The organism is Streptomyces sp. SID5469, from assembly GCF_009862865.1.
Lineage (GTDB): Bacteria > Actinomycetota > Actinomycetes > Streptomycetales > Streptomycetaceae > Streptomyces > Streptomyces avermitilis.
In genome coordinates, this window is the sequence record NZ_WWIN01000001.1 from 7,033,011 (window position 1) to 7,144,243 (window position 111,233).

A 111,233-nucleotide genomic window follows, 5' to 3' on the forward strand; every position below is an offset into this window, starting at 1 on the left:
CGGACCGTGCCCCCGTCCGGGGTACGGATGACGGACGGCGGGAAGGGTGAGTCGGGCAGCGGCCAGACGGGCGTGCCGTCGAGGAGCACCTCGTACGAGGTGTCGGTGGCCGGCGCGAGCCCGCTCACCGGCACGATCGCGTAGTGGTGCCCGGCGATCTGGAAGGTGCGGGCCGTGCCGCCGGCGCCGCCCGGGCACCGCACCTCGGCGGTGCACGGACGGCTCGCCTCGACCCAGACGGTCGCGGACGAGTCGTCGATATATCTCAGCAGTGGTCCCAGGCGCAGCCCCGCCATGCCGATCACCCTCCTCCGTCGCCCCGTACGGTACGGAACGACGGAGGTGGGTGGGTAGGTTCCGGGAACTGCCGGATGTTCAGCAGCCGCTGAGGACCGAGGACAGCTTGGACTTCTCGGCCGAGTCGACCGAGAGGTTGTAGTAGTACTTCACCTGCACCCAGGCGCGCACGTAGGTGCAGGTGTACGAGCTGAGCGGGGGCATCCACTCGGCCGGGTCCTGGTCGCTCTTCGACTGGTTCACGTTGTCCGTGACGGCGATGAGCTGCGGGCGGGTCACGTCGTTGGCGAAGCCCTGGCGCTGCGCGGTGGTCCAGGCGCTGGCGCCGGAGTCCCAGGCCTCGGCCAGCGGCACGAGGTGGTCGATGTCCAGGTCGGAGGCGGCGGTCCAGGTGGCGCCGTCGTAGACCGAGTACCAGCTGCCGCTGGTGGCCGTGCAGGCGGAGTTGGTGACGACGTTCGAACCGTCGCGCTTGAGGACGTACTCACGGGTGTTGCAGGTGCCGCTGATCGTGATCCAGGTGGGGAACAGATCGCGGTCGTAGCCGGTGCGGTTCTCCGTCGCCACGGTGAGGGAGGCGAGGTAGGTGCGGGCGGTGGCGGCGCTGACCGGGGTGGGCAGCGCGGCGGAGGCGGCCGGGCCGTTGAAAATCCCGGCCAGGGCTATCAGGCCGGTGAAGGCTGCGAGTATGCTCAGCCGTCGACGCGCGTAGACCTTTGGCATGCGAACTCCCTTGCGGTGGGGGGACGTTGGGGCGAGCGAGCACATGCTTGCGGTGGCTTGTTTCCGGGGGATGTGCGTCAGGTGAGAAAATAGTGACGTGCGCATGACAGAACAAGGCTTGTGACGGGATCCGTGACGGGATCCGTGACGGGATCTTCGGTGGGATCCGTGACGGGATCTTCGATGGGATCCGTGACGGCATCTTTGACGGGATCCGTGACGGGATCTTTGACCGGATCCGTGACGGGATCTTGGCCAGATCTGTGATGGGGCCCGTGATGGGGTCAAAAGTCCTGCGCCTCTTGTGGGACCAAAGTCCCTACGAAGCCCGCGGGGCCATCGCGTAGCATGGACGGCGCAGAAGGGGAGTAGCTCTTCGCCGGACCGTCGACATACTGCTCAGCTCGTCTGAGCCGGCGCCCGGAGGCAGACCTCGTTTCAGGGGTCGGCCAGCGAGACCTTCGGCAAGCAGTGCACTTGCCCGTGCCGTTTTGGCGCGGGTGCCCATGTGTGCTGCCGTGCCGAGGTGTCGCAGCGCAGTCACAGCACTCTCGGTGGGGCAGCCCGACCGATTGAGGAACCTTGATCAGCTTCAGTGTCATGGCGCTCGTCTTCGGCGTCGTCTTCCTGGCCGAACTGCCGGACAAGACCGCCCTGGCCGGACTTGTCCTCGGCACGCGCTACCGCGCCTCGTACGTCTTCGCCGGCGTCGCCGCCGCCTTCGCCCTCCATGTCGCCCTCGCCGTCGCGGCGGGCAGTGTGCTGACGCTGCTGCCGCAGCAGATCGTGCACGCGCTCACCGGTGTGCTCTTCCTCGGTGGTGCCGCCGTGCTGCTGATGAAGAAGGGCGAGGGCGAGGAGGAGATCCGCAAGCCCGAGAACCAGAGCTTCTGGAAGGTCTCGAGCGCGGGCTTCATGCTCATCCTGGTCGCCGAGTTCGGTGACCTCACGCAGATCATGACGGCCAACCTCGCGGCCCGTTACGACGATCCGCTCTCCGTCGGCCTGGGCGCGGTGCTCGCGCTGTGGGCGGTGGCCGGGCTCGGCATCGTCGGCGGCAGGGCGCTGATGAAGAGGGTGCCGCTGAGGCTCATCACCAAGGTCGCGGCCCTGCTGATGCTGGCGCTCGGCGCGTGGAGTCTGTACGAGGCGGTGGCCGGCTGAGTCGGCTGAGTCGGCTGGGCCGGGGGGTGCGCGGGGGCGTACGAGAGGTGTGCGGGGGGTGGCCTCTCGGTGTCCGCATGGCGTCTTTGCCGGGCTCCGGGATGTTGTCGCAGGTCAGGGGTGGTGGCGCGGGAGGGGCTCGTTTTGTATCGTGGAGGAACAAAGTGGCTCCCGCCCGCACTCCCTGACCGGCGGGCGGGGCCGCCTTGTCCCTCCGGGGTCGCAGCAGGCCCCTGCCCTCGCCCTTTGGAGCATGCCGATGCCGGCCGCCGCCACCGTTCTGACCGCCCGGGCCCTTCTGCTGGACATGGACGGCACCCTCGTCAACTCCGACGCGGTCGTGGAGCGTTGCTGGCGCCGCTGGGCCGACCGGCACGGGCTGGACGCCGACGAGGTGATGAAGGTCGTGCACGGGCGGCAGGGGTACGCCTCCATGGCGGTGCTGCTGCCGGACCGGCCCATGGAGCAGAACTTCGCCGACAATGCGCGCATGCTCGCCGAGGAGACCGCCGACATGGACGGCGTGGTCGAGATCCCGGGTGCCTTCGCGTTCCTCGCCTCCCTCGCCGGGCTGCCGCACGCCCTCGTGACCTCGGCGGACGTGGGACTGTCCACGGCCCGGATGGCGGCGGCCGGGCTGGAGCTGCCCGACGTACGGGTCACGGCCGAGTCCGTCGGGGCCAGCAAGCCGGACCCCGAGGGCTTTCTGAAGGGCGCCGCCGAACTGGGCGTCGCGCCCGAGGACTGTGTCGTCTTCGAGGACTCCGGGGCGGGAATCGAGGCGGGGCGCTCCGCGGGGATGCGGGTCGTGGGGGTCGGGCCACGGGCGGCCGCGCACCGGCCGGATGTGGTGGTGCGGGACCTGACACAGGTGCGGGTCGAAAGCGCGACGGACGGGACGATCCGGCTGCACGTGGGCTGAGCGGGGCGGGGGGTTTGACGGGGGTGCGCTTGACGGCGCCTGGGGCCGGGTGGCCCCCGAGGCCGGGTGGCCCTGAGGTCAGGTGGCCAGGAACGCTACGGCTCCGACGTCTGCGGCTCCGCGCGGTCCGGCGGTCGGAGCGGCCAGGAGCGGTGTGCCTTCGACCTCTCCGACCCCGGGCGGTCCCCGAAGCCGGAGTGGTCAGGGACGCTAAGGCTCCGACGTCTCCGACTCCAGGCTCGCCCGCGTCGCCGCCCCGTACACGCCCTGGTCGTCGGTCGTGATGCCGCGGGCCAGTTGGTAGTTGCGTACGGAGGTCTCGACCTGGCTGCTGTAGGTGCCGTCGGCGTTGCCGGTGTAGAGGAGCAACTGGCTCAGGCGGAGCTGGAGTTCCGTGACCTCCGGACCCTTGTCACCGCGTTGCAGGACCGGGGAGGCCGGCTGGTCCCGGTCGTTGCCCGAGGTCGGCCGTACCGAGCCGGTGGCCCGCGCGGTCGTCGGCGTTCCGCTCGGCGTGGCCGGCCCGGACCGCGACGGTGCCCTGCTCGACGCCGAAGCCGACGGCGACGAACTCGCGCTCGGCGAAGGGCTCGCGCTCCCCGCCGACGGCCGCGCCGCCGACTCGCTCCCGGCCGCCGACACGGACGCCGCGGTGGACGACGCCTCCGGCACGCTCGCCCGGACGTCGTCCGGCAGTGCCCCGTCGCGCTGCGGAGCGTCGTAGGAGAAGAAACCCCCGGCCAGCCCCGCGGCGGCCACCACGGCGGCGAGAACACCCCCCGAAGCCAGCAGTACGGTACGCCGCCGACGCAGCGGCGGCTCGTCCCGGGCGGGCGGCACCGGGGCGCCGGGACCGGAAGACCCGTACCCGGGCTCCGCGGCGCCCTCCGGGAAGTCGCCGACCGGGAAGTCGCCGTCCGGAACGTCGCCCTCCGGGAAGAGGCCGGCGCCGGACGCGCCCGCCTCCGCCGGTACGGCCACCATCGGCACGGTCTCGTCCGACGGCCCCGCGGGTTTCGCTCCCGCCGCCGCGCCCCCCAGCTCCACATAGGGCCGGATCCGCAGCGGATCGAAGTCCTCCGCCGCTGCCGCCTGCGCCGTACGGGCGTCACGGAGCGCGTCGGAGGCCCGCCGGGTGCATCCGCAGGACGGCGTGCCGTTCGGCTGCCGAGGTGCTCCGCACTCCGGACAGGCGTGTCCGTTCGATCCGCTCACGTGTGGGTCCCCTCCCCGGTGAAACTCCAGAGATTATCCGGATCTCCCTCACACGATCTCCCAGGAGCCCCCGGAATCCGTCCCTCCGGGCGGATTCGACAGGCCATAACCAGCCACACCGACCAGGATGGGAGAGCAGGACGGACAGGAGCGTCGGCCCCCAGGGAGGTCTCCATGACCGGGGATGCGCAGGGCACGCCGGGAGAGCGGCAGCACGCGGCGGCGACCGCCGTCCGACGGCGCCCGGCACCGGACGGCGTACCCGGCAGCGTCCTCGTGCCCATCGGCGCGCTGCTCCTCGGCCTGCTGCTCGCCGCCCTGGACCAGACGATCGTGTCGACCGCGCTGCCCACCATCGTCAGCGACCTCGGCGGCCTGGAACACCTCTCCTGGGTGGTCACCGCGTATCTGCTCGCCTCCACCGCGGCCACCCCGCTGTGGGGCAAGCTCGGTGACCAGTACGGCCGGAAGAAGCTGTTTCAGACGGCGATCGTGCTCTTCCTGATCGGCTCGGCGCTGTGCGGCATGGCGCGGAACATGCCCGAACTCATCGCCTTCCGCGCGGTGCAGGGACTCGGCGGCGGCGGGCTCATCGTGCTGTCGATGGCGATCGTCGGTGACATCGTCCCGCCGCGCGAACGCGGCAAGTACCAGGGCCTGTTCGGCGCGGTCTTCGGCGCGACCAGTGTGCTCGGGCCGCTGCTCGGCGGCCTGTTCACCGAGCACCTCAGCTGGCGCTGGGTCTTCTACGTCAACCTGCCCGTCGGAGTCGCCGCGCTCGCCGTGATCGCCACCGCCCTGCACATCCCGAAGCGCTCCGCGCGGCACGTCATCGACTACCTCGGCACCTTCCTCATCGCCTCCGTCGCCACCTGCCTGGTCCTGGTCGCCTCACTCGGCGGCACCACCTGGGGCTGGAGCTCGCCGCAGATCATCGGCCTCGCGGTGCTCGGCGTGGTCCTGGTGGCGGCGTTCGTGGCCGCCGAACGCCGGGCCGCCGAACCCGTTCTGCCGCTCAAGCTCTTCCGCGTACGCACCTTCACGCTCGCCGCCGTGATCAGTTTCATCGTGGGCTTCGCGATGTTCGGCGCGATGACGTACCTGCCGACGTTCCTCCAGGTCGTCCAGGGCGTGACGCCGACCATGTCCGGTGTGCACATGCTGCCCATGGTGGCGGGCATGCTCATCTCCTCCACCGCCTCTGGACAGATCGTCAGCCGCACCGGCCGCTGGAAGGTGTTCCCCGTCACGGGCACCGGGGTCACCGCCCTCGGCCTGCTCCTGCTCCACCAGCTCGACGAGCACAGCTCCACCGGCCGGATGAGCGTCTACTTCTTCGTCTTCGGCCTGGGCCTCGGCCTGGTCATGCAGGTCCTGGTCCTGATCGTGCAGAACGCGGTGTCGTACGAGGACCTGGGCGTCGCCACCTCCGGCGCCACCTTCTTCCGCTCCATCGGCGCCTCGTTCGGCGTCGCCATCTTCGGCTCGGTCTTCGCGAGCCGTCTCGGCGACAAGCTGACGGCGGCGCTCAGCGGCCGCCCGCTCCCGGCGGGCATCACCCCGGACACCCTGAAGTCAGACCCGCGCGGCATCGCGAACCTCCCCTCCTCGTTGCGCCCGTCCGTCCTCCAGGCGTTCGCCGCCTCGATCACCGACGTCTTCCTGTACGCGGCTCCGGTCGCCCTGCTGGGCTTCGTGCTGGCGTGGTTCCTGCACGAGGACCGGCTGCGCGGCTCCGTCACGGCGCCGGACGTCACCGAGACCCTGGCGAGCAACCCGGTGGAACGTTCGTCGTACGACGAGGTGTGCCGGGCCCTGTCGCTGCTCGGCTCGCGCGAGGGGCAGAGCGCGATCTACGAGAAGATCACCGCGCGGGCCGGCTACGACCTGCTGCCCGCGGCGAGCTGGCTGCTGCTGCGGATCAAGAAGTACGGCTGGGCCGAGCCGGCGCAGCTCGCCGAGGACAGCTCCGTACCGCTGACCGTCGTGCTCGACGCGGCGCGCCAGATCGAGGAGCGGCATCTCGTGCTGCGCGAGGGGCTCGACCTCGTCCTCACCGAAGGGGGCCGGGAGGTCGCCGGCAAGCTGTCCGAGGCCCGTGCGGAGTCCCTGGCCGAACTGCTCGGCGACTGGTGGGGCCCCGACCGCCCCACCGACCTGACCAGTCTGGTCGAGGAACTGAACACCGAACTGTGCGGCTCGGACGCGGAACGCCCGCGCGCCGAGGGGACGACGTCCCGGCCCTACGGTGGGCCCGCCTAGCCCGCCTGGCCCGCCTGGCCCGCCTGGCCCGCCTGGACCAGCGACTTGCCGAACCAGTGGTCGGCGTAGATCTCGTCGTTGTGCGGCTCGGTCTCGGCGTAGCCGAGCCTCGCGTACAGGGCGCGCGCCTCCACCAGGTCGCCGCGGGTGTCGAGCACGATGCGCTCCGCGCCGAGTGCGCGGGCCGCGTCCTCCGCGGCGGCGACGAGCGGGGCGGCGCCGCCCCGGCCGCGCGTCTCCTTCAACAGGAACACCCTCTTCAGTTCGGCGGTGTTCGCCGCCAGCAGCCGCACGCCCGCCGTCCCCACGGGCTCGCCCTCGTACCGCGCGACCAGCAACACCCCGTCCGGCGGCGCCAGATACGCACCCGGGTCCGCGGCGATCTCGCGCTCCAGCTCGGCGGGGTCGGTCGCGTGCCCCTCGTGGAGCTGGTACCAGCGGTCGCTGACCTCCGTGTAGTACGCCCGCCACAGCGCGGCGGCGACAGGTGAGTCGAAGGGCTCCGGGGCAACGGTCCATCCGGGTGTCGTACGCATCATGACGGCATTGTGGGGAGGGGCGGCCGGGGGCTCGCAAATGGTTTACGCGCGCCCCGTTCCGACGGCCGGACACCGTTTGAGCGACGTCTTCCGGGCAACCCGGTGGGAGAACCGGCCCGTTGGGCCGAGGAAACGGAAGGCAACCATGTCCACAGGCGTGATCATCGCTCTGATCGTGATCGTGGCGGCCGTCGTCGTTGTCGCGGCCGCCCTGCTCCTTCGCGCCCGTAGGCCGCAGGGTGGGCGCAGCCTGCAGCGGCGCTTCGGGCCCGAGTACGACCGCACCCTCGCCCGGCACGACGGCGACGCCAAGGCCGCCGAGCGCGACCTCGCCGAGCGGGTGAGGCGGCACGGTTCGCTGGAGACGCGTCCCCTGGAACCCGCGGCCCGCGAACAGTACGCGGCCCGCTGGACGGCGGCCCAGGAGCGCTTCGTCGACTCGCCGCGGGACGCGGTGGCGGAGGCGGACCAGCTGCTCGCCGAACTGGCCGGCGAGCGCGGCTTCCCGGACGGAGGCCGCTACGAGGAGCAGCTCGAGGCGCTGTCCGTGCACCATGCGCACCACGTCCACGGCTACCGCAGGGTGCACCGGTTCGCGCAGGCCGACACCGCCGGCGCGCCGGAGAACGGGGCCGGTACGGAGGAGATGCGCGAGGCCATGATCGAGGCCCGCGCCCTCTTCGAGGACCTGGTGAGCACGAATGGCCACCGAGCGGGCATCGGCGCGAAGACCGAGCAGTCGCAGACCGGCACGAAGTCCGCGACGGACACGAGGGCCGTCGAGGGCGCCTCGGCACCGGCCCACACCGACCGGACGGCCGCCGGCGGCCGCACCAATCTGTCGTGGGCATTCAACAGGCGTCACGCGAAGGGGAGTTGAGGAACGTGGCAGAGGTGACACCCGACGAGGGCGCGGTACGCCGCGAGCCGACGAGGATCGACGAGGCGAAGGCCGGACCGGGGCGCGGACGCGAGGCACGCGACCTGCGCGATACGCGTGAGACGCGTACGAGCGGCATCGCACCGACCCACGGCGACGGGTTCGGCGACGGCGTCGGCGGCGCCGAGGGCCGGCCGGCGGGGAGCCCGCGGGACACCGGCCGCCAGGCCGACGGCCCGGGGGCCGGGAGCCGGGCCGCGGGTGCCGGGACCGGGAGCGCCAAGCCCGGGATCCCTCAGGCCCAGAGCCCGCAGCCGGAGAATCTCCGGACGGGGATACCCCAGGAGCAGGCCCCGCAGCCGAAGAGTCTCCGCACCAAGATCCCCCAGTCGGACCTCCCCCAGTCAGACCGTTCCCAGTCGGACCGCCCCCGGTCCGACCGCCTCCACTCCGACGGCTCCCACCCGCAGCACCCCGGGGCCACCGCCCACGAAGCCCCTTTCCTCCCCCATGACGAGTGCGACAAGCTCTCCCTGCGGCTGCACCACGCCGTCGCCGGATTCGTCGATGAGCCCCGTGCCGCCGTGGAAGAGGCCGATCACGTGCTCGAAGAGGTCGCCGCGCGGTTCGCGGACGCCGTGGCCCGGCAGCGGCGCACCCTGCGAACCTCTTGGTCCGCCGCCGGCGAGTCCGGCTCCGGCGGGCACCCCACCGTCGACACCGAACAGCTCCGTCTCACCCTGCGCGACTATCGCGAGATGACGGAGCGGCTGCTGCACATGTGACCGGCGAGGCGGACGGCCCCACGAGGGTGAGCCGGCGAGTAAGCGATGACGGCGCGTAAGTGATGACGGCGAGGCCGCGCCCCGGACCATGTTCCGGGGCGCGGCCTCGCCGGTCTACGGAGTCTGCCCGGCCCGGCGCTCGCGCCACTCCCGGACGATCTCTTCGACGTCGTACGGCTTCAGCCCCAGCGGCGGTCCCGGCGGGGGCTTGAACATCATGTCGCGGATCTTGACGTTGATCTCCTCGAGGAGACGGCGTACGACCCGCTCGGACGGCGCCCCGGCCGCCGCGGCCAGCGTGTCCTCCGCCTCCTTGCGCAGCGCGAGCGTCGGCGGCAGCACGGCGAGGCCCTCGCGGGCCATCTTCTGCTTGATCCACCACAGTTCGTCGTAGGACGTGCCCGTGACGGCGGGCGACGGTTTGCCCGCGCCGGGGAGGTGCGCGAACTCCCCGCGCGCCTCCGCGTCGCGGATCTGTTTGTCGACGAAGGACTCGAAGCTGACGCCGGGTGGCTTGCGCTCGGTCATGCGTCCATTGTGCCGGACGTCACCCAGATGGACGATCGGGCGAATTATCATGCGGCGGCGGGGTGCCGACCACGGCGCAACGGCCGCTGGACATCCGGTACTCGAAGGAGCGCACGTGCTCGAACTCACCATGGCCTCGGTTTCCGGGGCGGACGCCGGGGCGACGGCCGGCATGCTCATGGCCGACGCGCCCAGCGAGCCCGGCGCCGTGCTGCGGGTGGGCCGGGACAAGGCCGTGTGCCGGCTGGCGACCCCCGACGACTGGCTGTTCGTCTCCCGTGTCCACCTGGAGTTCCTCTGCGGTCCGGACGGCACCTGGCAGGTCACCTGGCTGCGCGGCTCCCACGCCGAGCCCTCCTCCGAGGTGGTGCTGACCCTGGCCGGTCTCCAGCCCCAGCCCCTCCCGTACGGCGGCACGGCCAAGCTGCCCGGGGGCGGATCCGGCGAACTCGTCGTCCAGGACCGCTCCGAGCCCCGCAGCGTCAACGTGGGCTTCTATCACGATGCCTGACCGGACCCAGGGGGTGTCACGCCCTACGGCAGCACGCGGGCCAGTGCGAAGCCGTCGTACCCCTTGCTGCCCACCGTCTGGACCGCCGTGCCGCTCAACTTGGGGTGCTCGGCGATTAGTTCGAGGGCGGACCGGGTGCCGCGCACGCTCGGGTCCGTGCTGCCCGCGTCGGTGACCCCGCCGCCGCGGACGACGTTGTCGACGACGATCAGGCTGCCGGGGCGGGTCAGTTTGAGCGCCCACTCGACGTAGTGCGGGTTGTTGACCTTGTCCGCGTCGATGAAGACCAGGTCGAACGGCTCGGGCCGCTCGTCGGCGAGCTTGGGCAGCGACTCCAGGGCGGGGCCCACCCGCACCTCGCTGATCCCGTCCAGGCCCGCTCGGGCGAGGTTGCGGCGGGCGACCTCCGCGTGCTTGGCGTCGTACTCGAAGGAGATCAGCCGGCCGTCCCGCGGCAGCGCGCGGCCCAGCCAGATCGTGCTGTAGCCGCCGAGCGTGCCGATCTCCAGGATGCGGCGCGCGCCCTGGATCTCGGCGAGGAGCTGGAGCAGCTTGCCCTGGTTCGGTGCGACGTTGATGTGCGGCAGCCCGGCCGCGTCGCTGTCGCGCAGCGCCGCGGTGAGCGCCTCGTCCTCCGGGGCGAGCAGGGTGGTGAAGTAGTCGTCGACGTCGTCCCAGAGCTGTTGCGACTCGCTCATGCACCATGCCTTTCGCTGTGGCTAGTTAGCTGACCTAACTAGATACGCTAACGAATATAGTCGCGGGGCCGGCGCCCTGTCAGGGGATCTCCGGGGAGATCAGCCGATCGGGGGCGGGGCGTGGGCCGGCGGGGGCGGCATGACCGGCGGCGGGGGCGGTACCGGGCGTCGCCTCCGGCTTCGCAGCAGCACCAGCAGCACCATGACCGCCACTGCCAGGGCGCCCGCCACCGTCAGCTGCCAGACGGGGATCCCGCCCGCCGTCAGCAGTTCGTCGCGGTAGATGATCTGGCGGCGCGTGGTGTCCGCGGCCGTGCGCCGCAGTTCGTGGTCGCCGGAGATCCGTGACGGCCGCGGGAACTCCTGGTCGACCGTGGTGAGGAAGTCCGTGCCGCCCTCGGTGAGCCCCGCCAGGGGGCCGGACGCGGCCGTCACCCGGCCCGCGAACCAGACCCGCGGCCGGTCGCCGCCGATCGCCGAACGCGGCTCCGTGCGGTGCGCGGCGAGGATGTACAGGCGCAGCGACTGCGGGGTCCGGGCGAGCCGGGACAGCCGCATCGGGTAGACCGGCCGGTCGCTGGCGAAGGTGAGACGCAGCGGGTCCAGGGTGCCGCCGAGGGCGGCGTCCGCGCTCTTCGGGGCGAGCCGGACCGCCACGTACTCCCAGCCCTGGTCGACGTACGGGCGCAGTGCCCGGTCGAGGCGGTCGGGCAGATGGAAGCCGTTGTCGGTGAGCCAGGTGCCGAGGGCGCCGGGGTCGGTGGCCGTCAGCCGGGCCACGTCGAACGGGCCGAGCCGCTCGCGGTCGACCACACCCACGGGCGGTGCCGCCGCGCCCGCTCCCGGGGCGGCGGCCGCGTTGTCGCTCTTGTCGAACGGCCAGTCGCCGTCCCGGGGCCAGAAGTAGTGGCGGGTGCGGTACTCCGGTGCCGTCGCCTCGGCGAGCTGGTCGAACAGCGCGCGGTCGCCGAGCCGCACGGTCGCCCGGTGCGGGACCGGCATGATCCACGCGGCCCGCCGCGCGTCCCCGGAGACCGTCAGACTCATCGCGATCTGTTCCCGTCCGTCGTCCCAGCGGACGGCGGACACCTCGCGGTTCACGGTGACGTACTGCCGGCCGTCCGGCACCATCGCGCCACAGCCGCAGGCGTACGCCGGTGCCAGCAGGGACCCCAGCTGGAACGCCGACAGCGCCAGTACGACGACCAGTACGCGCCCCCGTACGACCCCTCGCACGAAATCCCACATCCCCCGTGACCCCTCCGTCGTGCTGTCGGACAGGGTCTCAGACGGCACGACGGAGGCTGTGGTTCCAGGTCTTGCGAGGCGGGTGCGGGGTCAGCGTTCGGCGGGCTCCACCGAAGGCGCCGAGCCCGGCAGCGGGCGGCCCGCCGACTCCGCCATGAACCACACCGCGGCGCCGCCGATCACGGCCGCCGCCATCATGTAGTACGCGGGCATCATCATGTTCCCGGTCGCCCCGATCAGCGCCGTGACCACCAGCGGGGTCGTACCGCCGAAGAGCGAGACGGAGACGTTGAAGCCGATGGACAGCGAGCCGTAGCGGACCTTCGTCGGGAACAGTGCGGGCAGCGCGGCCGGCATCGCGGAGGTGAAGCAGACCAGCAGCAGGCCCAGCGCGCCCATGCCGAGCGCGACGGCGAGCAGGCTGCCCTGACGGATCAGCAGGATGGCCGGGACCGACAGGAACAGGAAGCCCACGCAGCCCGCGGCGATCACCGGGCGGCGGCCGATCCGGTCCGTCAGCGCACCCGCGAAGGGCTGCACGATCATCATCAGCGCCATCACGCCGAGCACGACCAGCAGGCCGTGCGTCTCGTCGTACTTCAGCTCGCTCGTCAGATAGCTCGGCATGTACGAGAGCAGCATGTAGTCGGTGACGTTGAAGACGAGCACCAGGCCCATGCACAGGAGCAGCGCGCGCCACTGGCCGGAGAGCATGGCGCGCAGCGGCACCTTCGGGCGGTCCTGCTCCTTCTTCGAGGCCTTCGCCAGCTCCGCCGCGAAGGCCGGCGTCTCCTCGAGACGCATCCGCAGGTAGAGGCCGATGATGCCCATCGGGCCCGCGATCAGGAACGGGATGCGCCAGCCCCAGGACAGCAGGTCGCCGGAGGACAGCAGGGCGGTCATCAGGGTGACCAGGCCCGCGCCGCCGATGTACCCGGCGAGCGTGCCGAACTCCAGCCAGCTCCCGAAGAAGCCGCGCTTCTTGTCGGGCGAGTACTCGGCGATGAACGTGGACGCGCCCGCGTACTCGCCGCCGGTCGAGAAGCCCTGGACCAGGCGGGCCAGCAGGAGCAGCAGCGGCGCCCCCACGCCGATCGTGGCGTACGACGGGATCAGACCGATCGCGAACGTGCCCGCCGCCATCATGATCATGGTGAGGGCGAGGACCTTCTGCCGGCCGATCCGGTCGCCGAGCGGGCCGAAGACCATGCCGCCGAGCGGGCGGACGAGGAAGGCCGCGGCGAAGGCGCCGAAGGTGGAGAGCAGCTGCGCCGTGGGGTTGCCCGACGGGAAGAAGACCTTGCCCAGCGTCACCGCGATGTAGCTGTAGACGCCGAAGTCGAACCACTCCATGGCGTTGCCCAGTGCGGCGGCCTTGACGGCGCGTTTGACCAGGGCGGGGTCCGTGACGGTGACATCCGTCGTCGAAGGGACGGGGGGTGCTACGGGTGCTGCTGGTGCGAGGGTCAAGACTCCGCTCGCCTGCCTTTCGTCGGGGACAGGGACAGGGCCGCTGGGGCGGACCGGGGGCCGCTCACCGGAAGTGAGCCGAAAAGCGACCATAGGGGCACTTGCCCCACTTACGTACCGTGTGCGAGTCAATGCATACTGCACATAAATGCCGCTTCGCCAGGCGCGTCTACCCACCGAGAGGCAGATTTTCGGACACCCGCTTGTGATCTATGTCGCGGTGGCCGGCCGCAACCGGACCCTCCGCGCGCCATCGTCATCCGGACAAATGGGAGGCGTCTCTCAGGTGAAGAGGGGGTTGCCTGCGTCCCTCACAGGGGTCGGTGCGAGCCTCTGAGGGTTCGGACAACGACAGGCGCGCGGGGCACGAACGGGGCGGGAGGGCCGGCGGGGCGTGGCGAACGCAGAGCGCGGTGGGCGGGCGGTGTCTTAGGAGCGGGGCCGGCCGGGCCCGCGAGAACCCGGCTGGAAGCGGCCCGCGTGGGTCTCTGGCTGATCGCCGCGGTCCTGGCGATGCGACAGGTCGCCGTCGTCCTCGGCACCCCCCGGGGAGAGCGGCTCACGGAGCTGGAGACCTGGGTCGGCCCGGACGGCGTCCTGCATGTGAAGGGGTCGCTGTACGACTCGACGCAGTTCACCGGTACCCCCTTCGGGGGCCTCGTCCTGAAACCCCTCACCAAGGCGGCCGAGCAGGCCCTCGGCTGGGGCTGGGCCTTCGGCACGCTCCTGCTGGTCGTCGCGCTCGGCCTGGTCGCCGCGCGTGCCCTGCCGCAGCCCGTGACCCGGCGCACCTCCCTGCTCGCCGCACCGGTCGCGATCAGCCTGCTGATGTTGTCGCTGTCGGTCCGCAACACCCTCTACCTCGGCCAGACCAGCGTCATCCCGGTCCTGCTCGTCCTGCTCGGCTGCTTCACCGTGCGTGGGGAGCGGGCGAGCGGTGTGCTGATCGGCGTCGGTGCGGCGCTCCAGCCGACGGTGCTGCTCTTCGCGCCGCTGCTGTGGTTCACCGGGCGCAGCCGCGCCGCCGTGTCCACGGGGGGCACGTTCGCCGCGTGCACGGCGCTCGCCTGGGCCGCGCTGCCGCACGACTCGTACACGTACTGGGTGCACCACGTGGCGGGCGTCGGCCTCGGCGGCAACGCGGACGACCTCGCCAACCAGTCCCTGCACGGCGCGCTGCTGCGGCTCGGCCTCGAAGGCCCGCTGGAGATCGGCCTGTTCCTGTTGCTCGGCGCGGTCGTCGCGGTCCTCGGCCTGCGCCGCGCGGTGCACTGCGCGGCGGACGGGCAGCTGCTGCTCGCCGTGGCGATCACCGGTTGTGTCGCGGTCGCCGTCTCGCCCACGACCTGGCAGCACCGTGCGAGGCCCGGTCACTGCGTGCGCTAGGGCCTGTCGTCACATTCCCGTCGTCCGCCCGAAGGGCGGGCCGGGCGGCGTCATGGGGTCCCTCCTGTTCGAGCGCAGCCGAGAACTCGGGGGAGCGTGCTGTCGGCGTGCCGGGCGAAAGCCCAACAAGGCCCCTCAGGGAGGCAGGGGCGGGCGTAGGGGGATGCCCCTGCCTCCCGCGAAACGGGCCGACGGCGCCGGGAGGCCGCCGGCCCGAGTGCGGTGTCCGTCAACCGGCGCTCACCTGGAGGCCTTTGACCCCGTTCAGCCAGGCCGAGCGCAGCCTGCGCGGGTCGCCGGTCAGGCGCAGACCGGGCATGACGTCCGCGATCGCGCCGAAGATGAGGTCGATCTCCACCACGGCCAGCGACTTGCCGAGGCAGAAGTGCGGGCCTCCGCCGCCGAAGCCGAGGTGCGGGTTGGGGTCGCGGGTGATGTCGAAGACGTCCGGGTGCTCGAAGACCTCGGGGTCGTGGTTGGCGGAGGAGTAGAAGATGCCGACGCGGTCGCCCTTCCTGATCTGTTTGCCGCCCAGTTCGGTGTCCTGGGTCGCCGTGCGCTGGAAGGAGACGACCGGGGTCGCCCAGCGGACGATCTCCTCGGCGGCGGTCGCCGGGCGCTCCCGCTTGTAGAGGTCCCACTGGTCGGGGTGGGTGAGGAAGGCGTGCATGCCGTGCGTGATGGCGTTGCGCGTCGTCTCGTTGCCGGCGACGGCCAGCATCAGCACGAAGAAGCCGAACTCGTCCGAGGCGAGGTTGCCCACGTCCTCGGCGGCGACCAGCGTGCTGACGATGTCCTTGGCCGGGCACTGCTTGCGGTCGGCGGCCATGTTCATGGCGTAGGCGATGAGTTCGGTGGCCGACTCGGCGCCGACCTCCTCGGTGATCGCGTACTCCGGATCGTCGTACGCGATCATCTTGTTGGACCAGTCGAAGATCTTCGCGCGGTCGTCCTGCGGGATGCCGATGAGTTCGGCGATGGCCTGGAGGGGCAGTTCGCAGGCGACCTGGGTGACGAAGTCGAAGGAGCCGTCCGGGCCGGCGTCCGCGAGCGCGGTCTCGACGATCGAGCGGGCGCGCCTGCGCAGGGTGTCCTCGAGGGCGCGGATGGCGCGCGGAGTGAAGCCGCGCTGCACGATCTGGCGGACCCTGGTGTGCTCCGGCGGGTCCATGTTGAGCATGAACAGCCGCTGGGCGTCTATCTGTTCGCGTTGCATCGTCTCGTGGAAGCGGATGATCGCGGTGTTGAGGTAGGAGGAGAAGAGTTCGGGGTGCGTGGAGACGTACTTGACGTCAGCGTGCCGGGTGACGGCCCAGTAGCCGTCGTCCTGGAAGCCGGCGAGCCCGTGCTGTTGCGGGACCCAGTGCACCGGCGCGGTCCGGCGCAGCTCGGCGAACTCCGGGAGGGGTACGCGCTGGTGCAGCAGATCGGGGTCGGTGAGGTCGAACCCGTCGGGCAGCGCTGGACAGGGCATGGGCGACTCCCGTCATTCTGACGGACCATCAGGAATTGCCGTGAAGGTAGTAACGGGTTCTACAAGTGGCAAGGGGCGCGGCGCCCCCAATTACGTGCGGAGTTCGTGCAGATCGCGGCTTCGGAGGCTGCAAGACCCTTGCGGCGCGACGGCCTCGCTCAGCAAACTGCACGCAGAACTAGAACGCGTACTAGTTCAGCGTGGCGGGTGGGCCGGGACGCCCGCGCCGCGCGGGTGAGCTGGGCCTGATCCGCCGGACAGGCCCGAGGAGAGGAACTCCCATGGCCGCGGAACCCGTGATCGTCGAAGCCGTACGCACCCCCATCGGCAAGCGCGGTGGCGCGCTCGCCCATCTGCACCCCGCCTATCTCCTGGGCGAGACCTACCGTGAACTCCTCGGCCGCACCGGCATCCACGCCGACTGCGTCGAGCAGATCGTCGGAGGCACGGTGACCCACGCGGGCGAGCAGTCGATGAACCCCGCGCGCACGGCCTGGCTCACCATGGGGCTTCCGTACGAGACGGCCGCGACGACGGTCGACTGTCAGTGCGGGTCCTCGCAGCAGGCCTCGCACATGGTCGCCAACATGGTCGCGGCGGGAGTGATCGACGTCGGGATCAGCTGCGGGGTCGAGGCGATGTCGCGGGTGCCGCTCGGGTCCGGGTCCAAGCACGGGCCGGGGAAGCCGTTCCCGGACGAGTGGAACGTGGATCTGCCGAATCAGTTCGAGGCGGCGGAGAGGATCGCGCGGAACCGGGGTCTGACGCGGGAGAACGTCGACTCGCTCGGACTGATCTCGCAGGAGCGGGCCGGGGCCGCGTGGTCGGAGGAGCGCTTCAAGCGCGAGACGTTCGCCGTGCAGGTGCCCACGACGGAGGAGGAACAGCGGGCCGGGCAGGGCATGTGGCGGCTGGTCGACCGGGACGAAGGGCTGCGCGACACGTCCATGGAGGCGCTGGCCGGACTGAAGCCGGTGATGCCGACGGCGGTCCACACGGCGGGCAACTCGTCACAGATCTCGGACGGGGCCGCCGCGATCATGTGGGCGTCCAAACGGATGGCGCGTGCGCTGAAGCTGCGGCCACGGGCGCGGATCGTGGCGCAGGCACTGGTCGGGGCGGACCCGCACTTCCACCTGGACGGGCCGATCGACGCCACGCGGGCGGTGCTCGGGAAGGCGGGCATGTCGCTGAAGGACATCGACCTCGTCGAGATCAACGAGGCGTTCGCCTCCGTGGTGCTGAGCTGGGCGCAGGTCTTCGAGCAGGACCTGGGGAAGGTGAACGTGAACGGGGGCGCGATCGCCCTCGGGCATCCGGTCGGGGCCACGGGGGCGCGGCTCATCACGACCGCGCTGCATGAACTGGAGCGGCGCGACAAGGAGTTCGCGCTGATCACGATGTGTGCGGGCGGCGCGCTGGCCACCGGGACGATCATCCAGCGGTTGTAGACACCCGCCTTCGGCTGCGCCGTCTCACTCCCGCCCCGACGCGGTCAGCGCGAACACCCCCGCCATCACCGCCGCGATCACCAGCGGAATGCCCAGGCCGTGGTGGATCACCAGCCACGCGCCGAGCAGGGCGCCGGCGAACATCGCGACCACGGAGGCGGTGCGGCGGGGGGAACGGGGGTGGGCGCCGCCGCCCGCCACGCGGGAGTCGGAGGCGAGGCCCGTCAGCGTCATCGTCAGCACCGTCGTCGTCAGATCGGGCACGCCGAGCTTGCGGACCGTGGCGTTGCGCAGACCCATCGCGAAGGCCGTGAGGGCGATCAGTGTGTACTTCGTGCCCGTGGCGCCCGGCGCCGCGAAGGCCACCGCCGAGGCCGCGCCGACCAGTACCGCCTCCACGGCGAGCGTGCCCCGCGCCCAGGCCCGGCGGGAGCCGCCGCCGAACCGCACCGCGACGCGTCCCCCGGCCACCGCGCCCACCAGGAAGGAGACCAGCGAGGTCAGCGTGTGGGGCACCGAGAAGCCCGGCGCCCCCGCGGCGGCGAAGCCCAGCACCACCACGTTGCCGGTCATGTTCGCCGTGAAGACGTGCCCGAGCCCCAGATAGCTCACGGCGTCGATCAGCCCGCTGACCACGGTCAGCCCCAGCAGCACCGTCACCAGGCGCAGCCCGCGTGCCTCCGGGTCGTGCGGCTGCGTCTCAGTGCTCTCTGCGCTCATGGAACCTCCGGTCGGCGGGGACGGGCACGGTGCACTCAAGTCCACCCATGACGCGGGGGACTCTCGGATGTCGGGGTGAAGAGCGCGTCCCTAGCGTCAGGGGCATGAGAGACGACACGCGCAAAACCCATGAAACACGGACCAGTTGGCGGACCAGGAGGGGACTCGCCGGAGGGGCGGCCCTGCTGCTCACCGGGATCGCCGTGGCACCCGTCGCCGCGGCCGGGGAGCGCTCCGCCCCGGGGACCCGGCGCGGCGCACTCGTCTCCGTCACCCCCGTCGCCGACCGCGACGCGGGAGAGGTCAGGGCGTTCCTCGCCGGGCGCGACATCGCCACCGACTCCGTGCGCTACGGCGTCCGGGCGTACCGGCTGACGTACCGGACCGTCGACCCGTACGGGAAGCCCACCACGGCCACCGGGCTGCTCACGCTCCCGGCCGGCGGCGGTCACCGGCTCGACCTCGTGTCCGACACGCACGGCACGATGGTCAACCGCGGCTACGCGCCCTCGGCGGGCGACGACTTCGGGCGCGTGCCGTCCTATCTGAACGCCGGCGCGGGCCGCGCCGTGGCCGCACCCGACTACCTGGGCCTGGGTGAGGGTCCCGGCCGGCACCCCTATATGGACACCCGTTCCTCGGTGACGGCGTCCGTCGACATGCTGCGCGCCTCCCGCACCGCGGCCCGGCAGCTGGGCCGGCCGCTCACCGGCGACGTCTACGCGACCGGCTTCTCCCAGGGCGGCCAGGTGGCCATGGCGCTGGGCCGGGCGCTGCGACAGGGCGCCGACCACACCTTCCGGCTGAAGGCCCTCGCGCCCATCAGCGGCCCGTACGACCTGGAGGGCCAGGAGATCCCGGCGCTGTACGACGGCCGGGTCAACGACGTCAGCGGCGTCTTCTACACCTCGTACTGGCTGGTCGCCCAGAACCGGCTGCACTCGATCTACCAGGACCCGGCCGAGGTGTTCCGCGCGCCCTACGCGAGCCGGGTCGAGGGCCTGTACGACGGGACGCACGAGGAGGAGGAGATCGTCACGGCGCTGCCGCGCTCGGTGAAGGAACTGCTCACGCCCGCCTTCTACGAGCGGATGCGGCACCCCACGGGCGGCCTGCTGGCGGCGATGCGGGTCAACGACCACACCTGCGACTGGAAGCCGGACGTGCCGGTGCGGCTGTACACGGGGACGGGTGACACCGACGTACCCATCGGGAACACGCACAGCTGCGTGGCGCAACTGGCGGAACGGGGGAAGCGGGCGCGGCTGGTGAACCAGGGGGACGTGGACCACTTCGGCGTGTTCAAGGAGTCGGCGCCCCAGGTGGTGCGGTGGTTCGACGCCGTACGGGACTGACGGCGGGCAGACCGAAGGCGGTGGCCCAGGGGATCAGGGGCCACCGCCTTCGGCGTATGGGGGACGGGCTTCGGCTGATCAGTACCAGCCGTTGGCCTGCCAGAAGCTCCAGGCGGCGGTCGGGCTGCCGTAGCGGGAGTTCATGTAGTCCAGGCCCCACTTGATCTGGGTGGCCGGGTTGGTCTTCCAGTCGGCGCCGGCGGACGCCATCTTCGACGCGGGCAGCGCCTGGACCAGGCCGTAGGCGCCGGAGGAGGAGTTCGTGGCGGCGGGGTTCCAGCCGCTCTCGTGCTCGACGATCTTGCTGAAGGCGTTGTACTGCGCGGCGTCCGGAATCATCTTGTGCGCGACCGCCTGGGCGGAGGAGCCCGAGGTGGGGGTGGCGGCCTGGGCGGGAGCCGCGGCGAACACCATGCCGGTCGTGGCGGCGGCCACGGCGAAACCGGCGAGGGCCTTCTTCGGGGACGCGATGCGGCGGATGACGGAGACGGTCACGCGGAGAGCCTTTCTTCGGGAACAAGGAGTCGCACGCTTGCCCACTCCACCCGGAGGAGGAGGAGGTGTACGTCGGCGCCGCGGCCCGTGAGGGCTCGTCGGCGCCTGGCGACTGCTCCAGAGAAACAGGTCGGAAACACGTCCGCAATGACCCCTTTTACTAGTGGTGGTCGCATCCGCGGCAAAGGTCACCTGTGTGACGAGGCTCTCAATCCCCAGGTCAGAGGCTGTTAGGACGCGTCCATGTCACCGAATCTCGCTACGACCGAGCTTCGTAGGGGACCTAGGTCCTGTGGGCTGGTTCACGTCTGGGGTCACGCACCGCGTGCGGGGGGCTACGGGGTGCGATCGTCGGGTGTGACGGGGGCCGCACTTCGGCCCGGTTCGAATGTGACCGGGCTCTCGAAAGCCGCCCGCCGGGTGGCCCGGCGCAGCGCCTTGAGGAGGGTCGGGCCCAGGGCGAGGGTCAGCACGACGGTGACGACGGCCCGGCCCAGGTCCCAGCCGAGGGAGGTGGCCAGGCAGTACGCGAGGAAGCGGGCGAGGTTGCCGCCGAGGCCGTCGTGCGGATCGAACGCGACGGTCGAGGCCAGCGAGTCCATGAAGGGCCAGCCCGCGAGGTTCATGACGGTGCCGTACGCGAAGGCGGCGACGAACCCGTACGCCGCGAGCATGCCCACCTCGCCGCGCCCCCGCAGCCTCCCCCAAGCTCTCGGCTTCGCTCGAGCAGGGGGGACCCCCATCGGTCCCGGAAGCAGTCCGGCCCCCATGGCGAACCACCCCATGGACAGCATCTGGAACGGCATCCACGGCCCGACCCCGCCGGTCAGCAGCGCGGACGCGAACATCGTGATCGCGCCGAGCACGAATCCGAACCCCGGCCCGAGCACCCGTCCGCTCAGCACCATCAGGAAGAACATGGGCTCGATCCCCGCGGTGCCGGCGCCGATGGGCCGCAGGGCGGCGCCGGTCGCGGCGAGCACGCCCAGCATGGCGACGGCCTTGGGCCCGAGCCCCGACTCGGAGATCGTCGCCGTCACGACCCCGACCAGCAGCACGAGCAGCCCGGCGAACAACCAGGGAGCGTCCTGTGCGTGGGCGCTGAGCTGCGAACCCGGCCCGGCGACCAGGGGCCAGCCGAAACCGGCGACGCCCACCGCGCTGACCAGGGCGAGGGCGGCTATGGAGCGGGGGCCCAGGCGGATGGGCCGGGACTGGATCTGGGGCCGGGGCTGGGGCCGGGGCTGGGAATGCGCCTGAGAATGTGCCTGGGGGAGGGGCTCGGCGGGGTGCCGGTTCATGCGAGTGCCTCCCGGACCTGGGTGACGGTGAGCCAGTGCTGCGGGGCCAGGATCTTCGTCACCTGGGGGGCGAACGACGGTGACGCGACGACCACCTCGGCCGTCGGGCCGTCGGCGACGACCTCGCCGGCCGCGAGGATCACCACCCGGTGGGCGAGTTCCGCCGCCAGCTCCACGTCATGGGTGGCCAGGACGATGGCGTGCCCGTCGGCGGCGAGCGCGCGCAGCAGCGTGACCAGGCGGCCCTTCGCCGCGTAGTCGAGGCCGCGGGTCGGTTCGTCGAGCAGCAGCAGCGGGGGGCGGGCGGTGAGGACGACGGCCAGGGCGAGGGCCAGCCGCTGCCCTTCCGACAGATCCCGCGGGTGCGTGCCGTCGGCGACACCGGGCAGCAGTTCGGACACCAGTGCCCGGCAGGTGCCCGGCTCGGCGCCCGCGTCGCCGTCCGCCGCCACGCACTCGGCGGCGACCGTGTCCGCGTACAGCAGATCCCGCGGCTCCTGCGGTACGAGGCCCACGCGGCGTACGAGGTCGCGCGGGGCCGTGCGGTGCGGTACCGCGCCGCCCACCCGTACGGACCCGCCGGCCGGTGGGACGAGCCCGACGAGGGCCCCGAGCAGGGTGGACTTCCCGGCGCCGTTGCGGCCCATCAGGGCGATGATCTCGCCGGGGGAGGCGGTGAGGTCGACGCGGCGGAGGGCTTCGACCCGACCGCGACGGACCGCGAGGGCTTCGACGGCGGCCACGGGGAGGGCGGCCGACGGGACGGGAGCGCGCTTGCGGAGGAGGCGGGGGCGGCGGGGACGCGAGGGGGAAGGGGCGGGGGCCGCCGTTGCCGTTGCCGTTGCCGTCGGTGTGGGTGTCTCCGTTGCCGCCAGCCGCTCCCGCAGCGCGCCCGCGCGGCGCCGGGCGTCCCGCACCGTCAGGGGCAGCGGGGACCAGCCGGCCAGCCGGCCCAGGTCCACCACCGGCGGGTACACCGGGGAGGCCGCCATCACCTCGGGCGGGGTGCCGAGGGTCAGCGGGGCGCCCGGCGCCGGCAGCAGGGCCACCCGGTCCGCGTACTGCACGACCCGTTCCAGCCGGTGCTCGGCCATCAGGACCGTCGTACCGAGATCGTGGACGAGGCGCTGGAGGACCGCGAGGACCTCCTCGGCCGCCGCCGGGTCCAGCGCGGACGTCGGCTCGTCGAGGACCAGGACCTTCGGGTGCGGGGTGAGGACCGAGCCGATCGCGACGCGCTGCTGCTGGCCGCCGGAGAGGGTGGAGATCGGCCGGTCGCGCAGTTCGGCGAGCCCCAGCAGGTCCAGGGTCTCCTCGACCCGGCGCCGCATCACGTCCGGCGCGATCCCCAACGACTCCATGCCGTAGGCGAGTTCGTCCTCGACCGTGTCCGTCACGAAGTGGGACAGGGGATCCTGCCCCACCGTGCCCACCACGTCCGCGAGTTCGCGCGGCTTGTGCGTGCGCGTGTCCCGCCCGGCGACGGTCACCCGGCCGCGCAGGGTGCCGCCCGTGAAGTGCGGCACCAGACCGCTCACCGCGCCGAGCACCGTCGACTTGCCGACCCCGGACGGGCCGACCAGCAGCACCAGTTCACCCTCCGGGACCGTGAAGTCCACACCCCGGACGGTCGGTTCGGCCGCCCCGTCGTACGTCACCGAGACGTCCTCGAAGCGGATCATGCGGACTCCTTCGGAGCGGGCGAGACGAAGGCGGGGAGCAGACCGAGCAGGATCGCCGCCGCGGGCAGGAGGGGGAGCGCCGGCGCCGTCAGGGGTACGACACCGGGGTGCAGGGCGGCCGGGTCGTACGCGGCGGAGACGATCAGCAGCGCCGCCACCGCGACCCCGCACCCCGCGACCAGCCACGCCCGTACGCCCCACACGTCCGGCCGGTAGCGCGTGCGCAGGGAGCGGCGGCCGCCCAGCCACAGACCGCCGAGCGCCGCGGCGAGGCCGGCGCCCAGCACGGGCAGACCGTAGCCGCCGCCCTCCGCGGTCAGCAGTCCGTACGTGCCCGCGCAGACGCCGACCAGACCGCCCAGCGTCAGCGCGGCCGTCGTGCGGCGCACGGCGGGCGGGACCTCGGCACTGCGGCCGTAGCCGCGCGCGTCCATCGCCGCCGCGAGGGCGACCGAACGTTCCAACGCGCCCTCCAGGACCGGGAGTCCGACGTGCAGCAGACCGCGCAGCCCCCGGTCCGGGCGGCCGCGCAGCCGACGGGCCGCCCGCAGCCGCTGGGCGTCGGCGATCAGGTTCGGGGCGAAGGTCAGCGCGACGACCACGGCGACTCCGGCCTCGTACAGGGCGCCCGGGAGCGACTTGAGCAGGCGCGCCGGGTTCGCGAGGGTGTTGGCGGCGCCCACGCAGATGAGGAGCGTGGCCAGCTTCAGACCGTCGTACAGGGCGAAGACCAGCCCCTCCGCGGTGACCCGGCCGCCGACGCGGATGCCCTGGGCCCAGTGCGGGAGCGGGACTTCGGGGAGCACGACGACGGTGTGCGTGCCGGGGATGGGGGAGCCGAGGAAGACGGCGAAGCCGAGGCGGATGCCGAGGACGGCGAGCGCGAGTCTGACGAAGGCGTTGTAGGAGCGGGCCCAGGGGGCGCTGGTGCGCCGGGCCGCGACGACGTAGGCGGACACGGCGACGAGGAGGGCGAGCAGCAGGGGGTTGGTGGTGCGGGAGGCGGCGGTGCCCAGGCCGAGGGCCCAGAGCCACCAGGCCCCCGGGTGGAGGGCGTTGGTCCGGTTCGCCGTCGGCTGCGCCCATCGGTCCCGCCGCGCGCGGCGGCGGTCCGCGGCGGTGGCGGCAGTCATGGTCCCCACCTCGTCTCAGCCCCGCCGGCGCCGGGCCCGCCAGATGGCCGCGGCGCCCAGCAGCGCCACCGCCGCCACGCCCGCGAGCAGCCCCACCGACGGACCGGGCCGCGGCGCGTTCTTGTCGGACGTGGCCGTGGGCTCGTCGGACGTGGCCGTCGGCTCCTTGGCCGTCGGCTCCTTGGGCGTCGTCACCTGCTCGCCGCAGCCCGTCCGCGGATAGCCCGCGATGGCGCACAGCAGCGCGTTCGTGTCGTAGCGCAGGGGCCGTGCCACCGCGGCCAGGGCGTCCGCCGTCGTCGCGTCGTCGGGTATGCGGGCGCAGGCCGTACGCGGCGCCGAAGGGGTCTCGCCCCGCGGGGCGTCAGCGCGCGTGCCGAAGTCGAGGACCAGCGCCACCCGCTTCCTGCCCTCCCGCGCGGGCGTCCTCGCGCAGATCACGGCGAAGCCCGCCGTCCCGCGCGGTTTCGCCGAGTCCTGCGAGTCGGCGCTGACCGAGAAGCGGAAGCCCTGGACGTCGCCGTCGGAGGGGCGTGCGGTGGACGGCCCCTGGGTCGCGTACGTCCAGCTGCCGCCGACGCGGTCCCAGAAGGACCAGTAGCGGTAGCCGGTGGCCCCCGCCCGGCCCGCGTCGCCGAGGACCAGCAGGAGCACGGCCAGGACCAGGGCGGACGTCCCGCGGAGGCTCACAGCTGCTGCCTCTTGTTGCGGCGGGAGAGCAGGAACCCGATGCCGATGCCGGCGACGAGGCAGACGCCGACGAGCCACCAGACGTTGAACGCGCTCTTGTGGTCGACCTTCTTCGCGTCGGGCTCGGACGCGGCCGAGTCGCGGGACGGCGCCTGCGCCGCCGGACCCGTCGCGCCGAGCTTCTCGACGAGGTCCACCCCGCCGAAGTCGCGTGGCTGGGCGCCCGCCGCGCGCGCCGCGAAGATCAGCTGCGCGTACGCGGCCGGACCGGCCTTCGCCGCCCAGACACCGGAGTTCTTCTCCAGCCAGGCGAGCGGCCCGGCGGTGGCCGACGTCGACCCGGCGGCGGCCAGGGCGACGACCGCGTCCGCGGTGTTGCCGTAGTCCGGCTGGGGCTTGGCGCCGGGCATCGCGGACTTCAGGTAGGGCGCCTTGGCCAGGGACGCGGCGAGATAGGAGGCGCCGTTGTGCGCCGCGTCCGCGGGCGTGAAGGAGTCACCGGAGGCGCACTCGGATCCCTTGGACTGCCCGGATGCCTTGGACTCCCCGGACCCCTTGGACGCCTTGCCGGCCGCCTCGATGACGAAGCCCTTGCCCAGGCTGCCGACCACGCCGGCCGCCGTCGCGTCCGCGTTCGCCGCGAGGGCGCCCTTCTTGTCGGGCTGGAAGGCGAACGCGCCGCCGCCGGTCTTGTCGCACGGCACGGAGAGCGCGAGCAGGGCGTCGTAGGGCGACTTCCCGTTCTTCACCTGCTTCTTCGGCTCGTCGCCCGCGGCGGCCAGCGCGCCGATCACCACGGACGTCGAGTTCGCGTCGCTCGCGCCACCGGCCGTGTACCCCCAGCCGCCGTCCTTGTTCTGCACGTCCTTCAGCCAGCGCACGGCCTGGCCGACCTCGGCGTCGTGTCCGCCCAGTGCCGCCAGCGCCTGCACCGCCGCCGCCGTGCTGTTGGTGTCGACCATCGTCTTGGCGTCGCACTTCGCGCTCGCGTCCGCGCGGTACGGCGCGAAGGCGCCGCTCGCGCACTGCTGCCCGGTCAGCCAGTCCACCGCCTTGGCGGCCGGCCGCACCCCCACCGTGTGCTGGGCGAGCAGCGCGAGCGACTGGCGCCAGACACCGTCGTACGTCGGGTCCGTGGAGCCGTACAGGGCGGAGGGGAAAGCCCGCGACGGTGACGCGGACGGTGACGCGTCGTCGGCAAGGGCGACCGGGGCGGTGGCGCCGCCGATCACGGCGGTGAGGGCCAGTACCGCTGCGCTGCGGCGAACTATCATGATCGGCGGATGCCTCTCCCTGGGAGGGGCCGGGCGCGCGGGCGCACTGAGGCAACCGGGCGGCTCCGACCCCGTGAACCTCGACGGTGCCGGTCATCGGCGGGCTGCCGGTGACCTGAGCCGGTCACGTCCTGTGCGGGGCAGTCCGGCTCACCGCGCGAGCGGCATACGGTTGCGGGTCAGCGCCGGATTTGCACCGGCTTCCCCCCGTACGGGTGTGATGACGACGCGCTCACTCTACCGGCCCGTACGAGCGGACCTGAGGGCCGCCTGTGAGTGGCCGTCCCGCGGATCACACCGCCACGTACGTCCCCGGATCACACCGCCACGTACGTCACCGGGTCGCTCCCCGGTACCGCCTCCGCGCGCCCCAGTTTGACCAGGCGGCGTACATGGGCCTCGGCCTCCGAGACCGCGATGTTCCGTGAGCCGTGGGGGATGTGCTCCCAGGGCCGGTTCCACTCCATGCGCTCGGCGAGCTGCCAGGGCGTGAGCGGGGTGTCCAGGAGGGTGAGCAGTCCGGTCAGCCGCTCCTCGTGGTGCGTGAGCAATTCCCGTACGCGGGCGGGCGCGTCGGTGAAGGCGTGCTGGTGGGCCGGGAGCACCTCGGCGGGCCCGAGCCGGCCGACGCGCTCCAGGGAGTCGAGATAGTCGCCGAGGGGATCAGTGACCGTGGTGTCGTCCGGGTCCTCGTACAGGCCGATGTGCGGGGTGATCCGGGGGAGGAGATGGTCGCCGGAGAACAGGCGTCCGTGGCCGGGGAGTTGAGCGGGATGCTCCTCCTCCAGGTGGAGGCACACATGTCCGGGGGTGTGCCCCGGTGTCCAGATCGCGCGCAGTCGGCGGCCGGGGAGGCCGACGAGGTCGCCGGGGACGATCTCGCGGTCGGGGAGCGCGGGGGACAGGCCCGGCAGAGCGCGCGGACGGGCGGCGCGCAGGGGCGCCACGTGCGCCTCGGGGGCGCCGGCCGCCATGAGCTTGGCGGTCATGTAGGAGAACCAGCGCTCGGGGCGGGCCTCGCGGGTGCGCCGCACCACCGCGGTGTCCGCCGCGTGCATCGCGATCCAGGCCCCGGACATTTCGCGCACCCGGCCCGAGAGGCCGTGGTGGTCGGGGTGGTGATGGGTGATGACCACCCCGTGGATCTCGGCGGCCGAGGTGCCGCACGCCGTCAGGCCCTCGGTGAGGGTGTCCCAGGAGGCGGGGTCGTCCCAGCCCGTGTCGATCAGGACCGGTCCGCGGTCGGTGTCGACGACGTACACGAGCGTGTGGCCGAGGGGATTGTCCGGGATGGGGACCTTGATGGACCGTACGCCTCCGCCGTGGTCGGACACCTGCGCCATGGGCTCCCCAATCGCCGCGTTCCGGTCACTATAACTAGAACACGTTTCGATGGGAGCCCGGGTCGACCGTTCCGTGCCCCGTCCGGTCCGCACCCTGTCCGGTCCGTGGACTCCGTCGGCCGGAACTGGTATCAGTCTTCCTATCTGATGGGTCGTCAGAGAAGCTCGTCGGAGAAGCGTCGGAGTGCGTCCCGGGAGGCAGTCGGCCATGACCGAGCTCGTGGAACACGGACAGCTGTTCATCGGCGGGGTGTTGGCGGACCCGCTGGGCAAGGACGTCATCGAGGTGATCTCCCCGCACACCGAGGAGGTCATCGGACGGGTGCCGCACGCCTCCACGGCGGACGTGGACCGCGCGGTCGCCGTCGCGCGCAAGGCGTTCGACGAGGGCCCCTGGCCGCGCGCGACCCTCGACGAGCGCATCGAGGTCGTCACCCGGATCAAGGACGCCATCGCGGTACGGCACGAGGAGATCGCCCGGGTCATCTCCTCCGAGAACGGTTCGCCGTACTCCTGGAGCGTCCTCGCGCAGGCCCTCGGCGCGATGATGGTGTGGGACGCGGCGATCACGGTCGCGCGGAACTTCACCTACGAGGAGACCCGCGACGGAGTCCTCGGGAAGATCGTGGTGCGGCGCGAGCCGGTGGGCGTGGTCGCGGCCGTGGTCCCGTGGAACGTGCCGCAGTTCGTCGCCGCCGCCAAGCTCGCCCCCGCGCTGCTGACCGGCTGCACGGTCGTACTGAAGCCGTCGCCCGAATCGCCCCTGGACGCCTATCTGCTGGGCGAGATCGCCCGGGAGGCCGGGCTGCCGGAAGGCGTGCTGTCGATCCTGCCGGCGGACCGCGAGGTGAGCGAGTACCTGGTCGGGCACCCCGGGATCGACAAGGTCTCCTTCACGGGATCGGTGGCCGCGGGCAGGCGCGTGATGGAGGTCGCCTCCCGCAATCTCACCCGGGTGACCCTGGAGCTGGGCGGCAAGTCGGCGGCGGTGGTCCTGCCGGACGCGGACATCACGACCTCGGTGCCGGGGATCGTCTCCGCGGCCTGGATGAACAACGGGCAGGCCTGCGTGGCCCAGACGCGCATCCTCGTTCCGCGCTCGCGCTACGACGAGTTCGCGGACGCGTTCGCGGCGGCGGCGAGCGCCCTGGTGGTCGGTGACCCGCTGGACCCGGCGACCCAGGTCGGCCCGCTGGTGGCGAGGCGGCAGCAGCGGCGCAACCTCGACTACATCCGCATCGGCCAGGAGGAGGGCGCCAAGATCCTGACGGGCGGCGGGCGTCCACCGGGACTCGACCGCGGCTGGTACGTGGAGCCGACCCTCTTCGGCGACGTCGACAACTCCATGCGGATCGCGCGGGAGGAGATCTTCGGGCCGGTCATCTGCCTGCTGCCCTACGGCGACGAGACCGAGGCCGTGAAGATCGCCAACGACTCCGACTACGGGCTGAGCGGCAGTGTCTGGACGGCCGACGTGGAGCACGGCATCGACGTCGCACGCCGGGTCCGTACGGGCACGTACTCCGTGAACACCTTCAGCCTCGACATGCTCGGCCCGTTCGGCGGCTACAAGAACTCGGGTCTCGGGCGGGAGTTCGGGCCCGAGGGGTACGGCGAGTTCCTGGAGCACAAGATGATCCACCTGCCGGCCGGGTACGAGGCTCCCACGGGCGTGGAGGGGGCCGGGGCCTGATGGGCGACCGCTGGCACATCGAGGTCGACCGCTCCGTCTGCATCGGCTCCGCCCAGTGCGTCCACCACGCCTCCGTCGCCTTCCGCCTCGACTCCGCCCGGCAGTCCCGGCCGGCCGAACCGGAGACCGACGCCAACGAGCAGATCCTGGCGGCGGCGGAGAGCTGCCCCGTGGAGGCGATCGTCATCAGGGTGCTGGGGAGCGGGGAGCCGGTGTTCCCACCGGAGGAGTGAGCGGTTCCGCGTCCGCGGCCAAGGGTCGATTCCGTCGGCCGGTCCACGGCCGGGGTTTCCTTTGGCCGGTCTGCGGCCGGGGCTTCTTTCGGTCGGTCCGTGGCGAGGGTTTCCTTCGGCTGGTCTGCGGCGAGGGTTTCCCTCGGCCGGGCAGCGGCGAGGGCTTCCCTCGGCTGGTCCGCGGTCACGGTTTCCCTCGGCCGGGCCGCGGCCACGGTTTCCTCGGCCGGTCGCCGGCTACGGCGTCTCGTCGGCTTCCGTCAGGTCGATCAGGCGGCACACCGTCTCGATGTCTATCTTCACCTGGGCGATCGAGGCGCGGCCGGACAGCCAGGTGATGAGGGCCGAGTGCCAGGTGTGCTCGATGACGCGGACGGCCGAGAGCTGCTCGGGCGTGGGGTCGTCCAGACCCATCGCGTCCAGGATGATCACCGTCGTCTGCCGGGACACCTGATCGACCTCGGGGGAGACGCTGCGGTCCGCGAACGTCAGGGCGCGGACCATCGCGTCGGCCAGATGCGGCTCCCGCTGCAACGCGCGAAACGCCCGCATCAGCGTCTCGGCCACCCGCTCGGCCGCCGTGTCCCCGGCCGGCGGCTTCTTGCGCAGCGTGCCGTGCATGTGCTCCAGCTGAGCCTGCATCGTGGCCACCAGCAGATGCACCTTGGAGGGGAAGTAGCGGTACAGCGTGCCCAGCGCCACCTGCGAGGACTCCGCGACCTCACGCATCTGCACCGCGTCGAAGCCGCCCCGGCTGGCCAGTTGCGCGCTCGCGTGCAGGATCCGGCGGCGGCGCGCCTCCTGCCGCTCCGTCAGCGGCGGCGAGGCGGGCTGAACGGCCGGTCGTGCGGCTCTGGCTCCGGTACTGGCTTCCACCTTGGCTTCCGCAGGCATGGGTCCCGTTCCGTGGGGGTCAGCTGGAGGAGAGATCCCACAGCATGGCAGGGCCGTCCGTCGTGGCGCGAATCACCTGATCCACCGCTCACACCGGCGCTACCTGCCGGTAGATTCAATGCTCCTCGAACGATCAAGTCTGAAACTTGTTCTAGATTAGCGTCCCGGCGTAATCTCGCGGGAACGTGCAGGGAGAAGGGGGCCGTAAGTGACCGCTGAGGCCATGGAGGCGGGTCCCCAGGAGGGCTCGGCCGCTGACGGCGACGTGCCGTTGCGCATCGCGCTCCTCACTTACAAGGGCAACCCGTTCTGCGGCGGCCAGGGCGTCTACGTACGACACCTCTCGCGCGAGCTGGCCCGCCTCGGCCACCGGGTCGAGGTCATCGGCTCCCAGCCCTACCCGGTGCTGGACGAAGGCCTGCCCGGCCTGAGCCTCACCGAACTGCCCAGCCTCGACCTGTACCGCCAGCCGGATCCCTTTCGCACCCCCGGGCGTGGCGAGTACCGGGACTGGATCGACGCCCTCGAGGTCGGCACGATGTGGACCGGCGGCTTCCCCGAGCCCCTGACCTTCTCGCTGCGCGCCCGCCGCGAGCTGCGCGCCCGCCGCGGCGACTTCGACGTCGTGCACGACAACCAGACCCTCGGCTACGGCCTGCTGGGCGACGTCGGCGCACCGCTGGTCACCACCATCCACCACCCCATCACCGTGGACCGGCAGTTGGAGCTGGACGCGGCCGAGGGCTGGCAGCGCAAGGCGTCCGTACGCCGCTGGTACGCGTTCACCCGCATGCAGAAGCGGGTGGCGCGCCGGCTGCCGTCGGTCCTCACCGTCTCCGGCACCTCCCGCCAGGAGATCGTCGACCACCTGGGTGTCTCCCAGGACCACGTCCACGTCGTGCACATCGGCGCCGACACCGACCTCTTCTCGCCCGATCCCGCGGTGCCCCAGGTGCCGGGCCGGATCGTCACCACCTCCAGCGCGGACGTGCCGCTCAAGGGGCTGGTCTTCCTCATCGAGGCGCTGGCGAAGGTACGGACCGAGCACCCCGGGGCGCACCTCGTCGTCGTCGGCAAGCGCGCCGAGGACGGCCCCGTCGCCCAGGCCATCGAGCGGTACGGGCTGCACGGCGCCGTCGAGTTCGTGAAGGGCATCTCGGACGCGGAACTCGTCGCCCTCGTACGGTCGGCGGAGGTCGCGTGCGTGCCTTCGCTGTACGAGGGGTTCTCGCTGCCGGCCGCGGAGGCGATGGCGACGGGTACGCCGCTGGTGGCCACGACCGGCGGCGCGATCCCGGAGGTCGCGGGCCCGGACGGAGAGACGTGCCTGGCGGTGCCGCCGGGCGACGCGGGGGCGCTGGCCGCCGGGCTGAGCCGGCTCCTGGGCGACCCGGCGCTGCGGACGCGGCTCGGCTCCGCCGGGCGGGAACGGGTGCTGGCGCGGTTCACATGGGCGAAGGCCGCCGAGGGCACGGCGGCCCACTACCGCGAGGCGATCGCCCGCTCCACGGCCCCGGCAGGCGCGGGCCGCACCGCCGTGGCCGTAGGCACCGCAACAGCGGCGGGTCCCGTGAAGGCGGCGGGTGCCATGAAGGCGGCGGGTGCCGGAACAGCAGACGGCGCGGCAGCTGAAGAAGCAGAAGAAATAGTCGTATCCGATCGCGAAAGCAGGGCCACGTGCTGACCGTCGACTTCTCCCGGTTCCCGCTCGCCCCGGGCGACCGCGTGCTGGACCTCGGCTGCGGAGCCGGCCGGCACGCGTTCGAGTGCTACCGGCGTGGGGCCCAGGTCGTCGCGCTCGACCAGAACGCGGAGGAAATCCGCGAGGTCGCCAAGTGGTTCGCGGCGATGAAGGAGGCCGGCGAGGCGCCCGCCGGAGCCACCGCGACGGCCATGGAGGGCGACGCCCTCGCGCTGCCGTTCCCGGACGCCTCCTTCGACGTCGTGATCATCTCCGAGGTCATGGAGCACATCCCCGACGACAAGGGCGTGCTCGCCGAGATGGTGCGGGTGCTGAAGCCTGGCGGCCGGATCGCCATCACCGTCCCGCGCTACGGCCCCGAGAAGGTCTGCTGGACCCTGTCGGACGCCTACCACGAGGTCGAGGGCGGCCACATCCGCATCTACAAGGCGGACGAACTGCTCGCCAAGATAAGGGAAGCCGGCCTCAAGCCCTACGGCACGCACCACGCCCACGCGCTGCACTCGCCGTACTGGTGGCTGAAGTGCGCGTTCGGCGTCGACAACGACAAGGCGCTGCCCGTGCGGGCGTACCACAAGCTGCTGGTCTGGGACATCATGAAGAAACCGCTGGCCACCCGGGTCGCCGAGCAGGCGCTGAACCCGCTGATCGGCAAGAGCTTCGTGGCGTACGCCACCAAGCCGCACCTGCCCGTCGACGCCGCCGCGGTGGACGCTTCGTGACGACGCCCCGGACAGAACACCTCGTCCTGCCCGGGGTCCTCACCGCAGAGGAGGCCGGCGCCACCGTGCGCGGCATCCTCGGGGTGCAGCGGCCGGACGGCGCCATACCGTGGTTCCGTGGACACCACCTCGACCCGTGGGACCACACCGAGGCCGCGATGGCGCTCGACGCGGCCGGGGAGCACGAGGCGGCGGAGCGCGCGTACACCTGGCTGGCCGCCCACCAGAACGGCGACGGCTCCTGGTACGCGGCCTACGCCGACGGGGACTTCGAGGACGTCACCGACCGAAGCCGGGAGACCAACTTCTGCGCCTACGTCGCGGTGGGCGTGTGGCACCACTACCTCGCGACCGGCGACGACACGTTCCTGGACCGGATGTGGCCGACGGTGTACGCGGCCGTGGAGTTCGTGCTGCGGCTTCAGCAGCCGGGCGGCCAGATCGGCTGGAAGCGGGAGGACGACGGAAAGGCCGTCGACGACGCGCTGCTCACCGGCAGCTCGTCGATCCACCAGGCGCTGCGCTGCGCGCTCGCCATCGCCGAGCAGCGTGAGGAGCCGCAGCCCGACTGGGAGTTGGCGGTGGGCGCGCTGCGGCACGCGATCCGGCGGCACCCCGAGCGGTTCCTTAACAAGGACCGCTACTCGATGGACTGGTACTACCCGGTGCTGGGCGGCGCGCTGACCGGCGCGGAGGCCAAGTCCCGTGTGGAGGAGGGCTGGGAGCGCTTCGTCGTCCCCGGCCTCGGCGTCCGCTGCGTGGTCCCCAACCCGTGGGTGACCGGCGGCGAGTCGGCCGAACTCGCCCTGGCCCTGTGGGTGATGGGCGAGTCCGACCGCGCGCTGGAGATCCTCCAGTCCATCCAGCACCTGCGCGATCCGGAGACCGGCCTGTACTGGACGGGCTACGTCTTCGAGGACGAGGCCATCTGGCCCCGGGAGCTGACCAGTTGGACGGCGGGCTCCCTGCTGCTCGCCGTGGCGGCCCTGGGTGGCGACGAGGCGACATGCGCGGTCTTCAGTGGCGACCGCCTGCCGAGAGGTCTTGACCCGGACTGCTGCGAATAGGCACCCCGGTGGTGGTGCCTGGGGTGTGTGGGGTGTGTCGGTCGTGCCGCGTGCGGTCCGTCAGTGGCGGTGCATGCGGTTGGCGATGGCGTGGCCGATGAAGAGGTACACGACGGCCGCGAGCCCGTAGCCGGCCACCACGCGGGCCCATGCCTTGTCGAAGGTGAACAGGTCACGCGACCAGCCGGCCAGCCAGCTTGCCACGTCGTGGACGAACTGCACCAGGTCATTGGCCCGGTTGGCGTCCAGCAGATACATGAGGATCCACAGCCCGAGGATGACGGCCATGACGTCCGCGACGATCGCGATGACCGTCCCCGCCTGATTGGAACCGTTGCGATATCGAGGGGACATGTTCTGCGAATGGCCCCTCAATCCTGATTGAAACCTGGAACGACCCCGCCGGAGGAACCCGAACGGGTTCGCTCAGGTGGCACGGCCCTCCGCCCCGGGTGACGCTGCCGGGAGAACCGCCCACTCCCGGAGGATCCCGTGCCCGTACCCATACGGCGCCTCATCGTGGCGCTCACCCTCTGCTGCACCCTGTTCGTCGGCGCCACCGCCTGCGGCAGTGACAGCACCGATCAGCAGACCTCGGCCGCCGCGGCCACCGCTACTCCCACCGGCACCAGTTCCGCGGAGAAGCAGAAGTTCGCCAAGACCCGTTTCGTGGCGAACGCGGGGCTCGCCGCCGGGGCCACCTACCAGTGGATCGTGAAGCCCTGGAAGGCCGGGAAGTTCAAGAAGGGCGCGAAGGGCCGCAAGGTCGCGCTGGTCAAGGCGGGACTCGCGGGCGGGTTCTCGTACAACCGGCTCAAGGCGGCCCTGAAGAACGCCCAGGGCGACCCCACGCTCGCCAAGGCCGTCGCCCCGCTCACCGCGGGCATCGAGGCGCTCAAGAGCCTGCCGGCCAAGCTCCGCAAGGGCGACTCGACGGACGCGGCCGCGAACACCTACGACGACATCATCAACAAGGTGAAGGACGCGGGGAAGAGCGCGGGCGCCGAGGTGAAGGACCAGGTGCCGTCCGCATCGGAACTGACGAAGGGCTGAGCCACGCGACCGACCCTGGCCGCGGTCCCGACCCCGGCTGCGGTCCCGACCGAGGCCGCGGCCGGGGCCGGCCGCCGATGACCTGGCCGGGCCCCCGCCGAACAGCGCGCCGGCCGTCGAGCCGGGCGTCGGTCGGCCGGGCCCCCGCCGTCCCCCGGCCCCGGGCCGTGCGGCACGATGGACGGCGTCGGGTACGTACCGCAGCAGGAGGGGACCCCATGTCAGCGGCGCCCAAGCCGGAGATTCTCGCCGCCTTCGAGGCCGCCAAGGGATTCATGCCCCGCCACGAGGGCCTCGCCCTGTACGCGGCCGCGACCGAGGCGGGACGGCTCGGTCTCCCCCTCCTCGAAGTCGGCACGTACTGCGGCCGCTCCACGATCCTGCTCGCCGACGCCGCCCGCGCGGCCGGGGTCACCGCGCTCACGGTCGACCACCACCGCGGCAGCGAGGAGCAGCAGCCGGGCTGGGACTACCACGACCCGGACACGGTGGACCCGGCGCTCGGCCTGATGGACACGCTCCCCGCCTTCCGCCGCACCCTTCACACGGCGGGCCTGGAGGACCACGTGGTCGCGCTGGTCGGCCGCTCACCGCAGATCGCGAAGATCTGGGGCACCCCCCTCGGTTTCGTCTTCATCGACGGCGGTCACACGGACGCACACGCGAGCGCCGACTACGAGGGCTGGGCGCCCCATGTCGCCGACGGCGGCCTGCTGTTGATCCACGACGTGTTCCCGGACCCGAAGGACGAGTTCACCGGCCAGGCCCCGTACCGCGTCTACCTCAGGGCCCTGGAGTCCGGCGCGTTCACGGAGGTCTCGGCAACCGACTCGCTGCGCGTCCTGCGGCGAACGGGCGCAGGGATCTGAGGGCGCGGTTAGAGTCGCAGACGTGTCATACGTAGGCCCGGACTTCGATCCACCCCAGCCGCGCCGCTTCCGGCGCGCGCCCCTGACCGTCGCGCTCGCCGCGCTCGTGCCGGGCGCGCTGCTCGGCTGGCTCGTCTACGAGGCGGTGGGCGCCCCGGGCGGCGGGGACGGCTCGGACAAGGCGGCCGGGGGCACGACGTCGGCTTCGGCGTCGAAGAAGTCGTCGGCGTCGTCGTCCTCGGCGGGCGGCTCCGGGTCCCCCGCGGCCTCCGCGACGGACGACGGCGAGAAGCCGGGTACGTCGTCCTCCACGCCCGCCTCCCCGACCTCCGGGCCCGCCGCCTCCGGCCCGCTCCGGGGCAAGGTCGTCGTCATCGACCCGGGCCACAACTCCGGGAACTTCCAGCACACGGCCGACATCAACCGCAAGGTGAACATCGGAACGAACTGGAAGGAGTGCGACACCACAGGCACGTCCACCAACGCCGGTTACACCGAAGCCCGGTTCACACTCGACGTCGCGCGCCGGCTGCGCACGATCCTCCAGAAGGAGGGCGCCACCGTGAAGTTCACGCAGGACGGCGACCGCTCATGGGGCCCGTGCGTGGACGAGCGGGCCCGCATCGGCAACCGGGCGCACGCCGACGCGGTCGTCTCCATCCACGCCGACGGCTCGGCGGCGGGCAACCGAGGCTTCCACGTCATCCTGCCGGGAGCGGTGCACGGGGGCGCCGCGGACACCCGCCCGATCGTCGCCTCCTCACGCGACCTCGGCGAGCGCATCGCGGGCAACTTCGTCCGCGTCACGGGCAGCGCGCCCTCCAACTACGTGGGCGACGGCACCGGACTCGTCACGCGTGAGGACCTGGGCGGTCTCAATCTGTCAACGGTTCCCAAGGTGTTCATCGAGTGCGCCAACATGCGCGACGGCAAGGACGCGGCACGCGTGACCAGCGATGCGTGGCGGCAGAAGGCGGCGCAGGGGATCTCGGACGGCATTGTGAATTTCCTGCAGCCGTGAAGGGGGTATCCCCGGCGGCCACATTGCCACGCCTTCAGCACCTCAGATCTATCTCAGATTGATTGCATTCGCGCACCCCTCTTGATCAACTTGTCTTGACCACAGGTGATCGACACTTGCTTGTTTATGATCATGGGGGATCAGTTGAAGTTCCAAACAATTCGGCGTGGGGCGGCAGTTGCCGCAATGACCCTGGGCCTGATGGGCGTGAACGCCACGGTGCACGCTGCGCCGCGTGAGGCGGCAGCGACCACGGCGGACGCACAGGTGTCAAAGATCGGTGGTGGTTGGCTTGCCGAGAGGCTGATCAACGTTCGGTCCATCGGCACCTCGTGCGGGAAGACCCCGCTCGCCGAAGCCTCCGGCCGGGGCGCAATGATGCTGCGCATAGACCAGACCGAGGCTGTGAGCACCACGCTCTCGAAGCATATCGACGCAACCAAAGGGGCCATCAGCGTCGGTGTCGGCTGGGATGTGACGAAGTCCCGCAGTATCACAGTGAGTGGCTCCAAGGAGGTGCCTCGGGGCAAGTACGGGACCCTGAAGGCGTACGCGAAATACTCCGGCAAGAAGTTTGATGTCCAAGGCACTACCGGTGGCAGCTGGATAACTTTCCACACAGGAAAGAAGGCGTACAAGCCGATCGGTGTCTGCTTCAAGTACAGCCAGCGATAGCTGAGCGGGGTCCTTTTGCCCATCGGGCCAGGACGCGGCTCGCCGGAGTGTCCCGGCGAGCCGCATCCGGCCGTGGGTGGCTCACGTCTGACTGGCTGCACCGGCACCGGCAACTTCCCGCGCCGCGGGCAGCTCGCCCTCCAGTTGCTTCGGTGACGACTCCGGGCTCGTCACGCCTAGGAGCCCGGGCGGTCTCAATCTGTCAACGGTTTCCCAGGTGTTCAGCGAATGCGGCAACATGCGCGACAGTAAAGGGTGCGGCACTGTTGACCAGCGGTGCGTTGCGGCAGTGTGCAGTGCAGGGGATATCTGAGGGAATCGTGAGTTTCCTGCGGGGGTAGTGATCAGCGGGCTCCACCCGGCGGACACCCACGTCGGGCGGGCGATAGTGTCCTTCCTACGATGAGGGGCCACCCCCGCGCTTCACACCAGGGCCTGATGGCGACATGGTGACAGCGATGCCTCCACTGATGACGAGACGACTGACGAAGGACCTGTGAAGTGAATATCCGCTCCCTCACTCGAGGCGACGGCGTGGTGATCGGAGCAGCGGTGTTGCTGTTCATCGCGTCGTTTCTGGACGTAGCCGACTGCAGCGGCAGTTACTGCGGAAGCGCCGACTTCCCGAACGCCTGGAGCTCCAGCCTGGGTCTCGGGCTCGGCACCTACATGATCGGGGTCGTCGGAGCAGCGCTCATCCTGATCCCGCGGGCGTTGCCGCAGCCGCGCAAGGTGGCGGGTCTCGACATGGGGACGGTCGGCGTAGCTCTGACGGTCGCTTCCGCCTGGTCGCTGCTCTGGTGGACGATTGACGCGAACGGCGCGGGTGCCGGTCTCATCCTCGGCATGATCGCCGCGCTGATTCTGGCCGGTGCCGCCATTGCCACTCCACTCGTCCCAGCCCTCAAGACCGCCCTCGTCGGCGCCCCCAGGCCCGTCGCCCCGCAGCCCTACGGCGCCCAGCCGCCGAGTGGTTACGGCTACCCGGGTGCCCAGCAGCCGGGGCAGCCCTACGGCGGTCAGCCGCAGCCGCAGCCGGGCCAGCCGTTCGGTGGTCAGCCGCAGGCGCCCCAGCAGGCGCAGGCCGCCCAGCCCGCCGGTGACTTCTCGCCGTTCTGGTTCGCCGTGCCGGTGGCGCGTCCGCTGTACGCCGAGGACGGTTCGCCGACGCCGATCGCCGAACTGGCGCCGGGCACCTGGTACTTGGCCGTCGAGCAGCGCGGCGCGGCGCTGGTCGCCCAGACGCAGGACGGCCGCCGCGGCGTCCTCCAGGACGCGTCCGGGATCCAGCGCGGCTGACCCGCACCCTTTGCGCGCACGGCCCCTCGCCCTTTCGGGCGGGGGGCCGTTGTCGTACAGTCGCAGGCACCCGTACAGCTGACGGTCCGTCAGAATGTGATGCCTGGAGGGGACATGCGGCTCGGTCTCGCACTCGGCTACTGGGGGCGCGGCCCCGACCCGTCCCATCTGCCGCTGGCGCGGGAGGCGGAGCGGCTCGGGTACCACTCCGTGTGGACCGCCGAGTCCTGGGGTTCGGACGCGTTCACCCCGCTGACCTGGATCGCGGCCCACACCTCACGGATCAGGCTGGGCACCGCCGTCGCACAGATGGCCGCCCGGTCGCCCACCACCACCGCGATGCACGCCCTCACCCTCGACCACCTCTCCGGCGGGCGCATGATGCTCGGCCTCGGACTGTCGGGGCCGCAGGTCGTCGAGGGCTGGTACGGGCGCCCGTTCCCCAGGTCGCCGCTCACCGCGACCCGGGAGTACGTGGACGTCGTACGCCAGGTTCTCCGGCGGGAAGCGCCCGTCGCACTCGACGGGCGCTGCCACCCGCTCCCGTACCGCGGCGAAGACGGGACGGGCCTCGGCCGGGGGCTGAAGCCGATCACCCATCCCCTGCGCGCCGACCTGCCCGTCCTGCTCGGCGCCGAGGGGCCGAAGAACATCGCGCAGACGGCCCGGATCGCGGACGGCTGGCTGCCGCTGTACTGGTCGCCGACCCGGACGGAGGCGTACGAGGCCGCGCTCGCCGACCGCCGTGAGGGCTTCCTCGTGGCACCCATGGCCCGCGCCCGGGTGTGCGACGACGTCACCGAGGGGCTGCTGCCCGTGAAGGCGATGCTCGGCTTCTACATCGGCGGGATGGGGCACGCGGCCCGCAACTTCCACGCCGATCTGATGGCCCGCATGGGATACGAGGAGGAGGCCCGGCGCATCCAGGAACTGTTCCTGGCCGGCCGCCGGGAGGACGCCGTGCGAGCCGTCCCGGACGCCTTCGCCGACGAGATCTCCCTGGTCGGACCGCGTGAGCGCATCGCCGAGCGGCTGGAATCGTGGCGCAAGGGCCCGGTGACGGACCTGCTGGTGCTCGCCCCGGACCCGCACACCCTGCGGGTGCTGGCCGAGCTCAACGCGTAACATCCGGCCGCGCCCGGCCCGCGACGCGCTCGCCCCCGTCGCGGGTGCGACGGGGGCGAGCGGGCGAGCGGGCGAGCGGGCGATCGGGAGTGACGCGTACGGCGGCCCGGGGGCCGCCCACCGGTCAGGCGGGAACGCCGCTGTTCCGGTCCGCTCCCGGCAGCGACAGATCGACGTCGACCGGACGGTCGTCGCCCGCGTGCGTCGCCGACGAGGCGAGCGGTCCGTGCCCCGCGGCCTTGGCGGCCAGGACGTACGCGCCCTGGGCGGGTACGGCGAGCGCGTAGCTGCCGTCCTCCGCGGAGAGCGTCGCGCCCGCCTGGCGGCCACGGCGGTCGATCAGTGTGACCTTGGCCCGGGCGACCGGGTCGCCCCCGGCGTTCAGGACCCGGCCGCGGAAGCCGCCGAGCACCTCGGCCGCGCGCTCCAGCGCCGCGTCCTCCTCGCTGCTGGCCCGCAGCTGCGGCTTGGTCGCCTGGCGCTGCCGGGGCAGGAAGAGCGCCAGGACCAGGCCGACCGCCACCGCGCCCGTCGCGATCAGGAAGGAGACGCGGAAGCCGTGCATGGTCGGGACGGCGACGTCCCCGACATGGTGCGCGGTGTTGGCGAGGACCATGCCGATGACGGCGCTCGACACGGACGTGCCGATGGACCGCATCAGGGTGTTGAGGCCGTTGGCCGCCCCCGTCTCCGAGGCCGGCACCGCGCCGACGATCAGCGCGGGCAGCGAGGAGTAGGCGAGGCCGATGCCCGCGCCCAGCACCACCGAGATGACGATGGTCTGCCAGGCGGCGTTCATCAGGCCGAGGCCGCCGCCGTAACCGACGGCGATGATCACCATGCCGATGATGAGGGTGACCTTGGGGCCGTACTTCGCCGAGATCCGGGCGTAGACGGGGGCCGTGAACATCATCGTCAGGCCGAGCGGCGCCACGCACAGGCCCGCGACGACCATCGACTGGCCGAGGCCGTAGCCGGTGGCGGCGGGCAGCTGGAGCAGCTGCGGCAGGACGAGTGAGACGACGTAGAACGAGACGCCGACCATGATCGAGGCGAGGTTGGTGAAGAGCACCGCGGGGCGGGCGGTGGTGCGCAGGTCCACCAGCGGCGCGGCGACCTTCAGCTCCATCAGGCCCCACAGCAGCAGGACGGCGACCGCCGCGCCGAACAGGCCGAGCGTGGTGGCCGAGCTCCAGCCCCAGTCGCTGCCCTTGGTGATCGGCAGCAGGAACAGGACCAGGCCGACGGACAGGCCGAGCGCGCCCAGATAGTCGAAGGAGCCCTCGGCGCGCATCGGGGACTCCGGCACGACGAGGAAGGTGAGGACGATGGAGACGACGCCGAGGCCCGCGGCGCCGTAGAACAGGGCGTGCCAGTCGGTGTGCTGGGCCACCAGGGCCGCGGCGGGCAGCGCGAGTCCGCCGCCGACGCCGATCGAGGAGCTCATCAGGGCCATCGCCGAGCCGAGCTTCTCGCGGGGCAGCATGTCGCGCATCAGGCCGATGCCGAGCGGGATCGCGCCCATGGCGAAGCCCTGGAGCGTACGGCCGACGATCATCGGCAGCAGTGTGCTGGTGAGCGCGCTGACCAGCGCGCCGGCCACCATCACGGCCAGGCTGGTGAACAGCATGCGCCGCTTGCCGAACAGGTCGCCGAGTCGGCCCATGATCGGCGTGGCAACGGCTCCCGAGAGCAGGGTCGAGGTCAGGACCCAGGTGGCGTTGCTGGGTGACGTGCTCAGCAGCGTCGGCAGGTCCTTGATGACCGGGACGAGCAGGGTCTGCATCACCGCGACAACGATGCCCGCGAAGGCGAGCACCGGCACGAGGGCGCCGGTCGCTCTCCGGGCGGGCTGGTCGGTCGACGTGTGCGTCATTGCGTGAGGCCTCCAGGCCGGAAAGAGGGTGCGAAGGGGATCGTTCGGGAGATCCGTGCGGGATAAGTGGTGGGTAAACCCCGTACGCCCAGGCAACTATTCCGATGCTTTGGCGTACTAACGAATTCTTGACCTTCCCGTGAGAATCTGATGCACCGTCAGCTCTGTCGCTCGTATGGAACGTGTTCTAATCTTTCGCGGCATGAAGGCCTATATCGCCGGCGTCGGCATGACGCGGTTCGAGAAGCCCGAGACCCGTGACTGGCAGTACTGGGACATGGTGCGGGAGGCGGGCGGCAAGGCCCTGGGGGACGCGGGGATCGCCTACACCGAGGTGGAACAGGTTCCGGTCGGCTACTGCTTCCAGGCGTCGACGGCCGGACAGCGGGCCGCGTACGAACTCGGCCTGACCGGCGTGCCCGTCTACAACGTCAACAACAACTGCGCGACCGGCTCGACCGCGTTGATGCTGGCACGGCAGTTCGTCGAGGGCGGGATCTCGGACTGCGTACTGGCGCTGGGGTTCGAGAAGATGACCCGCGGCTCGCTCGGGAGCGGGGCCGACGGGGGCGACTTCCGGAGCTCGCCGGTCGCCCGCCACTACGGCGTGATGGCCGCCCGGCACGGCTTCGAGGCGACCCCGCCCACCGCGCAGATCTTCGGCGACGCGGCGCGCGAGCACATGGAGAAGTACGGGACGACCGAGGCGCAACTGGCCGCGGTCGGGGCCAAGAACCACCGGCACTCGGCGCACAACCCGTACGCCCAGTTCCAGGACGTGTACACCGTCGACGAGATCCTCGCGTCGCGCCCGGTGCACCGCCCGCTGACCAAGCTCCAGTGCTCACCCACCTCGGACGGAGCGGCGGCCGCCGTGGTCGTCTCCGAACGCTTCGCGCAGCGGCACGGGCTGGGGGACAGGGTGGTGGAGATCGTCGCGCAGGCGATGACGACGGACACGGAGGAGTCCTTCGCGTCGGGGTCCTGCATCGACGTCGTCGGCCGGCCGATGTCGCGGGAGGCCGCCCGCCGGGTGTACGAGCGTGCCGGGCTCGGCATCGAGGACGTCGACGTGGTGGAACTGCACGACTGCTTCTCGATCAACGAGCTGCTGACGTACGAGGCACTCGGCATGTGCGTGGCCGGGGAGTCCGGGAAGCTGGTCGAGTCGGGAGCGACGACCTACGGCGGCCGGTGGGTCGTGAACCCGTCCGGCGGGCTGATCTCCAAGGGGCATCCGCTGGGCGCCACGGGTATCGCCCAGATCGCCGAGCTGACCTGGCAGCTGCGCGGCGAGGCGGGGGCACGCCAGGTCCCGGGCGCCCGGGTGGGTCTCGCGCACAACATCGGACTGGGCGGAGCGGCGGTGGTGACGCTGCTGCGCGCGGACCGGCCCGTCGCGCTCGGGGCATAGTGCTCCGCGCTCGGGGCATAGTGCTCCGCGCTCGGGGTCTCGTACTCCATGACGTACTCCATAGGACCGGAGTACTAGGCCTGCGGGCCGATGTACGGCTGCGGCGAAAATCCGATGCCAGGAGCGTAGGCCGGTTGAGAGCATGACATCCATGCTCCGAGCCGCCGCCACCGAAGACAGCCGTACTACGACCAGCCGTGCCGCACCGCCCGCCTGGGTGGTGGTCGCGCTCGCCTGCGCCGGACAGTTCCTCGTCGTCCTCGACGTGTCCGTCGTGAACGTGGCGCTGCCGTCGATGCGCGCCGACCTGGGGCTGAGCGCTCCGGGACTCCAGTGGGTGGTGAACGCGTACGCGATCGCCTTCGCGGGGTTCATGCTGCTCGGCGGGCGGGCCGGCGACCTGTACGGACGCAACCGCACGTTCCTCGCCGGGCTCGCCCTGTTCACGCTCGCGTCCCTCGGCGGCGGTCTCGCCCAGGAGGGCTGGCAACTGCTGGTCGCCCGGGCCGTGCAGGGGCTGGGGGCGGCGGTGCTCGCACCCGCCACGCTGACGCTCGTCACCTCCGCCGTCCCGGAGGGCGCCGCACGCGCACGCGCCATAGCGACCTGGACCGCGGTCGGCGCGGGCGGGGGCGCGGCGGGCGGGCTCGTCGGCGGGCTGCTCGTGGACGGCCTGACGTGGCGGTGGGTGCTGCTGATCAACGTGCCGGTGGGCGCGGTCGTCCTGGCGGGGGCCGCGCGGTGGCTGCCGGAGAGCCGGGCCCGTGACGGGCGACGCCTCGACCTGCCCGGCGCGCTGCTGGTGACGGCGGGCCTGGCGACCCTCGCGTACGGGATCGTGCAGACGGAGGCGGAGGGCTGGACGGCCGCCGCGACGCTCGTACCGCTGTGCGCCGGGCTCGCGCTGATCGGGCTCTTCCTGGCGGTCGAGGCGCGGACGAAGGAACCGCTGATGCCGCTGAAGCTGCTGGGCCGGCGGCCGGTGGCGTCGGCGAACGTCGCCATGTTCGTGAACGGCTCCGCGATGTTCTGCATGTGGTTCTTCATGACGCTGTACGCGCAGAACGTCCTCGGCTACACGCCGCTGGGCGCCGGGCTCGCGCTGGTGCCGAGTTCGCTGGCCGTGCTGCTGGGGGCGAAGCTGGCGCCGCGTCTCATGCCGGTGGTGGGGCCGCGCAATGTGGCCGCGCTCGGCACGCTGGTGGCGGCGGCCGGGTTCGGGTGGCAGTCGACGATGACGGCGGACGGGACGTACGCGACCGCGATCATGTTTCCCGGGATCCTGATGATGCTGGGCGGGGGCCTCGGGGCGACGACGCTCGCCTCGCTGGCGACGTCCGGGGCGTCGCCGATGGACGCCGGGCTGGTGTCTGGGCTGATCAACACGTCGCGGACGATGGGCGGTTCGCTCGGTCTCGCGGTCATGTCGACGATCGCGGCGGCCCGCACGGGAAGCCGCGGGTCGGCACAGGCCCTGACGGAGGGCTACGCACTCGCGTTCCGCACGGGGGGATGCGTGCTGCTCGGCGGGGCGCTGCTGATGCTGCTGTGGCTGCCGCGGTCGACGGTGGTGACGGGGTCGACGGGGGCTCGCTGAGCCGACGGACGGTGGCGCGCACGCCCCCGCTACTCCCGGCGGGGGGCTCGCTACAACCACCCCTGCTGCCGCGCCTCCCGCATCGCCTCCATGCGGTTGCGGGTGCCCGTCTTGCCGATGGCGGAGGAGAGGTAGTTGCGGACGGTGGACTCGGACAGGCGCAGCTTGGCCGCGATGTCGGCGACGGTCGCGCCGTCCACGGACGCCTTGAGGACGTCGCACTCACGGGCGGTGAGCGGATTGGGCCCGGCGCTGAGCGCGGCCGCGGCGAGCGCGGGGTCGATCACGGTCTCCCCGGTGAGCACGCGCCGGATCGCGGCGGCCAGGTCCTCCACGGGCCCGTCCTTGACGAGGAACCCGGCGGCCCCGGCCTCCATGGCCCGGCGCAGATACCCGGGCCGCCCGAAGGTGGTGAGGATCAGCACCCGGCACCCGGGCGCCTGCTCCCGCAGCTCGGCCGCCGCTTCGAGCCCGCTCATCCCCGGCAGCTCGATGTCGAGGAGCGCCACGTCCGGCCGGTGAGCGAGGGCCGCGTCGACGATCGCGTCCCCCGCGCCCACCTGAGCCACGACCTCGATGTCCTCCTCCAGACCGAGCAACAGGGCAAGGGCGCCACGCATCATGCCTTGGTCCTCGGCGAGCAGCACCCGGACGGACTTGGCGGGCCGGTGGTCCTGCGGCATCTCGTTCACGGGGCAAGCGTAGGGCGCGCACGTCACGCGAGTTGTTCCCGCTCCGACACCTCCGTAGCGCCCCGCGCACCCGCCCCGCCCGAGTCGGCCTCCGTGCTCGCCGACTCCGCGTTCGCCGGTTCCCTGTCCGCCAACTCTCCGTTCGCCGACTCCGCGTTCGCCGGCTCCGTCGCGTCCACCGGGAGTTCCGCGGTGACCAGGAAGCCGACCCTCGGGGCCCGGCCCGCCTCCAGTGAGCCGCCTGCCGCCGCCAGACGCTCGGTCAGTCCTTTGAGGCCCGTGCCGCCGAGACCCTCCAGGGGCTCGGACACCGTGGCGCCCGTGCCGTTGTCCGTGATCTTCAGACGGACGCGGTCCGGGGTGCCGTCGACCGTGATCTCGCAGCGGGTGGCGTCGCTGTGGCGGACGACGTTGGTGACCGCCTCGCGGACCACCCAGCCGAGCAGTGCCTCCGTCTGGGGCGTGAGCGGTGGGCCGGACCGGCGGACCACGGGGTCGACGCTCGCCGCGGACAGGGCCGAGCGGGCCCCGTCCAGGTCCGTGGTGAGGCTGCCCTCGCGGTAGCCCGTCACGGCCTCGCGGATCTCCGTCAGCGCCTGACGGCCGACGGACTCGATGTCGGTCACCTGGAGCAGCGCCGCCTCCAGGTCGCGGTGGGCCAGCCGGCGGGCCGCCTCCGACTTCACGACGATCACGGAGAGCGTGTGGCCGAGCAGGTCGTGCAGATCGCGGGAGAAGCGCAGACGTTCCTTCTCGACGGCGCGCCGGGCCAGTTCCTCGCGGGCCGCGCGCAGCTCCCGTACCGCCTCGGAGAGGGAGAGGATCGCCGCCGTGACCGCGGTGGACAGGAAGGTGGCGTACCCGATGCCGACCGCGCCCCAGCCGTCCCGGAACCCGGCTATGGTCCCCGCCAGCGCGCTCAGGGCGAACGCGAGCTTCGGGAGCGTCCTGCCCCGGGTGACCGCGCCGACCGCCAGGCCGAGCAGCGGGAAGAAGTACAGCCAGCTGCCGCCGTAGCCGATCCCGAGCCCGCTGGTGATCGCCAGCATCGCGACGAGCACCCAGCGGGTCGCGGGCGCGTCCCGCTTCTCCTTCACGAAGGCGCGGAACACCACGGAGATGTAAAGGGAGTTGAAGGCGAGCAGACCCATCCCGCCGATCCACGGGTTCGGGGTCGTGCCCTGCAGAAGGTTGGAGAACGCGCCCATGCCCATCAGCAGCCACGGCAGCAGGGCGAAACCGCTGTGCGGCGGACCCATCTCCTCGGGGGCCGGCTCCCCGGACTTCCGCCGGGCCCGGAAGGCGGCGCGCCGGGGCGGCCACGCCTCCTTCCAGGCACGCCGCGCCTCCCGCACCTCGTGGATGCGGCAGGTCATCGGATCGCTGTTCCCGGTCATCTCTGCTCCCCGTTCCCCGTTCCCCGTCGCCGTTCCCCGCCCCTGCTCCCCGTCCGCCGCCCCCGCTCCCCGTCCCCTGTCGCGCCGTCCGCGCGACGCGGCGGACGCGTCCCCGGTGTCCCCGTGGGTTTCGTCATGGGTACGACGCTACGAGCCGGGAGGCGGGGGCGGCAGATGCGCTTGTACGGAATCCGCCGGGACAAATGTCATGGGTGCCGGAACCCGCGCGCCGCGATCTGACATGGTGTCAGGAGCCTTCACAAGTAATGGGCGCTGGGCTATACAAGGGGTCGCCGTACTGGAACGCGTTCTAGAACAGGCGGGTTCCCCGGCCCAGTGACGACCTCGGTGCGGCCGACGGTGCGGACGGCCGCACCGAGGTCTTACGCACTAGTGATCAGGAGCCCCATGCCCATCGACGCAGCCAAGGCCGTCGCCGCGGAACCCCGGTCCGCCGAGATCTCCTGGGACCACAAGGACGTACTGCTCTACCACCTGGGCCTCGGCGCGGGCATCCCGGCGACCGGCCCCGACGAGCTGCGCTACACCCTGGAGTCCCGGCTGCACGTGCTGCCCAGCTTCGCCACCGTCGCGGGCGCCGGCTCACCCGGCGTGATCGGCGGCCTGTCCATGCCCGGCGTCGACGTCGACCTCGCCCGCGTTCTGCACGGCGGCCAGACCGTCGAGCTCCACCGCCCGATCCCGGTGACGGGCACGGCGAACGCCACCTCGCGCATCGCGGCCGTCTACGACAAGGGCAAGGCCGCCATCCTGGTCATGCGCACCGAAGTCTCCGACGCCGAGGGCCCGTTGTGGACGAACGACGCCCAGATCTTCGTCCGCGGAGAGGGCGGCTTCGGCGGCGACCGGGGCCCGTCCACACGCCTCGAACCGCCGGTGGATGAGCCCACCGCCGTGGTCGAGCGGCCGATCCGCGAGGACCAGGCCCTGTTGTACCGCCTGTCCGGCGACTGGAACCCGCTGCACGCCGACCCCGAGTTCGCGAAGCTCGCCGGGTTCGACCGGCCCATCCTGCACGGATTGTGCACCTACGGCATGACGCTCAAGGCGGTCGTCGACACCCGCCTCGCCGGGGATGTGACCCGCGTCCGCTCCTACCGCACGCGCTTCGCCGGGGTCGTCTTCCCCGGCGAGACGCTGCGCATCCGCATGTGGCAACGGGACGGCCAGGTCCAGGTCTCGGTGACGGCCGTCGAGCGGGACGACGCCCCCGTGCTGGCCGACACCGTCGTCGCCCACTCCTGAGCCCGGTACGTCCGTACGTCCGTACACCCGAGGGGAGCCGCACCATGCGCGCAGCCGTACTGCACGAGATCGGCCAGGACAAGCTCGAAGTCCTCGACGACGTCGAGTCGGTGGGCTTCGGGCCCGGCAGGGTGAGGATCCGGGTGCGGGCCACCGGACTGTGTCACTCGGACCTGTCCGCGATGAGCGGCGTACTGCCGCAGCCCGCGCCGTTCGTACCCGGGCACGAGGGCGCCGGCGAGATCGTCGAGGTCGGCGAAGGCGTCAGCCACCTGAAGCCCGGCGACCGGGTCGTCGTGTGCTGGCTGCCCGCCTGCGGGGTCTGTCCCGCCTGCAAGCGCGGCCAGAGCCAGCTGTGTCTGGCCGGGTTCATGAACGCGGGCACGCCCAACTTCAGGCGCCCCGGCGGTGATGTCTTCGGCTTCGCGGGCACCGGCACCTTCGCCGAGGAGGTCGTCGTCGACGCGGGCAGCGCCGTGCCGATCCCGGACGACGTGCCCTTCGACATCGCCGCCCTCATCGGCTGCGGGGTGACCACGGGACTGGGCGCCGCCCTCAACACCGCGGACGTGGCGGCCGGTTCGTCGGTCGCCGTCATCGGCTGCGGCGGCGTCGGCATCTCCGCCGTCCAGGGCGCCCGCCTCAAGGGCGCGGCCGAGATCGTCGCCGTCGACCCGGTCGCCTCCCGCCGTGAGTCCGCGCTCAGGTTCGGTGCCACGCAGGCGGTGTCGCCGGACGAGCTGGCCGCGGCCAAGCAGGCGGTGACCGGCGGCGAGGGCTTCGACTACGTCTTCGAGGTCGTCGGCAGGTCGGCCACGGCCCGGACCGCGTACGAGAACACCCGGCGCGGCGGCACACTCGTCGTCGTCGGCGCGGGCGCGCTGGACGACTTCCTCCAGCTCAACATGTTCGAGCTGTTCTTCGACGAGAAGCGGATCCTGCCCTCGATGTACGGCGGCGGCGACGTGCTGCGCTCGTACGAACGGACCATCGCGCTGTGGCGTGCCGGACGCATCGACCTGGAGGGCCTGATCACCCACCGGGTGCCGCTCGCCGAGATCAACGAGGCCCTCGACCAGATGCGGACGGGCACCGCCCTGCGTACCTGCATCGAGATCTGACCCGCATTCGACCGCCACCACCGCTAAGGACCCTGATGTCACTGCCACTTGAGGGGCTGACCGCGATCGTCACCGGCGCGGGGCGCGGGCTCGGCCGGGCCGAGGCACTGGAACTCGCCCGGCTGGGCGCCGTCGTCGTCGTCAACGACTACGGGCAGCCCGGACGGGACGGCTCCGGCGCGGCGTCGGGCACGCCCGCCGAGGAGGTCGCCGCCGAGATCCGCGCGGCGGGCGGCCGGGCCGCCGCCCACACCGGGGACGTCGCCGACCACGAACAGGCCCGTGCACTGGTCGAGTTGACGGTCGCCGAGTTCGGAAAGCTGGACATCCTGGTCAACAACGCGGGCATCCTGCGCGACCGGATGATCTTCTCGATGTCCGAGGACGAGTGGGACTCGGTCGTCCGGGTGCACCTCAAAGGGCACTTCAACACGACCCACTTCGCGTCCGTGCACTGGCGAGCACGCTCCAAGGCGGCCGACGGGCCCGTGTACGGACGGATCGTGAACACCTCGTCGGAGGCGTTCCTGGCGGGCTCGGCGGGCCAGCCCAACTACGCCGCGGCGAAAGGCGGGATCGTCGGGCTGACCACGTCCACGGCCCTGGCGCTCGCGAAGTACGGCGTGACGGCGAACGTCATCTGCCCGCGCGCCCGGACCCGTATGACGGAGGACGTGTTCGCGGGTTTCGCGGAACCCGATGAAGGGCTGGACCCGCTCGCGCCCGCACATGTCGCCCCGCTCGTCGGCTACTTGGCCTCGCCGGCCGCCGCGGGCGTCAACGGGCAGCTGCTCGTCGTGCATGGCGGCATGGTCGCGATCGTCGAACGGCCGCGGGTGGCAGCCAAGTTCGACACCAAGCAGGACACGTTCACCTACGACGAACTGGATGCGCTGCTCACCCCGCACTACGCGGACCGGCCGAAGGGCGAGACGTTCGCCGCGGTGGAGGTGCTGGGGCTCAGGCGGGGCCGGGACGCCGCGGTTTCCCCGGCCTCGCCGGGTCGCTGAGCGGCCGTCCGACGGTCGAGCAGGAGGGAGCGATACCCCCCTGCTCGAGCCGGGTCTTCCTCCGCGTGCCATGAGTCAGTACAGGTGCTGACTCGATACAGGTGCTGACTCGATACAGGTACTGACTCAGTACCTGGGCTGACTCAGTGCCAGGGGTCCGCCTGGTAGTCGGACGGCTTGCGGTGCCGGCCGCGAGGGGTTGCCTCGTCGTCCTGTGCGGAGACCGGACCCCGGTGCCGGCCGTGGCCGTGATCTGCGGCTTCCTGAGCCTCGGGCAGCGGTGGACAGGTGGTGCTGGTGTCGTTCATAGGAAGTGTTCACCCCGTCAACAAGATCCTTCGTACAGCCGGGTGAGTCTATCGGGCTGCCACGGCGGGAGTTGGGGTGGCGGGGGGTGTCTCGGCCGGAAGCGGGGAGTGTTCGGCGTGCGGCGGCGCCGGCTCCTCGGGGTGGGCCGGTGCGGAGGGTGCGCTGCGTCTCAGCAGGCGGCCCGCGAGCGAGGCCTGTTGCAGGGGCACCGGACGCGGGGCGGCAGGACCCGAGGGATCCGGGGCCTGCGGCTCGGGCGGCGTATGTCCTGCCGTCGGCGCGGCCGGGCCGTACCGCTCCGGATCTCCCGGGCCCGTCCCCGTCGGTGCCGCCACCCGCGCCACCCCGCAGGGCACCGCCGCCGTCGCGAACGGCAGATGCAGCACCCCGTCCTCGGTCCACAGCCCGGTGCCCGCCAGCCACCCCTCGGGCGCCGGAAGATGGTGGATCTGGCGTTCGGCGGGGCGCCACACCCCCACCCAGCTGCCCGCCGGGCCGTCGACGCGCAGGGCCACCGCACAGCGCTCCGGCGTCAGCACCTGCCCCGGCTGGATGGCGAACGGTGTCAGCACGAGGGGCGCGCCCCCGTTCACGCCGAGGGGGGACGGAGGGCCCGTCAGCCGCAGGGACTCCGGGAAGCGGACCGGCAGCGTGCTCCCCAGTACGCCCCAGCCCAGCCGGTCGTGTCCCGGCGACGGCGCGTCCGAGCGGATGAGCAGCAGCCCGCTGTCGGCGTCCGCGAGGAGCAGCCGGTCGTCGCTGTGCTCCGCGATCTGGAGCAGCGGCGACATCTCGCCGCCGCGCTCCAGGTCGACCACGACCGTCTTCGTACGACCGTTCAGCGTGCGGTCCAGGGCCAGCAGCCGTCCCGTCGCGTCCAGCCACACCCCGCCCGAGCAGTGCCCCGGCACCTCGGCCAGATGCTCGGGCCCGAACGCGCCGGCCGCCACCAGCCACACCGCCGTGGAGCCACCGCCCACCGCGAGGGCGTACGCCCGGTCCCCGCCCGGCGCGGGCGGCAGCAGCCGCAGCCGGGTCCCCTCGTCCGGGCACTCCACCGCGCCGAGCGGCAGCTCACCGGTGGCCGGCCCCGTCGGATACAGCAGCGAGAACGTGTGCCGCCGGTCCGCGACACGGTGGATCAGCACCCGCCCGTCGGACATCGGCAGCACCTCGGTGCCGGGCTCCTCGGGCTGGTTGCCCGGCAGCGGCACGGCGTACGGCTCGGGGCCGTCCAGCGTCCAGCGCTCCGGAAACCAGGACTCGCCGTCCAGCGCGAGGCGTGCCGCGTAGGACCCGTCAGCGGTGATCACACATCCGGGCCGGGCGCCCCGCTCGTTCCCGCTCTCCGCCACAGACTCCCAGGCACAGACCGTCATCGTTCGGTCACCTCCGGCGACGAAGCTAGTTTTCGTACGCACAGACGTGAGAGGGGCGGGCGGTCATTTCACACATAAGGGTGCTGGTCTCGCGATTCGCCTGTGGAAACGGGGGCGGGTGTGCTCGACGGGGAGCGTGCGACGCGTTCCGAGCTCGCCCCGGTGCGGTTCACACGCCCTCCGGGGCCTTCGGCGGCGGGTGCCGGGCCGGTGAGCCGGGTCGATGCACCCGCGACCGGCGGGACAGGGGCGCAGGGCAGGTAGCCTTTCCCCGTGCCCCGTCTGTCTGAAGTCATCGCCGCGCTCGAGAACCTGTGGCCCGCCGAGTGGGCCGAGTCCTGGGACGCGGTCGGCACCGTCGTGGGCGACCCCGACCAGGAGGTCGCGCGGGTCCTGTTCGCCGTCGACCCCGTTCGGGAGATCGTCGACGAGGCGGTGCACCTGGGTGCCGACCTGCTCGTCACCCACCACCCGCTCTATCTGCGCGGTACGACGACGGTCGCGGCGTCCACCTTCAAGGGCCGCGCCGTGCACACCCTGATCAAGAACGACATCGCGCTGCACGTCGCCCACACCAACGCCGACCGCGCCGACCCGGGAGTCAGTGACGCCCTCGCCGGAGCGCTGGACCTGCGTGTCGTACGGCCCCTCGTGCCGGACCCGGGCGACCCCGACGGCCGCCGGGGACTCGGCCGCGTCTGCGCACTCGACCACCCGGTGACGGTGCGCGAGTTCGCCGCACGCGCCGCCGCACGGCTGCCCGCCACCGCGCAGGGCATCCGCGTCGCGGGCGACCCCGAGGCCCTCGTCCGTACGGTCGCCGTCAGCGGCGGCTCCGGCGACAGCCTCTTCGACGACGTACGCGCGGCCGGCGTCGACGCCTTCCTCACCGCGGACCTGCGCCACCACCCGGCGTCGGAATTCATGGCGGACCGCGCCCACAGTCCTCTCGCGCTGCTCGACGCGGCGCACTGGGCCACGGAATGGCCCTGGTGCGAGCTGGCAGCCGCCCAGCTCGACGAGATTTCCGACCGCCACGGCTGGGACCTGCGGGTCCATGTGTCGAAGACGGTCACCGACCCCTGGACCGCCCACGCGGCGTCCACCACCACTGATTCCCTTGGAGCCCCCAACTGAACGCCGCGCCCGCCGACCAGATCCGACTCCTCGACGTCCAGGCCCTCGACGCCCGCCTCCAGCAGCTCGCCCACAAGCGGAGGTCGCTGCCCGAGCACGCCGAGATCGAGTCGCTGAACAAGGACCTCACGCAGCTGCGTGACCTGCTGGTGGCCGCTCAGACCGAGGAGAGCGACACCTCCCGCGAGCAGACCAAGGCCGAGCAGGACGTCGACCAGGTGCGCCAGCGCGCCGTCCGTGACCAGCAGCGCCTCGACTCCGGCGCCGTCACTTCCCCGAAGGACCTGGAGAACCTCCAGCGCGAGATCGTCTCGCTCGCCAAGCGACAGGGCGACCTGGAGGACGTGGTCCTGGAGATCATGGAGCGCCGCGAGTCCGCGCAGGAGCGGGTCGCCGAGCTGACCGGGCGCGTCTCCTCCGTGCAGGCGAAGATCGACGACGCGACGGCCCGCCGGGACGCGGCGTTCGAGTCGCTGGACGGCGAGGCGGCCTCGGTGACGAAGGAGCGCGAGGTCATCTCGGCCTCGGTCCCGGCCGATCTCCTGAAGCTCTACGACAAGCTGCGCGCTCAGCAGGGCGGCGTCGGCGCGGCCCGCCTCTACCAGCGCCGGTGCGAGGGCTGCCACATCGAGCTCAACATCACCGAGCTGAACGACGTCCGGTCCGCGCCGCGTGACACCGTCGTCCGCTGCGAGAACTGCCGCCGCATCCTGGTGCGCACGTCCGACTCCGGTCTGTAAGAGGACTGCGTGGTGCGGGAGTTCATCGTCGAGGCCGACGGCGGTTCCCGGGGCAACCCGGGGCCCGCGGGCTACGGCGCCGTGGTGATCGACGCGGCGACGGGCGAGACGCTGGCGGAGACGGCCGAGTACATCGGCGTCGCCACGAACAACGTGGCCGAGTACCGGGGGCTGCTGGCCGGGCTGAAGGCGGCCCGCGCCCTGGACCCGGCCGCCCGGATCCGCGTCCGCATGGACTCCAAACTCGTGGTCGAGCAGATGTCGGGCCGATGGAAGATCAAGCACCCCGACATGAAGCCGCTGGCGAGGGAAGCGGCGGCGGTCTTCCCGCCGTCACAGGTCACGTACGAGTGGATTCCGCGCGAGCGGAACAAGCACGCCGACCGGCTCGCGAACGAGGCGATGGACGCCGGCAAGCGGGGGGAGCGGTGGTCCCCGTCGACGTCCACCGCGGAACTGTCCGCCCGGACGCCGGCCCCCGCGGCCCCCGAGCCGACGGGGCCACCCGGAGACGCGGCGGCGGGCGCGGCCAGGGCTCGGGCGGCGCTGGCCGGTGGACGCGTGGCGACGAGCCCTGCGGTCCCTGAACCGGGCGGCACCGCTGCCGACACCGGCGCGCGGGCCGCGCGCGATGTTGCCTCCGTGCCGGCCGATGCTGACGTGCGGGCCGCGCGCAACGTCGCGTCCCCGCCCGCCGACCTCGGCGCCCCCGCCACCTTCGTGCTGTTGCGGCACGGGGAGACCCCGCTGACGCCGCAGAAGCGGTTCTCGGGGAGCGGTGGCAGTGATCCGGCCCTCTCCGACGTGGGCCGCCGGCAGGCCGAACTCGTCGGTGCCGCCCTCGCCGCACGCGGCACCATCCAGGCCGTCGTGTCCTCGCCGCTGGCCCGCTGCCGCGAGACCGCCGGGATCGTCGCCGCCCGCCTCGGTATCGAGGTGAGCGTCGAGGAGGGGCTGCGCGAGACCGACTTCGGCGCCTGGGAGGGGCTGACCTTCGGCGAGGTGCGCGAGCGCCACCCCGAGGACATGAACGCCTGGCTGGCCGACCCGGAGGCCGAGCCCACCGGCGGCGGGGAGAGCTTCGCCGCCGTCGCCCGGCGCGTCGCCACCACCCGCGACAAGCTCCTCGCCGCGTACGCGGGCCGCACGGTCCTGCTCGTCTCGCACGTCACGCCGATCAAGACCCTCGTACGACTCGCCCTCGACGCGCCCCCGCAGTCCCTGTTCCGGATGGAACTGTCGGCGGCCTCCGTCTCGGCCGTGGCGTACTACGCGGACGGAAACGCGTCCGTGCGTCTGCTGAACGACACGTCGCACCTCCGCTGAGCCGGCGGGGCGTCGCGCTTCCGCTGAGCCGGCGGGGCGTGCCGTTTCCGCTGGGCCGAGGGGGCGTCGCGCTTCCGCTGGGCCGACGGGGCGTGCCGTCTCCGTCGGGTCAGCGGCCCAGTGCCGCCGCCTCGCGCGCCAGTTCCTCGATCCGCAGCCAGTCCCGCGCGGCCACCGCGTCCCCGGGCAGCATCCAACTCCCGCCCACGCAGCCGACGTTGGGCAGCGCCAGGTACGCGGGGGCGGACGCGAGGGCGATCCCGCCCGTCGGACAGAAGCGCGCCTGGGGCAGTGGCCCGGCCAGCGACCGCAGATAGTCCGTACCGCCCGCCGCCCGCGCCGGGAAGAACTTCATCTCCCGCACCCCCCGCTCCAGCAGCGCCACGACCTCCGACGTGGTCGACACCCCCGGCAGGAACGGCAGCCCGGACCCCTGCATCGCCGCCAGCAGTTCCTCCGTCCACCCGGGACTGACCAGGAAGCGGGCGCCCGCCGCCACGCAGTCCGCCACCTGCGTCGGCGTGATCACCGTGCCCGCCCCGACCACCGCGTCCGGGACTTCCGCCGCGACCGCCCGGATCGCGTCCAGCGCCGCCGGGGTCCGCAGCGTCACCTCGATCGCGGGCAGGCCGCCCGCGACCAGCGCCCGGGCCAGCGGTACCGCGTCGGCGGCGTCCTCGACGACCACCACGGGCACGACGGGAGCGAGATCCAGCACGGACGCGCGCGGCGAGGAGGGCAGCTCGGCGGGAGGCAGCGGTGAGGTCATGGCCTCATCCTGCCCATGGTGTGCAGCACGCGCAAAGGGTGTTGCACATGCTGCAACGGCGCAACGGTGCAGCGGTGCAGCGGTGGGTGGTGCGGGTCAGTGGATCTCCGTCACCACCACGTCCAGCGCCCAGGCCTTCCCCGCCTTCGCGGGCGCCTGCGCCTCCACCGCGTACCCGAGGTCCCGCAGGGCCTCCACCAGCTCCGCCGGGTTCTTGGGGGCGGTCCCGGCCGCGAGCAGGGAGCGGACGATCTTCCCCTTCGTCGCCTTGTTGAAGTGGCTGACCACTGAACGCTTCTCCACCCCGTTCACGATCTGGGAGTGCAGCACCCGCACGGTCGCCGTCCGCCCCGCGACCTCCCCCTTCGGCTTCCACGCCGCCGCGTACGCGGCGGAACGCAGGTCGAGCACCAGCCCGCCCCCGGCCGCCTCGGGAAGCGCCGACTCCATCGGCGTACGCCAGTGCGCGCCCAGCGCCCCGAGTCCCGGCAGCTTCACGCCCATCGAGCAGCGGTACGAGGGGATGCGGTCGCCGATGTGCACGGCACCCCACAGGCCGGAGAAGACGAGCAGCGACCTGCCCGCGCGGCGCTTGGCCGCCGGGTCCAGCGAGGCCAGGTCCAGGGCGTCGTACAGGACGCCGGTGTAGATCTCCCCGGCGGGCCGTGCCCCGGCCGTGCGCAGGCCGGCGTTCTTGGCGACCTCGCCGCGCAGGCCCTCGCTCAGCCCGAGCACCTCGCGTGCCTTGTCCTCGTCCGCCGCGCACAGCTCGACCAGTTCGTCGAGCACGGCCTCGCGCGCCGCGCCGAGCGACGGCAGCGACAGCGACTCCGGCTTCAGCGGGGCGCCGCGGCCGGAGGCGGCCTTGCCTTCGGAGGGCGGCAGCAGGACGAGCACGGGTTCTCCTCGGGGCGTGGTGCGGGGGCTTGCGCCAGATTAATGGGTGCGGTCGAGACGGGTTTGCACGCGGGGGCGGAGGCCTTCTGCCGGGGGTGGAGGTCTGGTGCTCCGGGGCTGGAGGTCTTGTGCCGGGGGTGGCGGCCCGGTGCCGGGGGTCGAGGTCTTGTGCCGGGGGTGGCGGCCCGGTGCCCCGGGGTCGAGGTCCTCTGCCCGGCGGTGGCGGTCCGGTGCTCCGGGGACGGAGGCCCCTGCCAGGGCGGCCATCCCGCGCCGGGAGGGGAGGCGGTCCCGCGCCGGTGGGGCGGCGCCCCGGACGGGCGGGCGGCGCCGCAGACGGGCGGGCCGGAGGTCCCGGCGGGCGGCCCGAGGCCCTGGCGGGCGGCCGGAGGCCCGGGGTGCCGCCCCCACCCGCCCCCGCCAAAACGCTCGAACCCAATGCCCCGCCGCCAAAATCCGCGTCACCGGCGCCCCCGAGGCCCCGCTGCGGGCCGCCCTCGGCGCGCTGCGCACCGAACTCGGGGTGCCCGGGACCTTCCCGCCGGAAGCGCTCGCCGAGGCGGAGCGGGCCGCTACGGCCCCCGTACCGCCGTCGTACGACGCGACCGACATCCCCCTGTTCACCATCGACCCGCCCACCGCCACCGACCTCGACCAGGCGATGCACCTGTCCCGGCACGGCGGCGGCTTCCGGGTGCGGTACGCCATCGCGGACGTCGCCGCCTTCGTCGTACCCGGCGGTGCCCTGGACGCCGAGGCCCACCGCCGGGTGAACACCCTCTACTTCCCGGACGAGAAGGTCCCGCTGCATCCGCCCCGGCTCGGCGAAGGCGCCGCGAGCCTGCTCCCGGACCAGACCTGCCCGGCCGTCCTGTGGACGATCGACCTCGACGCGGACGGCCGTACCGCGGCGGTCGACGTCCGCCGCGCCCTCGTCCGCAGCCGCGCCCAGCTCGACTACGAGGGCGTACAGAAGCAGATCGACACGGCGACGGCCGAGGAACCGCTCGCCCTGCTCGAGGACATCGGACGGCTGCGCGAGAACCTCGAGATCGAACGCGGCGGCATCTCCCTCGACGTGCCCGAGCAGGAGATCGTCGAACACGACCACACGTACGCACTCGCCTACCGCGCCCCGCTGCCCGCCGACCGCTGGAACGCACAGATCTCCCTCCTCACCGGGATGGCCGCCGCCGAGCTGATGCTCGCGCACGGCACCGGCATCCTGCGGACACTCCCGGCCGCCCCCGACGGCGCGGTCGGCCGGCTGCGCCGCACCGCCCACGCCCTGCGCGTCGACTGGCCGCACCACGTCTCGTACGCGCGGCTCATCCGCTCCCTCGACCCGCGGCTGCCGCACCACGCGGCCTTCCTCCTGGAGTGCACGACGCTGCTGCGCGGCGCCGGCTACACCACCTTCCGCGACGGCGCGCTCCCCGCGATCACCACCCACGCCGCCGTCGCCGCGCCCTACGCCCACTGCACCGCCCCGCTGCGCCGCCTCGCCGACCGGTACGCGTCCGAGATCTGCCTCGCGGCCGTCGCGGGCCAGGCGCCGCCGGACTGGGTCCTGGCCGCCCTCGACGACCTGCCCAAGGAGATGGCCGACGGCAGCCACCGGGCCGCCACCGTCGAGCGGGAGTGCGTCGACATCGTCGAGGCCGCGCTGCTCAAGGACCGCGTCGGCGACGTCTTCGACGGCTGCGTGGTCGACGTGAAGGAGCGCGAACCCACCGTCGGCACCGTCCAGTTGGAGTCTCCGGCCGTCGTCGCGCGTATCGACGGCGGCACTGCGAAGCTGCCGCTGGGGGAGCGGCTGCGGGTGCGGCTCACCCAGGCGGACCCCGGTACGGCCAAGGTGCGCTTCGCACCTGCCTGACCACGGCCGGCCCGCCCACATCCCGCGGCATGGAACGAGGGCCTCCGGACGTTGCACCCCTGCAGCAGGTGCGACATGCACGTGGGTGGGACAGGAAGGACGCCAGGTGAGCGCACGTGAGCAGGCCCTGTGGACCCGGGCGCACCTCGGCCGCTGCGGGCCGCCGCTCGACCTGCTGACCGCACGCTTCGACCAACACCGCTACGCCCCGCACGCCCACGAGGAGTTCACCATCGGCGTCTGCGTCGGCGGCTCCGAGATCATCGACTACCGCGGCGGTCACATCCGCACCGGCCCCGGCTCCATCGTCGTACTGGCCCCCGGCGAGATGCACACCGGCGGCCCCGGCGCCTGCGACGGCTACGCCTACCGCGCCCTGTACGCACAGACCCCACTGCTCACCGACGGCACCCTGGGCGGCCTCCCGCACTTCCGCGAGCCGCTCCTCGACGACCCGGAACTGGCCGCCGCCCTGCGCGCCGCACACACCGAACTCAGTCTCTGCCCCGACCCGTTGGAGGCCGAGTCCCGGCTGCCGTGGCTGCTCACCGCGCTCGCCCGGCGCCACTCCACGGCCCGCCAGGTCAGCGACACGGTGCCCGGCGCGGGCCACATCGCACACGCCGTCCGCGACCGCCTCGCCGACGAACTCACCACCCCGCCCTCCCTCGCCGACCTCGCCGCCGACCTGGGCCTGTCCCGCTACCAGCTGCTGCGTGCCTTCCGTACGACGATGGGGATACCGCCGTACGCCTGGCTCGCCCAGTACCGCGTGGTCCGGGCCCGCGGGCTCCTGGAGTCCGGGCTGCGACCGGCCGAGGTCGCCGGCCTGGTGGGGTTCGCCGACCAGGCCCACCTCACCCGCTGGTTCCGCCGAGTGCTGGGGGTGACTCCGGCGGCGTACCGCAACAGCGTTCAAGACAGGGGGTGCTGACGCGGCCGACACTCGCCGCATGACTGCACGCGGCTGGTTCCTGTTCTCCCTCATGGGAGTCCTCTGGGGCATTCCCTATCTGATGATCAAAGTGGCGGTGGACGACATGTCCCCGTCGATGGTCGTCTTCACGCGCTGTGCCCTGGGCGCGGCCCTGCTCCTGCCCTTCGCCGTACGGCAAGGAGGACTGACCAGGGTCGTACGGGCGCACTGGCGGCCCATGCTGGCCTTCGCCGTCGTGGAGATCATCGGCCCCTGGTGGACGCTGACGGACGCCGAACGCCATCTCTCCAGCTCCACGGCGGGGCTGCTGATCGCGGGCGTCCCGATCGTGGGCATCCCGCTGGCCCGCTTCTTCGGCGACACGGAGCGGCTGGGGGCGCGCCGGACGACGGGTCTTGCGCTGGGCCTGGCGGGCGTCGTGGTGCTCACCGTCCCCCATCTGACCGGCGGTGACGCCCGTTCGCTGGCCGAGGTGCTGCTGACGGTGCTGGGCTATGCGACCGCGCCGCTGATCATCGCGAGGTACCTCAAGCCGGTGCCGACGCTCCAGCTGATAGCCCCGTGCCTGGTGCTGGCGGCGCTGGTGTACGCGCCGGCGGCGGCTCTGACCCGGCCGACCGCGGTCCCCTCCGCGTCGGTGCTGGCCTCGCTGGCGGGCCTGGGCGTGATCTGCACGGCCCTGGCCTTCGTGGTCTTCCTCGAACTGATCCGCGAGGCGGGCCCGACCAGGGCGATGGTGTTCACCTACGTGAATCCGGCGGTGGCGGTGGCGGCCGGGGTGGCGCTCCTGGACGAGCCGCTGACGGCCGGGATCCTGGCGGCCTTCGGCCTGATCCTCCTGGGGTCGTTCCTGGCCACGGCGGCCACGAGTCCACGACCGGACCCCGCCCCCGCATCCGCCCCCGTATCCGCCCCGGCATCCGCTGTGGTGGCCGCCTCGGGACCGACCTCGGGACCGACCTCCGGCGCGAGGCGGGTCGCGCGCCCGGTAGCATGGTCGACACGGCAGACGAGCCGGGCGGACGGCCGCGTGGGGGTCCTTGAGGACCTCCCCGAGGAACGTCCGGGCTCCACAGGGCAGGGTGGTGGCTAACGGCCACCCGGGGTGACCCGCGGGACAGTGCCACAGAAAACAGACCGCCCGGCGCTTCGGCGCCGGGTAAGGGTGAAACGGTGGTGTAAGAGACCACCAGCGCCTGAGGTGACTCAGGCGGCTAGGTAAACCCCACCCGGAGCAAGGTCAAAAGGAGCCGCTGTGAAAGGCGGCTCTGCGCGGACGTTCGAGGGCTGCCCGCCCGAGTCCGCGGGTAGACCGCACGAGACCGGTGGCAACGCCGGTCCTAGATGGATGGCCGTCTCCCCGGCCGCCGCGAGGCGACCGGGCGACAGAACCCGGCGTACAGCCCGACTCGTCTGCCCCTCAGGGCTTCTGACCAGTAGAAACGCAGGTCAGAGGCTTTTTCCATGTATGGGCGGGTCTCGCTGGACTCTGGTCCGCTCCGGTTCAAACGGGACCGTGCGACGACGTACGTAGCCACGAAGGTAGCCATGCCTCGTGGCGTCGGGGATCTTTCTGGATTGCGGATGAAGCTCGTTACCGGGACTATCGCGGGGCCTGAGGCTTCCGGTGCCTGCCGGTTCCGGGACCGAGCTTCGGCGCCGACCCCGAGGCTGGGGCGACCTTGTTATCGGGGTACAGGATGCGCTGTGCCTCGGCGAGGTTCACCGCGAAGCCGTGGAACTCCCAGATGTGCCCGTTCCATCGCTCGATCACGCGCGGTGCGTCAGGATTCAGATGCGCCCCCTGTAGGCCTTTGCCAGGGACGAGAGGGGCCGCGCGGAGCTGTCCCCTCTTCATGTCACGGCGCTTGACCCATTCGGAGAGCGGTTCGTCGTCCATCGTGCTACCTACGGGCTGGGGGCGGCTCCCTCGGAGGATAGCGGTTCAGGCGAGCCGGTGTTCCAAGCGCAGCGACGGGCAGCTGTCGATCCAGTACTCGTGGGACTGGTCGGTGACGCGGAGTCGCACCGCATCGATATCCGGAGCCCCGGCGTCCTGCCAGGCGACAACGGAGCGTTCGATGCCGTCCCACAGAGCCACGGGGCCGCCCTGGCGGACGGTCCAGCTCTCGCCGTCGGAGATGAACTCGACGAACGATTCCCGCTCCGGATCGAACAGGTACCGCAAGGGCGAGCCGTCGCTGCGGGCGGCGCGGACGAACTGCGCACCGGGTGCGGCGAGCTGCGCGAGGAACGCGGGCATCCACTCCTCCAGGACGAGGGGAGACACCAGCGCGGGCCGCCTACTGTCCGCGTAGGCGGTGCGGGCGGAGAGGTCGCCGGCCAAGGGCGTCACTGCCTGGGACCGTGCCTGCATGAAGGAGGAGCGTGCGATGATCGCGCCCTCGGCGGTGCCGTTATCGCAAACGGTGACCTTTGCGAGACCGGTTCCCCAGGGCCAGGAGCCGACCGTGCTGAGGACGATGCCACCGGGCTTCGTCTGCCGGACCCATGTGTAGGGGATGCGACGCACCGCGCAGGTGGCGATGACCCGGTCGTACGGTGCCCGGTGCGGATGGCCGAGAAGCCCGTCGCCCGTCACCGTCCACGTCGAGTAGCCGACGGACTCCAGGGCGGCATCGGCGCGTGCCGCCACCTGCGGGTCGACTTCGACCGTGGTGACGTTGTCCTCGCCGAGGTAGTGGCACATCAGGGCCGTGGAGTAACCGGTGCCCGTGCCGATCTCCAGGACGCGGTGTCCCGCCGTGAGGTCCAGGGCCTCGATCATGCCGATGACGGTGGTCGGGTCGGTCGAGGACGACGTGGGCACGCCCACGACGGGTCCGCCGGCCCGGTCGGCGGTGAGGTGGCCATCCAGCTGGGTGGTGAGGGTGTCGACGCTGTACGCGATCTTCAGCCACTCGTCCGGGGCGGTGCCGAGGGCGGTGACGGGCCGCCAGGTCCGCCCCTCGTCGAGGAAGACTCCAGGATGGAGGAACTGCTCGCGGGGGATGGTCTCGATGGCCCCGCGCAGCCAGGGGGACTTCAGGACGCCCTTGTTCGAGAGCACGGCCGCCATACGGCGCCGCTCGGATGCCGGGTCGGTCATTGGCGGTCTCCTTGCACGAGTAGGTCGGCGAAGGCGGCGGACATCGGGAGGCCGGTCTCCTTCTCCAGCCACCCCCACTGCCCGTTGGGATTCAGCTCCAGCCACCAGTAGACCCCCGCCCGGTCCACCGTGAGGTCGAAGCTCCCCGATACCAGCTCCAGGCGGTCCAGGTAGGCGTGCAGTGCCTTGTCCACGCTGTCGGGGAGGTGTTCGACGGTGTACGTCAGGACGCTGTAGTCCCTGCGCCAGTCCAGCAGTTCGGAGTCGATACGTACGGCGAAGGTGTGCTGGCCCACGATCAGGACGCGGAGGTCGGTGACCTTGTCCACGCGGGCCTGGAACAGATGCGGGGTGATGCGAACGTTGTCGTCGATCTCGTCGGCGGTGACGGGGTCGGCCCAACCGGTCACCGGCACGCCGTCGCGCGTGTACGGGGTCCACCGCAGCGTCTTGAAGATCACGTCTCCTTGAGTGCGGATGAACTCGCGTGCCTCGGCGGGGTCGTTGGTGACGAGGGTGGTCGGGATGGTGAAGCCGAGCTGCTGGGCGAGGGCGAGCTGAGCGGGTTTGTAGTCGGCCGCGGCGATGCGTAACGGGTGGTTGACCCAGAGCGGGTGGTCCAAGGCGTAGAGGGTGCCCCCGAGCCCGTAGCGGACCTGCGCCGCCGCGAAACGGGAGTCGTCCGGGGACAGGTGGGGGAACGAAGGCCACTCCGGGCGGCGCCAGTACACCGATCGGACGCGGGTCAGGTCGGCGGTTCTCGACGAGGTGCGCACCTGCCCGACCACAGGGGCCGGGCAGGTGCCGAACCGAGCCGACACCGTGAGGCCCTCGCCGATGTCGGCGAGGTTGAACCGGACCACCGGCACATCGCGCCGGTTGAGCTCGGTGATCACCATGTCGGCGGTGATGTCGTCCGCCTCGGTGGCCACCAGAACCGGCCTCTCGTCGGTCATGGTCATCAGTCCTGGCTGCTGTCCTGATCGTGACCCTGATCGTTCTTGGAGTCCGAGTTCGTCGTCGTGGAGGTCTCAGTTCCGGAGCTGGTGCCGTGCTTGCCCATCTCGACTACCTGGCCGGCGCGGTCGCGGAACACCCCGAGTTGCGTCGTGGGGTCGATGGCGACCGTGGCGTGGGGCTGGCGGATGGTCGTCGGGTAGGGCGCGAGTCGGCCCACACCCCACGGTCGCGTGGGGGCGGGGAGCGCGACGGAGGCGGTCATGGGACTCCTTGGGTTGAAAGTGGCGTGGTGAAAAAAGCCGCTCACCCAGACGCGGGACGTCTCCGCAGGCAAGGGCCTGATAGGGGTGAGCGGGGCTTGAACGTCTGCCCCCACGAGGGGCAGAGCTGGCTGTTCTCCTCCTGGCACTCCCTGAGCTGGGGGTGGGGGAGGGATCCGGCACTGTTCTCCGCCCGCGCCGGTACGGTGCGGACGGCGATCCGTGGACACCGCCTCAGAGGCGAGCCGCCTGGATGTTGCCGGCTGCGGTCGTCCACTCGACGCCACTCTCGGGCCGGATGCGCGCGACCCGGACAGTGCCGTGGCTGTGGAGCTCGTGCGTGACGGCGACGAGAACGCCCTCCCCGCGCGAGGCGACGTCGCGGACGTTCGTGTTCAGGAGCGGGTGCTGCTCGTAGCCGTCGGGCCCGACTGGGTTCACGTGTCCGTTTCCTGCCGCGTCTCGCTGCGGCGCATGAACTTCTCCCAGCCGCTGGCCGCCCGTACCCGCAGAGTCCGGCTCGGCGCCCCCGGTTGGGGCTCCGGCGGCGTATACGTACGGCCGTCAGCAACACGGTTCCTGCGGGGCGGATCAGAGGTTGTCACGCGGTCGCTCCTCTCGGATGGGGCAGCAGCCGGCCGCCGCTAGGACGGACAACGGCGCGGCCCTCAGGGGAGCCGCCCGGAGGGTCCTTCAACCTCCGAGCGGCGTGTTACCAGTGAACGACGATCCGTTACCGTCTCCCAGAGCGGACCCCGCGCAGTGCCCAGGCGTTTTCCGGGCATCGGGTGTTGCGAGTGAGGAAGGTGCTCTTCGTGAGGGGAGTCCAATGGCTTTAAGGCGTAGGCGCTTTGCCGAGCGGCGGGTGGCAAAGGGTTACTCTCAGGAGGAGTTCGCAGAAGCGCTTACGGTGGCCGCGTCCACCGTGGTCCGTTGGGAAAGTGGCCGTGCCAACAACCGCACCAACGGCTCAAGATCGCCAGCCTGTTAGGAGCCACCCTCTCCGAGCTGGAAGGGCTTCTCTTCGAAGAACAGCCGGCCGAAACCGCCGTGCTTCCTGACACCCCGCCCCTCCTCGACGGTGATGATGACGATATGAAGCGCCGCGATGTCCTGGGCCTGCTCGCCGTCACGGGCGCGCTGGTCACGCTGCCCGGTTCGGACGAGGCCCCCCGAGGACACACAGTGGCGGCGCTCCTGGAGACAGGGGAGGAGCTGCACCGCAGCCTGTGGCAGGTCTTCACCCTCTCGGACTCAAAGCCGACCGTCTTCCCGGCGGTCCACAAGCAGCTTGACGTCCTGACGAAGGGCCTGGCCGAGACGCGTACCGCAGCGGACCGGGCCCGGCTGTGCACGATGACGGCCGACCTCTACCAGCTCGCCGGCGAACTCTTCTTCGACGCCAACCGGTACACCGACGCCGCTCAGTGCTACACGCTGGCTGCCAACGCTGCCCATGCTGGTGGTGATCACGACCTCTGGGCCTGTGCCATGACCCGCCACGCCTACGTCGAGCTGTACGCGCGCCGCGCGCCCGCTGCCCAGCCCCTGCTGGCGGTGGCCTCCCGGATCGCCCGGCGGGGCGACAGCGCACTGTCCACCCGCCACTGGGTCGCCGCCGTCCAGGCCCAGGTGTGCGCGGCCGTGGGCGACATCGACGGCTGCGCCCGAGCGCTTGACGAAGCCGAGAAGGTGCACTCCCTCGACGGCCATTCCCACAACGGCGGTTGGCTCCGCTTCGACGGTTCCCGCCTCCCCGAGGAACGAGGGGCCTGCTACCTCCAGCTCGGCCGTCCCGACCTCGCGGAAGATGCCCTCACCGCAGCCCTCGCCCAACCGCTGTCCCTGCGCCGCCGCGCAGCCGTACTGAGCGACCTTGCCGTCCTCGGGGCCCACCGGGGTGACGTCGATCAGGTCGTGCAGTACGCGGAGGCAGTACTTGGCCTGGCCGACCGGTCGAACTCGGGATTCGTCGGAAAGAAGCTGGACGGACTTCGAGGGCGTCTTGCCCCGCTCATGTCCGATGGTCGAGTCTCGGATCTGGATCACCGAATCGCGGCGCTTTCGCGCACCGCATGACGAGAGGGACACGTGCATGAGTGACGGTCGGATCTTCCGCGAGGCGTGGATCGCCGGTGTGAACAAGCACTACCCCGGTGAGCCGAAGCCCGGCTATGTCACTCCGTGGGACGAGACGCCCGTGTGGGAGCGCGAGGCTGCCGCCGCCGTATACGGACAGGTGCGCGACTTCATCAGGATCAGCGAAGGGCACGCCACACGGCTCACCCGCGAGCAGAAGGGCCGCTTCGTCGCGATCTCCTGGACCGCCCAGATGTTCAAGCATTTCGAGGACCCGAAGCCCGGATACGTCGCCGACTGGGCCGACCTGCCGACCTGGCAGCAGGAGACTGACTCGGACATCTTCGAGCGCATCGAGCAGACCGTCTGAACCCTGAGAACGACGAAGCCCCCGTCCGGGCCGCTCGGGGGCGGGGGCGTCTCTTTACGTAGCCATCAAGGTAGCCACGGAAGCGTCCTTCCTGCGCGTTTGCACAGGTCATAGCGTTGCGGTAGCTCTCCCCGGCGTACAGCCCGACTCGTCTGCCTCCTAGGGCTTCCGACCAGTGAAAACACAGGTCAGAGGCCCTTTTTGGGTGTTGGCGGGCTTCGCTGGGCCCCGGTTCGCACTGGTTCGAACGGGGCTGCGCGGCTACGTCCACAGCCATGAAAGGAGCCATGCCTCGTGGGGCTGGAGGCGGCCCGCTGTGACAGCGGTTCGTCGTCCTTCCGGCGAGCTGGGCGGCGGCTTCCTCGGAGGGCGGCGGTTCAGGCGAGCCGATGCTCCCAGCGCAGCAACGGGCTGCTGTCGATCCAGTACAAGTGCGATCTGTCGGTGACTCGGAGCCGCACAGTCTCGATACCTGGACTGCCGTTGTCTTGCCGGGCGACAAGGGCACGCTCGATGGCGTCCCAGAGGGCCATGGGGTGTCCTCCCTGGCGGACGGTCCAGCTCTCGCCGTCGGCGATGAACTCGTCGAACGACTCCCGCTCAGGGGCGAAGAGGTACCGCAACGGTGCGCCGTCGCTGCGGGTGGCGCGAACGAACTGCGCTCCCGGTGCGGCGAGCTGTCGGGAGGAAGACATGAACTAGCAAGTAAGAAACGGGAGTTCGATCGTAGGATGTGCGGCGAATGATCCCGCCCCGGTTGAAGGACGTACACGAATCATGAGCGACCCTGTGACGACGCCCGAGCCGGCAAAGCAGCAGAAGATCGACACGTCGGTGCCGCACTCCGCCCGTATCTGGAACTACTGGCTCGGCGGCAAGGACAACTACCCCGTCGACGAGGCGGCCGGTGACGCGTACACCGAGGTGTTTCCCGGGATCGTCACCATCGCCCGCTCCAGTCGTGCCTTCCTGCGTCGCAACATCGCGTATCTCGTCTCCGAGGCGGGCATCCGGCAGTTCCTGGACGTCGGCACCGGCCTTCCGACCGCGCAGAACACCCACGAGGTCGCCCAGGGGCTCGCTCCCGAGGCGCGGATCGTCTACGTCGACAACGATCCGATGGTGCTCGCCCACGCCCGTGCGCTGCTCTACTCCACGGACGAGGGCGCGACCGCCTACATCGACGCCAACGTGACGGACCCGGAGCACATTCTCGAGGTCGCCGCCGAGACGCTGGACTTCGGTCGTCCCACCGCGCTCATCCTCAGCAACATCCTGGGTCACGTCGCCGACTGCGATCAGGCCCGTTCCATCGTCACCCGGCTGATGGAAGCCCTGCCCTCGGGCAGTTACCTCTCCATCAACGACGGGTCGCGTGGCATCGACCCGGTCTTCGAGCAGGCCCAGGACGCCTACAACAACAGCGGCGCCGTTCCGTACAACCTGCGCTCCATCGATGAGATCACCGCGTTCTTCGACGGTCTGGAGCTTGTCGAGCCCGGTGTCGTCTCGGTGACGGAGTGGCGTCCGGAGCCCGGTTCGGGCGTCCCGGAGGTCATCGCCGAGCACGGTGGACTTGCGCGTAAGCCGTAACGACAGGAGTGGTGCGGCGGTCGGGCCGACGGTAACCGGTCGGCCTTGCTGCGCACGCGGAAAGCGCTGAGGTCTCACGGGGCGGTTGGTGCTGGACGGGCCCCTGCGCCGCAATGGGCTGCTCCACTGTGCACAACCTTCCGGAAGGCCGCCGGTCTGAACAGACACACACCTACGCGAGCTACCGGGGGTAGTCATGCGACGGATAGGTACTGCACTGGCCGCGATGATGCTGGCGGGCGGCGGTCTGTTGGCCGGCACGGTTCCGGCGGTGGCCGCGCCGACGGCCGTGGACTGCGCCGTGACGTGGGGGAGCCTGGACAAGACCGGTGACTCCGCTGCCTCCAGGCGACTGACCGACGTGAGGGCCGGACAGCACGAGTGCTTCGACCGTCTGGTCTTCGACGCCCAGGGCACGGCGGCCGACCCGATCGGCTACACGGTCCGCTACGTCGACGTACTGCACCAGGACCCGAGCGACGTCGTGGTTCCGATCAAGGGCGGAGCCATTCTGGAGATCTCGCTGTTCTCCCCGCGCTACGACCCGGCGACCGGACAGCCCTACCCGCCGCTTCCTTCCGTCGACGTCACCGGGTACCGGACCTTCCGGGAGTTCAAGTTCACAGGTGGCTCCGAGGGCTACACCCAGGCCGGACTGGGCGTCCGCGCCCGGCTGCCGTTCCGGGTCTTCCAGACGGCCAACCATCTCGTGGTGGACGTGGCTCACACCTGGTGATCCCGTACGGCCGGGGGTGCGGCCGCCTCTTATGGAGCGTTACGTCGAATACGCCGATGCCCGCGCCTACGCCGACCAGGCGGCGTCCGCGTCAGAGCGCGTCGACCCCGCTCACCCTCCAGCCGTGGGACGTAAGGGCCACCGTCATCCGCACCCGGTTCAGGTCCACGCGGGAGCCCGAGACCTGGGTGCTCGTGGTCACCTGGTTGACGAAGAGGAGGACCACGGCGCGGTCCGCCGAGGCCGAGATCACGGAGGCTGCCGGGGAGCCGCCGGTGGGCTGCGTCACCGTCGCCTTCACCACCCCGTGGTATTTCCTGGCCGTCGGGCCGACCACCGTCGTGGTGGTCTTCCGGTACTCGTCGCGGAAGTGGCCGGTGAGCCGGGCGCGGGCCGCGGCGAAGTCGCGGTCCAGGTGCCTGTAGTCGTACGACAGCACGACTGGCGCCGCCTGGCGTGCGGCCGCGAGTGCCTGACCGCGTGCCTGTTCGGCCCGCACGCCCTCCCGGTAGCGCCACCCGAGAACGGTGGCCGCGACCAGACCCGCCAGGAGCAGGACACACAGGGCGGCGGTGAGCAGCCGCCGCCGACCGTGCCGCGTAGCCGTACCGCGGCCGGGCTCGCCCTCCTCCTGCGCTGGGTCCTCCTCGAAGCACTCAGGCGAGGGCTCGGGCGGGTCGTCCCAGCCGTCCTCATCGGGGGCCTCGATGAGCACGGTGCGGCCGGCGGCCGGTGCCTCGGGCCGTCCCGGGGCCACCTCGTCGGTGGACGCCGGGTCCGGTTCGCGGTGGCCGCGCTCCGCGCGCTTGGCCGCCGCGCGGGCGGCCGCGGTCATGGTGCGCCCGGTGCCGGATCCGGCACCGGAGCCGCGGCTTCGGGTGGTCGTCTTCGCCACGGTCTTACTCCTCATGTCCTCATGGGTCGTATGGCGGGGGGGGGGGAGGGAGCGGTCAGCCGACGAACTCGACGTCGGAGGTCAGCCAGCGGCCGTTTCGCTGCACCAGGTCGAGCTGTAGGCGGTAGGTGCGCGCCTCGCCCTTGGGGGCGGCGGTGTTGGTCACCTTGCTGTCGGCGACCACCAGGACGCGGGCCGAGTGCTCGTCGGACCGGACGATGCCCGCCTCCAGAACCTGGCCATCGGAGACCGACTTGTTCTGGGTGACCAGCTGCGTCAGCTCCTCCGTCTGCGCGGCGAACTGCTTCCTGAAGTCGCCGGTGGCGCCCTCGAGGACGTTCGCGCTGTCCCGGTCGTAGTGCCGGTAGTCGAGCGAGGTGAAGTTCAGCGCCGACTGGCGGGCCGCGGCCAGGAGGTCCTGGCGCCGCTGCTCCGCCTCGCGCTGGTTGTAGAGCCCGAAGCTCAGCCAGATCGTCAGCGCGGTGGCGAGGACGGTCGCCACGACGAGCCCCACCGACCAGGCCCTGCCCGACAGGACACTTCTCATGGCTCTGCTCATGCCATCGGTCCGACGAGTAGCCATTGCCATGACTCCCTTCCGAAAACGGCCTGTTGGCCGCCCGTCGAGCCGATCTCGACGGGCCTTCCGTCCGGGCCGGTCGCGGTGCCGGTCTCCGGGTCGTACGGCGTGACATACGCCGCCTGGTTCGTACCGCCGGAAGTGGTCGACGCGCCGGGGGCGTTCTGCGCGCCCCGCACCGACGTCTTGTTTCCGCGCGGGGCGGTGCAGCGCGCGTCGGTGTTCGCCTCGCGTGTGCTGGTGTCCGAGGGGTCACGCCGTGTTGTCCCGTATCCCTGGGTGCACGGCGGCGGGTCGTCGGCGTTCACCACCAGGCCGAAGTGGGTGGTGCCGTCGCCCGGGACGACCGTGTAGCTGCCCGCGACCAGCGCCGGGAAGGTGACCAGGGACTGCTCCACGCCGGGCAGGCGGGCCAGCGTGACCTGGCCGCCGCTGATCAGATTGGCCAGCAGGACCGACAGCCGTGGGCCGGTGGATTTCAGCAGGGAGTTCACCTGTTGCGCGGCCGGCGTCGCGTTGCCGATCAGTTTGCGCAGGTCCCCGTCGCTCGATTTCAGCTGTGCGCTGAGCGCCGCCAGATCGTGCGCGAACGACTTGATGGACGAGCCCTGGTCGGCCTGTGTCTTGAGGACCTTTCGCGAGTCCTCGATCAGCGAGATCGTCTGGGGGAGTGACTCGGAGGCCGACTCCACGAGCGCGTTGCCCGAGTCCACCAGCCGGCTCAGGTTCGGGCCGGTGCCGGAGAATGCCTTGCCCAGCTCGTCGACGGTGACCCGCAGGTCGTCCTTGCCGACCGAGTCGACCAGCCGGTCCAGGCTGAGGACGAGGTCCGTGGTGGGCAGCGGCACGCGGGTGCTGCCGCGCGGGATGGCGCTGCCGTCGAGGAGATATGGGCCATGCGAAGTTCGCGGCTGTAGATCTACGTATTGCTCGCCCACGGCCGAGCGGTTCGCCACCACGGCCAGGGTGTCCGCAGGAATGCGCGGCACGCCGTCCTTGATGTCGAGGGCGACCGAGACGCCGTCGGAGCCGGTCAGCCGCAGCGCGCCGACGCGGCCCACCGGCACCCCGCGGTAGGTGACCTCGGCGCCGGGGAAGATGCCCCCGGAGTCGGCGAAGTCCGCCCGCACGGTGTAGCCGCGGCCCAGGACGTCGTCCACCAGGCCCGTGTACTCGGCGCCGACGTACGAGACCCCGACGGCGGTGACGGTGGCGAAGGCGAGCAACTGGGCCTTGACCGTACGTGTGATCACGGCTGAACCCCCTTCAGCATCAGCTCTGCGAGCGCGAGGTCGATCCCCTCGGGCGGCTCTCCTCGGGTGGTGTAGCTGCTGGTGCACACCGGCGGGCACAACGGACCGCCGCCGCCCGACGGGGCCGACGGCATCGAGGGGGACGACGGCAGGCTCGGTGCGCTGGGCAGCGCGGTGGGGGTCGGGACGGTCGGCAGGTCCGGGAGGTCGGGTATATCGGGGGTCTCGGGCTGCGTGGACTCGCCGTTCCCGCCGCCGGACTTGTCGGATCCGCCCGCCAAGTTCCTGTACAGGGCGGACAGATCGAGGTCGGCCGTGATGTCGAGGTTGACGTAGTCACCCCTGACGGCGTCCACCGCGTTGCGCGGGAACGGGTAAGTGGTCAGCAGCTCGAGGGAGTTGGGCAGATCGGCGCCCGCCTTGTTCAGCTGTTGCAGGATCGGCCGCAGCTGTTTGAGGTTCGCGACCGTGTCGTCGTGAGAGGCGTTGACCACCTTGGTGCCCGTTGTGCCCAGCTTCGACAGGGCGGTGAGCATCCTGGTCAGATCGCGCCGCTGGTCGGCGAGGACCTTCAGAGCGGGCGGCATCGTGTCGACGGCCTGGGCGATCGTCTTCTTCTCCTTGCCGAGCCGCCCCGCGAGCCGGTCGACGGCCTTGAGGGCGTGGATGATGTCTTTTCGCCGGCCGTCCAGGCCACCGATGAAGGTGTTCAGCTCCTTGAGCAGCGATCTGACCCGGTCCTCCCGGCCGTCCAGGGCCTTGTTCAGCTCCACGGTGATCGTCTTGAGCTGGGCCACTCCGCCGCCGTTGAGCAGCGCGGACAGTGCGGACAGCACCTCCTCGATGTCCGGGTTGCGGCCGCTGCGGGACAGCGGGATGCGGTCGCCGTCGCCGAGCCGGCCCACGGGGGCCGTGCCGGGCGGGGTGGAGAGCGCGACGTACTTCTCGCCGAGCATGCTGGTCTGCCGCAGCTCCGCGACCGCGTTGGCGGGCAGCTTCACCGAGTCGGCGACCCGCAGCCGTACGCGCGCGTGCCAGCCGTCCAGCTGCACTTCCTCGACCGCGCCCACGGTGACGTTGTTGACCTTCACCGCCGACTGCGGCACCAGGTCGAGGACATCGCGGAACTCGACCGTGACGTGGTACGCGTGGCCGTCCGCGGCGGCTCCGCCGGGCAGCTGGACGTCGTACCAGCCGTTGAACTCGCAGCCGGACAGCAGCAGCGAGCCGACCGCGGCCCACGCCACCGCCCCGACCTTGCGCAGTGCGTTCATGCGCTCGCCCCCAGAATGCCGCCGAGCGTGCGGTCGACCGTTCCCGTCACCGCGGAGCCCTGAGGCACCTTCGGCAGGGAGTCGAAGAGTTTCTTCAGCTCCTTGCAGTCGGGGTTCTTGCCGCCTTCGTCGCCGGTCGTCTTCAGTACGGAGCACATCAGCGCGGCCGGATCCTGTGCCTGCTGGGCGTTGTTGCGGGTGTCGAGGGTGCCCGCGGACGGGTTGTAGGCGTTGTTCAGGTTCGACAGGCCGGTGGGAGCCACCTCCAACAGCTCGGCCAGAGCGGCCCGTTGGGTGACGAGCACCTTGGTCACCTTGCTCAGGCCCTTCACGTTCGAGTTCAGGGACCTCTTGTTGTTCTTCACGAAGGCGGACACGTCACCGAGCGCCGTCCCCAGGTTCTTGAGCGCGTCCGCGAGGTCCTTGCGCTCGCCCGCGAGCTGTCCGGCGACCTCGGCGAGGCCAGTGTTGAACGACCGCACGCTCTTGTCGTCGGCGGACAGCGCCGCCGTGAACACCTGTAGGTTCCGCACCGTGCCGAACAGGTCCTTGCGGCCGTCGGACAGCGTGGTGACGGCCTGCGAGAGGTCCTCGACCGTCCGGTTGAGGTTCTCGCCCTGGCCGTCGAGGTTGTCCGCGCTCACCCCGAGCAGCCGCGACAGCGAGCCGTCCTTGTTGGCGCCCTGGGGGCCGAGCGCGTCGGCCGTCGTGTGCAGGCTGCCGAAGACGCGGTCCAGTTCGACCGGTACGGCCGTCCGCGACTCGGGGATGACGGCGCCGTTCCGCAGTACCGGGCCCTTTCGGTACACCGGCAGCAGTTGTACGTAACGGTCGCTGACCACCGAGGAGTTGATGATGGCGGCCTTGGAGTCCGCCGGCACCCTGCGGCCTTCGTCGTACTTCAGCTCCACCCGCACCCGGTCGCCCTCCGGCGTGATCTTCTCGACCTCGCCGATCCGGACGCCGAGGACGCGGACGTCCGAGCCGGGGTAGATGCCGACGGTGCGCGGGAAGTACGCGGTGACGTGCACGGACTCGGAGCGCGGCCACAGCACGTAGGTGAGCGCGGCGACGAGGGCGAGTGCGGTGACCACGGCCACGCGCCTCTTCAGGTTCTTCACTGCGCGCCTCCCGTCCGCGGCACCACCGGAGCGGCGACCAGGTTCTGGACGTAGCTGTCGAACCAGCGGCCGTTGCCGAGGGCGTTGGTGAAGACCCGGACGTAGGGCGCGAGCAGCTTGACGCTCCGGTCGAGGCTGGACTGATTCCGTTCGAGCATCTGCACCACGCGGTTCAGGCCCTTGAGCGCGGGCCCGATCTCCTTGTCGTTGTCCTCGACGAGGCCGGAGAGCTCGATGCCGAGCGCGGCGGAGCTCTTCAGCAGCTTGTGGATCGCCTTGCGCCGCTTGCTGATCTCCTTGAACAGCTTGCCGCCGTCCTTGACCAGCGCGGTGAAGTCCTCGGAGTGCTCGGCCAGTACGCCGGTGACACCGTTCGCGTGGTCGAGGAGTTCGCCCAGCGCCTTGTCGCGCGAGGCGACCGTACGGGAGATCTTCGACAGGCCCTTGATGGACGCCCGTACCTCGGCGGGCGAGTCCTGGAACGTGGTGGAGATGGTGTCCAGGGCCTTCGCCAACTGGTCGGTGTCGACCTTCTCCGTCGTCGTGGTGAGATCGCTGAACGCCTGTACGACGTCGTACGCCGGAACCGTCCTCTTCAGCGGTATCTCGCTGCCGGGCTTCAGCTGTCCCGGTCCCTTGGGACGCAGCGCGAGGTACTTCGCGCCGAGGATCGTCTTGACCCGGATCGAGGCGCCGGTCTCGGTGCCGAACCCCGGATCGCCCTTGATCTTGAAGGTGACCTTGACGTGGTCACCGTCCAGATCGACGTCCTTGACCTTGCCGACCTTGACACCGGCGATCCGCACCTCGTCGCCGGGCTTGAGGCCGCCCGCCTCCGAGAAGGCCGCACTGTACGTCTCGCCGCCGCCGATCAGCGGCAGGCTGTCGGCGTTGAACGCGGCCACGGTCAGCAGCGCGAGGAAGGTGAGGCCGACGGCTCCGATCACCACGGGGTTTCGCTCACGGAACGGGGTGAGGCGCGGACGGCGGATCCGTGGAAGCCGTATCCGAGGCGGGTCGATGCGGACTTTCACCAGGGGTTCCGGGCGGCGGGGGCGGGGTGCCCGGCGCGGAAGCAGCCGAATCTTCGGGAGCTTGGGCGGGTCGATACGGACCTTGACCAGCGGCTCCGGGCGGCGCTTACGGGTCCTGCGCGGAAGGAAGTGCTTCGTCATGCGCCGCACCTCGCCCTCGCCACGTGCAGCTCGGGAGTGAGCACCTGCTTCGTCTTCGGCAGCACGATCCGGCCGTCGAAGTCGCAGAGGTAGAAGTTGAACCACGAGCCGTAGGACGCCGTCCCCGTCAGCTCGCCCAGCTTGTTCGGCAGCCGCTTCAGCACGCCCTCCACGGTGTTCTCGTTCTTGTTCAGCGTTCCGGTGAGATCGGTCAGCTCGGCGATGTCGTCCTTCAGCGGCGGACGCGCGTCCTTGAGCAGCCCCGAGGTGGCGTCCGTCAGGTCGCCGATGCCCACCAGGGACTGCCCGATGGGCTTGCGGTCGGCGGACAGCCCCGAGATCACCCGCCGCAGCTGCTTGAGCAGCCCTGAGAAGCGGGCGCCGCGCTGGTCCAGCGTCTCCAGCACGGTGTTGAGGTTGTCGATCACCGAACCGATCAGCTTGTCGCGGCCGGCCAGCGTCGTGGTGAGCGAAGCCGTGTGCGCGAGCAGGCTGTTGACGGTGCCGCCCTCGCCCTGGAGGGTCCGGATGATCTCGGTGGCGAGCTGGTTGACGTCCTGCGGGCTGAGCGCCGCGAAGAGTGGCTTGAAGCCGTTCAGCAGCGCGTTGAGGTCCAGTGCGGGCTGGGTGCGCGACAGCGGGATCGTGGCGCCGGGCTTCAGCCGGGTGGCGTCTCCCGCGCCCTCGGTCAGGGCGACGTATCGCTGTCCGACCAGGTTCCGGTAGCGGACGACCGCGCCGGTGCTGTTCAGGAGCGGCCGGTCCTCACCGACAGTGAAGGTGACCTCAGCCAGCGTCCGGTCCTTGATCCGGATGCCCTCGACCTGGCCGACCCGCACCCCGGCCACCCGGATGTCGTCGCCCTTCTCCAGGCCCGTGACGTCGCTGAACACCGCGCGATAGGTGTGCTCGGGGGTGAGGGAGATGTTGACGATGGTGGCGGCGAGCAGAGTCGTCGCCACCATCGTCACCAGCGCGAACAGGCTGAACTTGATCAGCGGGGCGGCGGCCTGCCGGGCTCCTGACGTCCTCGTGGACGTCGTAGTCCTCGCGGTCTTCGCGGTCTTCATGATCCTCGTGATCCTCATGCGACGCTCACCGCCGTCCCGCGCGCCATCGGTCCGAACAGCAGGGTCGCGACCGGCGGCACCTGGTCGGCGGGCACACCCAAGACGGGCGCGACGAGCGAGCCGACGGAGCGCTGCTCGGCCCGGGTGGCGGAGACGCCGCCCGGGCCGCCGGACGCACTTCCCTTCGTCGAACCGTCGTTGAGGTGGACCCCGGGCGCGGGCACCGGCGGATGGGGCAGGTCGCGGCAGTTGGGCCCCGATCGATCGTCGTAGCGCGGATACTCGCCGGGTTCGTACGCCCCCTGCTGTCGGACTACCTCGAGCGTGATGTGCATCTTGCCGCCCCGGAACGCCTGCTCGGATGCCTGCTCCTCGCGCACCAGGCCGGCGAAGAGGCAGGGGTACTCGGGCGAGTAGCGGGCGAAGAGGTCGAGCGTGGGGCGGGAGACCCGGCCCAGGGTGATCAGCCGGTCACCGTTCGCGTCGAGGAAGTCGTCCGCGGTGCCCGCGGCAGTGGCCGTCGTGGTGAGCGCGGACGCGAGCCGGTCCCGCTGCTCGACCAGGGTGCGGCTGGTGGTGACGGTGTTGCGCAGGATCTCCATCAGGTCGGGAGCCGCGTCGCCGTACACCTCGGCGACGTCGGCCAGCCGCGCGAAGTCCTCGGTGAGGGAGGGCAGGTGCGGATTGAGGCGGTGCAGATAGTCCTCCACGCGCGTGAGGTTGTCGCCGATCCGGTCGCCGCGCCCCTCGAGGGCGGTGGCGAACGCGGAGAGCGTGGCGTTGAGCTTGCCGGGCTGCACGGTCCGCAGCAGCGGCAGCAGGTCGTTCATCAGCTGCTGGAGCTCGATGCCGACGCGGGTGCGGTCCTGGGTGATGACATCGCCGGCGCGGATGGGCCGGGCCGAGGAGCGCGCGGGCGCGACCAGGTCGACGTACTTCTCGCCGAACAGCGTCTTGGGCAGCAGGCGTGCGTGCGCGTCGGACGGGATGGACGCGACGTACTCCGGCTTGAGCGCGATGTCGAGCGTCGCCTTCGTCCCGTCGGCATGCACCGCGCGCACCTCGCCGACCAGCAGCCCGCGCAGCTTGACGTCGGCGCGCGGATCGAGCTGGTTGCCGAGGCTGTCGGCCTCCAACTTGATCCGTACGGCCGGGGTGAACACCTGCTGGTACACGGCGACGGACAGGGACAGCAGCAGCGCGAGCACGGCGAGGAACACGACGCCGTACAACCGCAGTCTCAGCACTCTCATCCGGCTCACCCCGCAATCCGGACGGTCGTGCCGGCGCCCCAGATCGCGAGCGACAGGAAGAAGTCCAGGACGTTGATCGCGACGATCGAGGTGCGTACGGCGCGGCCCACGGCGACGCCGACGCCCGCCGGGCCGCCGCTCGCGTAGTAGCCGTAGAAGCAGTGCACCAGGATGATCAGGACGGCGAAGACGAGCACCTTCCCGAAGGACCACAGCACGTCGACCGGCGGCAGGTACTGCTGGAAGTAGTGGTCGTAGGTGCCCGCCGACTGCCCGTAGTAGCCGGTGGTGATGGTGCGGGCGGCGAAGTACGAGGACAGCAGCCCGACCACGTACAGCGGGATCACCGCGACGAAACCGGCGATCATCCGGGTGGTCACCAGGAACGGCAGCGAGGGCACGCCCATGACTTCGAGGGCGTCGGTCTCCTCGCTGATCCGCATCGCGCCCAGCTGCGCCGTGAACCCGGCGCCCACCGTCGCGGACAGCGCGAGCCCCGCCACCAGTGGCGCGATCTCCCGGGTGTTGAAGTACGCCGAGAGGAACGCCACGAAGTTCGAGGTGCCGAGCTGGTTGAGCGCGGCGTAGCCCTGGAGGCCCACCTCCGTGCCGGTGAAGAACGACAGGAAGGCGATGACGCCGACCGTGCCGCCCACGACGGCGAGGGCGCCGCGTCCGAAGCTCACCTCGGCGAGCAGCCGCAGGATCTCCTTCTTGTAGCGGCGTACGGTGCGGCCCGTCCACGCCAACGAGCGGCCGTAGAAGGACAACTGGCTGCCCAGTTCCTCCAGACGATTCAGCAGCGCCACGACTCAGCCCCTCTGCGGAACGACTTGGAAGTACACGGCGGTCATCACGAAGTTCGTCACGAACAGCAACATGAAGGTGATCACCACCGACTGGTTCACCGCGTCGCCCACGCCCTTCGGGCCGCCCTTCGCGGTGAGTCCCTTGTACGAGGCGACGATCGCGGCGATCGCCCCGAACACCAGCGCCTTGGCCTCCGCCGCCCACAGGTCGGAGAGCTGGGCGAGCGTGGTGAAGGAGGCGAGATACGCGCCCGGCGTGCCGTTCTGCAGGACGACGTTGAAGAAGTAGCCGCCCGCGACGCCCACCACCGACACCAGGCCGTTGAGCAGCACCGCCACCACCATCGACGCCAGGACCCGCGGGACGACCAGCCGGTGGATGGGGTCGATGCCCAGCACCTGCATCGCGTCGATCTCCTCGCGGATCTTCCGCGCCCCGAGATCCGCGCAGATCGCCGTGCCGCCGGCGCCCGCGATCAGCAGCGCGGTGACGATCGGCGAGGCCTCCCGCAGCACCGCGAGGACCGAGGCGGCCCCGGAGAAGGACTGGGCGCCGAGCTGCCGGGTCAGGCTGCCGATCTGCAGCGCGATGACCGCGCCGAAGGGGATGGACACCAGCGCCGTCGGCAGGATGGTGACGCTCGCGACGAACCAGGCCTGCTGGATGAACTCCCGCGCCTGGAAAGGCCGTCGGGGGATGGTCCGGACGACGTCCAGCGCCATCGCGAAGAGGCTCCCCGAGTGCCTCAGCGCCCCGGTGGGTGACAGTCTCATGCGCCGGTCACCGCCTTCCGGTGCAGTTCGGCCTCGCGTCTCGCGATCGCCTCCCAGCGGGCCGGACGGGCGATGCCGGGGCCCGGCATCAGGCGCGGCGTCATGTCGTTGCCGACGTGGCGGGGTTCGCGGTCCGTGTCGCCGAGCCGCGCCAGCTCCTGCTCGACCTGCGCGGCGTCCTTCTCCTCCGCCATCCCGATCGGCCCCTGCATCCGGCCGTTCAGGAACTGCCGTACGACGGGCTCGTCGCTGGTCAGCAGCTCCTCACGGGGCCCGAACATGACCAGCTCACGGCGGAACAACAGCCCGATGTTGTCCGGCACCTGGCGGGCCGAGGCGATGTCGTGCGTGACGATCAGGAACGTCGCGTTGATCTGCGCGTTGAGGTCGACGATGAGCTGGTTGAGGTACGCGACGCGCACCGGGTCGAGGCCCGAGTCCGGTTCGTCGAACAGGATGATCTCCGGATCGAGGACCAGCGCTCGTGCCAGCCCGGCCCGTTTGCGCATCCCACCGGAGATCTCGCCGGGCAGCTTCCCCTCCGAACCGATCAGCCCGACCATGTCCATCTTCTCCAGCACGATGCGCCGGATCTGGCTCTCGGACTTACGGGTGTGCTCCCGCAGCGGGAAAGCGATGTTGTCGTACAGGCTCATCGAGCCGAACAGCGCGCCGTCCTGGAACAACACCCCGAACAGCTTCCGCACCTCGTACAGCTCGTGCTCGCGCAGCTTGGTGACGTCCCGGCCCGCGACCTTCACGGAACCCCGGTCCGGCTTCAGCAGTCCGACGAGCGTCTTGAGGAACACCGACTTGCCCGTGCCCGAGGGGCCGAGCATGACCGAGACCTCCCCGGCGGGCAGCGTCAGCGAGACGTCCTGCCAGATGACCTGCTGACCGAAGGACTTGGTCAGCCCTTCCACACAGATCTCGACACCCATCCGGTCCACCCTTCGGCCGTGGAGCAGCTCCGACATCTGCTCTACGGGGAGGGGCCGGGCGTCCGTCGCGACGGAGGCGGTTTTTTTCGGGGGTCTTGCGGCCGGGTTTCCGGCAGCTCGGCGGCCGCGCCATTTCCGCTGGTGCTGCGGCAGTGCCTTTTCCGGCGGTGCTACGGCAGTACGGTCGGGGTCGGTACGTCGGCCGGCGCGGGGGGCGTGGCGGGAGCCTCCGGGAGGGCCCGACGCGTCGTCGGGACCGTGGACGTGGTCGGCAGATCGGAGAGGCCGGGCACGCTCGGCAGGTCGGACACGCCGGGGACGGACGGCACCGGTGACAGCGAGGCATCCGGCAGCGGTGGCACCGACAGAGGCAGCAGCGACCGGTCGTGATCGCCGGGCGGCACCGTAGGCGTCGCTGCGTGAGACGTCGAGGCGGCCGACAGAGCACGGCCGTTCGGGGCGGCCACCCTGCCGAAGCCGTCGGGCCGGACGGTCTGGGTGGTCGTCTGGGCCATGCGGGACACGGAGGGACGGGGAGCTGTGCCCTGCCCGTCCCCGTTGTGGACGTACGGCAACACGAACCCCGCCACCACCAGGGTCGCGGCCGTCGACGTCACCACCGCGGCCTGCGTGTGTCCGCCCGCGCGCGGTTTGCCGCGCCCCCACAGGAACAGGGCGAGGCCCAGCGTTCCGGCCAGCGAGCTGCGCAGCGTGCGCCGGGCCCGGGCGAGCAGCGACTCGACGGTGCGATAACTCAGCCCCATGCGCACGGCGACCTGGCCGACGTCGAGGTCCTCGGACTTCAGCCGGAGCGCCTCGGCCTGGCGCGCGGGCAGCTCCCCGCTGCGCACGGCCAGCCACCTGGCCTCGGCCCGGTCGCACACCGCCTCCTCGACGGGCACCGGACCCGGCGCGGCGAGCGTGGGGCTGCGGTGTACCTCGGCCTCACGGTTGACCTGGCGGTACCGATCGACGCACAGCCGCATGGTCACGGTCGTCAGCCAGGCGCCGAGGCGCTCGTCGTCCAAGTCGGGGCGCTCCGCGGCGCGCAGCATCGCCTCGTGCACCGCGTCCTCGGCGTCCTCCGGGCTCATCGACCTGCGCCGGGCCACCTTGAGCAGTTGCTCGCGGTGGCTCCACATGCGCTGCCAACGGTCGTGGGCCGCCTGTATCTCCGCAGGCATGTCCGGCATGTCCGTCGCCATGAGAGCCCCTTTGCGCTCAGCCGCCGGTCCTGTGCCGTCCGGCGGGTGGCGACATTACCGCCCAGTATCCGCGGTTGTGGAGGGGGAGGAGGCCATCGAGTTCACACCGTTGCTGGTCAGCGGACCGTCGCTGGGCAGCAGGTCGTCGCCGGGCAGCTCGATGTCCGTGCCGGGCCGGGGGAGTTGGGGCTGCTCGGTCCCCTCGGCCCCGCCCGCCGAACGTGACCTGGTGGGGGCCGGCGAGGCAGGCGCGGACGGAGTCCGGGACGGGAAGGCTCTGGGGCGGGGGGACGGTGCCGGCTTCGGCGTGGGTTTCGGCTGCGACGGCTCGGGGCGTGTCGACGCCTTCGCGGAGCTGTCCGACACCACCCGGTGCCCCTCCAGGAAGTACGCGTACCAGGCCCTGACCGTGTGCAGATACGCCTCCGAGTGGTTGTAGCCGAGGACAGCCCGGTCGAGTTCGGCCGGGTCGGAGAGGTCTCGCCCGCCCGCACACAGGTAGCGCCCGGCGGCGAGCGCCGCGTCGAAGACGTTGTCCGGGTCGGCCCGCCCGTCGCCGTTGCCGTCCGTGCCCCAGCGGGCCCAGGTCGACGGGATGAACTGCATCGGTCCGACCGCCCGGTCGTAGGCCGGGTCCCCGTCGTACGCGCCGCCGTCGGTGTCCCGCACGACGGCGAAGGCGCCGCCGTCCAGCCGCGGCCCGAGGATCGGCGCCAGGGTCGTACCGTCCGCCGTCACCCGACCGCCGCGCGCCTGCCCGGACTCCACCTGGCCGATCGCGGCCAGCAACTGCCAGCGCAGCCGGCAGCCGGGCGCGGTGCGCGTGAGCTCCGCCTCGGCGTGCCGGTAGGCGGCGAACACGCTCGCCGGCAGCGCGGCTCCCGCCACCGACGCCCCGCCCTTGCGGTCCCGGGTCCGCAGTGGTGGGAGCTCGGTGCGGTACCGGGTGTCGCCCGACGCGCTCGGCCCGTGCTCGGCGGGCGCCTGCCGCGGGGGTACGGAGGCCCGTGCCGGGACCGCCGCCGGCGCCTGTGACGCGGTCAGAACCGCCATGGTCGCCGCCGCGATCGCCGTACCCCTGGTGCCTCTGACCCTGTGCCCTGCCATGTCGCGCTCCCCTCCCTGTGAGCTGATGTCGTCTGCTCTACGGGGCAGGGCGGCGGGTCCGTCGCACGGAGCGGGGGGATTTCAGGAAACGGGGTCCGCACGCGCGGCCGACTCGTCTGTCCTCAGGGCTCTGACCTGGCCACATGGCCAGGTCAGAGCCCTTTCGGGTGGCTGCTCGGGCCCGCTCAGGTGATGCCGAGCTGGAACCAGCCCGACCAGCCGCCCGACGCGTCCCACCAGGCGCTGTGGACGAGGCCGTCCGAGCCGACCGCGAACACGTCCAGGTGTTCGGTGACCCGGGACAGCGCCGCGACCTGGCTGCCGGGCTTGGCGACGCCGCCGGACACGTTGAACCAGGCGGCCCACCCCGTGGTGTCGTGCCACCAGGTCGAGTAGATCCGGTTGTCAGTACCGACGACGAACAGGTCCATGTGGTTCGTGTAGCGCACCACGGCGGTCACGGGCGAGCCCGCCGACGCCGCACCGCCCGACACCTGGAACCACGGGGCCCAGCCACTGCGCGCGTCCCACCACGTCGACATGATCCGGCCGTCGGACGCGGTGGTGAACAGGTCCAGATGGTCGCGATGGCGCGCCACCGCGGTCACGGTGGAGTCCGGCCGGCAGACGATGCCCGGCAGCGCGAACCACGCCGACCAGCCGCTGCGCTCGTCCCACCAGGCGCTGTAGACCCGGTTGTCCGTCCCCACCGTGAACACGTCGAGGTGGAACGGGTGGCGCGCGACGGCGGTGACGGTCGCGCCGTTCGCCGCGACACCGCCGCTGACGTGGAACCAGTCCGCCGCCCAGCCGGTACGCGCGTCCCACCACGTCGACATCGTCCGGCCGTCGGACCCGGTGGTGAACAGATCCAGGTGGTCGCTGTAACGGCTGACGACATTGACCGTCGAACCGGGCCGCGCGACGAGCGTGCCGACCCGGAACCAGGCGGCCCAGCCGCTCGACTGGTCCCACCAGGTGCTGTAGACCCGGCTGTCGGTGCCGACGACGAACAGGTCGAGATGGCCCGCGTACCGCGCCACCGAGGTGACCGGAGAGCCCGCTCCGCCGGGCGAGGCGAGCCCGCCCGAGACCTGGAACCAGCCGGCCCAGCCACTGCCCGCGTCCCACCAGTCGGACATGGTGCGCCCGTCCGCCGCCACCGCGAAGACGTCGAGATGCTCGGGATAGCGGGCGACGACGCTGATCGGTGTGCGGGGACGGGCGGGCAGCGTCGCGAGCGGGCCGATCCGGTTCCAGATCACCTGCCGGCACACCCGGCAGAACGGGATGCCGAGCGCGCGCATCTTGCAGTCGTACTCGGGCCGGAACGCGCCGCAGTGGTAGTAGTGCGCACCCTCGAAGCAGCCGACCGTCCCGGCGGGAACCGTGCTCGCCCGGCCGTCCACGGTCGAGCAGTCCGGGTTGCTCATCGTCGGCAGGGCCGTGCTCGCGGCGACCGCCCAGCCCCACTTGAGGGAAGCGCGTTGGGTGTTGAGTGTGACGTTCGGCTCGGCCGGCTCGCCCGCCGGATGGTGATCGTGCCCGGTCTCGTTGCCGCCGGCGTAGTACGCGTATTCGTCCGCCAGACCGTACGCGGTGTGCCCGATCTCGTGGAGGGCGATCTCCGTCGCGCCGCCGGCCAGGGAGTACGTGCCGACGGACCCGCCGCTGCCCCCGTAGACCGTGGAATTCACGACGACGATGGCGACGGAGAACTCCGGCACCTGCGCGGCGGCCGTCGTCAGGACCGTCGAGTTGTTGCAGATGAGGAGGCGCCGGATGCCGTTGCCGCCGAAACTCGCGTCGAAATAGGTGCGTGCCGTCGCGCCGGTGCCGCCGGCCGCGGCGGGATCGTCGGCGCCCGAGTCGGTGGAGGCGACGTTGACCCGCCAGACGTTGATGGCCGGCGAGAGCTCGTCGTAGGGCGGAGTGGCGCGTAACGCGGTGACGAAGGCCGCGCAGGCGTTGTTGAAGTCGGTCTGCTGGGCGGCGGTGAACCCGTCACCGAGCAGTACGACGGTGAAGGCCCGGTTGCGCGGCGCGGATCCGAAGATCTGGGTGTGGCCCTGAACGGTGCCGTCGGACGTGGTCATCTCCGCCGCCTACCGCTCGAGCCGGAAGGTGGCGAGGTCGACGGCCGGCGCCGCTCCCGGCGGTGGACTGGTGGCGCCGCCGCCTGGCGCCACACCCTCCTCGGGACCCGTCGGCGCGACCCGGACGACGGCGACCTGGGTGGCCGCGGCCGGTGCCGGGAGGATCACCGTGAACGCCCCCCGGGCCTCCACGTCGACCCGGGTGATCGGCTCCGCGTGGTCCTCCGGGAAGACCTCGGCGCTCTCCACGAAGGCGCCGCGGGCGGGGACGCGGGCGAGACGCCGCCCACTGTCGTCCCGTACCTCCACGAAGTTGCCGGGACGCACTTCGGGCGGGGCGTCGAAGCCACTGATCACCGCATCGACCGGTTGTTGGGAGACGAGGCGCACCGTATCGCCCTCGTACTCGAAGATCAGACGGACGGCGGGGGAGGCGGGCGTCTGCTGCGGTGCTGCCATGCGGATCCTCCAGCTGGGACTCGGCTCCCCGCCGATGCTCCTCGCCCGCGACATACAGGGCAATGGCGACACCCGTCCGCGGCCGGGAACTCGCCCCGCCGTGCTCATGACCGTCTAACAGCGGCTCACGCAATGAGCTGAACCCGACGCGTGATCGCGCAGCACGGGGCGGGGCGGTCCCGGCGTGCGCCATTCCCGACCGCGGCTCCTGCGCCGACCGAGGCCGGGGGGTAAGCCGGTACGGCCGCGAGGCCGGGGGCAAGCCGAAACGGCCGAGGCAGCCACCGTGCCCGCGGCCGCGCCCCGGCCGCGTGCGCTCAGTTCGTGACCGTGAACCAGGTCGTCCGCGCCTTCTTCCACTCGTCGTGGGTGAGGTCCTTGGCCTCCGTGCCGTCGCCGTACAGGTCCGCCGAGCCGGCGTCGGTGAGCAGCTGGGCGCGGGCCCCGGACACGGTGAGGTCGGGCACGTCGACGACCGACTCCCAGCCGCCCGGATCGCTGGTCGGCAGGTCGAGGCGCTTGACCGGGGCGTGCGCCGGGACGCCGTCCCAGGAGTAGAGGGCGTACGGGTCGGAGTTGTCGTCGGCGGCCCAGGAACCGGCGAGGATCAGGTACTGGTTCGCCGCGTTCCTACGGATGTCACGGACCGAAAGCCCGCCGAGGTCCAGCTCGATCGGCGCACCGAAGACGGCGGACGAGCCCGTCGCCACCTTGTCGATGTTGGTGACGGGGACGAGGAGCGCCCTGCCGCCCGGCACCGCGGGAGCCAGCGGGGCGCGGAAACCGAGGTACGCGGTCGTGGTCGAGCCGGGCGCGAACTCCAGGCCCTCCACGTTGAACCCGTCGATCTGCTTGGGCACTTGGCCGTCCGCGGTGCCCGCCGCGAAGCCGTAGCGGTCGCCGTTCGCCTCGTCCCAGGCCACCAGGTCCTCGCGGAGCTTCGCGTACGAGCCGCCGTACGACAGGGAGGTGCTCGCGCCCGAACCGGTCACCTTGGTCGTGAACAGCGTGTTGCGGGCGGACTTGTACTCGCCGTCCTTGTTGTTGCCGAGCGAGCCGGTCCAGTAGATCGTGTCGCCGACGCGGGCGGCGCCCTCGATGTCGACCTCCTTCGAGACCCCGATCCGCGAGCTGAAGTCCCAGGTCTTCAGGGGCGCGCCGGACACCGAACGGTCGTACAGACGAAGGACGTTGGACTCGTCGTCCGCGACCACCACGTGGCCCCCGCCCACGTCGACGGCGGCCGAGGCGTCGCTGGAACCGGTGAAGTAGCGGGTGTCGGCGCCGTGCTGGACGGCGGCGGACGCCGCGTAGTGCAGGGTCTTCGAGGCGCTCTGCCCGTCCACGCCGGTGACCTTGAGCGTGAGGTCGGTGTAGCCCTGGCCGCGGGCGGCGACGGCGACCCGGCGGGTGGCGCCGGTGCCGGTCACGGCGACGTCGGCGGTCGTGGCCACGGAGGTCCTGCTGCTCTTGGTGACGGTGACCGTGAGCGCCCCGGCGTCGGCACCGCTCTGCGCGACGGTCACGGTCACGGCCGGGTCCCCGGCCGCGCCGACCGCGCCGGACAGATACGCCGCGGACAGTGTGATGCCGGGGGTGCCGAAACTCGCCGCCCGCGCCTGGCTTCCCGTACCTGGTCCCATGATGGCGAGCGTAAGCACTCCGGTGGCCACGGCAACCGCACGACGGCCTTTGGGGGAAACGTAGTCCAGCACAGGGACCCTTTCGTCGGCTCGATGTCGACGAGAAGACTCAGCCGCGCCCGCCAACGTGGGGCGGCCCCGCTACGTACACCGGGTGAACAACTCCGGTCGTGCGTACACCGGACGACCGGACGGACGTCCAGGGCACCGGCGGCATACGTCCGTTGCTCGTAGCCCGTGGTCAAGTCCTGCCGCCCCTCAAGGGGTTCGGGGTCCCAGCGATCGCTCCGTAACCCTCGCCAGATGCGCGGCGAACACGTCCCGCGCGTCCGGGCCGAGCGTGCGCAGCGCCACCATCGCCGTGATCACCACGTCGCACAGTTCCGCCTGCACGTCCTCCCACGTGTGTGTCGTCCCCTTGCGCGGGTTCTGGCCCGTCGCCCCGATCACCGCCTGGGCGACCTCGCCGACCTCCTCCGACAGCTTCAGCACGCGCAGCAGGAGGCCCTCCTGACCGCCGTGCGCCCGGTGGGCGTCCAGCCAGGAGTGCAGGTCCTCGATCGACCCCCAGGGGTCGGCGGATGCGTCCGGAGCCATGCCCTGATCACTCATGCGCGCAGCCTGCCACGCCCCGTCACTCCTCGAACAGCATCTCCTGCTCGCCCTGTGCCGCCCGCCGCAGCCGCTTGTTGCGCGCCCCCACCACCACCGCCGTGCCCGCCGCCGTCACACCCAGCGCCACCGGAACCATCCACCCGCGGTTCACGGCGTGACCGAGCCGATGGTCCACGGACAACCGTCCCGGCCCCGTCACCGCGAGACCCGCCCCCAACAGGGCCAGGGTCGCGGCGTACTCGTAGCCGCCGCTCTGCGCGAAGAACCCGTTGGGCGCATGCACCGCCGCCGCGCCCACCATGGCGCCGGCCGCCGCCGCACCCGCCGCGGGGGTCGCGAGCCCCAGCGCGAGGAGCGTGCCCCCGCCGGCCTCGGCGAGTCCCGCCGCCGTGGCGCTCGCCTTCCCCGGCGCGTAGCCCACGGACTCCATGAACTGACCGGTTCCCTCGAGTCCGGCCCCGCCGAACCACCCGAACAGCTTCTGCGCTCCGTGCGCGGCCAGTACCCCGCCGGTGCCCAGACGGAGCAGCAGCAGTCCCAGATCACTTCGGTCGAAACAGGTCACGACGACTCCCGGAACAGACGGAACGAACAGCGGGAAACACAGCGGGAAACACAGTGGGAAACGAACCCCTCCCGTGCCTCCACCGTCGCACCGATCACCCGTGCCCGACCGGCCCGCGCCGCCGTTCGGGTGGCGAGGCCCGGGGGCCGGTGTGAGTCTGCTGGCATGACGATTCAGGTAGCGAAACTCAGTGACCCGGCCGTCCGGGCCTTCGTCACCGCGGTGAACGCCCACGACCGGGACGCGTTCCAGGCCCTCCTCGCCTCCGGCGCGACCATGTCCGACGACGGGGCCGACCGTGACCTCACCGACTGGACCGAGCGGGAGATCTTCTCCTCCCACGGCCACATGAACGTCGACAACGAGTCCAAGGGCGGCCGCGCCCTCATCGCCCGCTACCGCAACGACACCTGGGGCGAGATGCGCACGAAGTGGAGCTTCGTCGTCGAGGACAACGGCCGGATCTCCCACTTCGAGACCGGTCAGGCCTGATCGCCCGTACGGCGTCCCGCACACCCTCGTTCTCGGGAGGTGAGCGGCCGCGGTCAGGGGGGATCAGTCCCCCCTGACCGGCCGTACTGCCAACGCCCGTACGAGCCGCCGCTACTGCCCGTACGAGCCGCTACTGCCCGTACGGGCCGCCGCCCTGCTCGGCGTACTGGGGTGCCGCGGCGCGCCGCAGCCCGCCGCCCTGCTCGGTCAGTGTGAGCTGCCCGGCCTTGATGGTGGCCAGGCGCGGTGCCCGGCGGGCGATCGACGAGTCGTGGGTGACCATGATGAACGTCAGCCCGTACTCGTGCCACAGCCCTTCGAGCAGGCCCATGATGTCGTCGCGGGTGCCCTCGTCGAGGTTGCCGGTCGGCTCGTCGGCGAGCAGCACCTTCGGCTTCTTGACCAGCGCGCGGGCGATGGCGACACGCTGCTGCTGACCGCCGGACAGCTCGGTCGGAACATGGCTGAGCCGCTCGCCGAGGCCCACCGAGCGCAGCGCGTCCGCGGCCCGCTCGCGCCGCTCCGCGGGCTTCACACCCAGCGGCACGAGCGCGGTCTCGACGTTCTCCTGCGCGGTCAGCGTCGGAATGAGGTTGAACGCCTGGAAGATGATGCCGATCTTCTCGGCGCGCAGCCGGGTCAGCTTGGCCTCGCTGATGGAGGCGAGGTCCACGCCGTCCAGCTCGACGCTGCCGGCGGACGGACGGTCGAGGCCGCCGATCATCTGGAGGAGGGTGGACTTGCCGCCGCCCGTGGGGCCCTGGATGACGAGCTGGTCGCCGTCCTCGATGACGAGGTCGATGCCGCGCAGCGCCTCCACCGTCTCCTTGCCCCGCGTGTAGCGCTTGGTGACGCCGGTGAGCTTGTACATGGGTTCTCCGTGAAAGCGTGAAGGAAGAAGGAAGGGGTCGGGGCGCCGTGACCCGGGGGGAACGGACACGAGCGCCCCGGTCGGGGGGAGGGGGAGGGAGAGGGTTACTGGACGCTGCGCAGCGCGTCGGCGGGGCGCATCCGGGAGGCGCGCCAGCCGCCTATCGCACCGGCGATCAGACCGCCGGCGATGGCCAGGCCCGCGGCGAGCGCGATGGTGGTCAGCGAGACCGGCGCGGACAGCGCGATGTCCATGGTGGTGGACGCGGCCTGCCGGCCGGGACCGCCCTGGCCGCCGGGACCGCCGCCCATAGCGCCCCCGCCGGAGCCGAGCTGCGCGGTCAGTGTCGGGCTGATCGCGGTGACCGAGTACGCCGCCGCGAGACCGATCGCGATGCCGAGGGCGCCGCCGAGCAGACCGTTCACGATGGACTCGCCCACGACCTGCCGGGTGACCTTGCCGCTGGGCCAGCCGAGCGCCTTCAGCGTGCCGAACTCACGGACGCGCCGGCTGACCGCCGAGGAGGTGAGCAGCGCGGCGACGAGGAACGCGGCGACGAGGACCGCGATGGACAGCCACTTGCCGACGCTGGTCGCCAGGTTGGAGGCCGTCGACAGCGAACCGGAGACGGTGTCCGCGAGGTCGGCGGAGGTGGTGACCGTCGTCCCGTCGATGTTCTTCTGGATGGTCGTCTTGACGGTGTCGATCTGCTTCGAGTCGGTCGCCTTGACGTAGATCGTGGTGACCTTGTTCTTCGAGTCGCCGAGCGTCTGCGCCTGCTTCAGCGGCAGGTAGACGTCGGTGGTCGACTCGCTGCTGTCGGGCGTCGCGATACCGATGACCGTGTACTTGGTGCCGGAGATCTTGATGGTCTTGCCGACCGTGTACTTGTTCTCCTTGGCGTACGACTTGCTGAGCACCGCGACCTTCGCGTTGGTCTGCGACGTCGTGAACGTCTTGCCCTTGGTGATCTTCGACGTGGCGAGCGGGCCGAGGTCCTGGTGGGTGACGTCGACGCCGGCCACCGAGTACGAGTTCACGTCGAAGGAGGCGCCGCCGCCCTGCACCTGCGGCTGGCCGGTGCTGGTGCCGCCGCCGGGACCGCCCTGGCCGCCGCCCTGCTGCTGGGTGGTCGACGACTTCGCCTTGCCCTGGGTGAAGGAACCGTCGACCTTGGTGACGTTCAGGCTCAGCGCGCCCACCGCGCTCGCCACGCCCTTCTGGGCCGCGACCTTCTCGACGAGCGAGGACTTCAGGGCCTGACCGCCCTGCGTCATCACCCGGTCCGAGCTCTGGGTGTCGCTGCTGTCCGACTTGGCGTCGAAGTCGAACTTGGGTCTGCCCGAGGCGTTGCCGGAGGGCGCCGCCTGGGCCTTGGTGACGGTCATGTCCGTGCCGAGCCCGTACAGCGACTTGAGGACCTTGTCCTGTGCCTGCTGCATGCCGGCCGACACCGAGTTGACGGTGATGACCAGGGCGATACCGAGCGCCAGACCCATGGCGATGACCAGAGCCGCCTTCTTGCGCCGGCTCAGCTCGCGCTTGAGATAGATGCCAAACATCCCGTTCCTCGAAGGTTCTTGGCGCCCGCTGTGGGCGCTGCCACAAGCTAGGGAGAAACCTTTGAGTCGTCCTGAGTAAAGGATGTGTCTGGGCTGAGAAAGTGGGGCCCGGAATCAAATTTGCATAAGACAGCGGATTCCTAAGCTGTGGAGGGCGTATTGCCAGGAATCCCCAGTTGAATGGCTCCTTGGTGAAGAGAAAGGACGGGTTCGCCCGGTGCGCGTTGTCCGGTGGGACGGTGGAGCGGCGCACGGGGCGGACCCGTTTCTCCCGGCCTCTCCCGGCCTCTCCCGGGGCCCTCCGCGCGCCTCTTCGCGCCCGCGGTGACTCCGTCATGACCCCGCCTTTGCCATGCCTTTGTCACCCCGCTGTGGGACGCCACGGACTCACTTTGTACGGTCCCCGAATGCGTGACTCCTCCCGCCTCTCCCGTCGGGCCGTCCTCGGCCTCGCCGCGGCCGCGCCCCTGGCCGCCGCCGCCCCCGCGTCCGCGTCCGCCGCAACCGTGATCGGCGGTGAACGGCTCGGCCGCTCCGGTGTCCAGGTGAGCGGCGCCTCGGGCCTGCCCAAGAAGCTGACCGCCCGCGCCTGGCTGGTCGCCGACCACGAGAGCGGCGAGGTGCTCGCGGCGTACAACGCGCACCGGCGGCTCGCGCCCGCGTCCACGCTGAAGATGCTGTTCGCGGACACGGTGCTGAAGAAGTTCGAGCGCGCCGAGCGGCACACGGTGACCGCGGACGACCTGGTCGGCATCCCGGCGGGCTCCAGCCTCGTCGGCGTCCAGGCCGGAACGACGTACACCGTCGAGCAGTTGTGGCTCGGCGTCTTCCTGCGTTCCGGCAACGACGCGGTGCACGTGCTCAGTCACATGAACGGCGGTGTCGCCGAGACGGTCGCCCAGATGCAGGCCAAGGCGGAGGATCTGCAGGCCCTGGACACCCATGTGGTGAGCCCGGACGGCTTCGACCACAAGGGGCAGCTGTCGTCGGCGTACGACCTGACGCTCTTCGCCCGGCACGGTCTCGCCGACGCCGACTTCCGCGACTACTGCGCCACGCGGACCGCCGACTTCCCGGCCGGCCGGAAGAAGACCTTCCAGATCCAGAACACGGACCGCCTGCTGACCGGCGCGTGGGGCATGGAGACGTACGACGGTCTGATCGGCGTCAAGAACGGTTACACCAGCCACGCGGGCAACACCTTCACCGGCGCCGCCACCCGCGGCGGCCGCACGCTGCTGGTGACCGTGATGCATCCGAAGTCCGGCGGCAACGGCGTCTACGAGGAGACCGCCAAGCTCCTCGACTGGGGCTTCGCACACGCGGCGAGTGCCAAGCCCGTGGGCACGCTGGTCGATCCGATCAGTGAGGGCGGGGCCACCGCGACGGCGACCCCGAGCGCCGCGGCGGCCAAGCCGGCGGCCGGGGCGCGGGCGTCCACGGCCGGCGGGCACTCGTCGTGGGGGCTGGTCGCCGGGGCCGGGGGAGCGGTGGCGCTGCTGGCGGGCGGGGCGGTCGCCCTGCGCACCCGCCGGCGCAGGACGGAAGCCGGCGCGGAGACGAGGACGAAGACGAGGGCGAAGGCGAAGGGGAACGCGAAGGGGGAAGGGAAAGCGAAGGCGGCGGCGGAGAAGGAGCCGGGGGCGGGGGAGACGAACGGCCGGGCCCGGCGCTGACGCTCACCGGCAGCCCCCGGGGGGCCTGGTGCCGAAGTTCGCGGCAGCCGCCCCGTGGCCCGGTGCTCACCTCGCGGTCCCACGCAAGGTCCGCCCCCACCCGGTGCCACGGAGCGACTGCCGCCTTCCCCCCTCGGTGTGGACCGTGCGGCCGGCGGAAGCCCTCTGCTCCATATGTGAAGTTCTGGTGAAGGAGGGTTTGAGCATAAGCCCGTCACATGCCACAACGGTCCGGATGTTCGCATTCCGCTTGTGTAGATTCGCCTGCGCCAAGTGGATCAGCCGCGGCCCGCGTACGGCATCGCAGTCGCCAGCACGGTCGCGAACTGCACATTCGCCTCCAGTGGCAGTTCGGCCATGTGTCGCACCGTGCGCGCCACATCGGCCACGTCCATGACGGGCTCGGCCGCCAACTCCCCGTTCGCCTGGAGAACTCCGCTCCGCATCCGCTCGGTCATGTCGGTCGCCGCGTTGCCGATGTCGATCTGACCGACCGCGATCCGGTACGGACGCCCGTCCAGGGACAGTGACTTGGTCAGGCCCGTCAGCGCGTGCTTGGTCGCCGTGTACGCGACCGACTGCGGCCGGGGCGTGTGCGCCGAGATCGAGCCGTTGTTGATGATCCGGCCGCCCTGCGGGTCCTGCTCCTTCATGTGCCGGTACGCCGCCTGCGCGCACAGGAACGCGCCGTTGAGGTTCGTGTCCACGACATGGCGCCAGGCGTCGTACGACAGCTCCTCGACCGGCACCCCGCCCGGGCCGAACGTACCCGCGTTGTTGAAGAGCAGGTCCAGCCGGCCGAACCGCTCCCGCACGGCCGCGAACAGCGCCGCCACGTCGTCCGGCCGCGAGACGTCGGTGCGTACGGCCAGGGAGTCGCCCTCGGGCACCAGCGCCGCCGTGTCCGCCAGGGCGTCCGGCCGACGGCCCGCGAGCGCCACCGACCAGCCGGTGCGCAGCAGTTCCGCCGCCACGGCACGGCCGATTCCGGACCCCGCCCCGGTCACCACCGCGATCTTCGTCTGCATGGCATTCATGGGCCCGCAGCGTACGGGAGGGGCGGGAGGGGCTGTGCGTACGCAGGCCGGGCGGTCCGGCATACGGAACTCATCTGTCCGACACCCGACTGTTGTGTACGCGACAGGAGATCGTTGACCCTGGCCACTCCAATGCCTTGTACAACAACCGTCAGGGGAGGGCCAGATGACACCCGCAGGCCACCAGCATCCGTCTCAGCACGCCCCCGAACTCCGCGCCGCCGCCCGTCACCTCGGGCGCCGCCGTTTCCTCACCGTCACCGGCGCGGCCGCCGCGCTCGCCTTCGCCGTCAACCTGCCCGGCGCGGGCGTGGCCGGCGCCGCCGAGTTCGACGCGGCGAAGCTCACCGACGACCCGTTCACCCTCGGCGTGGCCTCCGGCGACCCGCTGCCCGACTCGGTACTCCTGTGGACGCGGCTCGCCCCGGCGCCCTACCAGGCCGACGGCGGCCTGCCCCCGGAACGCGTCGCCGTGCGCTGGGAACTGGCCCACGACGCCAGGTTCCGCCGGATCGTCAGACGCGGGACCGCGACGGCACACCCCGAGTTCGACCACGCCGTCCACGTGGAGGTCGGCCACCTCGACCCCGACCGGGTCCTCTACTACCGCTTCCGGGCCGGCGGCTGGGTCAGTGAGACCGGCCGCACCCGCACCGCGCCCGCCACCCGCGACCGGGTCGCCGGCCTCAGGTTCGCCGCCGTCTCCTGCCAGGCCTACCACGACGGCTACTTCACCCCGTACGGGCATCTCGCCGAGGACGACGTCGACGTCGTCTTCCACCTCGGCGACTACCTGTACGAGTACGCGGTCAACTCGGCCGGCGGCGCCCGGAAGTACACCGACCGCGTCCTGCCCGACCTCTTCAACCACGAGACCACGACGCTGGAGGACTACCGGCTGCGGTACGCCCTCTACAAGTCCGACCCGGACCTGCGGGCCGCCCACGCCGCGCACCCCTTCGTCGTCACCTGGGACGACCACGAGACCGAGAACAACTACGCCGGCGACATCGACGAGAACGAGGACCCGCCCGAGGAGTTCCTGCTGCGCCGTGCCGCCGCCTACCGCGCGTACTGGGAGAACCAGCCGCTGCGCCGCCCCCAGCTGCCGGACGGACCGGACGCCCGGATGTACCGGCGTCTGGGCTGGGGCCGACTGGCCCAGTTCGACATCCTCGACACGCGCCAGTACCGCTCCAACCAGGCGTACGGCGACGGAGCGCACGTCCCCGGCCCGGAGTCGGACGACCCGGCGCGCACCATCACCGGCGCGACGCAGGAGCGCTGGCTGATCGACGGCTGGCGCGACTCGCGGGCGCTGTGGAACGTCGTACCGCAGCAGGTCACCTTCTCGCAGCGCAAGCTGGACCTGAACGCCGCCGCCAAGGTGTCCATGGACGCCTGGGACGGCTACCGGGCCTCGCGCGAACGGGTCCTCGCCGGGGCGCAGTCGGCCGGCGTCGAGAACCTGATGGTGCTCACCGGTGACGTCCACGTCGGGTACGCCTTCGACATCAAGGACGACTTCGACGACCCGTCGTCGGCGACGCTCGGCACGGAGATCGTGGCGACGTCGGTCTCCAGCGGCAAGGACGGCGCCGAGAAGCCGGCGAACTGGAACACGTACATGACCGCCAACCCGCATCTGAAGTTCTACAACGGGCGGCGGGGTTATGTGACGGTCGAGCTGGGCCGGGAGGCGGCGCGGGCCGACTTCAAGACGGTGTCCGCCGTGACGACGCAGGGAGCGCCGCTCACGACGGCCGCGTCGTTCGTGACCGAGGTGGGGGAGCAGGGGTTGAAGCCGGTGTGAGGGGGCGGGTGGCGACGGGTCGGCTTTGGCTTACGAACGTTCGTCTTGTCGGCTGCCTTGCCGGGGTGACCCCGGGATAGCTTACGAACGTTCGTCCTGCGGACCGCCCCGCCGGCCCGGCTCCGGGACAGCTTACGAACGTTCGTTCAGCGCCCCTCGCCGGGATAACGCACCCCGACCCGTTCCCGTATCGCGTCCAGCGTCCGCATCACCGCGAGCGTGCCGTCCAGGGGGACGAGCGGCGACTCGGTCTCGCCCGCACGCAGGGCACGCATCACCTCCGCCGCCTCGTGCTTGAGGCTGTTGCGGGGGCCGGCCGCCGGGTCGGCCGTGAACTCCTCGGGGTCGCGGCCGTCCCGGTGCAGGACGAAGCGGTCCGGGAAGAAGAAGCCGTGCGGGATGTCGATCCGGCCCGCGGAACCGGTGACCGAGGCGGAGACGGGCGTACCACCGCTGATGGAGCAGTGCACCGAAGCGAGAGCGCCGCTCTCCCAGGAGAGCAGCGCTCCCGTCTGGAGGTCGACGCCCTCCTCCGAGAGCACCGCTCTCGCCGCGACGTCCGAGGGCTCCCCCAGCAGCAACTGCGCGAACGAGACCGGATAGACGCCCAGATCGAGCAGCGCTCCGCCGCCCTGCGCGGGGTCGCGGAGCCGGTGCGACGGCGGGAAGGGGCCCGCGAGGCCGAAGTCCGCCTGAACGGTGCGCACTTCACCGATCACCCCGTCGTCCACCAGCGCCTTCAACCGCCGCACCAGCGGATTGCAGTACATCCACATGGCCTCCATCAGGAAGCCGTCGTGCCGCCGCGCGAGCGCGACCAGTTCCTCCGCCTCGCGCGCGTTCAGCGTGAACGCCTTCTCGCACAGCACACCGCGCCCGGCCTCCAGGCACAGCCCGGCGGCGGCCCGGTGCGCCGAGTGCGGGGTGGCCACGTACACGACATCGACGTCCTCGTCCTCGGCGAGGGCGCCCCACTCGCCGTACGCCCGGGGTATCCCGAACCGTTCGGCGAACGTCTTCGCCGACTCCTCGCTGCGCGAGGCCACCGCCACGACCTCCGCGTCCGGCAGATCCACCAGATCCGCCGCGAACGCCGCCGCGATCCCTCCGGTGGCCAGAATCCCCCACCGCACACGTTCGCTGGACATGTCCACCCCTCGGTTCGCACCCCTGCCACCCCGTACGAGCTGAGAGCATAGGTCGCGGACCGAACGAAAAGGGAGGGGCAGATGCCCGAGCGGGGCCGTACCACGCCCGGCCAGGAAGGCCCGGCGGGGGACATACCGAACACGGCGGTCGCCGCCCCGGCGCCCGTACCGTCCCCGCGGGCCCGGCAGCCCGCGCACACACCGTCCCCGAAGGCGCCGCGGCCCCCGCGGCAGCCGTCCGGTACGGCGCGCGGCGCGGCCCTGCGCCGTACCGGTCTCCTCGTCACGTTCGTGCTCGGCGGGCTCACCGCCACGCCGCCGCTGGCCATGGACATGTACCTGCCGTCGCTGCCGGAGGTCACCAGGTCGCTGCACGCCCCGGCCGCGACCGTGCAGCTCACCCTCACCGCGTGCCTGGCGGGCATGGCGTTCGGGCAGCTCGTCGTCGGGCCGATGAGCGACAAGTGGGGACGCCGGCGGCCGCTGCTCACCGGGCTCGTCGTCTACATCGTGGCCACCGCGCTGTGCGCGATCGCGCCGAACGTCGAACTGCTCGTCGCCTTCCGGCTCGCGCAGGGCCTCGCGGGCGCCGCCGGGATCGTGATCGCGCGGGCCGTGGTGCGCGACCTGTACGACGGCGTGGCGATGGCCCGGTTCTTCTCCACCCTCATGCTGATCTCCGGGGTCGCCCCGATCGTCGCTCCCCTCATCGGCGGCCAGATCCTGCGCGTCACGGACTGGCGGGGCGTCTTCGTCGTCCTCACCGTCGTCGGCATCGCGCTCACCGCGCTCGTGTGGACCAGGCTCCCCGAGACCCTCGACCCCGCCGAACGCCACGACGGGGGCGTCGGCGAGGCCCTGCGCTCCATGCGTACGCTGCTCGCCGACGCCGCCTTCACCGGCTACATGCTCGCCGGCGGCTTCGCCTTCGCCGCGCTGTTCGCGTACATCTCCGCCTCGCCCTTCGTGATCCAGGAGATCTACGGCGCCTCCCCGCAGACCTTCAGCCTCCTGTTCGGCCTCAACTCCGTCGGTCTGGTGATCGCCGGTCAGATCAACGGCAAGGTCCTGGTCGGCCGGGTCGGTCTCGACCGTGTCCTCGCGGTCGGCCTCGGCGTCATCACGCTCGCCGCGACCGCCCTGCTCCTGATGTCCACCGGTGTCTTCGGCCACGTCGGGCTCGCCCCGGTCGCCGCCGCGCTGTTCGTCCTGATGTCGGCGATGGGCCTGGCCCTGCCCAACACCCAGGCCCTCGCCCTGATGCGCACCCGGCACGCGGCCGGCTCCGCGTCCGCCCTGCTCGGCACCTGCTCCTTCCTCATCGGCGCGGTCGCCTCGCCGCTCGTCGGCATCGCGGGCGAGCACACCGCCGTCCCGATGGCCGTCGTCCAACTGGCCTCGGCACTGGTGGCCGTCGCCTGCTTCATGGCACTGTGCCGTCCCTGGAAGAGGCGTGCGAGCGAGCAGGGTGGGGGGACCCCCGGCCCGAGCGCGGCCGAGAGCGTGGGGGAGGACAGCTGAGCGCACCGAGACTGCGCATCGACACCCCGGAGCGAGCCGGCCTCGACCCGCGGGAACTGACCCGGCTCGTCCACGACGTGCGCGGCCTCACCGAGGGCGAGCGCCCCTGGGCGGCGGGCGCCGTGGTGGTCGCCGGACGCGGTCCGGTGATCGCCGTGGAGGAGGCGGCGGGGTGGGCGGTGCGCTATGCGGCGTACGACGAGAAGAAGGACGCGGGCGTCGAACTGCCGCCCGCGGCACGGGTGCCGATGACCGTGCACACGCCCTTCGACCTGGCCTCGCTCACCAAGCTGTTCACCGCGGTCGCCGCGATGCAGCAGCTGGAGCGCGGCACGCTCGGCATCGACGCGCGGGTGGCGGCGTACCTGCCGGAGTTCCGCGCGGCCGCCCAGCACGGCATCACCGTACGGCAGCTGCTCACCCACACCTCCGGGCTGCGGCCCGAACTCCCGCTCTACGACTGCCCCTCGGACGCGGCGCGCCTCGCGCTGCTGCACGCCGAACCGCCGACGTCGGAGCCGGGGACGTATCGCTACTCGGACCTCAACATGCTCCTCCTCCAGTACGTCCTGGAGCGCATCACCGGCCGCTCGCTCGACGTCCTCGTGCGCGACGGCATCACCCGCCCGCTGGGGATGACCGCGACGGGCTTCGGGCCGTGCCCGGGGGCGGCGGCGACGGAGGACCAGCGGCGGCCGTGGGCGAAGGCGGACCGCGGGATGCTGCGGGGCGTGGTCCACGACGAGAACGCCTGGGCGCTCGGCGGAGTGGCCGGCCACGCGGGCCTGTTCGCCACGGCCCGCGATCTGGCGGTCTTCTGCCGCACCCTCCTCGCGGGCGGCTCGTACGGCCCCGCCCGCATCCTCGGCCCGGACTTCGTCGAGCTGATGCTCGCGCCGCCGGGCCTGGGCTTCGCCATCGACCAGCCGTGGTTCATGGGCGCGCTGGCGTGCCGGGGCGCGGTGGGGCACACGGGCTTCACCGGGACGTCGCTGGTCCTCGACCCGGCGACGGACACGTTCCTGGTGCTGCTGGCCAACACGGTGCATCCGCGACGCCGGCCGGCGGACAGCGGGCCGCGGGCGGCGGCGGGCACACGGCTGGCCCGAGCCGTGCGCGGGACCTGAGAGAATCGCGAGGTGAACGCCCCCGCCTCCGCAACCGACACGCTGCGCTCCGCCCTCGCCGGGCTGCTCGCCGGGCTGCCGCCGAAGCAGGCCGCCCAGGCGGTGGACCGGCTGATCGCCAACTACCGGGGGCGGACCCCGACGCACGCGCCGGTGCTGCGGGACCGTTCCGACGTGGCCGCGTACGCCGCGTACCGGATGCCCGCGACGTTCGAGGCGGTGTGCGCGGCACTGGACGCGTTCGCGGACGCGGTGCCGCAGTGGACCCCGGCGAGCCATGTGGACATCGGTGGCGGTACCGGCGCGGCGACCTGGGCCGTGAGTGCGACCTGGGACGGCGAGCGCCCGGTCACGGTCCTCGACTGGGCCGAGCCCGCGCTCGCGCTGGGCCGTGAGATCGCCGCCGCGAACCCGGCGCTGAAGTCCGCCGAGTGGCAGCGCTCTCGTATCGGAGCGGCGCTCACCGTCGAGAGCACCGATCTCGTCACCATCTCCTACGTCCTCGGCGAGCTGACCGAGGCCGACCGCACCGTGGTCGTGGACGCCGCCGCGGCCGCCGCCCAGGCCGTCGTGATCATCGAGCCCGGCACGCCGGACGGCTACACCCGCGTCATCGACGCCCGTGAGCGCCTGATCGCCGCCGGCTTCCGTATCGCCGCGCCCTGCCCGCACAGCGCCGCCTGCCCCATCGTCCCCGGCGAGGACTGGTGCCACTTCTCCGCCCGGGTCAGCCGCTCCTCCCTGCACCGCCAGGTCAAGGGCGGCTCCCTGCCCTACGAGGACGAGAAGTTCAGCTATGTCGCGGCCGCCCGCTTCCCGGTCGCACCGGCGCCCACCCGGGTCGTACGCAAGCCGCAGATCCGCAAGGGCCAGGTGCTCCTCGATCTGTGCGGCCCGGACGAGTCCCTCCACCGCGAGACGGTGACGAAACGTCATGGGCCGCTGTACAAGGCCGCCCGGGACGCGGAGTGGGGCGACGGCTGGCCGCCCCCGGAGGACACCTCCACCTGAGGCGGCGCCGGGGAGGCCGCCCGCGGGAGCGCGCACGAGGCGGGCACCCGCGGAGAGCCGCGCATGCGAGACGCCCCGTCTTGTCGCCCTGGTAGGTTCGGCCCATGGTCAAGAAAGCCGTCCCCGACTCCACCCGCCGCAGTACGAGGTCCCGTCGCGCGATCTACGACGCCGCCCTCGCCCTCGTCGGCGAGGTCGGCTACCCGAGGACCACGATCGAGGGCATCGCCGCCCGTGCCGGCGTCGGCAAGCAGACCATCTACCGCTGGTGGTCGTCTAAGGCGGAGGTGCTCCTGGAGGCGTTCACGGACCTGAGCGCCCAGGCCGCCGAGGCCGCGGCCCGGCCCGGCCCGGAGGAGGGCGGCCAGGAGGGCGGCCAGGGGGAGAACGGCATCCCGGACACCGGCGACCTCGCGGCCGACCTCAAGCTCGTCCTGCGGGCCACCGTCGATGAACTCCTCGATCCCAAGTTCGACATCCCCGCCCGGGCGCTGGCCGCCGAGGGCGTGGTCGACGAACAGGTCGGCGCCGAGTTCGTGACCAAGCTCCTCGAACCCCAGCTCCAGCTGTACGTGCGGCGGCTGCGCTCCGCACAGGAGCACGGCGACGTACGCCCCGACGTCGACCCGCGCATCGCGCTCGAACTCTTCGTCTCCCCGCTCGCCCAGCGCTGGCTCCAGCGCACCGGCCCGATCACCCACGCCTACACGGACACCCTCGTCGACTACGCCCTCAACGGCCTGGCTCCGCGCCGGCCGTCCTGAACCCCTTCGGGCGCTTCACCGGGTGGCGGGCCAGCCGCCCCGGCGCGTCCGTGACGACGCCGTTGCAGCCCAGCGCGAGCACCCGGTCGCGCTGGGCGGGCGTCACCACCGTGTGCGCCCACACCCGGGGGATCCCGGACCGTACGGCCCGTACGAGATCGGCGTCCCGCGCCTTGTGGTCGACGTCGAGCAGATCCACGTACGACGCCCAGCGCGCGGGCCGGTCGGTGCGCAGCTGCTCCGCCGAGCGCCACAGCTGGGTGACCAGGCCGAGACCGTGGGCGCGCCGGGCCACCTCCGGCCGGTTGGAGTTCACGAACACCGACCGCGCCAGACCGCGGCCGCGGATCAGCCCGGCCAGTGCGCCGAGGCTCTGCGGGTCCTTGGCCTCCAGCATCAGCACCACCCGCCCGCCGAAACGATCCAGCACCTCGGCGACCGTCGGCGGCCGCTCCGCCCGCCAGGTCCCGGGAACCCTGCCCTCGGGGCGCACCCGCACCTTCCGCCAGTCGGCGAGCCGCAGTTCCCGCACCGGGCCGTGGGTGTCCGTGGTGCGGTCGAGGGTCGCGTCGTGCAGCACCACCAGGGTCCCGTCGCCCAGCATGCGGGTGTCGAGGTCGAGCACCTGCGCCGTACCGCGCGCGTACGCCGCCGTCAGGCCCGCCATGCTGTTCTCCGGCACCTCGCGGGCGCCGCCGCGATGGGCGACCTGGACGACGCGGGGCAGGGAGGCCACCGTCAGCGGGCCGGTGCCCCACTCCAGCGGGGCGGGGCCGCCGCCGTGTCCGGTGAGGGCCGGCGGAGTGAGACCGGCGAGACCCGCGAGCCCGACACCCGTGAGCGTGATCCATGTGACCATGCCGATCACGGTAGGGGGGTAAATGCCGTGAAAGGGCGCAATGACACTCGACCCGGGACGTGGGCGGCATCGCCCCCGCCACCCCGGATGAGAGCTCCGGTCACCTGGGGCGCAGGATGGTGGGACCATAGGGGGACGGTGGGCCGCGAGGCACGCTGTCCGCACCACAGTGAGGCGAGGGGATACATGAGCGCAGAGTTCGGCCGCCGCACGAGCGGGCAGGGCAGGATCTCCCAGTGGCTGCGTGGACGCCGCCCGAAGGAGGCCGCCGACAACGCCGGTGGCCGTGAGGCCCTGCTGCTCGCCGCTGCCGACGCCGGGCTGCCGCTCGCGCCGGCCGCGCATCCGGCCGGCTACCGCTGTTCCTGCGACCGGGTCGGCTGTCCCACGCCCGCCCGGCACCCCGTCTCCTTCGCCTGGCAGACGCAGTCCACGACCGACCGCGCCCAGATCGAGCGCTGGGCCAGGCACCAGCCGCAGGCCAACTTCATCACCGCCACGGGCATGGTGCACGACGTGCTCGACCTGCCGCGCGAGGCGGGCGACGAGGCCCTGGAGCGGCTGCTCGCCTCCGGCATCGAGGTCGGCCCGGTCGCCGCGACGGGCGACGGACGGCTGCTCTTCTTCACGCTGACGCGCGGTACGCCGGAGGACGAGGACGAGTGGTGGCCCTGCGAGCTGGACTGCCACCCCGAGACGATGGACGAGCATCCGGGCCTGCGCTGGCACTGCCGGGGCTCGTACGTCCTCGTACCGCCCGCCCAGCTGCCCGGTGATCTGACGGTCGACTGGGTACGAGGGCCCGAGCACCCCCTGCCCGACCCGCTGACCCTCCTCGAAGTCCTCACGGACGCGTGCGCCCGCTACGCGGGAGCCGACACCGACCGGCTCGCCGCCTGGCCGCACCAGGGCTAGCCGCGAGGAGCGGGCGGCGGCGGCCGGCTACTCGCCCTTCGCCGCCGTCAGTCCCGCCACCTTGCTCAGGAACGTCACCCGTTGGTCGCCGGAGCCCTTCGCCGGGTCCAGTACCGCCTGGTTCGAGACGAACTCCATGGTCAGGGACTGCTTGGGGTCACCCGTCATCAGGGCCTTGATGTTCGGGTCGTTGACCGTGATGTTCACGCCCTGCGCGGCCGTCTGCTTCTCGTAGTGGTGCGTGACGAAGAAGACCAGCGCCCCGCCGTCCGTGGTGCGCAGCCCCAGCGGGGCGTGGTCGCCGGAGTTCAGCGGCTCGTCCATGTACTGGCGCGCCAGCCCCGGCTTGCTCGCGTTCTTCTTGCGCCCCGCCCGCAGCCCGGAGGTGAACCGGCCGTCCGCGAACGTGTCGCCGCCGCTCTTCAGATACGTCGCGTAGGCCGCACCGAGCTTCTGGGGGCGTACGGCGAGCGCCGCGTCGTCCGCCGTGACGGGCTCGGCCCAGCCGTCCTTGTCCTTCTTGAACCGCGGCACGTCGGCGGGCGCGAGGGCCGTCAGATACGACACCTGCCACACGTCGTTCGCGCTGCCGCGAGTGAAGACCAGAACCCAGCGGTTCTTGTCGCGGTTGGAGGCGGTGTCGGCGACGAACCAGCGCGGCCAGCCCGCCTTCGCGGGAATGGCGAACTTCGCGTCGGTCAGCTTGAGCGGCGTGTAGTCCGTGTTCCCGGCCGGGGCGGTCTTGTGGCCGGCCTCGAGCTTCGCTCCGTCGATGTCGGCGAGGGCACCGGTCACCCGGCCCGCGTCCAGCGAACGGTCGTTTGCCTTCTGTGCCTTGTTGTACGCGGTGAGGAAGCCGGCGAGGGCACGCGTGGCCTCGCTCTTCTTCGCCGCCGGGAGGACCTCCCGCTCGCCGTGCACCACCACGCACCCGCTCGCCGTCAAGGACAAAGCGGTCGCCGCGCCGGTCGCCAGGGCGAACCGGCCGTACTTACGAAGCCCGCGAGCCCCGCGATCCCTGCTCATCAGGTACTTCACCTTCCCCTTCCCGGAGGCGAACCCTACCGGGGCGGGGAAACGCGCGGACGCCGGGTTCAACTACCGCGCTCACACCGTGACCTCGCCGGCCGTCACACTTCCTCGCGGACCGCGGGAGGCGACTGCGCCTCCCCCTTCCCGTTCCCCTTCCGGGAGAGGAGGCCCGACGGCGCGAGGAAGATCGCGAGGGTCGGGATCAGGTACACCAGCCACACCGTGACCTGGATGACCGTCGGGTCCGGCTGGAAGTTGAGGACGCCCTTCAGGAGGGTGCCGTACCAGCTGTCCGGGGGGATGGTGGCGCTGATGTCGAAGGCCAGGTTCGTCAGACCCGGGACCAGGTCGGCCTCCTGGAGGTCGTGGACGCCGTACGCGAGCACGCCCGCGGCGACCACGACGAGCATGCCGCCGGTCCAGGTGAAGAACTTGGCGAGGTTGATCCTCAGGGCGCCGCGGTAGAAGAGCCAGCCGAGGAGGACCGCGGTGGCCAGGCCCAGGGCGACGCCGATCAGCGGGCGCGGGGTGCCGTCGCTCGCCGCGTGCACCGACGCCCAGACGAACAGGGCGGTCTCCAGGCCCTCCCGGCCCACCGCCAGGAACGCGGTCGCGACCAGCGCCCCCGTGCCCATCGCCAGCGCCGCGTCGAGCTTGCCGTGCAGTTCGGACTTCAGGTGCCGGGCGGTGCGCCGCATCCAGAAGACCATCCAGGTCACCAGGCCCACGGCGACGATCGACAGCGAGCCGCCGAGCATCTCCTGGGCCTTGAACGTCATTTCCTGGGAGCCGAATTCGAGGACGCACCCGAAGCCGAGGGCGACGGTGACGGCGACGGCGATACCGATCCAGATCGGCCGCAGGGCGTCCCGGCGGCCCGTCTTGACCAGGTACGCGATGAGGATGCAGACGACGAGGCTGGCCTCGAGCCCCTCGCGCAGGCCGATCAGATAGTTGGAAAGCACCGGCTACGCCTCCTTGGAGAACAGCGCGCGGCCCCACCAGTCGTCCTTGTCGCGGACGCCGGGCGGGACGGCGAAGACCGCCGAACCCACATGCTGGATGTACTCGTTGAGCGCGTCGGTGCGCGACAGGCTGCGCTGCACCGGGATGAAGCCCTTGCGGACGTCACGCTGGTACGCGAGGAAGAACAGCCCCGCGTCCAGGCGGCCGAGGCCGTCCGTGCCGTCCGTGAAGGAGTAGCCGCGGCGCAGGAGCGTGGCCCCGTCGTTGGAGTCGGGGTGCGCGAGCCGTACGTGCGCGTCGGGCTTCATCGCCTTCAGGAACGGCTTGTCGCGCTCCTTGGCCTTGCCGACCGGCGCGCCCTCGCCCTTGTCCCGGCCGAAGACGTCCTCCTGCTCCTGGAGCGAAGTGCGGTCCCAGGTCTCGATGTTCATGCGGATACGGCGCGCCACGAGATACGAGCCACCGGTCATCCAGTGGGGACCGTCGTCCTCGCCCACCCACACGAACTTCTTCAGCCGGTCCGTCTCGGTGCCCGCGATGTTGCGGGTGCCGTCCTTGAAGCCCATCAGGTTGCGCGGGGTCTGCGCGTCCGGCGTCGTGGACGAGGTCTTGCCGAAGCCCAGCTGGGACCAGCGGATGGCGACCTTGCCGAAGCCGATGCGGGCGAGGTTGCGGATCGCGTGCACCGCGACCTGCGGGTCGTCCGCGCAGGCCTGGATGCACAGGTCGCCGTCGCTGCGGGTCTTCTCCAGGTTGTCGCCCGGGAACTTCGGCAGGTCGACCAGGGCCTCGGGGCGCTGGTCCGCCAGCCCGAACTTCTCGAACAGGGAAGGACCGAAGCCGATCGTCAGCGTCAGCCGCGACGGCTTGAGGCCCAGTGCCTCACCGGTGTCGTCCGGCGGCGCCTCGGCCAGGCCGCCGTACGCGCCCTCGCCGACCGCGTGCCCGGCGGTCATCCGGGCCGCGGCCCGCGTCCAGTCCTTCAGCAGCTGGACGAACGCGGCGCGGTCGTCGGTCTTCACGTCGAACGCGGCGAAGTGCAGCCGGTCCTGCACCGGCGTGGCGATGCCGGCCTGGTGCGCGCCGTGGAAACCGATCGCGGCGCCCGTCTCGGCGGCGGTCGGGTCCACGTCGTTGCCGGTGCGGGCCATGGCCACCGCACCGCCGGCCGCGGCGGCGCCGAGCGCGAGGCCCGCGCCGCCCCAGCCGATCAGTGAACGCCGGGACGGGGCAGGGGCGCCCGCGTCCTCTGCGGTGGTTTCGGTGGTGTTCGTGGTGTCCGTCATGGGGGCCTCGCTCACTTCACGACCGCGGCGGCAAGCTTGGACAGGGGCTCGGCGAGCGCGTTGACCGCGTCCGAGAGCTCCTTGCGGTCGGCCTTGCCGACCTTGTCGTACGAGGTGAAGTCGTAGGAGGTCTTGTCCGTGCGGTACTTGTCGAGCAGCGTGTTCAGCGCCGTGAACTGCTTGTCGAGCTCCGTCGCCAGGGCCGCGTCGTTCTCCTTGGCGACCGGCTTCAGCAGCTCATACGCCTTCTGCGCGCCCTCGACGTTGCCCTTGAAGTCGCTCAGGTCGGTGTGCGAGTAGCGGTCCTCCTCGCCGGTGACCTTGCCGGTGGCCACCTCGTCGAGGAGTTCCTTGGCGCCGTTGGCCATCGAGGAGGGGGTGATCTCGGCCTTGCCGACGCGCTTCTGCCAGTCGGTCAGGTCGGTCACCAGCTGGTCGGCGAGCTTCTTCTCACGGTCGCCGATCTTCTTGTCCTGCCAGAGGGACTTCTCCAGCCGGTGCCAGCCGGTCCAGTCCGTGGCCGGATCCTGACCGTCCTCCAGGCCGTCCTCGCGGACGTCGACCTTCGGGTCGATGTCACCGAAGGACTCCGCGACGGGCTCGGTGCGCTCCCAGCCCAGGCGCGAGGTCGCGAACTCCTTCTTCGCGGCCTCGATGTCGCCCGCCTTGACGGCCTTGGCGAACGCCTCGGCCTTGGGCAGCGTCTCGTCGGCCTGCTCCTGCGCGTACTCGCGGTAGGCGGCGACCGCCTTGTCCAGGCGCGGGTCCCGCTTGGCGACCTTGCCGCCGGTGACGGTGAGCTTCTGGCGGACGCCGTGGCCCTTCATGCCGGGGCGGCAGGCGATCTCGTACGAGCCCGCCTTCACCTCGGCGGTCAGCGTGTACTTGGTGCCCGGGCCGATGTTCTCCTTCTCGGAGACGATCCGGTCGTCCGGGAAGACGATCTCGACCTCGGTGGCCTTGGAGCCCTTGTTCTCGATCTTCAGCGTGACCTGGCCGGCCGGTACCGACTTGGTGGAGGTCTCGCACTTGGAGTCGGCGGCGGTCACCTGGATCGCGTCGCTGCCCGAGGCGGTGCTCTTCTCCGTGCAGCCCGTGACGGCGGTCAGAGCGGCCGCGGTGGCGGCGGCGGTGACGACTGAGAGTCGGACGGCTCGCATGAAGGCTCCAAGAGAACGACGGACAAAAACCGCACGGACACCCGCGCGGCATGGTGAGGCTGGCCTAACTTATCTGAGGCTTCCCTCACTGATACCCAGTCGTCCGGTGATTCAGCTCTCATAGACGGTGTACAGGAACGGCTTGATCACGTCGGCTTAAAACAGACCCCATGGGAAGGTCAAGCGGGAGTCAAGAAAGTCGGTGGACCGCCGCGAGGAGCCGCTCACCGAAGACCGCGGCCGACGGACCCCCGGCCGCGGCATGCCCGGCGCACCGAATCGCGACCCGGTGCGCGCGGACGACGGCGAGCCCCGGACCGTGCCCCACCGCGACCACCGCATCACCGGCGTGCGCCCTTGCCCGGCGCCGCCCTCGACGGGTACCGGCCCGCCCCTTGAGACTGTCCCCATGACGACTGTCTCCGCGAGGGCTGTCCCCATGACAAGGGCACGCAGGGAAGGGATGGCAAGGGCACGCAGGGAAGAGCGGCCGCCCGGCGGTCTGGTCCTGGACATCAGGGGCCGCCCCGGTCCGCCACCGTTGCGCTTCGAGGCGGCGGACGGCCGGATGCTGCTGCGCCAGGGGGAGCGTCCCGTTCTGCTGGGGCGCGTGGAGCCGCCCCGCGAAGGCCTGTTCGTGCACCGCCTCGACGGCTACCGCTCGCCCCTGCCGCCCCTCCGCTCGGCGCTGACGCGGGACCCGGGCCGCGGCCTGCTCGACCAGTACGCGCGATGGCTGGAGGACTCCGCGCACGGCCCGCTCCACGACTCCCGCTGGCTGCTGAGCGAGGCGCGCTCGTTTCCGCCGTACGTCTGGCACCACGACTTCGCCCGGGGCTGGCCCGGCATCCACCTCGACTGGTGCGGGGGCGGCTGGCAGGGCGTCGTACCGCTGCGCCGCCTCTCGCCGCCGGACGCGCCGCGCGTGCGGGCGTACCGCAAGCACGCACGCGACGGCACGTTGGCGCCGGTCCTCCTGTGGTGGGTGTCGTCATTCGACGGCTGGCTGCTCCTCGACGGACACGACCGGGCGGTGGCGGCCCTGGCGGAGGGTCGGGACCCGGTGTGCCTCGTGCTGTCCCGCGCCCCGGACGACGAGGCCTGGCGGCGGACGGCGGACGAGGTGACCGCGAGTCATGAGCGGCGGGTGGCCGACCTGGCGGACCGCCCCCGCCCCTGGGCGGACCGGCAGCGGGCCACCATGGAGCGCGCGTACGGCGACGTCATGGCGTGGCTGCCGTACGAACACGCCCCCACCCGCTCCTGGCCCCTCCCCGGCGGCCCCGCGGCCTGGGACGAGCTCGCGGCGCGGGTGATGTTTGAATGCCGGAGTGACTGACTACGACGTACTGCGTGTCTTCTGCGGCCCCGGCGGCGGATACGGCAACGAACTCGGTGTCGTACGCGAGGGCTCGGTGCTGCCGGAGTGCGCGGACCGCCAGGCCCTCGCCGCCAAACTCGGCTTCAGCGAGACGGTGTTCGTCGACGACCCCGAGCGCGGGGTCATCGACATCTACACGCCCACCCTGCGGCTGCCGTTCGCCGGACACCCCTGCGTCGGCACGGCCTGGCTGCTCGACGTGCCCGAACTCGTCACGCCCGCCGGAGTGGTGGGCACCCGCCTGGACGGCGAGTTCAGCTGGATCGAGGCACGGCCGGAGTGGGCGCCGCCGCGCACGCTGCGCCAGTACGCGACGGCCGCCGAGGTCGACGCGCTGCCGGTGCCTCCGCCCGGCGAGTGGGTCTACGCCTGGGCCTGGGAGGACGAGGCCGCGGGCCGTGTCCGCGCCCGTGCCTTCCCCGGCCGCGACGACGGCATCGAGGAGGACGAGGCGACGGGCGCGGCGGCCCTGCTCCTGACGGACCGCCTGGGCCGCGCGCTCAACATCATCCAGGGCCGGGGCTCACAGATCCTCACGGCACCGCAGCCGGCGGGGTGGGTGGAGGTGGGCGGCCGCGTCCTGCTGGAGCGCTAGGACGCGACCTCCGCATCGGGCGCCGGGCAGGTCAGGTGCCGACCGGGTCGGGCGCTGGGCAGGTCAGGCGCCGGCCAGGTCAGGCGCTCAGTGGGAACTCCTCGCCCAGGGCGCGGAAGACCCCGGTGTTCAGCGCGAACGCCCGCTTGCACTCCGCCACGATCCGCTGCTTCTCCAGGTCGTCCGCCCGGATCCCGTCCAGCAGTTCGCGGTAACCCCGCTTGAACGCGGCCGGGTTGGCGATCTGCTCGAAGACGTAGAACCTGACCCCGTCGCCCTTCCTGGCGAAGCCCCACGTCTTCTCCGCCTTGTCGCGGATGATCTGGCCACCGGAGAGGTCGCCCAGGTAGCGCGTGTAGTGGTGGGCGAGGTAGCCGCCGGGCCAGGTGAGCGCGCACTCCGTCACCCGCCGCGCGTACTCCCGCGTCGCGGGCAGCGCCGTGAGCCCGCTCCGCCAGTCCGCGCCCCGCAGATGCGCGAGGTCCCGCTCCAGCGAAGGCACCCGCATCAGCTCGGGCTGGATGAAGGGCCCCGCCACCGGGTCCTCCGCCAGGCGCTCCGCGCTCTCCTCCAGCGCCCGGTACACGAACCACAGCTGCTCGGTGTAGCGCGCGTACGCCTCCACGCCCAGCCTGCCGCCGAGCAGATCGCTCATGAACGTCGAGGTCTCCGCCTCCACGTGCTGCTCGTGCGAGGCGGTGCGAATGAGCGTCGAGAACGCGGTCATGGGATCTCCGGTGCCGAAGAGGGGACGAGAGCCACTCGGATTTTCTATGGTTAGGCTTACCTAAGTCAACGGGTTCCCGACATCCCGTCGGTAAAATCGTACCCCCGATTCCGATCAAGCCCACAGGAAAAGCCCGCCCCCCGAAGGGAGCGGGCTTTCGCGCGGCGGGCGGGACTACGGCAGCGTCAGGATGTCCGCCCCGCTGTCCGTCACCACCAGCGTGTGCTCGAACTGGGCCGTACGCTTGCGGTCCTTGGTCACGACCGTCCAGCCGTCGTCCCACATGTCGTAGTCGTGCGTGCCGAGCGTGAGCATGGGCTCGATGGTGAAGGTCATCCCGGGCTGGATGACGGTCGTCGCGTGCGGGCTGTCGTAGTGCGGGACGATCAGCCCGGAGTGGAACGACGAATTGATCCCGTGCCCGGTGAAGTCCCGCACGACGCCGTACCCGAACCGTTTGGCGTACGACTCGATGACGCGCCCGATGATGTTGATCTGCCGGCCGGGCTTGACCGCCTTGATGGCGCGGTTCAGCGACTCCCGGGTCCGCTCGACGAGCAGCCGCGACTCCTCGTCGACGTCCCCCACCAGGTAGGTCGCGTTGTTGTCGCCGTGGACGCCGCCGATGTACGCCGTCACGTCGAGGTTGACGATGTCGCCGTCCCGCAGCACGGTGGAGTCGGGGATGCCGTGGCAGATGACCTCGTTGACCGAGGTGCACAGCGACTTGGGGTACCCGCGGTAGCCGAGCGTCGACGGGTAGGCCCCGTGGTCGCACATGTACGCGTGGGCGACCCGGTCCAGTTCGTCCGTGGTGACGCCGGGGGCGATCAGCTTCGCGGCCTCGGCCATCGCCTGTGCGGCGATCCGCCCGGCGACGCGCATCGCCTCGACCGTCTCGGGCGTCTGCACCTCCGGGCCCGTGTACGGCGTCGGCGCGGGCTTGCCGACGTACTCGGGGCGCCGGATGTTTCCGGGTACGGGACGGGTGGGGGAGAGCTCCCCTGGTACGAGCAGCGACTGGCCAGACATGCCAGCGAGTTTAACCAGTGAGCATGGGGCACCATGATCCTGGCGAAAGGAGCCGCTCATGGCCCTGTTCAAGAAGCGGACGGTCGGAAAGCCCGGCGAGTGGTACTACTGCCTGGTCCACCGGAAGGTCGAAGAGGGCCCCGAGTGCCCCGCGAAGGACCGCTTCGGCCCCTACGCGAGCCGCGAGGAGGCGGAGCACGCGATGCAGACGGCGCAGGAGCGCAACCTGGAGTGGGAGACGGACCCCAAGTGGCACGACGTGAACGAGCCGGACGCCGAGGAGGACAAGCCCTAGGTCAGGGGGCGGGCGCGGTCTCGGCGGTTTCGGAGGCGCTCTCGGCGGTTTCGGCGCGGTGGGCGCGCCGGCGTTCGGCGTGTTCGTCGGTGCGTACGTCGTACGCCATCAGCTTCGGCAGGCACAGGGCCGGCAGCGCGTCCGGACCGCCCTGAGCCGGGCGCGGCGTCCGCTACCAGCGTGCCGGCGGCGGTGCCGTCAGATGGTCGGCCAGCCGGGACAACCGGTCGCGCAGCCGCCGGTGCCCGCGGGGACCCGGCAGCGCGTTCTCGCCCGCCGCGGCACTGACGAGATGCTGGACCGTGTCGAGGTCGAGCTCGGGACCGGGCGGTACGGAGAGGGACTCATGGGCCATCGCCCCGAGTTCACGGTCGCC

At 71.6% G+C, this 111,233-nt stretch carries 107 protein-coding genes, 1 other RNA gene, 3 pseudogenes and 1 riboswitch (2 of these 112 cut by a window edge); of the genes and pseudogenes, 49 read left to right on the forward strand and 62 right to left on the reverse strand.

Features of this window, described 5'->3' with window-relative positions; genetic code table 11:
• Positions 1–296: the start of an alkaline phosphatase D family protein gene (locus GTY58_RS30390; protein ID WP_010987228.1), read on the reverse strand. 1,339 nt of this gene lie to the left of the window's left edge; 296 of the gene's 1,635 nt are visible here — the first part of the coding sequence; it begins with the start codon at positions 294–296; its stop codon lies beyond the left edge, outside the window.
• A 79-nt stretch (positions 297–375) separates the two neighbouring features.
• A complete protein-coding gene (locus GTY58_RS30395; RefSeq protein WP_010987229.1) occupies positions 376–1,020 on the reverse strand; it encodes an HNH endonuclease family protein in 645 nt (214 codons plus the stop codon).
• A 582-nt stretch (positions 1,021–1,602) separates the two neighbouring features.
• On the opposite strand from GTY58_RS30395, the gene GTY58_RS30400 reads away from it, so the two are divergent.
• Positions 1,603–2,184, forward strand: coding sequence for a TMEM165/GDT1 family protein (locus tag GTY58_RS30400; protein ID WP_010987230.1), 582 nt, complete (start codon positions 1,603–1,605; stop codon positions 2,182–2,184).
• A gap of 259 nt (positions 2,185–2,443) precedes the next feature.
• Positions 2,444–3,106 (forward strand): HAD family hydrolase, encoded by a 663-nt coding sequence (locus GTY58_RS30405; protein WP_010987231.1) that lies wholly within the window; start codon positions 2,444–2,446, stop codon positions 3,104–3,106.
• A gap of 210 nt (positions 3,107–3,316) precedes the next feature.
• Here GTY58_RS30405 and GTY58_RS30410 read toward each other — a convergent pair whose 3' ends face one another.
• Positions 3,317–4,321, reverse strand: coding sequence for a peptidoglycan-binding domain-containing protein (locus tag GTY58_RS30410; protein WP_010987232.1), 1,005 nt, complete (start codon positions 4,319–4,321; stop codon positions 3,317–3,319).
• A 174-nt stretch (positions 4,322–4,495) separates the two neighbouring features.
• On the opposite strand from GTY58_RS30410, the gene GTY58_RS30415 reads away from it, so the two are divergent.
• Complete coding sequence (locus tag GTY58_RS30415) at positions 4,496–6,583, forward strand: MDR family MFS transporter (protein WP_010987233.1); 2,088 nt, start codon at positions 4,496–4,498, stop codon at positions 6,581–6,583.
• Here GTY58_RS30415 and GTY58_RS30420 read toward each other — a convergent pair.
• Positions 6,580–7,119: a GNAT family N-acetyltransferase gene (locus GTY58_RS30420; protein ID WP_037645784.1), complete on the reverse strand. Its 540-nt coding sequence runs from the start codon at positions 7,117–7,119 to the stop codon at positions 6,580–6,582. The genes GTY58_RS30415 and GTY58_RS30420 overlap by 4 nt on opposite strands.
• Before the next feature lie 148 nt (positions 7,120–7,267).
• On the opposite strand from GTY58_RS30420, the gene GTY58_RS30425 reads away from it, so the two are divergent.
• Positions 7,268–8,002, forward strand: coding sequence for a hypothetical protein (locus GTY58_RS30425; RefSeq protein ID WP_010987235.1), 735 nt, complete (start codon positions 7,268–7,270; stop codon positions 8,000–8,002).
• Positions 8,003–8,007: 5 nt separating this feature from the next.
• Positions 8,008–8,787: a hypothetical protein gene (locus GTY58_RS40995; protein ID WP_010987236.1), complete on the forward strand. Its 780-nt coding sequence runs from the start codon at positions 8,008–8,010 to the stop codon at positions 8,785–8,787.
• Positions 8,788–8,901: 114 nt separating this feature from the next.
• On the opposite strand, the gene GTY58_RS30435 is transcribed toward GTY58_RS40995, so the two are convergent.
• Positions 8,902–9,315 (reverse strand): DUF1992 domain-containing protein, encoded by a 414-nt coding sequence (locus GTY58_RS30435; protein ID WP_010987237.1) that lies wholly within the window; start codon positions 9,313–9,315, stop codon positions 8,902–8,904.
• Between the two features lie 115 nt (positions 9,316–9,430).
• Between GTY58_RS30435 and GTY58_RS30440 the strand changes: the two genes are divergently transcribed.
• Positions 9,431–9,826 (forward strand): hypothetical protein, encoded by a 396-nt coding sequence (locus GTY58_RS30440; protein ID WP_037645560.1) that lies wholly within the window; start codon positions 9,431–9,433, stop codon positions 9,824–9,826.
• Positions 9,827–9,849: 23 nt separating this feature from the next.
• Here the strand turns inward: GTY58_RS30440 and GTY58_RS30445 are convergent, their stop codons facing one another.
• The 3 genes from GTY58_RS30445 to proP all read right to left on the reverse strand — a co-directional run bounded on the left by GTY58_RS30445 (position 9,850) and on the right by proP (position 13,335).
• Positions 9,850–10,524 (reverse strand): O-methyltransferase, encoded by a 675-nt coding sequence (locus GTY58_RS30445; RefSeq protein WP_010987239.1) that lies wholly within the window; start codon positions 10,522–10,524, stop codon positions 9,850–9,852.
• Positions 10,525–10,623: 99 nt separating this feature from the next.
• Positions 10,624–11,772, reverse strand: coding sequence for a DUF2330 domain-containing protein (locus tag GTY58_RS30450; RefSeq protein WP_010987240.1), 1,149 nt, complete (start codon positions 11,770–11,772; stop codon positions 10,624–10,626).
• A 90-nt stretch (positions 11,773–11,862) separates the two neighbouring features.
• Positions 11,863–13,335: a glycine betaine/L-proline transporter ProP gene (proP, locus tag GTY58_RS30455; protein WP_010987241.1), complete on the reverse strand. Its 1,473-nt coding sequence runs from the start codon at positions 13,333–13,335 to the stop codon at positions 11,863–11,865.
• A gap of 301 nt (positions 13,336–13,636) precedes the next feature.
• Here proP and GTY58_RS30460 point away from each other — a divergent pair.
• A pseudogene (locus GTY58_RS30460) lies at positions 13,637–14,601 on the forward strand (glycosyltransferase family 87 protein); the annotation flags it as partial.
• 256 nt (positions 14,602–14,857) lie between these two features.
• On the opposite strand, the gene GTY58_RS30465 reads toward GTY58_RS30460, so the two are convergent.
• Positions 14,858–16,102 carry a cytochrome P450 gene (locus tag GTY58_RS30465; RefSeq protein WP_010987243.1) on the reverse strand — a complete coding sequence of 415 codons (1,245 nt, stop codon included), beginning with the start codon at positions 16,100–16,102 and terminating at the stop codon, positions 14,858–14,860.
• 281 nt (positions 16,103–16,383) lie between these two features.
• On the opposite strand from GTY58_RS30465, the gene GTY58_RS30470 reads away from it, so the two are divergent.
• On the forward strand, positions 16,384–17,553 hold the full coding sequence (locus tag GTY58_RS30470; RefSeq protein WP_010987244.1) for a steroid 3-ketoacyl-CoA thiolase: 1,170 nt from the start codon (positions 16,384–16,386) through the stop codon (positions 17,551–17,553).
• 24 nt (positions 17,554–17,577) lie between these two features.
• Here GTY58_RS30470 and GTY58_RS30475 read toward each other — a convergent pair whose 3' ends face one another.
• On the reverse strand, positions 17,578–18,273 hold the full coding sequence (locus GTY58_RS30475; protein ID WP_010987245.1) for a YoaK family protein: 696 nt from the start codon (positions 18,271–18,273) through the stop codon (positions 17,578–17,580).
• A gap of 104 nt (positions 18,274–18,377) precedes the next feature.
• On the opposite strand from GTY58_RS30475, the gene GTY58_RS30480 reads away from it, so the two are divergent.
• Positions 18,378–19,628: a hypothetical protein gene (locus GTY58_RS30480; RefSeq protein ID WP_010987246.1), complete on the forward strand. Its 1,251-nt coding sequence runs from the start codon at positions 18,378–18,380 to the stop codon at positions 19,626–19,628.
• Between the two features lie 78 nt (positions 19,629–19,706).
• Here GTY58_RS30480 and GTY58_RS30485 read toward each other — a convergent pair whose 3' ends face one another.
• The 7 genes from GTY58_RS30485 to GTY58_RS30515 all read right to left on the reverse strand — a co-directional run bounded on the left by GTY58_RS30485 (position 19,707) and on the right by GTY58_RS30515 (position 27,546).
• Positions 19,707–20,123, reverse strand: coding sequence for a transglycosylase SLT domain-containing protein (locus GTY58_RS30485; protein WP_037645568.1), 417 nt, complete (start codon positions 20,121–20,123; stop codon positions 19,707–19,709).
• A gap of 335 nt (positions 20,124–20,458) precedes the next feature.
• Positions 20,459–21,424, reverse strand: a complete 966-nt coding sequence (locus tag GTY58_RS30490; RefSeq protein ID WP_010987248.1) for an ECF transporter S component — start codon at positions 21,422–21,424, stop codon at positions 20,459–20,461.
• On the reverse strand, positions 21,421–23,106 hold the full coding sequence (locus tag GTY58_RS30495) for an ABC transporter ATP-binding protein (protein ID WP_010987249.1): 1,686 nt from the start codon (positions 23,104–23,106) through the stop codon (positions 21,421–21,423). The genes GTY58_RS30490 and GTY58_RS30495 overlap by 4 nt, the downstream gene beginning before the upstream one ends.
• Entirely contained in the window at positions 23,103–24,239 is a 1,137-nt protein-coding gene (locus GTY58_RS30500; RefSeq protein WP_037645570.1) for a CbiQ family ECF transporter T component, read from the reverse strand. The genes GTY58_RS30495 and GTY58_RS30500 overlap by 4 nt, the downstream gene beginning before the upstream one ends.
• 15 nt (positions 24,240–24,254) lie before the next feature.
• Entirely contained in the window at positions 24,255–24,929 is a 675-nt protein-coding gene (locus GTY58_RS30505) for an SCO2322 family protein (protein WP_010987251.1), read from the reverse strand.
• The gene (locus GTY58_RS30510; RefSeq protein WP_010987252.1) at positions 24,926–26,203 is read right to left on the reverse strand and encodes a prenyltransferase/squalene oxidase repeat-containing protein; all 1,278 of its coding nucleotides are present in this window, start codon (positions 26,201–26,203) and stop codon (positions 24,926–24,928) included. The genes GTY58_RS30505 and GTY58_RS30510 overlap by 4 nt, the downstream gene beginning before the upstream one ends.
• A 117-nt stretch (positions 26,204–26,320) precedes the next feature.
• Positions 26,321–26,453: riboswitch (cobalamin riboswitch) on the reverse strand.
• A 67-nt stretch (positions 26,454–26,520) separates the two neighbouring features.
• Positions 26,521–27,546, reverse strand: a complete 1,026-nt coding sequence (locus GTY58_RS30515) for an MBL fold metallo-hydrolase (protein WP_037645573.1) — start codon at positions 27,544–27,546, stop codon at positions 26,521–26,523.
• A 208-nt stretch (positions 27,547–27,754) separates the two neighbouring features.
• Between GTY58_RS30515 and GTY58_RS30520 the strand changes: the two genes are divergently transcribed.
• Together GTY58_RS30520 and GTY58_RS30525 are read left to right on the forward strand one after the other, a co-directional pair.
• Complete coding sequence (locus GTY58_RS30520) at positions 27,755–29,239, forward strand: aldehyde dehydrogenase (protein WP_037645575.1); 1,485 nt, start codon at positions 27,755–27,757, stop codon at positions 29,237–29,239.
• The gene (locus GTY58_RS30525) at positions 29,239–29,472 is read left to right on the forward strand and encodes a ferredoxin (RefSeq protein WP_010987255.1); all 234 of its coding nucleotides are present in this window, start codon (positions 29,239–29,241) and stop codon (positions 29,470–29,472) included. The genes GTY58_RS30520 and GTY58_RS30525 overlap by 1 nt, the downstream gene beginning before the upstream one ends.
• A 237-nt stretch (positions 29,473–29,709) precedes the next feature.
• Here GTY58_RS30525 and GTY58_RS30530 read toward each other — a convergent pair whose 3' ends face one another.
• Positions 29,710–30,366 carry a TetR family transcriptional regulator gene (locus GTY58_RS30530; RefSeq protein WP_010987256.1) on the reverse strand — a complete coding sequence of 219 codons (657 nt, stop codon included), beginning with the start codon at positions 30,364–30,366 and terminating at the stop codon, positions 29,710–29,712.
• Positions 30,367–30,574: 208 nt separating this feature from the next.
• Between GTY58_RS30530 and GTY58_RS30535 the strand changes: the two genes are divergently transcribed.
• Genes GTY58_RS30535 through GTY58_RS30545 form a run of 3 tightly spaced genes read left to right on the forward strand, consistent with a single transcriptional unit; the run spans position 30,575 to position 33,857 of the window.
• Positions 30,575–32,050, forward strand: coding sequence for a glycosyltransferase family 4 protein (locus GTY58_RS30535; protein ID WP_010987257.1), 1,476 nt, complete (start codon positions 30,575–30,577; stop codon positions 32,048–32,050).
• Positions 32,044–32,790 carry a class I SAM-dependent methyltransferase gene (locus tag GTY58_RS30540; protein WP_010987258.1) on the forward strand — a complete coding sequence of 249 codons (747 nt, stop codon included), beginning with the start codon at positions 32,044–32,046 and terminating at the stop codon, positions 32,788–32,790. The genes GTY58_RS30535 and GTY58_RS30540 overlap by 7 nt, the downstream gene beginning before the upstream one ends.
• Positions 32,787–33,857 carry a prenyltransferase gene (locus GTY58_RS30545; RefSeq protein WP_010987259.1) on the forward strand — a complete coding sequence of 357 codons (1,071 nt, stop codon included), beginning with the start codon at positions 32,787–32,789 and terminating at the stop codon, positions 33,855–33,857. Before GTY58_RS30540 ends, GTY58_RS30545 begins: the two co-directional genes overlap by 4 nt.
• 60 nt (positions 33,858–33,917) lie before the next feature.
• On the opposite strand, the gene GTY58_RS30550 is transcribed toward GTY58_RS30545, so the two are convergent.
• Positions 33,918–34,211, reverse strand: a complete 294-nt coding sequence (locus GTY58_RS30550) for a hypothetical protein (RefSeq protein ID WP_010987260.1) — start codon at positions 34,209–34,211, stop codon at positions 33,918–33,920.
• Positions 34,212–34,349: 138 nt separating this feature from the next.
• Between GTY58_RS30550 and GTY58_RS30555 the strand changes: the two genes are divergently transcribed.
• From GTY58_RS30555 to GTY58_RS30580, 7 genes and pseudogenes are all read left to right on the forward strand, one after another.
• The gene (locus tag GTY58_RS30555; protein ID WP_010987261.1) at positions 34,350–34,910 is read left to right on the forward strand and encodes a hypothetical protein; all 561 of its coding nucleotides are present in this window, start codon (positions 34,350–34,352) and stop codon (positions 34,908–34,910) included.
• Positions 34,911–35,128: 218 nt separating this feature from the next.
• Positions 35,129–35,779 (forward strand): class I SAM-dependent methyltransferase, encoded by a 651-nt coding sequence (locus tag GTY58_RS30560; protein WP_010987262.1) that lies wholly within the window; start codon positions 35,129–35,131, stop codon positions 35,777–35,779.
• Between the two features lie 22 nt (positions 35,780–35,801).
• On the forward strand, positions 35,802–36,800 hold the full coding sequence (locus GTY58_RS30565) for an N-acetylmuramoyl-L-alanine amidase (RefSeq protein WP_010987263.1): 999 nt from the start codon (positions 35,802–35,804) through the stop codon (positions 36,798–36,800).
• A gap of 105 nt (positions 36,801–36,905) precedes the next feature.
• Positions 36,906–37,475 carry a hypothetical protein gene (locus GTY58_RS30570; protein ID WP_037645578.1) on the forward strand — a complete coding sequence of 190 codons (570 nt, stop codon included), beginning with the start codon at positions 36,906–36,908 and terminating at the stop codon, positions 37,473–37,475.
• 108 nt (positions 37,476–37,583) lie between these two features.
• Positions 37,584–37,816 (forward strand): annotated as a pseudogene (locus GTY58_RS41000) (N-acetylmuramoyl-L-alanine amidase); the annotation flags it as partial.
• 160 nt (positions 37,817–37,976) lie between these two features.
• Complete coding sequence (locus GTY58_RS30575) at positions 37,977–38,774, forward strand: DUF5336 domain-containing protein (RefSeq protein WP_010987265.1); 798 nt, start codon at positions 37,977–37,979, stop codon at positions 38,772–38,774.
• Positions 38,775–38,888: 114 nt separating this feature from the next.
• Complete coding sequence (locus tag GTY58_RS30580) at positions 38,889–39,899, forward strand: LLM class F420-dependent oxidoreductase (RefSeq protein ID WP_010987266.1); 1,011 nt, start codon at positions 38,889–38,891, stop codon at positions 39,897–39,899.
• Between the two features lie 124 nt (positions 39,900–40,023).
• Here GTY58_RS30580 and GTY58_RS30585 read toward each other — a convergent pair whose 3' ends face one another.
• Positions 40,024–41,775, reverse strand: coding sequence for an MFS transporter (locus GTY58_RS30585; RefSeq protein WP_010987267.1), 1,752 nt, complete (start codon positions 41,773–41,775; stop codon positions 40,024–40,026).
• Positions 41,776–41,977: 202 nt separating this feature from the next.
• Between GTY58_RS30585 and GTY58_RS30590 the strand changes: the two genes are divergently transcribed.
• Positions 41,978–43,189, forward strand: coding sequence for a lipid-transfer protein (locus GTY58_RS30590; RefSeq protein WP_037645580.1), 1,212 nt, complete (start codon positions 41,978–41,980; stop codon positions 43,187–43,189).
• Between the two features lie 142 nt (positions 43,190–43,331).
• Complete coding sequence (locus GTY58_RS30595) at positions 43,332–44,786, forward strand: DHA2 family efflux MFS transporter permease subunit (RefSeq protein WP_010987269.1); 1,455 nt, start codon at positions 43,332–43,334, stop codon at positions 44,784–44,786.
• Between the two features lie 50 nt (positions 44,787–44,836).
• Here the strand turns inward: GTY58_RS30595 and GTY58_RS30600 are convergent, their stop codons facing one another.
• Entirely contained in the window at positions 44,837–45,469 is a 633-nt protein-coding gene (locus GTY58_RS30600) for a response regulator transcription factor (RefSeq protein WP_010987270.1), read from the reverse strand.
• Between the two features lie 32 nt (positions 45,470–45,501).
• The gene (locus GTY58_RS30605) at positions 45,502–46,875 is read right to left on the reverse strand and encodes a sensor histidine kinase (protein WP_010987271.1); all 1,374 of its coding nucleotides are present in this window, start codon (positions 46,873–46,875) and stop codon (positions 45,502–45,504) included.
• A gap of 408 nt (positions 46,876–47,283) precedes the next feature.
• On the opposite strand from GTY58_RS30605, the gene GTY58_RS30610 reads away from it, so the two are divergent.
• Genes GTY58_RS30610 through GTY58_RS30620 form a run of 3 tightly spaced genes read left to right on the forward strand, consistent with a single transcriptional unit; the run spans position 47,284 to position 50,272 of the window.
• Positions 47,284–48,141, forward strand: coding sequence for a MaoC/PaaZ C-terminal domain-containing protein (locus tag GTY58_RS30610; RefSeq protein ID WP_010987272.1), 858 nt, complete (start codon positions 47,284–47,286; stop codon positions 48,139–48,141).
• Positions 48,142–48,185: 44 nt separating this feature from the next.
• A complete protein-coding gene (locus tag GTY58_RS30615; protein WP_010987273.1) occupies positions 48,186–49,262 on the forward strand; it encodes a Zn-dependent alcohol dehydrogenase in 1,077 nt (358 codons plus the stop codon).
• 35 nt (positions 49,263–49,297) lie between these two features.
• A complete protein-coding gene (locus tag GTY58_RS30620; RefSeq protein WP_010987274.1) occupies positions 49,298–50,272 on the forward strand; it encodes a 3-oxoacyl-ACP reductase in 975 nt (324 codons plus the stop codon).
• A 143-nt stretch (positions 50,273–50,415) separates the two neighbouring features.
• Here GTY58_RS30620 and GTY58_RS39860 read toward each other — a convergent pair whose 3' ends face one another.
• Together GTY58_RS39860 and GTY58_RS30625 are read right to left on the reverse strand one after the other, a co-directional pair.
• Complete coding sequence (locus GTY58_RS39860) at positions 50,416–50,580, reverse strand: hypothetical protein (RefSeq protein ID WP_010987275.1); 165 nt, start codon at positions 50,578–50,580, stop codon at positions 50,416–50,418.
• 48 nt (positions 50,581–50,628) lie between these two features.
• Entirely contained in the window at positions 50,629–51,960 is a 1,332-nt protein-coding gene (locus GTY58_RS30625) for a hypothetical protein (RefSeq protein ID WP_010987276.1), read from the reverse strand.
• Between the two features lie 273 nt (positions 51,961–52,233).
• On the opposite strand from GTY58_RS30625, the gene GTY58_RS30630 reads away from it, so the two are divergent.
• From GTY58_RS30630 to GTY58_RS30640, 3 genes are read left to right on the forward strand one after another with little or no spacing between them, the layout of a single operon-like run.
• A complete protein-coding gene (locus GTY58_RS30630; protein WP_010987277.1) occupies positions 52,234–53,097 on the forward strand; it encodes a Nif3-like dinuclear metal center hexameric protein in 864 nt (287 codons plus the stop codon).
• On the forward strand, positions 53,094–53,837 hold the full coding sequence (locus GTY58_RS41740) for a C4-type zinc ribbon domain-containing protein (protein ID WP_062804698.1): 744 nt from the start codon (positions 53,094–53,096) through the stop codon (positions 53,835–53,837). Before GTY58_RS30630 ends, GTY58_RS41740 begins: the two co-directional genes overlap by 4 nt.
• Before the next feature lie 12 nt (positions 53,838–53,849).
• Entirely contained in the window at positions 53,850–55,163 is a 1,314-nt protein-coding gene (locus tag GTY58_RS30640) for a bifunctional RNase H/acid phosphatase (protein ID WP_037645584.1), read from the forward strand.
• 109 nt (positions 55,164–55,272) lie between these two features.
• On the opposite strand, the gene eda is transcribed toward GTY58_RS30640, so the two are convergent.
• Together eda and yaaA are read right to left on the reverse strand one after the other, a co-directional pair.
• Complete coding sequence (gene eda / locus GTY58_RS30645) at positions 55,273–55,932, reverse strand: bifunctional 4-hydroxy-2-oxoglutarate aldolase/2-dehydro-3-deoxy-phosphogluconate aldolase (protein ID WP_010987280.1); 660 nt, start codon at positions 55,930–55,932, stop codon at positions 55,273–55,275.
• Between the two features lie 96 nt (positions 55,933–56,028).
• Entirely contained in the window at positions 56,029–56,829 is an 801-nt protein-coding gene (gene yaaA, locus GTY58_RS30650; RefSeq protein ID WP_010987281.1) for a peroxide stress protein YaaA, read from the reverse strand.
• A gap of 454 nt (positions 56,830–57,283) precedes the next feature.
• Here yaaA and GTY58_RS30655 point away from each other — a divergent pair, with 454 nt between their 5' ends.
• The 4 genes and pseudogenes from GTY58_RS30655 (at position 57,284) to rnpB (ending at position 61,061) form a co-directional block, all read left to right on the forward strand.
• Positions 57,284–58,708, forward strand: a complete 1,425-nt coding sequence (locus GTY58_RS30655; protein ID WP_042494581.1) for an RNB domain-containing ribonuclease — start codon at positions 57,284–57,286, stop codon at positions 58,706–58,708.
• A 106-nt stretch (positions 58,709–58,814) separates the two neighbouring features.
• On the forward strand, positions 58,815–59,642 hold the full coding sequence (locus tag GTY58_RS30660) for an AraC family transcriptional regulator (protein WP_037645590.1): 828 nt from the start codon (positions 58,815–58,817) through the stop codon (positions 59,640–59,642).
• Between the two features lie 82 nt (positions 59,643–59,724).
• Positions 59,725–60,441 (forward strand): annotated as a pseudogene (locus GTY58_RS30665) (DMT family transporter); the annotation flags it as partial.
• A 214-nt stretch (positions 60,442–60,655) separates the two neighbouring features.
• Positions 60,656–61,061, forward strand: an RNA gene (gene rnpB / locus GTY58_RS30670) — RNase P RNA component class A.
• 187 nt (positions 61,062–61,248) lie between these two features.
• On the opposite strand, the gene GTY58_RS41010 is transcribed toward rnpB, so the two are convergent.
• The 5 genes from GTY58_RS41010 to GTY58_RS30690 form a co-directional block, all read right to left on the reverse strand.
• Positions 61,249–61,545 (reverse strand): DUF6087 family protein, encoded by a 297-nt coding sequence (locus GTY58_RS41010; RefSeq protein ID WP_037645591.1) that lies wholly within the window; start codon positions 61,543–61,545, stop codon positions 61,249–61,251.
• 45 nt (positions 61,546–61,590) lie between these two features.
• Entirely contained in the window at positions 61,591–62,754 is a 1,164-nt protein-coding gene (gene tgmC / locus GTY58_RS30675) for an ATP-grasp peptide maturase system methyltransferase (RefSeq protein WP_010987285.1), read from the reverse strand.
• Positions 62,751–63,710 carry an ATP-grasp ribosomal peptide maturase gene (gene tgmB / locus GTY58_RS30680; protein WP_037645792.1) on the reverse strand — a complete coding sequence of 320 codons (960 nt, stop codon included), beginning with the start codon at positions 63,708–63,710 and terminating at the stop codon, positions 62,751–62,753. Before tgmB ends, tgmC begins: the two co-directional genes overlap by 4 nt.
• Before the next feature lie 5 nt (positions 63,711–63,715).
• On the reverse strand, positions 63,716–63,976 hold the full coding sequence (tgmA, locus tag GTY58_RS30685) for a putative ATP-grasp-modified RiPP (protein WP_010987287.1): 261 nt from the start codon (positions 63,974–63,976) through the stop codon (positions 63,716–63,718).
• A 232-nt stretch (positions 63,977–64,208) separates the two neighbouring features.
• Positions 64,209–64,415, reverse strand: coding sequence for a hypothetical protein (locus GTY58_RS30690; protein ID WP_010987288.1), 207 nt, complete (start codon positions 64,413–64,415; stop codon positions 64,209–64,211).
• 388 nt (positions 64,416–64,803) lie between these two features.
• On the opposite strand from GTY58_RS30690, the gene GTY58_RS41015 reads away from it, so the two are divergent.
• The 3 genes from GTY58_RS41015 (at position 64,804) to GTY58_RS30700 (ending at position 66,423) form a co-directional block, all read left to right on the forward strand.
• Complete coding sequence (locus GTY58_RS41015) at positions 64,804–64,965, forward strand: helix-turn-helix transcriptional regulator (protein WP_237528916.1); 162 nt, start codon at positions 64,804–64,806, stop codon at positions 64,963–64,965.
• Positions 64,966–65,069: 104 nt separating this feature from the next.
• Complete coding sequence (locus tag GTY58_RS30695) at positions 65,070–66,053, forward strand: hypothetical protein (RefSeq protein WP_237528918.1); 984 nt, start codon at positions 65,070–65,072, stop codon at positions 66,051–66,053.
• Positions 66,054–66,069: 16 nt separating this feature from the next.
• Positions 66,070–66,423 (forward strand): hypothetical protein, encoded by a 354-nt coding sequence (locus GTY58_RS30700; RefSeq protein ID WP_010987290.1) that lies wholly within the window; start codon positions 66,070–66,072, stop codon positions 66,421–66,423.
• A 377-nt stretch (positions 66,424–66,800) separates the two neighbouring features.
• Here GTY58_RS30700 and GTY58_RS30705 read toward each other — a convergent pair whose 3' ends face one another.
• A complete protein-coding gene (locus tag GTY58_RS30705) occupies positions 66,801–67,118 on the reverse strand; it encodes a hypothetical protein (RefSeq protein ID WP_010987291.1) in 318 nt (105 codons plus the stop codon).
• Positions 67,119–67,200: 82 nt separating this feature from the next.
• On the opposite strand from GTY58_RS30705, the gene GTY58_RS30710 reads away from it, so the two are divergent.
• The gene (locus GTY58_RS30710; protein WP_010987292.1) at positions 67,201–68,016 is read left to right on the forward strand and encodes an SAM-dependent methyltransferase; all 816 of its coding nucleotides are present in this window, start codon (positions 67,201–67,203) and stop codon (positions 68,014–68,016) included.
• Between the two features lie 229 nt (positions 68,017–68,245).
• A complete protein-coding gene (locus GTY58_RS30715; RefSeq protein ID WP_037645797.1) occupies positions 68,246–68,752 on the forward strand; it encodes a hypothetical protein in 507 nt (168 codons plus the stop codon).
• Between the two features lie 91 nt (positions 68,753–68,843).
• On the opposite strand, the gene GTY58_RS30720 is transcribed toward GTY58_RS30715, so the two are convergent.
• The 18 genes from GTY58_RS30720 to GTY58_RS30805 all read right to left on the reverse strand — a co-directional run bounded on the left by GTY58_RS30720 (position 68,844) and on the right by GTY58_RS30805 (position 87,587).
• Positions 68,844–69,647: a hypothetical protein gene (locus GTY58_RS30720; protein ID WP_037645599.1), complete on the reverse strand. Its 804-nt coding sequence runs from the start codon at positions 69,645–69,647 to the stop codon at positions 68,844–68,846.
• 55 nt (positions 69,648–69,702) lie between these two features.
• The gene (locus tag GTY58_RS30725; RefSeq protein WP_107083252.1) at positions 69,703–70,194 is read right to left on the reverse strand and encodes a hypothetical protein; all 492 of its coding nucleotides are present in this window, start codon (positions 70,192–70,194) and stop codon (positions 69,703–69,705) included.
• A gap of 8 nt (positions 70,195–70,202) precedes the next feature.
• Positions 70,203–71,480 carry an MlaD family protein gene (locus GTY58_RS30730; RefSeq protein WP_010987296.1) on the reverse strand — a complete coding sequence of 426 codons (1,278 nt, stop codon included), beginning with the start codon at positions 71,478–71,480 and terminating at the stop codon, positions 70,203–70,205.
• Complete coding sequence (locus GTY58_RS30735; protein ID WP_010987297.1) at positions 71,477–72,754, reverse strand: MCE family protein; 1,278 nt, start codon at positions 72,752–72,754, stop codon at positions 71,477–71,479. The genes GTY58_RS30730 and GTY58_RS30735 overlap by 4 nt, the downstream gene beginning before the upstream one ends.
• Positions 72,751–73,854 (reverse strand): MCE family protein, encoded by a 1,104-nt coding sequence (locus tag GTY58_RS30740; RefSeq protein WP_037645800.1) that lies wholly within the window; start codon positions 73,852–73,854, stop codon positions 72,751–72,753. The genes GTY58_RS30735 and GTY58_RS30740 overlap by 4 nt, the downstream gene beginning before the upstream one ends.
• 17 nt (positions 73,855–73,871) lie before the next feature.
• Positions 73,872–75,050 (reverse strand): MCE family protein, encoded by a 1,179-nt coding sequence (locus GTY58_RS30745; protein ID WP_010987299.1) that lies wholly within the window; start codon positions 75,048–75,050, stop codon positions 73,872–73,874.
• A complete protein-coding gene (locus GTY58_RS30750) occupies positions 75,047–76,120 on the reverse strand; it encodes an MlaD family protein (RefSeq protein WP_037645804.1) in 1,074 nt (357 codons plus the stop codon). The genes GTY58_RS30745 and GTY58_RS30750 overlap by 4 nt, the downstream gene beginning before the upstream one ends.
• A gap of 14 nt (positions 76,121–76,134) precedes the next feature.
• Positions 76,135–77,373 (reverse strand): MCE family protein, encoded by a 1,239-nt coding sequence (locus GTY58_RS30755; RefSeq protein WP_037645807.1) that lies wholly within the window; start codon positions 77,371–77,373, stop codon positions 76,135–76,137.
• Positions 77,374–77,378: 5 nt separating this feature from the next.
• On the reverse strand, positions 77,379–78,182 hold the full coding sequence (locus GTY58_RS30760; RefSeq protein WP_010987302.1) for an ABC transporter permease: 804 nt from the start codon (positions 78,180–78,182) through the stop codon (positions 77,379–77,381).
• Positions 78,183–78,185: 3 nt separating this feature from the next.
• Positions 78,186–78,956, reverse strand: a complete 771-nt coding sequence (locus GTY58_RS30765) for an ABC transporter permease (protein WP_010987303.1) — start codon at positions 78,954–78,956, stop codon at positions 78,186–78,188.
• On the reverse strand, positions 78,953–79,897 hold the full coding sequence (locus GTY58_RS30770) for an ABC transporter ATP-binding protein (RefSeq protein WP_037645809.1): 945 nt from the start codon (positions 79,895–79,897) through the stop codon (positions 78,953–78,955). The genes GTY58_RS30765 and GTY58_RS30770 overlap by 4 nt, the downstream gene beginning before the upstream one ends.
• Before the next feature lie 170 nt (positions 79,898–80,067).
• A complete protein-coding gene (locus GTY58_RS30775; protein WP_010987305.1) occupies positions 80,068–81,102 on the reverse strand; it encodes a sigma-70 family RNA polymerase sigma factor in 1,035 nt (344 codons plus the stop codon).
• Positions 81,103–81,156: 54 nt separating this feature from the next.
• Positions 81,157–82,209 (reverse strand): lytic transglycosylase domain-containing protein, encoded by a 1,053-nt coding sequence (locus tag GTY58_RS30780; protein WP_010987306.1) that lies wholly within the window; start codon positions 82,207–82,209, stop codon positions 81,157–81,159.
• Positions 82,210–82,394: 185 nt separating this feature from the next.
• Positions 82,395–84,305 carry a M64 family metallopeptidase gene (locus GTY58_RS30785; protein ID WP_010987307.1) on the reverse strand — a complete coding sequence of 637 codons (1,911 nt, stop codon included), beginning with the start codon at positions 84,303–84,305 and terminating at the stop codon, positions 82,395–82,397.
• A 9-nt stretch (positions 84,306–84,314) separates the two neighbouring features.
• Positions 84,315–84,764: a hypothetical protein gene (locus GTY58_RS30790; protein WP_107083251.1), complete on the reverse strand. Its 450-nt coding sequence runs from the start codon at positions 84,762–84,764 to the stop codon at positions 84,315–84,317.
• A 317-nt stretch (positions 84,765–85,081) separates the two neighbouring features.
• Positions 85,082–86,407 carry a hypothetical protein gene (locus tag GTY58_RS30795; protein ID WP_237528920.1) on the reverse strand — a complete coding sequence of 442 codons (1,326 nt, stop codon included), beginning with the start codon at positions 86,405–86,407 and terminating at the stop codon, positions 85,082–85,084.
• 258 nt (positions 86,408–86,665) lie between these two features.
• Entirely contained in the window at positions 86,666–87,019 is a 354-nt protein-coding gene (locus GTY58_RS30800) for a MazG-like family protein (protein ID WP_010987310.1), read from the reverse strand.
• Positions 87,020–87,041: 22 nt separating this feature from the next.
• Positions 87,042–87,587, reverse strand: a complete 546-nt coding sequence (locus tag GTY58_RS30805; RefSeq protein ID WP_010987311.1) for a DoxX family membrane protein — start codon at positions 87,585–87,587, stop codon at positions 87,042–87,044.
• A 165-nt stretch (positions 87,588–87,752) separates the two neighbouring features.
• Between GTY58_RS30805 and GTY58_RS30810 the strand changes: the two genes are divergently transcribed.
• A complete protein-coding gene (locus GTY58_RS30810; protein ID WP_010987312.1) occupies positions 87,753–88,079 on the forward strand; it encodes a hypothetical protein in 327 nt (108 codons plus the stop codon).
• A gap of 130 nt (positions 88,080–88,209) precedes the next feature.
• Here the strand turns inward: GTY58_RS30810 and GTY58_RS30815 are convergent, their stop codons facing one another.
• Together GTY58_RS30815 and GTY58_RS30820 are read right to left on the reverse strand one after the other, a co-directional pair.
• Positions 88,210–88,950 (reverse strand): ABC transporter ATP-binding protein, encoded by a 741-nt coding sequence (locus tag GTY58_RS30815; protein WP_010987313.1) that lies wholly within the window; start codon positions 88,948–88,950, stop codon positions 88,210–88,212.
• A gap of 104 nt (positions 88,951–89,054) precedes the next feature.
• On the reverse strand, positions 89,055–90,512 hold the full coding sequence (locus GTY58_RS30820) for an ABC transporter permease (RefSeq protein ID WP_010987314.1): 1,458 nt from the start codon (positions 90,510–90,512) through the stop codon (positions 89,055–89,057).
• A gap of 407 nt (positions 90,513–90,919) precedes the next feature.
• Here GTY58_RS30820 and GTY58_RS30825 point away from each other — a divergent pair, with 407 nt between their 5' ends.
• Entirely contained in the window at positions 90,920–92,188 is a 1,269-nt protein-coding gene (locus GTY58_RS30825; protein ID WP_107083250.1) for a serine hydrolase, read from the forward strand.
• Between the two features lie 278 nt (positions 92,189–92,466).
• On the opposite strand, the gene GTY58_RS30830 is transcribed toward GTY58_RS30825, so the two are convergent.
• On the reverse strand, positions 92,467–93,225 hold the full coding sequence (locus GTY58_RS30830; RefSeq protein ID WP_037645611.1) for an SDR family oxidoreductase: 759 nt from the start codon (positions 93,223–93,225) through the stop codon (positions 92,467–92,469).
• 166 nt (positions 93,226–93,391) lie between these two features.
• Between GTY58_RS30830 and GTY58_RS30835 the strand changes: the two genes are divergently transcribed.
• Positions 93,392–95,038, forward strand: a complete 1,647-nt coding sequence (locus GTY58_RS30835) for an alkaline phosphatase D family protein (RefSeq protein ID WP_010987317.1) — start codon at positions 93,392–93,394, stop codon at positions 95,036–95,038.
• A 146-nt stretch (positions 95,039–95,184) separates the two neighbouring features.
• On the opposite strand, the gene GTY58_RS30840 is transcribed toward GTY58_RS30835, so the two are convergent.
• Positions 95,185–96,186, reverse strand: coding sequence for a Gfo/Idh/MocA family oxidoreductase (locus GTY58_RS30840; protein WP_037645613.1), 1,002 nt, complete (start codon positions 96,184–96,186; stop codon positions 95,185–95,187).
• Positions 96,187–96,267: 81 nt separating this feature from the next.
• Here GTY58_RS30840 and GTY58_RS30845 point away from each other — a divergent pair, with 81 nt between their 5' ends.
• From GTY58_RS30845 to GTY58_RS30860, 4 genes are all read left to right on the forward strand, one after another.
• Positions 96,268–97,707 (forward strand): multidrug effflux MFS transporter, encoded by a 1,440-nt coding sequence (locus GTY58_RS30845; protein ID WP_010987319.1) that lies wholly within the window; start codon positions 96,268–96,270, stop codon positions 97,705–97,707.
• Positions 97,704–98,834: a serine hydrolase domain-containing protein gene (locus GTY58_RS30850; protein ID WP_202498495.1), complete on the forward strand. Its 1,131-nt coding sequence runs from the start codon at positions 97,704–97,706 to the stop codon at positions 98,832–98,834. The genes GTY58_RS30845 and GTY58_RS30850 overlap by 4 nt, the downstream gene beginning before the upstream one ends.
• 12 nt (positions 98,835–98,846) lie before the next feature.
• Positions 98,847–99,845, forward strand: coding sequence for a small ribosomal subunit Rsm22 family protein (locus tag GTY58_RS30855; RefSeq protein WP_010987321.1), 999 nt, complete (start codon positions 98,847–98,849; stop codon positions 99,843–99,845).
• A gap of 104 nt (positions 99,846–99,949) precedes the next feature.
• Complete coding sequence (locus tag GTY58_RS30860; protein WP_010987322.1) at positions 99,950–100,609, forward strand: TetR/AcrR family transcriptional regulator; 660 nt, start codon at positions 99,950–99,952, stop codon at positions 100,607–100,609.
• Here the strand turns inward: GTY58_RS30860 and GTY58_RS30865 are convergent.
• Positions 100,578–101,468, reverse strand: a complete 891-nt coding sequence (locus GTY58_RS30865; protein ID WP_010987323.1) for a glycerophosphodiester phosphodiesterase — start codon at positions 101,466–101,468, stop codon at positions 100,578–100,580. The two genes, GTY58_RS30860 and GTY58_RS30865, sit on opposite strands and share 32 nt — an antisense overlap.
• 186 nt (positions 101,469–101,654) lie before the next feature.
• Between GTY58_RS30865 and GTY58_RS30870 the strand changes: the two genes are divergently transcribed.
• Positions 101,655–102,383: a bifunctional DNA primase/polymerase gene (locus GTY58_RS30870; RefSeq protein ID WP_010987324.1), complete on the forward strand. Its 729-nt coding sequence runs from the start codon at positions 101,655–101,657 to the stop codon at positions 102,381–102,383.
• Positions 102,384–102,410: 27 nt separating this feature from the next.
• On the opposite strand, the gene GTY58_RS30875 is transcribed toward GTY58_RS30870, so the two are convergent.
• The 4 genes from GTY58_RS30875 to efeO form a co-directional block, all read right to left on the reverse strand.
• On the reverse strand, positions 102,411–103,409 hold the full coding sequence (locus GTY58_RS30875) for a hypothetical protein (protein ID WP_037645811.1): 999 nt from the start codon (positions 103,407–103,409) through the stop codon (positions 102,411–102,413).
• Positions 103,410–103,513: 104 nt separating this feature from the next.
• Entirely contained in the window at positions 103,514–104,380 is an 867-nt protein-coding gene (efeU, locus tag GTY58_RS30880; RefSeq protein ID WP_010987326.1) for an iron uptake transporter permease EfeU, read from the reverse strand.
• A gap of 3 nt (positions 104,381–104,383) precedes the next feature.
• Positions 104,384–105,667 (reverse strand): iron uptake transporter deferrochelatase/peroxidase subunit, encoded by a 1,284-nt coding sequence (gene efeB, locus GTY58_RS30885; RefSeq protein ID WP_037645619.1) that lies wholly within the window; start codon positions 105,665–105,667, stop codon positions 104,384–104,386.
• A gap of 11 nt (positions 105,668–105,678) precedes the next feature.
• On the reverse strand, positions 105,679–106,827 hold the full coding sequence (gene efeO / locus GTY58_RS30890) for an iron uptake system protein EfeO (protein ID WP_010987328.1): 1,149 nt from the start codon (positions 106,825–106,827) through the stop codon (positions 105,679–105,681).
• Positions 106,828–107,290: 463 nt separating this feature from the next.
• On the opposite strand from efeO, the gene GTY58_RS30895 reads away from it, so the two are divergent.
• On the forward strand, positions 107,291–108,166 hold the full coding sequence (locus tag GTY58_RS30895) for a hypothetical protein (protein ID WP_010987330.1): 876 nt from the start codon (positions 107,291–107,293) through the stop codon (positions 108,164–108,166).
• A complete protein-coding gene (locus tag GTY58_RS30900) occupies positions 108,159–108,803 on the forward strand; it encodes a PhzF family phenazine biosynthesis protein (protein WP_010987331.1) in 645 nt (214 codons plus the stop codon). The genes GTY58_RS30895 and GTY58_RS30900 overlap by 8 nt, the downstream gene beginning before the upstream one ends.
• 79 nt (positions 108,804–108,882) lie before the next feature.
• Here GTY58_RS30900 and GTY58_RS30905 read toward each other — a convergent pair whose 3' ends face one another.
• Positions 108,883–109,530: a biliverdin-producing heme oxygenase gene (locus tag GTY58_RS30905; protein WP_010987332.1), complete on the reverse strand. Its 648-nt coding sequence runs from the start codon at positions 109,528–109,530 to the stop codon at positions 108,883–108,885.
• Between the two features lie 174 nt (positions 109,531–109,704).
• Complete coding sequence (map, locus tag GTY58_RS30910; RefSeq protein ID WP_010987333.1) at positions 109,705–110,562, reverse strand: type I methionyl aminopeptidase; 858 nt, start codon at positions 110,560–110,562, stop codon at positions 109,705–109,707.
• Between the two features lie 58 nt (positions 110,563–110,620).
• Here map and GTY58_RS30915 point away from each other — a divergent pair, with 58 nt between their 5' ends.
• On the forward strand, positions 110,621–110,857 hold the full coding sequence (locus tag GTY58_RS30915; protein WP_010987334.1) for a hypothetical protein: 237 nt from the start codon (positions 110,621–110,623) through the stop codon (positions 110,855–110,857).
• 172 nt (positions 110,858–111,029) lie between these two features.
• Here GTY58_RS30915 and GTY58_RS30920 read toward each other — a convergent pair whose 3' ends face one another.
• A protein-coding gene (locus GTY58_RS30920) for a hypothetical protein (RefSeq protein ID WP_037645622.1) crosses the window boundary here: on the reverse strand, positions 111,030–111,233 show its 3' portion. Its footprint extends 399 nt past the window's final position; the window shows 204 of its 603 coding nt (coding positions 400–603); its start codon lies off the right edge, out of view; the stop codon is at positions 111,030–111,032.

Coding starts and splice junctions, on each gene's coding strand:
- GTY58_RS30700 (WP_010987290.1), top strand. CDS start 66,070: ATGAGTGACGGTCGGATCTTCCGCGAGGCGTGGATCGCCGGTGTGAAC.
- GTY58_RS30840 (WP_037645613.1), bottom strand. CDS start 96,186: ATGTCCAGCGAACGTGTGCGGTGGGGGATTCTGGCCACCGGAGGGATC.
- GTY58_RS30590 (WP_037645580.1), top strand. CDS start 41,978: ATGAAGGCCTATATCGCCGGCGTCGGCATGACGCGGTTCGAGAAGCCC.
- GTY58_RS30860 (WP_010987322.1), top strand. CDS start 99,950: ATGGTCAAGAAAGCCGTCCCCGACTCCACCCGCCGCAGTACGAGGTCC.
- GTY58_RS30750 (WP_037645804.1), bottom strand. CDS start 76,120: ATGAAGACCGCGAAGACCGCGAGGACTACGACGTCCACGAGGACGTCA.
- GTY58_RS30525 (WP_010987255.1), top strand. CDS start 29,239: ATGGGCGACCGCTGGCACATCGAGGTCGACCGCTCCGTCTGCATCGGC.
- GTY58_RS30725 (WP_107083252.1), bottom strand. CDS start 70,194: ATGAGAAGTGTCCTGTCGGGCAGGGCCTGGTCGGTGGGGCTCGTCGTG.
- GTY58_RS30695 (WP_237528918.1), top strand. CDS start 65,070: ATGAAGCGCCGCGATGTCCTGGGCCTGCTCGCCGTCACGGGCGCGCTG.
- GTY58_RS30465 (WP_010987243.1), bottom strand. CDS start 16,102: ATGCCCTGTCCAGCGCTGCCCGACGGGTTCGACCTCACCGACCCCGAT.
- GTY58_RS30820 (WP_010987314.1), bottom strand. CDS start 90,512: ATGTTTGGCATCTATCTCAAGCGCGAGCTGAGCCGGCGCAAGAAGGCG.
- GTY58_RS30755 (WP_037645807.1), bottom strand. CDS start 77,373: ATGAGAGTGCTGAGACTGCGGTTGTACGGCGTCGTGTTCCTCGCCGTG.
- GTY58_RS30405 (WP_010987231.1), top strand. CDS start 2,444: ATGCCGGCCGCCGCCACCGTTCTGACCGCCCGGGCCCTTCTGCTGGAC.
- GTY58_RS30510 (WP_010987252.1), bottom strand. CDS start 26,203: ATGATAGTTCGCCGCAGCGCAGCGGTACTGGCCCTCACCGCCGTGATC.
- GTY58_RS30615 (WP_010987273.1), top strand. CDS start 48,186: ATGCGCGCAGCCGTACTGCACGAGATCGGCCAGGACAAGCTCGAAGTC.
- GTY58_RS30895 (WP_010987330.1), top strand. CDS start 107,291: ATGGCAAGGGCACGCAGGGAAGAGCGGCCGCCCGGCGGTCTGGTCCTG.
- GTY58_RS30600 (WP_010987270.1), bottom strand. CDS start 45,469: ATGCCGCAGGACCACCGGCCCGCCAAGTCCGTCCGGGTGCTGCTCGCC.
- GTY58_RS30845 (WP_010987319.1), top strand. CDS start 96,268: ATGCCCGAGCGGGGCCGTACCACGCCCGGCCAGGAAGGCCCGGCGGGG.
- GTY58_RS30605 (WP_010987271.1), bottom strand. CDS start 46,875: ATGACCGGGAACAGCGATCCGATGACCTGCCGCATCCACGAGGTGCGG.
- GTY58_RS30445 (WP_010987239.1), bottom strand. CDS start 10,524: ATGAGCGAGTCGCAACAGCTCTGGGACGACGTCGACGACTACTTCACC.
- GTY58_RS30610 (WP_010987272.1), top strand. CDS start 47,284: ATGCCCATCGACGCAGCCAAGGCCGTCGCCGCGGAACCCCGGTCCGCC.
- GTY58_RS30835 (WP_010987317.1), top strand. CDS start 93,392: ATGACACCCGCAGGCCACCAGCATCCGTCTCAGCACGCCCCCGAACTC.
- GTY58_RS30780 (WP_010987306.1), bottom strand. CDS start 82,209: ATGGCAGGGCACAGGGTCAGAGGCACCAGGGGTACGGCGATCGCGGCG.
- GTY58_RS30495 (WP_010987249.1), bottom strand. CDS start 23,106: ATGATCCGCTTCGAGGACGTCTCGGTGACGTACGACGGGGCGGCCGAA.
- GTY58_RS30395 (WP_010987229.1), bottom strand. CDS start 1,020: ATGCCAAAGGTCTACGCGCGTCGACGGCTGAGCATACTCGCAGCCTTC.
- GTY58_RS30735 (WP_010987297.1), bottom strand. CDS start 72,754: ATGAACGCACTGCGCAAGGTCGGGGCGGTGGCGTGGGCCGCGGTCGGC.
- tgmC (WP_010987285.1), bottom strand. CDS start 62,754: ATGACCGACCCGGCATCCGAGCGGCGCCGTATGGCGGCCGTGCTCTCG.
- GTY58_RS30905 (WP_010987332.1), bottom strand. CDS start 109,530: ATGACCGCGTTCTCGACGCTCATTCGCACCGCCTCGCACGAGCAGCAC.
- GTY58_RS30775 (WP_010987305.1), bottom strand. CDS start 81,102: ATGGCGACGGACATGCCGGACATGCCTGCGGAGATACAGGCGGCCCAC.
- GTY58_RS30705 (WP_010987291.1), bottom strand. CDS start 67,118: ATGTCTTCCTCCCGACAGCTCGCCGCACCGGGAGCGCAGTTCGTTCGC.
- GTY58_RS41015 (WP_237528916.1), top strand. CDS start 64,804: ATGGCTTTAAGGCGTAGGCGCTTTGCCGAGCGGCGGGTGGCAAAGGGT.
- GTY58_RS30580 (WP_010987266.1), top strand. CDS start 38,889: ATGCGGCTCGGTCTCGCACTCGGCTACTGGGGGCGCGGCCCCGACCCG.
- GTY58_RS30480 (WP_010987246.1), top strand. CDS start 18,378: ATGAGAGACGACACGCGCAAAACCCATGAAACACGGACCAGTTGGCGG.
- tgmA (WP_010987287.1), bottom strand. CDS start 63,976: ATGACCGCCTCCGTCGCGCTCCCCGCCCCCACGCGACCGTGGGGTGTG.
- GTY58_RS30875 (WP_037645811.1), bottom strand. CDS start 103,409: ATGAGCAGGGATCGCGGGGCTCGCGGGCTTCGTAAGTACGGCCGGTTC.
- GTY58_RS30790 (WP_107083251.1), bottom strand. CDS start 84,764: ATGGCAGCACCGCAGCAGACGCCCGCCTCCCCCGCCGTCCGTCTGATC.
- GTY58_RS30710 (WP_010987292.1), top strand. CDS start 67,201: ATGAGCGACCCTGTGACGACGCCCGAGCCGGCAAAGCAGCAGAAGATC.
- GTY58_RS30825 (WP_107083250.1), top strand. CDS start 90,920: ATGCGTGACTCCTCCCGCCTCTCCCGTCGGGCCGTCCTCGGCCTCGCC.
- proP (WP_010987241.1), bottom strand. CDS start 13,335: ATGGTCGCTTTTCGGCTCACTTCCGGTGAGCGGCCCCCGGTCCGCCCC.
- GTY58_RS30800 (WP_010987310.1), bottom strand. CDS start 87,019: ATGAGTGATCAGGGCATGGCTCCGGACGCATCCGCCGACCCCTGGGGG.
- GTY58_RS30770 (WP_037645809.1), bottom strand. CDS start 79,897: ATGGGTGTCGAGATCTGTGTGGAAGGGCTGACCAAGTCCTTCGGTCAG.
- GTY58_RS30915 (WP_010987334.1), top strand. CDS start 110,621: ATGGCCCTGTTCAAGAAGCGGACGGTCGGAAAGCCCGGCGAGTGGTAC.
- GTY58_RS30500 (WP_037645570.1), bottom strand. CDS start 24,239: ATGACTGCCGCCACCGCCGCGGACCGCCGCCGCGCGCGGCGGGACCGA.
- GTY58_RS30810 (WP_010987312.1), top strand. CDS start 87,753: ATGACGATTCAGGTAGCGAAACTCAGTGACCCGGCCGTCCGGGCCTTC.
- GTY58_RS30515 (WP_037645573.1), bottom strand. CDS start 27,546: ATGGCGCAGGTGTCCGACCACGGCGGAGGCGTACGGTCCATCAAGGTC.
- GTY58_RS30450 (WP_010987240.1), bottom strand. CDS start 11,772: ATGTGGGATTTCGTGCGAGGGGTCGTACGGGGGCGCGTACTGGTCGTC.
- GTY58_RS30550 (WP_010987260.1), bottom strand. CDS start 34,211: ATGTCCCCTCGATATCGCAACGGTTCCAATCAGGCGGGGACGGTCATC.
- efeO (WP_010987328.1), bottom strand. CDS start 106,827: ATGCGAGCCGTCCGACTCTCAGTCGTCACCGCCGCCGCCACCGCGGCC.
- GTY58_RS39860 (WP_010987275.1), bottom strand. CDS start 50,580: ATGAACGACACCAGCACCACCTGTCCACCGCTGCCCGAGGCTCAGGAA.
- efeB (WP_037645619.1), bottom strand. CDS start 105,667: ATGACGGACACCACGAACACCACCGAAACCACCGCAGAGGACGCGGGC.
- GTY58_RS30560 (WP_010987262.1), top strand. CDS start 35,129: ATGTCAGCGGCGCCCAAGCCGGAGATTCTCGCCGCCTTCGAGGCCGCC.
- GTY58_RS30420 (WP_037645784.1), bottom strand. CDS start 7,119: ATGCGTACGACACCCGGATGGACCGTTGCCCCGGAGCCCTTCGACTCA.
- GTY58_RS30715 (WP_037645797.1), top strand. CDS start 68,246: ATGCTGGCGGGCGGCGGTCTGTTGGCCGGCACGGTTCCGGCGGTGGCC.
- GTY58_RS30425 (WP_010987235.1), top strand. CDS start 7,268: ATGTCCACAGGCGTGATCATCGCTCTGATCGTGATCGTGGCGGCCGTC.
- GTY58_RS30815 (WP_010987313.1), bottom strand. CDS start 88,950: ATGTACAAGCTCACCGGCGTCACCAAGCGCTACACGCGGGGCAAGGAG.
- GTY58_RS30865 (WP_010987323.1), bottom strand. CDS start 101,468: ATGGTCACATGGATCACGCTCACGGGTGTCGGGCTCGCGGGTCTCGCC.
- GTY58_RS30620 (WP_010987274.1), top strand. CDS start 49,298: ATGTCACTGCCACTTGAGGGGCTGACCGCGATCGTCACCGGCGCGGGG.
- GTY58_RS30585 (WP_010987267.1), bottom strand. CDS start 41,775: ATGACGCACACGTCGACCGACCAGCCCGCCCGGAGAGCGACCGGCGCC.
- eda (WP_010987280.1), bottom strand. CDS start 55,932: ATGACCTCACCGCTGCCTCCCGCCGAGCTGCCCTCCTCGCCGCGCGCG.
- GTY58_RS30530 (WP_010987256.1), bottom strand. CDS start 30,366: ATGCCTGCGGAAGCCAAGGTGGAAGCCAGTACCGGAGCCAGAGCCGCA.
- GTY58_RS30745 (WP_010987299.1), bottom strand. CDS start 75,050: ATGACGAAGCACTTCCTTCCGCGCAGGACCCGTAAGCGCCGCCCGGAG.
- GTY58_RS41010 (WP_037645591.1), bottom strand. CDS start 61,545: ATGGACGACGAACCGCTCTCCGAATGGGTCAAGCGCCGTGACATGAAG.
- GTY58_RS30470 (WP_010987244.1), top strand. CDS start 16,384: ATGGCCGCGGAACCCGTGATCGTCGAAGCCGTACGCACCCCCATCGGC.
- map (WP_010987333.1), bottom strand. CDS start 110,562: ATGTCTGGCCAGTCGCTGCTCGTACCAGGGGAGCTCTCCCCCACCCGT.
- GTY58_RS30475 (WP_010987245.1), bottom strand. CDS start 18,273: ATGAGCGCAGAGAGCACTGAGACGCAGCCGCACGACCCGGAGGCACGC.
- GTY58_RS30435 (WP_010987237.1), bottom strand. CDS start 9,315: ATGACCGAGCGCAAGCCACCCGGCGTCAGCTTCGAGTCCTTCGTCGAC.
- GTY58_RS30870 (WP_010987324.1), top strand. CDS start 101,655: ATGAGCGCAGAGTTCGGCCGCCGCACGAGCGGGCAGGGCAGGATCTCC.
- GTY58_RS30595 (WP_010987269.1), top strand. CDS start 43,332: ATGACATCCATGCTCCGAGCCGCCGCCACCGAAGACAGCCGTACTACG.
- GTY58_RS30785 (WP_010987307.1), bottom strand. CDS start 84,305: ATGACCACGTCCGACGGCACCGTTCAGGGCCACACCCAGATCTTCGGA.
- GTY58_RS30795 (WP_237528920.1), bottom strand. CDS start 86,407: ATGGGACCAGGTACGGGAAGCCAGGCGCGGGCGGCGAGTTTCGGCACC.
- GTY58_RS30830 (WP_037645611.1), bottom strand. CDS start 93,225: ATGAATGCCATGCAGACGAAGATCGCGGTGGTGACCGGGGCGGGGTCC.
- GTY58_RS30490 (WP_010987248.1), bottom strand. CDS start 21,424: ATGAACCGGCACCCCGCCGAGCCCCTCCCCCAGGCACATTCTCAGGCG.
- GTY58_RS30765 (WP_010987303.1), bottom strand. CDS start 78,956: ATGAGACTGTCACCCACCGGGGCGCTGAGGCACTCGGGGAGCCTCTTC.
- GTY58_RS30625 (WP_010987276.1), bottom strand. CDS start 51,960: ATGACGGTCTGTGCCTGGGAGTCTGTGGCGGAGAGCGGGAACGAGCGG.
- GTY58_RS30520 (WP_037645575.1), top strand. CDS start 27,755: ATGACCGAGCTCGTGGAACACGGACAGCTGTTCATCGGCGGGGTGTTG.
- tgmB (WP_037645792.1), bottom strand. CDS start 63,710: ATGACCGACGAGAGGCCGGTTCTGGTGGCCACCGAGGCGGACGACATC.
- GTY58_RS30415 (WP_010987233.1), top strand. CDS start 4,496: ATGACCGGGGATGCGCAGGGCACGCCGGGAGAGCGGCAGCACGCGGCG.